Below are 115,343 nucleotides of genomic sequence, written 5' to 3'. Positions count from 1 at the left end.
GGATGAAGAACAGCATCGAAACAAAGGCCGCCGGCGTCGGCATATAGGCCGCTGCCATAAGCGGCAGGCTGAAGAATGGAACGCCGACCGCAAATCCGATCATGTCTGACATGAGGATCGACGGCTGCCAGTCCGGTTGGACTGCGCCGGTCGGCGGCGCCTGATAGGGCAGGCCGACATACACCCCGACGGCAGCAGCAAGGCAGACCAGTCCGGTGATCGGCGAAAACACGCTGAGCCCGCCGGCAAGGCCCAGCACCGCCAGACCCAGCGCAGCCACCCGGCGCAAGAGTTCAATCCAACCGGTCTCTGCCACCACCGTCCCCGTTCATCTGCGCGACTGCAGGAAACCGAGCCGAATCACGCCCGTTTCTGCCTCACGCCAATGTGACATGGCACGGTCACCGGTCAAGCAGGCGAGACGTGGAGCGAATGGTCGAGAACGGTGGCCTGATTTTTGGGCGAGGCTGGCGGAAAGGCTGTGCGCTTCTTGGTCAGTGCCTTGGAGCGCACTCCTGTCGCCCGGCAGGGCCGGGTCTGCCGCCCCTCCAGAAAACTGGCTTTCCAGTTGCTGGCGACTGGAATCGCCTTGCCTTCCTGCGCTCTGTCGATGGGTTTCCGGCTTGTATCGGGACCGCATCACATGCCTGCGAAAACACGAGATGTGCCCAAAATACACGCAGGCCTGCGTGTTGCGCTGTGTTTGCTGCACCGCATAATGAGGCATGGACGCTCTTACCGTACTCGTGATCGATGAGAACAAGATCCGCGCTGCGATCATCGAGCGCGGGCTGCGCGAGGCTGGGCACGAGCGGGTCATTCTTGTGACGACCATGGACGGTTTGCTGCGGCGCATTCTGGACATCGATCCGGATGTCATCGTCATTGATCTGGAAAACCCGAACCGCGACCAGCTCGAGCATTTGTTTCAGGTCTCCCGCGCGGCCCAGCGGCCAATCGCGATGTTTGTCGATCGCTCCGACAGCGGCATGCTGGAAGCGGCCGTCGATGCCGGGGTGTCTGCCTATGTGGTTGACGGGCTCAGGCAGGAGCGGGTGAAGCCGATCCTCGACATGGCAATTGCCCGGTTCAACGCCTTCGCCCGCCTTCAGCGGGAACTGGCCGATGCGCGTAACGCGCTTGAGGAACGCAAGGTCATCGAGCGAGCCAAGGGGATCTTGATGCAATCGCGCGGGCTGTCGGAGGCAGACGCCTTCGCCCTGCTGCGGCAAACCGCGATGAATGAAAAGAAGAAGATGGCGGATATCGCGCAAAGCGTTGTCACAGCGGCCAGCCTGCTGCTGTGAGCCGCCGCCGACAGGGAGCCTGAGGACATGAATGCAAGCCCCAAATCCCTTTCGAGCGTTCCGCGGGCCGTATCGCTTGGCCGGCGCGAGACGCGGTTGGTGCGGGCCGGCTTCATTCCGCTCGTCGATGCCTCGATCCTGATTGCAGCATCTGAGCTTGGCTTTGCCGCGCGTGAAGGACTGCAGCTTGATCTGGTGCGGGACGTTTCCTGGGCTAATGTCCGCGACCGGCTTGCCTTCCGGCAATTTGACGCCGCGCATATGCTGGCGCCGATGCCTGTGGCTGCCCAGCTGGGGCTTGGCTCCAATCCGGCACCGGTGGTCACGCCTTTCGCGCTCGGGCGAGGCGGCAACGCCATCACGCTGTCCGTCCGGATTTATGAGGGGATGCGCCAGGAGACAGGCCTGTCCGATACGGCTGATGCGCTGGCGTGTGCGAAGGCCTTCGCGGCACTGGTTGCCAGCCGTAAGGAAGCAGGACTATCGCCACTCACCCTGGGCGTGACCTATCCGTTTTCCTCGCATAACTACGAGTTCCGCTACTGGCTTGCCGCCGGCGGTGTTGATCCGGATCGCGACGTCCGGCTGATCGTGGTCCCGCCGCCGATGACCACGGATGCACTGGAAGCCGGGGCGATTGACGGCTTCTGTGTTGGCGCTCCCTGGAACATGATGGCCTGCGAGCGCGGCGTCGGGCGTATTGTGGCGGCGAAGCAGGATATCTGGCCGCTCGCTCCGGAAAAGGTCATCGGTCTGCGTCCGGATTACATCGAAGCCAACGAGGACACGGTCTTGCGGCTGGTGCAAGCGCTCGACCGGTCCGCCCGCTGGTGTGCGGACCCGGAGCATCACGACGACCTTGCCCGGATCCTGGCGCTGCCGCAGCATCTGGCGGCGCCAGTCGCGATCCTGCGCCGGGTGCTGGCCGGTGAATTCTGCCTCGATGGCAAAGGCACATTGCGCCGGATCGAGGGCTACTTCCGGTTTCATGGGGAAGGAGCAAATCGCCCGAACCCAGGCCAGGTGCTCTGGATCTACAGCCAGATGATCCGCTGGGGCCAGGTGGCCCATTCCGCCGCCGGTGAAGCGCTGGCCGTTTCCGCCTGCCGCAGCGATCTCTACGACACGGCGCTGGGCCCGGACGCTGAACAGGAGCTGGATCCTGCCCTTTTTGCGGCAACCCGCTTCATGGACGATCTGGTGTTCGATCCGGCGAATGTCATGGCGCATGTCGAGGCTGCAGCCATCCGCCAGCAAGGCCACATCATTGCCGGTGCGCCGAGCGAATAGGCGGCCTCGTTCTTGTGCAGTTGAATTGTTGCGATGCAGTATCTGCACAATATTCAACCCTTGGCCTTCACTGCATTCCACTCGGCAATATGGGAGAGGATCGTGAAAACCCTTTCAATTCATGAATTTGCTGCAGTTCGGCCAAACTGGCACGCCTGTTGCAAGGTCTAGGATAACTCCGGTCAACGAGGATCGGGGAAAACGGGGGCGGGGAACGCTCCCACCAATGACACCGACGTCGCTTGGTTTGCTGCCGAACACCGCAAGGAGGTTTGGCGCAGTCACCGGGCGGCGTTTTTTGTTTTCCAGAGACCAGTTGCTTCCAGAGGGACTCGATCATGACGACAGGTTCAGGAACCCGGTTTACCCGCCGCGGATTGCTCAAGACATCGGCCGCCGCTGCCCTGATCGCCGCAGTGCGCGCAAGCTTTCCGTCCGGCGCCTTTGCTGCCGGGGCAGGTCCCGAAGTGACCGGTCTCAAGCTGGGCTTCATCGCCCTGACGGATGCCGCGCCGCTTATTATCGCCAAGGAAAGGGGCATCTTCGCCAAATACGGACTGCCGGACGTCGAGGTGCTGAAGCAGGCCTCCTGGGGCGCGACACGGGACAACATCGTTCTGGGCGGCGCTGCCAATGGCATTGACGGGGCGCATATCCTGACGCCGATGCCCTATCTCATGCACACCGGCAAGGTGACGCAGAACAACGTGCCGGTTCCGATGGCGATCCTCGCGCGGCTCAACCTCGACAGCCAGGGCATCTCGGTTGCGAAGGAATATGCAGGGTCCGGTGTTGGCCTCGATGCGGGGCCGCTGCGGGAGATTTTTGCCGCCAAGAAGGCCGCCGGCGGCGAGGTCAAGGTTGCGATGACATTCCCCGGCGGGACGCATGACCTCTGGCTGCGGTACTGGCTCGCCGCCGGTGGCATCGATCCCGACAAGGACGTCTCGACCATCGTCGTGCCGCCGCCGCAGATGGTCGCCAACATGAAGGTCGGCACCATGGATGCTTTCTGTGTCGGCGAACCGTGGAACGAGCAGCTGGTCAACCAGGGCATCGGCTTCACAGCCTGCACCACGGGTGAACTGTGGAAGGGGCACCCGGAAAAGGCGCTTGGCGTCAGGGCCGACTGGGTCGAGGCCAACCCCAATGCCGCCAAGGCCCTGCTGATGTCGGTGATGGAAGCTCAGATCTGGGCTGACAGCATGGAAAACAAGGAGGAAATGGCCGAGATCCTCGGCAAGCGCCAGTGGTTCAACGTTCCGGCCAAGGATGTGCTCGGTCGTCTCAAGGGGACGATCAATTACGGCAACGGCAAGGTGGTCGAGAACTCCGGCCTTGAGATGAAATTCTGGCAGGGCGCGGCGTCCTATCCCTTCAAGAGCCACGACACCTGGTTCCTTGCCGAGAACATCCGCTGGGGCAAGTTTGCGCCGGACACGGATCTGAAGGCCCTCGTCAATGCGGTCAACCGCGAGGACATCTGGCGCATGGCGGCAGCCGAACTGGGTGTCGCAGACATTCCGGCCGGCGTCTCGCGTGGCAAGGAAGTCTTCTTCGACGGCAAGGTCTTTGATCCGGAAGATCCGGCGGCCTATCTCGCCAGCCTCGCGATCAGCCGTCTTGCCTGAGCCGATCCTCATGCCGGGCGACACTGTCGCCCGGTATCCTGAAGTCCGAAGGAGATCGGCATGTCTGTCGCAAAACTCAACCAAGTCTCTGCAACGTCGCCGGTCAGGTCCGGCACCCCGGCCCGTATTCTTGCCTTCATGCCACGCCGCCCTTCGCAAGGGATGGTTGCCGAAGCTGGCCGCATTTTGCGGGGTGTGATCACGGACCTGTTGCCGCCGCTGATCACGACGCTGGTTCTTCTGGCGATCTGGGAAGTGCTGTGTTCCAGCCCGACCGCCCCGCTGCCGCCGCCGTCGCGTGTCCTTGTCGATAGCTGGCAGATCATCGTTGATCCGTTCTACCGGGGGCAGGGCACCGACCAGGGCATGTTCTGGCAGATCCTGGCCTCGCTGCAGCGTGTGGCGGTTGGCTACACGCTCGCGGCCATCGCCGGCATTGCCCTGGGTGTGCTCCTCGGGCAGAGCCAATGGGCCATGCGCGGCCTTGATCCCATCTTTCAGGTCTTGCGCACCGTGCCGCCGCTGGCCTGGTTACCGCTGTCACTGGCTGCCTTCCAGGACGGGGCACCCTCGGCGATCTTCGTCATTTTCATCACCGCCATCTGGCCGGTAATCATCAACACCGCCGCCGGCGTGCGCAACATCCCGCAGGATTATCGTAATGTCGCGCGCGTGCTGCGCCTCGGCGGTCTGGAGTATTTCGCCCGGATCATGCTGCCGGCGGCGGCCCCTTACATCTTCACCGGCCTCAGGATCGGTGTCGGCCTGTCGTGGCTGGCCATCGTCGCGGCCGAAATGCTGATCGGCGGCGTCGGCATTGGCTTCTTCATCTGGGATGCTTGGAACTCGTCGCTGATCAGCGACATCATCGTCGCGCTGGTCTACGTCGGCGTCGTCGGCTTTTTCCTCGACCGTCTCATTGCCCTCGCCGGACGCCTCGTCACGCGCGGCACGGCTACGGCCTGACCGGAGGATTGACCATGGCTCAGCAGTATCTCGCCCTCGAATTCATCGACAAGTCCTTCGAGCGCGGCGGCAGCCGCACGGAGGTCCTCTCGCAGGTTTCACTTGGCGTTGCAAAAGGGGATTTCATCTCCATCATCGGCCATTCCGGCTGTGGCAAGTCGACCCTGCTCAACATCATCGCCGGGCTGACGCCGGCAACCTCTGGCGTTGTCTTCCTTGAGGGGCAGACGGTGGAGGCACCTGGTCCGGACCGGGCGGTGGTGTTCCAGAACCACAGCCTGCTGCCCTGGCTCACCGTCTACGAGAACGTGGCACTGGCTGTCGGCAAGGTGTTTCGGGGCCGGAAGTCCCGCGCCGAGCAGCACGACTGGATCCTGCACAATCTCGATCTCGTGCAGATGGTTCATGCCAGCGACAAGCGGCCGGGAGAGATTTCGGGCGGTATGAAGCAGCGCGTCGGCATCGCCCGGGCCCTCGCCATGGAACCGAAGGTGTTGCTGCTGGACGAGCCCTTCGGCGCGCTGGATGCACTGACCCGGGCGCATCTGCAGGATGCGGTGATGGAGATCCATGCCCGGCTCGGCAACACGATGATCATGATCACTCATGACGTGGACGAGGCGGTGCTCCTGTCCGACCGCATCGTGATGATGACCAATGGCCCTGCCGCCCGCATCGGCGAAGTTCTGGACGTGCCGATTGCCCGTCCGCGCAACCGCATCGAGCTGGCCGGTGACCGCACCTATCTCAAGTGCCGCGAGGCCGTCCTGAAATTCCTCTACGAGCGGCATCGCTTCGTGGAAGCGGCGGAGTGATCCCGATGCGCCAGAAACTCGTCATCATCGGCAATGGCATGGCCCCGGGGCGGATGCTGGAGCATCTCCTCGAGCTTGCGCCCGATCTTTATGAGATCACCATTTTTAACGCCGAACCGCGCGTCAACTACGACCGGATCATGCTGTCGCCGGTCCTCTCGGGCGAGAAGACCTTTGAGGATATCGTGATCCACGGCGATGGCTGGTACATCCGCAACGGCATTACCCTCTACAAGGGGCACCGGATTACCGCCATCGACCGCGCGGCCTGCACCGTCACCTCCGATCAGGGGGCAACGGCCGCCTATGATCGGCTGATCATCGCCACAGGGTCTGTACCGTTCATCCTGCCCGTGCCGGGCGCGGACCTGAAAGGTGTCATCACCTACCGCGATCTCGATGATGTCGATGCCATGCTCCTGGCGGCGCAGTCGCGCGCGACCGCTGTCGTCATCGGCGGCGGATTGCTGGGGCTGGAGGCTGCCGCCGGGCTGAAGGCGCGCGGCATGGATGTGACTGTCCTGCATGTCATGCCGAGCCTGATGGAACGCCAGCTCGATCCGGCCGCCGGATATCTCCTGCAGCGCTCGCTCGAGGCCCGGGGCATCAAGGTGATGACCCGGGCCAACACGCAGGCGCTGCTGCCGGATGCCCATGGCAAGGTCCGCGCTGTGGCCTTGCAGGATGGCACTGAAGTGCCCGCAACGTTGGTCGTCATGGCCGCCGGCATCCGTCCCAATGCGGCCCTCGGCCGTCTGGCCGGACTGGAGGTCAATCGCGGCATTGTCGTTGATGACCGTATGCGCAGCAGCGATCCGTCGATCTATTCGCTGGGCGAATGCGCGGAGGTCGGCGGGCAGGTCTATGGTCTGGTCGCCCCGCTGTACGAAATGGCACGGGTACTGGCGGCGGAACTCGCCTGCGAGGTGACCGGTGCGCAGCCCGCTCCCTTCGTGCACCAGGACACACCGACGAAGCTGAAGGTCACCGGGATCGATCTTTTCTCGGTCGGCGACTTTGCCGATGGCGATGACCGGGAAGAAATCGTCCTGCGCGATGCCAGCGCCGGCATCTACAAGCGCCTGATCCTGAAGGACAACCGGATCATCGGCTCGGTCCTGTTCGGGGACACCGGCGACGCGGCCTGGTTCACGGACCTGAAGAAGAAGGCGACGGATGTTACGGACCTGCGCGACACCTTGATCTTCGGCCAGGCTTATCAGGGAGGGGCCGCGCTGGACCCTACGGCGGCCGTTGCAGCGTTGGCGGATGATGCGGAAGTCTGCGGCTGCAACGGCGTGTGCAAGGGGACCATCGTCTCGGCCATCACCGCCAGGGGCCTGACCACGCTGGAGGAGGTCAGGGCGCATACCAAGGCGTCGGCCTCCTGCGGCAGCTGCACGGGCCTTGTCGAGAAGGTGATGCAGCTGACCCTCGGTGACCGGTTCCAGGCGCAGGCCGTGAAGCCGATGTGCGGCTGCACCACGCACAGCCATGATGACGTGCGGCGGCTGATCAAGGCCAGGCAGCTGAAGTCGATCCCCGCCGTCATGCAGGAGCTTGGCTGGTCCTCCTCCGGCGGCTGCGCCAAGTGCCGGCCGGCGCTGAACTATTATCTCGTGGCCGACTGGCCGGGCGAGTACGAGGACGACTATCAGTCGCGCTTCATCAACGAGCGCGTCCACGCCAACATCCAGAAGGATGGCACCTATTCCGTCGTGCCGCGCATGTGGGGCGGCATGACCTCGGCTGCGGAACTGCGCGCCATTGCCGATGTGGTCGACAAGTTCGAGATCCCGGCGGTCAAGGTCACCGGCGGCCAGCGTATCGACATGCTCGGCGTCAAGAAGGAGGACCTGCCCGCCGTCTGGGAGGATCTGGGCAAGGCCGGTTTCGTCTCGGGCCACGCCTATGCCAAGGGCCTGCGCACCGTGAAGACCTGTGTCGGGTCCGACTGGTGCCGCTTCGGTACGCAGGATTCCACCGGTCTTGGCATCCGGCTGGAAAAGTTCCTCTGGGGTTCGTGGACCCCGGCCAAGGTGAAGCTCGCCGTTTCCGGGTGTCCGCGCAATTGCGCCGAGGCCACCTGCAAGGACGTCGGCGTCATCTGCGTCGACAGTGGTTTTGAGATCCACTTCGCCGGTGCGGCCGGACTGGACATCAAGGGCACCGACGTTCTGGGCCTTGTCCCTAGCGAGGATGAGGCGCTGGAGACCATCACGGCGCTGATCCAGATGTACCGCGAGCAGGGCCACTATCTGGAGCGCATCTACAAGTGGGCCAAGCGCATCGGCCATGACGAGGTGCGCCGCCAGATCATGGACGATCGCGACCGCCGCCGCGCCTATTTCGAGCGCTTTGTCCAGTCGCAGGCCTTCGCACAGACCGACCCCTGGTCCGAGCGTGTCTCGGGCAAGGACAAGCATGAATTCCGGCCGATGGCCGTGCTGGGACTGGAGGCGGCCGAATGAACGCGATGACCAGGGACTGGATCGAGATCGGCCTCCTCACCGACATCCCGAAGGAGGGCGCCCGCGTCGTCAAGACGCCAGCGGGATGCGTCGCCCTGTTCCGCACCGGCGAGGACGAGGTTTTCGCGCTCGACGACCGGTGCCCGCACAAGGGCGGGCCGCTCAGCCAGGGCATCGTCCACGGCCGCTTCGTCACCTGTCCGTTGCACAACTGGGTGTTCGATCTGGCGACAGGTCTCGCCCAGGGTGCCGACGAGGGGGGCGTGGCCACCACACCGGCGCGAGTCGAGGGCGGCCGTGTCTACCTTGCCCGGTCGGTGCTGGCCCGGAGAGTGGCCGATGACTGAAACGGTGACGCGCACCACCTGTCCCTATTGCGGCGTCGGCTGCGGTGTCCTTGCCACCCGCCAGGCGGATGGCACGGTCCGCGTCGCCGGCGACCCGTCGCATCCGGCCAATTTCGGACGGCTCTGCTCCAAGGGCTTGGCGCTTGCCGAAACCCTGTCGCTGGATGGACGCCTGCTCTATCCGGAGATCGGCGGCCGCCGTGCCAGCTGGGACATGGCGCTGGATGTGGTGGCGCGGCGCCTCGCCGAGACCGTGGCGCAGTATGGGCCGGACAGCATCGCGCTCTACGGCTCCGGCCAGCTGCTTACTGAGGATTACTATGTCGCCAACAAGTTGATGAAGGGCTTCATCGGTACGGCCAACATCGACACCAATTCGCGCCTCTGCATGGCGTCATCGGTTGCCGGCCACCGGCGCGGTTTCGGCTCCGACACGGTGCCTGGGTGTTACGAGGATCTGGAACTGGCCGATCTGGTCGTGCTGGTGGGGTCCAATCTGGCGTGGTGCCATCCGGTGCTGTTTCAGCGGCTGGAGGCGGCCCGGGCGGAGCGCCCGAACCTGCGCATTGTCACCATCGACCCGCGCCGCACCGCCACCAGCGAGATCGCCGACCTGCATCTCGGTTTGCGGCCCGACGGGGATGTGGCGCTGTTCGCCGGCCTGCTGCGCTATCTTGCCGAAGCCGGGCGGCTGGATGAGGCCTATCTGGCCCGGCACACCGGCGGGGCTGAAGCTGCCCTTGCGGCGGCGTCGGCCTGTGACATCGCCGCCGTCGCCGCCGCTTCCGGTCTTGCCGCCGCCGATGTCGGCCGCTTCTACGAGCTGTTTGCCCGGACGGAAAAGGTCGTGACCGTCTACAGCCAGGGCGTCAACCAGTCCGTCTGCGGCACGGACAAGGTCAACGCCATCCTGAATGTTCATCTCGCCACAGGCCGGATCGGGCGGCCGGGCATGGGGCCGTTTTCCGTCACCGGCCAGCCCAATGCGATGGGCGGGCGCGAGGTTGGCGGCATGGCCAACATGCTGGCCGCCCATATGGATCTCGACAACCCGGCGCATCGGGACATCGTGCAGGCCGTCTGGGCCACGCCGCGCCTTGCGGCCAGTCCGGGCTTGAAGGCGGTCGACCTGTTCGAGGCCATTCATGCCGGCCGGATCAAGGCGGTCTGGATCATGGGCACCAACCCTGTCGACAGCCTGCCGGACGCCGACAGGGTGGCCGAGGCGCTCGGCCGCTGTCCCTTCGTTGTCGTGTCCGATGTCATCCGCGCCACCGACACCGCCCGTTATGCCCATGTGCTGCTGCCTGCGGCGGCCTGGGGCGAAAAGGATGGCACGGTGACCAATTCCGAACGGCGCATTTCGCGCCAGCGTGCCTTCTTGCCGCTTCCGGGCGAGGCGCGGCCCGACTGGGCGATCCTGTCTGCAGTCGCCCGGCGCATGGGGCACAGTGCTGGCTTTGCCTATGACGGCCCGGCAGCCATCTTCGCCGAGCATGCCCGGCTGTCCGGCACCGGCAACCATGGCAGCCGGGATTTCGACATCAGCGCCCATGCCGGCATTTCGGCCGAGGCCTATGATGCCCTTGCCCCTTTCCTCTGGCCGCAGCCTGCGGGGACAACCAGCGTGCCGGCGCAGGGCGGGCGCCTGTTCGCAAACGGCGGCTTCTTCACGACCGACGGCCGGGCGCGGCTTGTGACGGTGACGCCGCCAGTCCCGGCGGTGGTCGGCGGGGGCAGCCTCATTCTCAACACCGGGCGCATCCGCGACCAGTGGCACACCATGACCCGGACCGGCCGCACCGGGCGGCTGTTCGCGCATATCGCCGAGCCGTTTGCCGAGATCCATCCCGATGATGCGCAGGCGCGGGGGATCGCGGCGGCGGACCTCGTGGTGCTGGACAACGCACAGGGCGAGGCTGTCCTGCGCGCGGTCGTGACCGACCGGGTGCGCCCCGGCGAGGTCTTTGCTCCGATGCACTGGACCGGCCAGTTTTCCGCAAGGTCGCGCATCGACGTGCTCGTGTCGGCGGCAACCGATCCGCAGTCCGGTCAGCCGGGCCTGAAACGCAGCACGGTCGGCCTGCGCCGTCTGGAGGCACGCTGGTACGGCTTTGCGGTTCTCGCCGGGGTGCCCGCTCACCTGCCATTTGCCTATTGGGCCGTTGCGCCCCTTGGAACCGGCCGCCGCGACGATGGCCTGAGGCTGGAGTTCGCTGCGCTCGAGGACGCGGAACCCGAGGCGCTGGCCGCCGAGGTGTTGCAGCGCTGTGGCCATGGGACGGAGAGCCTCTCGTTCCAGTCGCGCGGCGATGGTCTTTACCGGGCGATGGCCTTCCTGGACGGGCGGCTCGTCGGTGCGGTGTTCCTGGCGCGCCAGCCAGTTGCCGTGTCGCGCAGCTGGGCCAGCGGCCTCATGGGCCTGGCCGCGCCGACGCCGGCCACCCGCTGGAAACTGCTGGCCGGCCGGCCGGGCGCTGACCAGCCGGACAAGGGCGCCATTGTTTGTTCGTGTTTTCAGGTCGGGGCCAACGAGATCCGCGGGGCTGTTGCCGCCGGGATCACGACCGTCTCCGGGATCGGTGCGCGCCTCGGTGCGGGCAGCAACTGCGGCTCGTGCCGGTCCGAAATTGCCCGGCTGATTGCCGATAGGATGGAACTGCAGGAGGAGGCCACGCATGTTGCCCGTTCAGCCTGAATTGCATGCTGCTGCGTCTCGCACACGCGTGGCCCGTATGGAACCTCTGGCCGTTCTCCCTGTCTTCCTGCCCCTCGCGGGGCGCAAGGTGGTTCTTGCCGGCGGCGGCGAGCCGGCGGCCTGGAAGGCCGAGCTGCTGCTGGCCACCGGGGCAGAGCTGCACCTGCTGGCCTCTGACCCTTGCCCGGATCTGGCCGACCTCATTGCAGATCCCGCGCTGGCGCCGCGCATCCGTCATTCTGCAAGGCACTGGACGCCCGCCGATCTGGCCGGGGCAGCACTGGCTGTGGCCGAGGTCGCGGAAGATGCGGAGGCCGCAGCCTTCGTGGCAGCTGCGCGGGCGGCCGGCGTTCCGGTCAACGTGATTGACCGGCCAGAGCATTGCCAGTTCCAGTTCGGCGGCATCGTCAACCGCTCGCCGCTGGTGGTGGGCATTTCCACCGACGGGGCCGCGCCCGTGCTGGGGCAGGCGGTGCGCCAGCGCATCGAGACGCTGCTGCCGCGCAGGCTGTCGGCCTGGGCCGGCTTTGCCGGGCGGATCCGGGGCCATGTCGCCGCCACGTTGGGACAGATACGTCAGCGCCGCCAGTTCTGGCAGCGCTTTTCCGACCTTGCCTTTGCCGCAACCTCTGCCCCGTCAGGGGAGGTCGAGGCAGACGCACCGGCCTTTGTCGCCCGTCTGGCTACCGGGACGACGACTATCGGCGAGGTGACACTGGTAGGGGCCGGGCCGGGCGATGCCGGGCTCTTGACGCTTGCCGCCATGCGAGCGCTGCAGGCGGCAGATGTGATTCTCTTCGATGACCTCGTCAGTGCCGAGGTGCTGGAACTCGCCCGGCGGGAAGCAAAGCGCCTTTTGGTCGGCAAGCGGGGCGGGCGAGAGAGCTGCGCGCAAGGTGACATCAACGACATGATGGTCTCGCTGGCCCGGCAGGGCCGCAAGGTGGTGCGGCTGAAGTCGGGGGACCCGATGGTCTTCGGCCGGGCGGGCGAAGAGATCGCCCGGCTGGAGGCGGAGGGCATTCCTGTGTATGTGGTGCCGGGCATCACCGCCGCCTCGGCCATGGCGGCGCGGCTCAAGGTTTCACTCACCCACCGCGATCACGCCCAGACGCTGCGCCTGATGACGGCCCATTCACGGTCCGGCGGCCTGCCCGGAACGCTGGATCTCAACGCGCTGTCGAGCGAGGCGGCGACCACGGTTTTCTACATGGGCCGACGCATGGCCGACAGCCTCCGGACGCGGCTGCTGGCCGAAGGCGTCCGCCCGGATCTGCCGGTCGTTGCCCATGCCAACGTCAGCCGGCCTGACGAGCGGATCTGGACCGGACGGCTGGCGGATCTGACCAGTGAAACGATGGCCGCCTTTGGTGACGCGCCGGTGCTGATCGGTCTTGGATCGGTGTTTGAGGATGCTCTCAGACGTGAGAAACCTGTAAACCGAAGCTTGGCTTTCGCCTCATCGGATATCGCCGCCGCTGGGTGATCTTTTTGAGGAGTTGATCCCTTGATCACTCTGCAGAGCCCTTCAGGCTGCGCAGCAACTCGTCCGCGAACATCTGCACCGCCAGGCCCCGGCTGCGCCGGTCGCGCTGGACAAGGGTCAGCACATTCTGTCCGAAAGGCCGGTCGCGGATCGGCAAATAGGTCAAAACGCCCGCGCGCAGTTCCTCGGCGACATCGAACTTGCTGAGGAACGCGATGCTGTCCCCCGTCGCAGCGAGATGCTTCATCGCCTCAATCGAGTTGGTCAGGAATGTCGGTTCGGCCTGCAGATCAGCCGCCGCGAAAGTCTCGGCAACGAGATCGTGCATCACCATGGACCGGTCGGGGAAGATGAGCGGATAGGGCAGGCATGAGGCGAGCGAAATGCTGTCCATGTCCGACAGGGGATGGGCCGAGGAGACCACCGCGCCGAGCCTTGCATCGACCGAGCCAAGGCAGTCAAGCTGCGCCAGGCGGGGCAGGTTGAAGGCAAGGCCGAGATCGGCTTCGCCGGCTTCCACAGCACCGACGATATCCCGCAGGAACATCACCTTGATGCTGATGCGAATGCGTGGATGACGGGCGCAGAAGAGCGCGGCAGCCTTGGGCACGATGCCGCCGGCAAGGCCGTTCATCGTGGCAACAATCACTTCGCCGCCCTGAAGCGCTTTCAAATCACGGATTTCCGCCTCGACCTGGCTGTATTCCCGCATGGTCCGGCGCACATGGGCCAGCAGGATCTCGCCGGCCGGTGTAAGCCGCAGGCCGCGCGGGAGGCGTTCGAACAGCGGCTCGCCAATGGCCTCTTCCAGCTGCAGCACGTGTTTGTTGATGGCTGATGCCGCAACGTTCAGGCGTTCGCCCGCGGCCCGGATCGAGCCGGAGCGGGCAACTTCATCAATATAGCGCAGCACGCGGGAATGCAGCATCGCAGGTTTGCCTTCGATTAAGCGTTCGTAAAAAGAGAACGTAACGCGCAATAAATACTGCTTTTCGGAAGCGGTGCAATGCCGTCTTATGACCCAGACGGCGCGCCGGGGAAGGGCAGGCGCCGCACGGGGAGGAACTTCAGCACACTGGGCGAGCCATGTCTTCTGCGTCTGTCGCGGAAGCAGGCTGCTGCAAGGCGGCGACGCAAAGGGCGTCTCCGGCTGCGCGCTCATGCCCTGCTGCCAGATGGTTCCTCCTCAAAGGACAACACCAAGGAGGCACGCCGTGAACGCTCTCGAAGCCACGCACTATGACAAGGTCCGCAACATCTTCGACATCCTGCATGGCAAGGCGGAGGCGGATCTTCTGCTGAAGAACCTCAACATCCTCGATGTCCATGGCGAGACGGTCTACCAGGGTTCGATCCTGGTTCATGACAAGCGCATCATCGCGCTGTCGCCGGACGAGAGCATCCTCAAGGTGCGCGAGGTCTTCGACGGCAAGGGGCTTTATGCAATTCCCGGCCTGATCGATGCGCATATCCACTTCGAGTCGCAGCTTGCCCATCCGACGGCGCTGGCCGAGGCGATGGTGCCCTGTGGCACCACGACCATCTACGCCGAATGCCTCGACCTCTTGAGCGCGGCCGGTGAGGAAGGCGTTGAAGCAGCGACGGCACTGTTCAAGGATTATGACAAGCTGCCCTACCGCCTGTTCGCATTCGCTCCGGGCAAGAAGACGGCAGCCCATGTCACCCAGGCGGTGCTGCAGATGGAACCGGTGATCGGTCTCGGCGAGTTCGAGCACTTCACTTATTCCTCCGGCAACGACGATGACTTCCGCAAGGCTGCCTGGGTGCGGGCCAAGGGCGGTTTCATGAACGGCCACTGGGGTGTCACCGCCCTGTCCGAGATGGTGCTGAACTACCTGCCGGCAATCGGCGTCTCGAACAACCACGACGTCTGGAACGAGGACGACATCGAGAAGTCGATCCGCTACGGCTTCCCGACCCACATCAAGTTCGGCGTCGGCTCCGCAGAAGTGATCAAGGTGCTGCTGCGCGCCATCGTCGACCGCAAGTGGCCGACGGACAACTTCATGCTCTGCACCGACAACATTTCGGTCGAGCGGCTGCTGAAGTCGGGCCACATGGACTGGATCATTGGGGTCTGCGCCGACATGGGCATCAACCCGATCCATGCCATCAAGATGGCCACCTACAACACCGCCCGCTCCTTCCACATGGAAGACCAGATCGGCTCGCTGACGCCCGGCAAGTTCGCTGACATCGTGCTCACCGACAGCCTGTCGCGCATCAACCCGCTCTACGTGTTCAAGGACGGCGAGCTGGTCGCGAAGGACCGCAAGCTGCTGAAGAATGCCGAGATCGACTACTCGGGCATGTGCAAGGACGGAGTGCCCGGTCTTGCCTCGCTCGAAGCCAGCCAGCTCGACATCGTGCCGCTGGAGATCTCGGCCGATGGTACGCAGGCCAAGGTCTATCTCTTCGACGTCTATGGCCGTGGTCACGCCAAGTTCTATCAGGAAGTCTGGGTGCCCTATCGCGACGGCAAGGTCGTGCCGGAGCTGGACGGTGTGCGCTACAGCCGCATTTCCGTTGTGCAGCGCTATCCCAAGGCGGACCGTCATGTTGTCAACGGCCTGTTCAAGGGTGTCTCGATCGACAGCGGGGCCGTTGCCACGTTCTGGCCGGCACCCAAGCCCTATTTCGTTGCCATCGGCAACGACAGCGCAGAGATGTGCCATTGCCTGAAGCAGGTGGATGGCTACTCGGGTGCTTGCGTGGTCACCGAAAACCTGCAGCAGAAAGCTGTCATGCCGCTCGAGATCTACGGCGTCATGGCCAACATGACGGTCGCTGAACTGACAGCTGCCGCCAGCTCCATCGATGCGGCGCTGGAAGCGCTCGGCAACCGCAACGAGGGCGAGCCGGTCGTCAACAAGCTGCTCAGCCTGTTCATCTCGCTGCACCGCTTCCGCTTCATGGTTTGAGCCGGCCTGAAGCGGACAGGGATGCGTCCGGCCGGGCCGATGCCGGCCGGACGTGTCCGCAAACAGTTCACCGACTGCTTTTCAAGAGGAATTCCAGCGGGACGCACAGTGCCTGCTGGCGAAGCGGCGCCCAGCACGGCATCAGAGGACTGCGGCAAGCAGGCCAGCCAGGCGCCAGGATCAAACGGAGGAACCGGCCCCCGACGGGGGAGGCCGGGTGGAACGGGAGGAAGGAATGGCACAGAAACCTGGAGAGGCAGACATCCTCGACACCGGCAGCCTGACCCGGCGCTGGATCATGTATGTCGTCGGGATCTACATCCTGACATTCGGCGTGAGCCTCGCGATCCGCGCGGGCATCGGCATCTCGCCGCAGTCGAGCCTGACGCGCACCATGACGCTGGTGTTTCCGCCGCTGACGCAGGGCACCTACAATTTCATCCTTGAGCTGATCATGCTGGCGCTGACCTATCTGGTCATGCCGAAGGACTTCAAGATCACGGCGTTCTTCTCGCTGGTGCCTGCCTTCGTGCTGGCGGTGTTCCTCGATCTGAACTTGATGCTGACCGAATTCATCAAGCTGGAGCTCTATCAGGCCAAGGTGGCACTGCTGGTGTTCGCCGATGCGGCTCTGGCGTTCGGTCTGTTCCTGATGATCATTGCCAATCTGGTGCTGATGCCGGTGGACATGTTCGTCAACACCATCTGCAAGCGCACCGGCTGGAAGTGGGGCAACATCAAGACCGGCTTCGACTGCACCCTGCTGCTGACCTCGGCCTGCATCGGCCTCGCGTTCCTGGGCGAAGTGAAGTTCATCCGCGAAGGCACGATCATCAACGCGATCCTGATCGGCCAGTACATCCGGCTCTACTTCTTCATCTATCGGCGTTTCAAGGCCTCCAAGGCTGTTGCAGCCGAAACCGTCCCGGTCACAACGAACTGACCGGCCCCATCCGATCACGAAACCAAAAGGGAGGGCACCGCCGGTGCTCTCCCTTGATCGTTCTGCCGTGTCAGCCGCCGGCCGTCGCAACGGTCTCCGACAGCGACTGGTAGGTGTCGCAAGTGGTGCCGCAGCGTGCCGCGATTTCGGCGAGCTGTGCCTTTGCGCCAGCCAGGTCGCCCATCTCCACCAGCGCTTCGCCCATGTACTCGCGCACCAGGACATAGTCCGGATCGATGCGCAGCGCTTCGCGGTAATAGCCAAGACCGACGAGAACCCGGCCGAGCTTACGGTTGGCGTAGCCGAGATAGTTCAGGACGCGTTTGTCGTCCTTGTCATCGGCCAGCGACAGGATGATGATCGCTTCCTCGTACCGTCCGGCCAGCGCCAGGTCGCGGCCAGCTTCATAGACGGAATCCTGATCCAGACCCGACTGTGCCTTGATGCACTTGCCGGTCTTCTTGTCCCAGATCTCGCCCTTCTTGCAGTTCTGCACGGTCGGGCTCGGCTCGCTGCCGCCGCCGCTGTCACCGGCCGCCATTGCAAGGCCGGAGCCTGCCAGGACCAGCCCGAGCCCGCCCACCATCGCCATCGCTATCGCTCGCATTCTTCTGCTCCCGTCGCTCGGTCCACCCGGCTTGCGCCGGCGTCCCCGACAATCTAGCGCAAGCTATGCTGCCGCCTAGTGACGCGCGACACAGGGCCGATCACACCTGCGGGAGCATCAGATGGCGAGCGGGAAAACCAGTTCGACCGTCGTGCCGCGATCCGGTGCAGAAAAGATGCGGGCATCGCCGCCGCTCTGGCGCATGAAGCCATAGACCACGGCAAGGCCAAGGCCAGCGCCGCCTTCACCGGGACGGGTGGTAAAATAGGGTTCGAAGGCCTTGTCCACCTCCTCGGCGGTCATGCCCTTTCCGTCATCCGTGACCGATATGACCAGATCTGCATCATCCTGACGGCAGCGGAGACTTATTGTCCCGCCGTCGGGACAGGCCGCTGCCGCATTCAGGCACAGGTTCAGGATGGACTGCTCGAAAGGAGCTGGATCGATCATGGCGGGGGGCAAAGGGCCGCTGTCGATCAACTGGATGCTGCAGCGGGATCCAACCGCGATCTCGAGGACATCGATCATGCCGCGCAGCACACCGGGGACGTCATGGGGGCCTGGATTGATTGGCTGCTGGCTCCCGACGGACAGCATGCTCATGGCAAGGGACCGCCCGCGATCGGCGGCCTTGCGGATCCGTGCGATGTGCCGCTTCTGGCGCTCACTGAAGGTCTCGTCGCGCTCAAGCAGCCCAAGACTGCCGGTAATGATGCCGATCATGTTGCCGACCTCATGGCTGACCTGGTGGGTCATGCGCATGATGCCATCAAGTCTCTGTGCCTTCGCGGTCTCCGCTTCACGGCGGTCCATGTCCGTAATGTCGCGGGCGAGAAGGATTACCCCGCCATCGCTCTGTCGGGACAGGGACAGCTCGGTCACCAGACCATCATCGCTGCGATGGCGCAGGGCCGTGGTCCCTGAAAGCAGGCCGGTATCATCGCCATCCGGGAGCAAGGCAGCGTCGATTTCCGGAATCCCTGCCACAAAGCGGCGAAGCGGCAGCTTGCGCGCCGATCCCTTGTGTCCGACCAGTTCGATGACACGCCGGTTCATCGTCACCGGAGTGCCTGTTGCATCAAAAATCGCGATACCCTCATTCATGCTCCGGAAGGTCGAGCGGATGGTGCGGGCGGCGGCTTCTGCCGTCCTGCGCAGGCGTGTCACGCGGTCGACACTGTCCCGGAAGGCGCGGAATGCGTCGAGCAACTGCACCAGCTCGCTCTCATTGCCCCTGTAGTCCGGTGGGCCGATGTCCTTCTGTCCCTTGGCCAGAGCATTCATGCCATGCGACAGGGTGACAATGCCGCGCGACACGCGCATGACCGACCGGATCGACAAAAAAGCTAGGACCATGACCAGCAATGTTGCGATCGCCACCAGCGCCAGCAACCGTTCCAGTGTCCGCGTCGTCGAACGGAATGCGTCGTTCAGGTCGCGTGTGACAAGTTCCGTTTCAGCCTCGGATGCTTCCGAGAGTTCCCGGGCCACCGTGTTGAGCCGCGCGACAGACGAGCGGATGGCAAACATCTCGAGCAGGTAATCCGTCTGCGCCTCAAACACCCGCTCATACGGGAGCAGTTTCGAGCCCGGCAGTGATGGGGGACCAGCTTCCAGTGCGGGGGGCGTTGTCTCGGCGACAAAGCGGCGCCGCAGTTCTCCAAGCTGGAACAAGCTGTCAGAGGTCGATGCCGACTGGGCCAACGCATTCAGCCGCCGCCGCAGATCGGCATTGGCGATGCCATCGCCGAGGGCCACCTCGCTCAGGGCCGAGGCAGCCCTCGCCTTGTGCGACTGGGCAAGGTCTGCCTTGCCGGCAAGATCGAGCGTATCCAGACGGATCGTGGCCAACAGGCCGGCAATCGCGCTTTCTCCGGCGCTGCGGCCGGATGCGGCCGTTCCAAGGGTGGCCAGCAGCGTATCGACCTGGACCACCAGCGCCCGGCTCTTGCTGGAGACGCGATAAGGCGACGTTGCGTTCATCAGGAAAGGGGCACTGGACACCAGATCGGAGACCTGACGCGACACCAGAGCTGCCTTGGCGAGACTGGAATAGGCAGCAAGACCGTTGGCGGCCATTTCATCGCGCGCCCGCGACAGGCCAAAGATCGAGATAGCAGAAAGACTTATGACAAGTGCGCAGATGAACGCGATGGCAAAGGGGAGCCGGAATGCGATGGAGCGCAGGAAAGGCCGGCTGATCACGAAGCTGCCTCGCCGTGGCCCGTGCTCAGGATGTAGCCTTTGCCGCGCCGTGTCTTGATGTGGCTGGGCAGATCGGGGTTGCGCTCGATCTTGCGCCGCAGGCGCAGCACCAGAACATCGACGTTTCGATCGATATGGCGGTCCGTTTCAGCGCCCAGACGCTCCAGGATCTGCGCACGGCTGACCGGCTGGTTTGGCGTTGCTGCCAGAATCTCCAGCAGCGAAAACTCTGCCGTCGTCAGCGTCCGGCTCGGGTCCGCACGGCACACGGCACGCCGGTTCCTGAGGTCAATGGCCCAGTCGCCCAGGATCATGCCACCGGCGACCACGCCCGTCGCCTCGACCTGGCGATCAGGATCTCGCTCAGCCTTGAGGGCCGGAACTGTCCGGCGCAGCACGGCCTTGATCCGCGCAGTCAGCTCGATCGGTTCGAACGGTTTGACGACATAGTCGTCTGCCGCCGTTTCCAGCCCCAGCACCCGATCAGCAGCGCTGCCGGCGGCGGTCACCATGACAATGCCGACATCGGTTTCTGCGCGCAGGCGCTGGGCAAAGGCCCGGCCCGATGTGCCCGGCAGATTGTGATCGACCAGCACAAGCTCTATCCGCTCGCGCTCAAGCACAAGCCTTGCGTCTTCTGCCGATGCGGCACAGACGGGTGTCCATCCCTCCGCTTCGACGAGATCCGCAATCAGCTCGGCCATATCCGGATCGTCCTCCACGATCAGGATCCTAACCTTCTGTGTCTGCACTCCTCCGTCCTCCCGCCGATATCATATGCATGCTTGCGAGAGGGTGCAAAGCATTGGTTTTTCTTGCGAATGTAATATTTGTAATGTTTGTAAGGGCTGTCATTCATTCGCGCCCCTGGTGCAACATCGGTAACCATTCTTCCGTTGTCCGCCGCTGCAGTTCTGCCATTCTGGTGCCAGTCGCTGGAGAGGAAAAGCGGTCTGGGGGGACAAACGTGAGAGCCATGAGCGCCTTTGGCGCCGGGTTGGCCATATGGCTGCTTGGCGCGGGCATGTGTCATTCTGCTGCCGTGCTCAACGTCCTTTGCGGCGTAGACGAAGCCTGGTGCGCAGCCATGCAAGCTGCCTATGAGCAGCAGTCCGGCCGCAAGATCGACATGATGCGCAAGAGCACCGGAGAGATCCTGGACGAGATCCGCGCTGGGCGTGGGGATCCGGTGGTTGATGTCTGGTGGGGCGGGACCGGCGACACGCATCTCCAGGCTGCGGCAGAAGGCTTGCTGGCGCCCTACACGCCGGACAACGCCGCAGATCTTCTTCCATGGGCGCGCAACTTCCACAGCCTGTCAGGTGGGCAGTCGATTGGCGTCTATGCCGGCGCTCTTGGCTTTGCCTATAATCAGGATCTGCTGGCTGCTCGGGGGCTTCCCGCACCAACTTGCTGGAACGACCTCACCAATCCTGCCTATCGCGGCCTGATCCAGATCGCCAACCCCAGTTCGTCTGGCACGGCCTTCACCGCGCTTGCGACACTCATTCAGCTTTTCGGTGAGGACGAGGCCTTTGCCTATCTCGGGCGGCTCGATCGCAACATCGCCGAATACACGAAGTCCGGCGCGGCGCCAGTCAAGGCAGCTGCGCGCGGGGAGACGCTGATCGGCATCTCCTTCATCCATGACGCTGTGACCCAGAAGCAGGCGGGTTCCCCGCTGGTCATCGTCGCCCCCTGCGAGGGAACGGGCTACGAGATCGGTGCCGTCAGCCTGGTGAGGGGGGCTCGTCATCTGGAGGAAGCTCAGCGCTTTGTTGCGTTTGCTCTCAGTCCCGAGGGGCAGGCAACAGGCGCGGCAGCCGGTCAGAACCAGGTCCCCGCCAACGCAAGGGCCGCCCTCCCGCTCGCCGCGCCGGACATCTCGCTCATTCGCATGGTGGATTATGACTTTGCAACTTTCGGCTCGCCCGACCAGCGCAGCCGGTTGCTCCGGCGCTTTGCCAATGAGATCCGCCTGATCAACTGAGACTGTCGCCATCAGCGTCAGTCAGCCCGATCCAAAGCCACCCCGATCAACGGGCCGCACCCTTTGCGGCACCGAACGGACGAAGCTTGTCCGTTGGTGCCGCCAACCAGACCGCATCAGCGGCAACAGGCCCTGAGTGGGCCGCCAGACGAAGAACCGGATCCATCCGGAGGAGGAAACGACATGACATCGAAATCGATTGCCACCCTGATCGCCGCAGCCGCCGGCTCCCTGATGGCAGCCAGCGCAGCCGAGGCAGCCGGGGAACTCAACCTGATCTGCTCGGCCGATGTGGTCATTTGTGAGCAGATGTTGGGTGACTTCGAAAAGGCCCATGACGTGAAGGTCAATATGGTTCGCCTGTCGTCGGGCGAGACCTACGCCAAGGTCCGGGCTGAAGCGCGCAATCCGAAGACGGACATCTGGTGGGGCGGTACGGGTGACCCGCATCTGCAGGCCGCTTCTGAAAACCTGACGCTGGAATACAAGTCGCCGATGCTCGACCAGTTGAACAGCTGGGCTGTGAAGCAGGCAGAGAGCGCTGGACATCGCACAGTCGGTATCTATGCCGGCGCGCTGGGCTGGGGCTACAACACTGAGCTCTTCGCCAAGAAGGGCTTGAAAGATCCAGCATGCTGGGCGGATTTGCTGGCGCCCGAGCTGAAGGGCGAGATCCAGATCGCTAACCCGAATTCATCCGGCACGGCCTATACCGCCCTGGCCTCACTGGTGCAGATCATGGGCGAAGACAAGGCTTTCGAGTACCTCAAGAGCCTCAACGCCAACGTCTCCCAGTACACCAAGTCCGGCTCGGCTCCGGTGAAGGCCGCCGCGCGCGGCGAGGCAGGTCTGGGCATTGTCTTCATGCATGACGCTGTCGCCCAGACGGCCGAGGGCTTCCCCGTCAAATCCGTCGCCCCGTGCGAAGGCACTGGCTACGAGATCGGCTCCATGTCGATCATCAAGGGCGCGCGCAATCTCGATAATGCCAAGCTCTGGTACGACTGGGCGCTGAAGCCCGAGGTGCAGTCCCGCATGAAGGATGCCAAGTCCTTCCAGCTGCCGTCCAACAAGTCGGCCGAGATCCCGAAAGAAGCTCCGCGCTTCGAGGACATCAAGCTGATCGACTACGACTTCAAGACCTACGGCGACCCGGCCAAGCGCAAGGCGCTGCTGGAGCGCTGGGATCGCGAGATCGGCGCAATCGCCAACTGAGCTCACACGCGATGATGGCATCCGGGGCCCCGCCCCGGATGTCTCCTTCCAGAAAAAAATGAAGAACGGGCTGGCGATGCTGGGTGGCAAACGACGATTGGACTTGCTTTTGGGGCTGGGTGCCCTGGGGCTTACGCTGGTGCCCTGGTACCGGGTGGAGGGCGGCTTCTTCGGCCTTGGCTGGCTGTCGGGGTTCCCCGGTACGCGTGACCTCGCGCCGGGGCTGATGCAGATGACGGCAGAAGGACGGCCCTGGCTTGCCGTCGTACTTGCGCTGTTCCTGTTTGGTGCTTCGGCTCGTCTTGTTGCGGATCCGGCGCGGCGCGGCCTCATCCTCGCGGTGGCCGGCGGGCTCGGCCTGTTTTTCATGGCGCTGCAGGGCCTCGCCATCGGCTTTACCGGCTGGACCTGGACCATCAGCGAAACCCTGTTCGGCATGCTTTCCGAAGGTCAGCCCTCGATGGGGGCTGGCGCCGTCTTGCTGTCGGTCGTCTTCGCGCTGTTCTTTGCCTTCGGCATGGCTGACCGAGGCGCAATGAAGGGTGACGGGTTCACCACCGGCTCCATCTCGATGCTGGTGTTCCTCGTCACCGTCTTCGTCTTCTATCCCATTGGCAGCATGTTCGTTGGCTCGGTGCAGGACTTCGACGGCTCCTTCCGCCCCGACGGCTTCATTCGCAACATCCAGGATGGATCGATCTGGAGCCTTGCCTGTCTGACCGGAGAAGGGCGCTGCGGCGTGGCGGTCCGTACGCTCTGGCTTGCCATCATGACGGGTCTTGGCTCGACCCTCCTTGGTCTTGCCTTTGCGCTGGTCGCCACACGCACACGGTTTCCCTACAAGAAGGGACTGCGGCTGATCACCATCCTGCCGATCATCACGCCGCCCTTCGTCATCGGCCTCGCCCTGACGCTCTTGTTCGGCCGTGCGGGCGTGGTGACGGAAGGGCTGTCCGCCCTGTTCGGCATCGAGCCGGGCCGCTGGCTCTATGGGCTCACCGGCATCTGGATCGCGCAGGTCCTGTCCTTCACGCCAATTGCCTTCCTTGTCCTCATCGGTGTCGTCGAGGGCGTCAGCCCGTCGCTGGAGGAGGCGTCGCAGACCCTTCGCGCTGACCGCTGGCGCACCTTCTGGCGCGTCTCGCTGCCCCTGATGAAGCCGGGTCTCGCCAATGCCTTCCTGATCGGCTTCATCGAAAGCATGGCCGATTTCGGCAATCCGCTGGTGTTGGGCGGCAGTCACGGCGTGCTCTCGACCGAGATCTTCTTCGCGGTGGTGGGATCGCAAAATGATCCCTCACGCGCGGCCGTGCTCGCAATCATCCTGCTCTGCTTCACCCTGTCGGCGTTTCTGGCGCAGCGGCTGTGGCTCTCGGGCAAGAACTACGCGACGGTGACCGGAAAAGGCGACAGCGGCGCGCACATCGCGCTGCCGCGCAGTGTCTCGATCGCCGTGCATGCGGTCGTGATCCCGTGGATCGGCTTTACGCTGGTGGTCTACTGCATGATCATCTTCGGTGGCTTCGTGACCACCTGGGGCCTCGACAATTCCCTGACACTCAAACATTACGCCCGGGCCTTTTCTGTCGGGTTTGAAAACGGCGCCCTTGTCTGGACCGGTGTCGCCTGGAACTCCTTCTGGACGACCATGGAGATTGCACTGATCTCCGCGCCGCTGACCGCTGCTGTCGGCCTCCTCACGGCGTACATCATCGTGCGTCAGAAGTTCGCTGGACAGAATGTGTTCGAGTTCGCGCTGATGATGAGCTTTGCCATCCCCGGCACGGTCATCGGCATCAGCTACATCATGGCCTTCAACCTGCCGCCGCTAGAAATGACCGGCTCGGCGTTGATCCTCATCGCCTGCTTCGTTTTCCGCAACATGCCGGTCGGTGTGCGCGGCGGCATCGCGGCCATGAGCCAGCTCGACAAAAGCCTTGATGAAGCCTCGCTGACGCTAAGGGCAACCAGCCTGCGCACCCTGCGCAAGGTCATCCTGCCGCTTCTCCGTCCGGCGATAACGGCAGCGCTGGTCTATTCCTTCGTCCGGGCGATCACGTCCATCAGCGCCGTGATCTTCCTCGTCAGCGCCGAATACAACATGGCCACGTCCTACATCGTCGGGCTGGTCGAGAACGGCGAGTATGGTGTCGCCATCGCCTATTCCTCGATGCTGATCTTCGTGATGATCACCATCATCGCCGGCTTCCAGTTTCTCGTAGGCGAGCGCCGCCTGCGCCGTGAGAACCGCGTTGCCGGTCAGGCCCGCGCCGCCGGCCCCCGTCTTTCCCAGGAGAAAACTGCATGACCACCCACAAGCCCGGTTCCGTGGTCTTTGAACACGTGCGCAAGGACTTCGGCACTTTTACCGCCATTCCGGATCTGTCGCTCACCATCGAGCCCGGGACACTGGTCACGCTTCTGGGGCCTTCGGGCTGCGGCAAGACGACCACCCTGCGCATGCTCGCAGGCCTCGAGCATCCAACCTCTGGCCGGATCCTGATTGGCGGCAAGGACGTGACCATGCTGCCGGCGCATTCCCGCGATGTGTCCATGGTGTTCCAGTCCTACGCGCTGTTCCCGCATATGAGCGCGTTGGAGAACGTCGCTTATGGCCTGGAGTCCTCAGGCCTGAAGGGCAGGGAAGCCAGGGAAAAGGCCGAGGACGGTCTGGCTCAGGTCGGTCTTGCCGGCATGGGCCACCGCTTGCCTGCCGAGCTGTCGGGCGGGCAGCAGCAGCGTGTCGCGGTTGCCCGCGCGCTGGTGCTCGAACCTCAAGTCCTGCTGCTTGATGAGCCGCTATCGAACCTTGACGCGCGCTTGCGACGCAAGGTCCGAACCGAGATCCGCGAGCTGCAGCAGCGGCTCGGCTTCACCGCCGTCTACGTCACGCACGACCAGGACGAGGCGCTGGCGGTTTCCGACACGATCATCGTGATGAAAGATGGCGTCATTGCCCAGTCCGGTGCACCGCGCGACCTCTACGAGACCCCGGCCTCCACCTTCATCGCCGACTTCATGGGCGAGGCGAATGTGGTTCCCTGCGAGGTGCTGCGGGTGGAGGGGGCTGACGCCACCATCCGCCTCGGCTCGGTCGAACACCGTGTGCCCGGCGGGCGGGTGCGGCCTGGCAAGGCGCAGCTTGCCATTCGTCCCGGCGCGATCCGGGTTGCTCCGACCGGACAGGCAGGATTGCCCGGCCAGATCAGGTCCTCGGCCTATCTTGGCGATCATGTCGAGTATGAAGTGGAGACCGAGATCGGGCCGCTCTTTGTCACTGACTACGAAGCAACCCAGCCGCTTCCGCCGCAAACCCTCGTCGCAGTCGCGTTACGTGATCGCGGTATTGCTCTGATCTCTGCCTGACCTACGGAAACATTCCTCTCATGACCCCTTATCAGACTGGCGATCCCATCGCTGATCGCCTGGCGCTGGCCACCGACATCGCTGGTGCAGCCGCTGCCGTTGCACTCGACTATTTCAATCGTCGCGACACGCTTGTCATCGAGACCAAGCGCGATCTTCAGGACGTTGTTTCCATCGCTGATCGCAACGTGGAACAGCTTATCCGCGATCGCGTCGCGGCGTACCTGCCCAAGGACGGGTTCCTGGGTGAAGAGTTTGGTCTGACCGAAGGCAGTTCGGGCTTTACGTGGATCGTTGATCCGATCGACGGCACGGCCCCCTTCGTCAACGGCATGCCAAGCTGGTGCGTGTCGATTGCCGCCATTCGCGATGGCGAGCCTGTCATCGGCGTCATTGCCGTGCCGTGTACGGGTGAAGTCTACGCAGCTGCAAAGGGCATGGGCGCGACACTGGACGGGCGCACGCTGAAACTTGATCCGGCGCGAACCGTGCAGAACGGCCTGACCGGCATCGGCAGCAACAGCTATGTCACGCCGGAGCGGGTTGGCGAGATCTTCACCGGTCTGTTGCGCATGGGTGGCAACCCGATCCGCAACGGCTCTGGTGCCCTGATGCTGGCCTATGTCGCAGCTGGAAAGCTTGTTGGCTACTACGAGCCATACATGCACGCCTGGGACTGCATGGCGGGCTACTGTCTCATTCAGGAGGCAGGTGGATCAGTTCTTCCGTTCCCGGCCGTGGGCGAGTCCCTGCGCAAGGGCGCGCCGGTTCTCGCGGCTGGCCCCGGCGCGCGGGATGATCTCTGGAAGCTCGCCGGGATCTCCTGACCGGCCTTCAGGAATGAGCTTTGCGGTGTATGGCCGCGAAGATCATTCCTATTTACTGACGTCATCCCCGCACAAGGCGGGGATGACTGCTGTGCTTGTGGCTCCGAAAAGGCGGCGTTCGCCCCGCCCTGACCTCACCGCAGCGCAGCCTCGATGTTGCCGCCGTCGACAGTCATGACATGCGCCGTGGTGCGCTCGGCGCGGGCAAGCGCGAGGAAGGCCTCGCCGACATGCACCGCCTCGACTTCCTTGCGCAGCAGGTTGCCGCCCATGTAGGTCGCCTCGTCGATGTTGCGGGCAGAGGAGCGGGCGGCGATCATCTCCGGGGTCAGCAGACCCGAGCGGATGCGGTCGGCATTGATGCCGTTGACGCGGATGCCTTCGCCGCCGAGTTCCAGCGCGAGCTGGCGCAGGAGGAAGAAGGTCGCTGCCTTGGGCAGGCCATAGGCGGCAAAGCCCTTGCCCGGATTGACCGCCTGCTTGGAGACGTTGAACAGGATCTGCCCCCCGCGTCCCTGACGGCGGAACACGGCCACGGCTGACTGCGCAAAGGCCTGATGGGCAAAGAAGTTCAGCTCGAAGCTCGCCCGCAGGGTTTCATCGGCCAGCGTTGCCACGTCCCCCGTCATGGCCGCGCCGGCGTTGGAGATGAGAATGTCGAGACCGCCGAAGCGGGCGGCACAAGCCTCCACTGCGCTGGCCGTCGCCCCCTTTGCCGTGATGTCGCAGGCGTGGCCGGCATGGTCGCGGCCGAGGCTGGAGAGGGCTGTGTCGAGGGCGTCCTGATCCCTGTCAACCAGGAACAGCGTCGCCCCGGCTGCCGCAAAGACCTTGGCGGTGGCCAGACCGATGGCACCGGCGCCGCCCGTCACCAGCACGACCTGCCCCTGCAGCGCGGGCTTGGCGCCATTGCCGAGCTTGGCCTGTTCCAGCGACCAGTATTCCATGTCGAACAGGTCGGCCTCGCGGATCGGATGGAACCCGCCGCGCGCCTCGCCATCCGCCATGACGCGCTGCGTCTGCTCGCCGATGTCGGCGGCAATGCGGGCCGCCGTTGCGTTCGCGCCCATGCCGGCAAGGCCGATCCCTTCGATCCAGGCGAGGTTCGGCACCGGCGACAGCATGGTCTTGGCCCCGCCGAAGCGCGGCGCATTGCGCTCGAAATAGGCGATGTAGTCTGCCACGAACCGGCCCACCACCGCACTGATCGCCTCCGGCCCCCGCGCGACGTCGGCGCGGGTGAGATGCAGCGGATGGCCCTTGGTGCGGATCACGTGATCCGGAGTGGCAACGCCGCGCGTGGCCAGTGACGCCAGGTCCTTGCGCTCCAGGAAGTCCAGCACCGCGTCGCCGTCGCGCAGGTCGAAGACCGGCATCGCCGCGCCTTCGGGCAGGTGGCTGGCAATGGCACCGCGCAGCGTGGCAAGTGTTTCGGCGACGCTGGCCGTCTGCGGCCGCGTCACGGCCACCAGCTTGCCCGGGCGGCGGCTGGCCAGCCACTCTTCGACCAGGTTGGTGTGCTCGATGATCTTGTCATAGGACGCCTTGGCCGTCGGCCCCCAGGCGAAATGGCCGTGGTTGACGAGCAGCAGTCCCTCGATCCCCGGATGGGCCTCATAGGTCTCGGCCGCAAGCTTGGCGAGCGCGAAGCCCGGCATGACATAGGGCACCAGCGCCAGCTTGCTGCCGAAGATCTCGCGGGTCGCTTCCGCCACTTCCGGCAAGTTGGCGAGCGTCAGGAAGGCGGTGGCGTGGGTGTGGTCGACATAGGTGTGCGGGATGTAGGCGTGCAGCAGCGTTTCCACGGACGGATTGGGTGCGGTCGAATCCATCAGGTTGGAGCGCTGGATGTTGACCATGTCCTCGTCGGAGAGGGCCGCCAGCTCGCGCAGCCGCATCAGCGGGGCCATGCGCACGGCCGGCAGGCCAGCAGCCTTGATCGTCTCCAGATCCCAGCCCGAGCCCTTGATGTGGATGACGTCCAGCTCCTCGCCGAAGATGTCGCGCGCCTTCAGCTTGACCGAGGTGTTGCCACCGCCATGCATGACCAGATCCGGGTCCATGCCGATGAGACGGGAGGTGTAGACGCGCAGCGCCAGTTCGCGCGCAGCCGGGTCCTGACCGGCCGCACCCTGAAAGGCCACCGCTTCGCTGTCTTGCCACCGGTTTGCGATCATTCCTATCCTCCCGTACATGATCCCCGCGCAAGCATCTGCCTCTTGGCACGTGGCGCTTGGATCAGCTTGATCTTCGGCAGCTTTTATACAAAAGTCAGAACATGCTGTCATAAATAAAATGGTGGGGCGAATGGCGGGTGTGAAGCGGCGGACGACGGGACAGATCAGCGGCGAGAACGTGGTGATCGAGGTGGCCTGGATGTATTACCACGAGGGCCTGAACCAGAAGGAGATCGCCGACCGGCTGGGCATCTCGCGCGCCACCGTCGTCAACTACCTGCAGGATGCGCGCGAGCGCGGGATCATCCGTATCTCGCTCAATTCCGATGCCTTCACGCGGCACCGGCTGGCGGTCGATCTCTGCGGCCGTTTCGGCCTGACGGCGGCCTATGTCATCCCGGACGAGGGCGCCGATGACGAGACCACCTTCCAGCGCGTCGTGCGCGGGGCGGCGGAATGGCTGCCGAAGCTGCTGGAAAAGGGCGACCGCCTCGGCGTTGCCTGGGGCCGCACCATCTATGAATTGGCGCGGGTGAGTGATGATACCCGCATCGAGGATCTCACGGTGCTGCAACTCGTCGGCTCGATGGCGACGCCCTATGGCTTCACGGCGGAAGCCTGCTCCACCCGCCTCGCCCAGCGTCTTGGCGCGCTCTGCCTCAACCTGCATGCGCCGGCCGTCCTCACCAATGGCGACATCGCGGCGCAACTGCGGGCCGAGCCGATCATCCGCGACCAGCTGGCGCGCCTGCTCACTTGCAACAAGTTTCTCTATTCCGTGGGAACCTGCGAGCCCTCCAGCCACATCGTCGGTTCCGGCGTGGCAACACTCACCGAGCTGGACTGGTACATCGCGCAAGGGGCGACGGCGGTCCTGTGCGGCCGCTTCATCGATGCGGACGGCAAGCCCATTCCGGGGCCGCTCGACGCCCGGGTCATCGGTATTCCCGTCGACCGGCTGGCCGGGCTGGACATGGGCATCCTGGTCACCCCCGGCCTCGACAAGGTCGACGCCACCCGCGCCGCCATCCGCGGCGGCTACGCCACCCACATCGTCACCAGCGTCGGCGTCGCGGAGGCGTTGCTGGCGGAGTAGGGTGATCTGCAGCCTTGCCAGACCCGTCGTGGCCTAAGTGGTTCGATCGTGCGAACACGGGATTGGTAGAGACGACCCTCAGCTGTCACCCCGGACGCAGCGAAGCGGAGATCCGGGGCCTACTCGTTCGCAGAGCGGTGATCTGCTGCCGCTTCCGGCTCAGCGAACATCGTCCGACTGTTCTTGGGCAGTGCGAACCAACCAGGGCTCTGCAAGCGAGTGGGCCCCGGCTCGCGCTGCGCTTGGCCGGGGTGACACGGAGCAAGGTCGGGGCATCAATGAAGATTTGACAGCTGGCCAAGCCCCGGCCGTCTGGCCGGGGCTTTCCTTTTCGCAAACTGCGTCAGCGTCGACATGCCCGGTCCGGGAACATGGCCGCGAGGCCTTCCGTTGTTGCCGGGCAGATGCCGCGTTCGGTGATGAGGCCGGTGACGAGTTCGGCCGGCGTCACGTCGAAGGCCGGGTTGCGGGCCGGTGTGCCGGTCGGCGAGATCTGCACCGACAGGATGCGCCCGTCTTCGCTGCGGCCCTGCACGTGGGTCACTTCCACGCCGCTGCGCTCCTCGATCGGGATCTCCTTCACGCCGTCGACGACGGTCCAGTCGATGGTCGGGGAGGGCAGGGCAACATAGAAGGGCACGCCATTGGCCTTGGCGGCCAGCGCCTTCAGATAGGTGCCGATCTTGTTGCAGACATCGCCGCGCGCCGTGGTGCGGTCGGTGCCGACGATGACGAGATCGACCTCGCCATGCTGCATCAAATGGCCGCCGGCGTTGTCGACGATGAGGTCATGCGACACGCCGTGGCTGTTCAGTTCCCAGCTGGTCAGCTGGGCGCCCTGGTTGCGCGGCCGCGTCTCGTCAACAAAAACATGGATGTCGATGCCGTCCTCGACCGCGTGATAGATCGGCGAGGTGGCGGTGCCCCAGTCCACGGTGGCCGGCCAGCCGGCGTTGCAGTGGGTGAGCACGTTGACGCGCTTGCCGCCTTTCCGGCGCGAGATGTCGCGGATGATCTCGAGCCCGTTGAGGCCGATCTGTCGGTTCATCTCCACGTCCTCGTCGCTGATTGCGGCCGCGCGGGCAAAGGCGGCCGCAGCACGGTCCGCCGGGCTCAGCGGCTTCAGCACCTTCATCATCTCGTCCAGCGCCCAGCGCAGGTTGATGGCGGTGGGGCGGGTCTCGTTGAGAATGTCATAGGTCTCGCCAAGCGAAGCGTCGGACGGATCCGCCGCCATCTGCACCGCAACGCCATAGGCCGCCGTTGCGCCGATCAGCGGCGCGCCGCGCACCCACATGTCGCGGATGGCAACGGCGAATTCCGCCCGGTTGGTCAGCGGCACGATCCTGAGGTCATGCGGCAGCCAGCGCTGGTCGATGATGTGGATCTCGCCCGACGGCTCGCGCCAGATCGAGCGGTAATGGGTGCCGTCGATTTTCATAGGTAATCCTCTCCGTTGATCTTGCGCGCCAGATCCAGAACCTCGGCCATGGAGGTGATCTCTGCCCGGTCGACGGCCAGCACGCGGCCAAGCATCAGGCCCCTGGCCTCGCAGGCGGCGCGCAGCGCCTCGTCCTCGATGCGGTCATATTCGGCGATGTGGGCGAGCCCCAGCGTGCGGCGGTGCATCTCGATGCCGCAAAAGCCCAGCGTGTCGCGCCAGATGGCGGCCAGCCGCTCCAGACGCGCCTTCTCGGCGGCAAGCGCGTGGCCCTGATCCTCGAACAGGCTCGCCTGATAGAGGATGCCGCTGCGCTCCGTCCGCCACAGCCGGGTGAACTCGGCACTGAAATGGCTCCAGATCGCGTCGACGACGGACAGGATCCATTCCTTGTACTGCGCGCGGGCGCCGGGGGCCTCGGCGTGGCCGTCCTGGGCGAAATAGGCCATCAGGAAGTTGGCGATCAGCATGCCGATGTCGAAGCCCATCGGGCCATAGGTGGCAAACTCCGGATCGATCACCCGGGTCTGGCTGTCCGAAACCATCACCGAGCCGGTGTGCAGGTCACCATGCAGCAGTGTCTCGGCGTTGTTGGCAAAGGCCATCTTCAGATGCTGCGCGGTGATCTTCAGGTCCGTGTCGGCCCTGAGCATGGCCACCACCGGATCCAGCGCCGGGGTGTGGCGGTTGAGCGGGGCGGCGAAATAGGGATCGGAGAAGACGAGGTTCTCGGTGATGTCGCAGAGCTCGACATTGCCGGCAAACAGCGCCAGATCCGCCTTGCGCCGGGCGGTCGGCATCGACAGGTCCGAGCCCCGGAACAGGGTGCGGGCGCAGAATTCGCCGAGCACCTTGCCGAGATCGGGATGCATCCGCCCCTCCATCAAGCTCTTGCGCAGGATGACGTGCGGGGTCAGGAACTCCATCACGATCAGCGCCTGCGCCTCGTCGAAATGATAGATCTCCGGCACGCTGCCGGGATCGCGTTCCGCCTGACGGATCAGGGCGTTGTACTCGAAGAAGGCGCGCTTCAGCGGCAGCGGCCAGCTTTCCCCGACGAGGCGCACGTAAGGCAGGGCCTGCTTGATGATCAGGCTGCCGTCCGGGCCATCGATGATGAAGACGAGGTTCAGGTTGCCGTCACCGACTTCCCGCACGGACCACCGTGCCGGATCGCCCGTGCGCTCGCGGATGGCGGGAATGCTGCCCAGCCGGTCGGCGAGGGTCGCTGGCTCCAGGGCCTTGTAGGTGCTGTCCGTCACAGGTCTCCTCCCTTGTGCGACTTGCGTGATATGTCATTGCGGACGGGCCGCGTGAGTGTTTGATGCGATGCAGGAAATCGGCTTCCAATGCAATTGTCAAATCATATTGACATATGAAAGCTTCCGGACGTAGCCTGTTCCCAGTGGAGGAGAATACTCTGTGAGTGATCAGGCAATCCGCCTGGCTGGCCTGTGCAAAGCATTTGGCCGGAACCAGGTGCTGCGCGGGGTCGATCTGGACCTGTCCGGTGGGCAGGTAACCGTTCTGATGGGAGCGAACGGGGCCGGAAAATCGACGCTCGTGAAGATCTTGTGCGGGGTGCATGCGGCCGACAGCGGCAGCGTGACCCTGGCTGGCCAGCCCTTCAAGCCCGAGACGCCGTCCGAGGCGCTCAGGGCCGGTATCGTCACGGTCCATCAAAACATCAATGACGGCGTCGTGCCGGATCTGGATGTGGCCTCCAACCTGCTGCTGGACGGTCTGGCCAGCGGTGGCGGTGTCTTCCTGAATGGCCGCAAGATGCGGGCCCGGGCGCGCGAGATCGCTGCAGCCGTCGGGCTCACCATTGACGTCAGCCGTCCAGTTGCCGGCCTGTCACTGGCGGATCGGCAGCTGGTCTCCATCGCCCGCGCCATGGCACATCAGCCGCGCCTTCTGATCCTGGACGAGCCGACCTCGTCGCTGTCCGCCGCCGAAGCCTCGCGCCTGTTCGATCTCATCGATAGCCTGCGCGCCCGGGGCGTCGCCATTCTCTACATCTCGCACCGCATGTCCGATATTCGCCGTCTCGCCGACCGGATCGTGTCGATGCGCGATGGCCGCATTTCCGGTGTCTTTGAAGGTCCGGAACTCGACTATTCCGGTGCCGTGCGGGCAATGCTCGGTCACGAGATCACCGAGGTCGACATCACCATCCCTCAGCCCGGTCTGCCCGTGCTCGAGGTGCGGGATCTGGTGCTGCGGCCGGGGGCGCGGCCGTTCTCCCTGACCTGCCACGCCAATGAGGTCGTGGCGATCACGGGTCTTGTCGGCGCCGGAAAATCGGAGTTTGCCGCCGTGCTGTTCGGCACCGGGGAGGCCGTCTCTGGCGAGGTCCGGCTGGATGGCAAGCCGCATCGCCCGGCCAGTCCCCGCGCAGCCATTGATGCCGGCGTGTTCCTGTCGCCGAAGGACCGGCCAGTCAACGCGGTCGTGGCCGACTTCGACATCCTGCGCAATCTGACGCTGCCGTTCCTGAGGCGCCACAGCACGGCCCAGTTCGTGCGCGGCGCGTCCGAGCTGGCCACGACCCGGCGGATGATTTCCGAGATGGGCGTCGTCTGCCAGTCGCCCACCGACGGCATCGGCACCCTGTCGGGCGGCAACCAGCAGAAGGTGATGGTTGCCCGCTGGATGGCCGAGGCCTCGCGGCTCCTGTTGCTCGATGAGCCGTTCCAGGGTGTCGACATCCAGGCAAGGCGCGACATCGGCCACAAGATCCGCGAAACCGCCGCCACCCGCGCCACCATCGTCTTCGTCGCCGAACTGGACGAAGCGCTGGAGATTGCCGACCGGGTGCTGGTGATGAGCGAACACTCCATCGTTGGCGAGCACCGCAACGAAAACATCGACGTCTCCGCGATCATGGCCCAGGTGGTCGATGCATCGCTTCCGAGCGCAGCAGGACAGTAAGATGCAGAGTGGTTCCCTGAACGCGATTGATCTCGCCATCAAATATGGCTTCCTGGCCCTGATGGTCGGACTGATCGCCTATTTCGGCGTGATGGCGGAAGGGTTTCTTTCACCGCACAGCGCCGTCTTCATCCTGCAGTCGGTGGCGATCACGGGCATCCTGGCGCTCGGCGTCACCGCCACGCTGGTCGTCGGCGGCTTCGACCTGTCGATCGGTGCGGTGGCAACCTCGTCCCTGATGCTGTCCGCCTATGCCATGGTCGTCTGGCAGCTGGATGCTGCCTCCGCCGTGGCGCTGTGTCTCGCCATGGGTCTTCTTGTCGGCCTCGTGAACGGCATTCTCATCGTCAAGATGAAGGTGCCGGACCTTCTGGCGACACTCGGCATGATGTTCCTGCTCGTCGGCCTGCAGCGCATTCCGACCGAGGGGCGTTCCATCTCCACCGGCATGAGCCTTCCAGACGGCACCACGGCGAGCGGCGTCTTCTCGGAAGGCTTCCTGATGCTGGGTCGCCACCGGCTCGACTTCATCCTGCCCAATCTCGTTCCGCTCTCGGTGGTGTTTCTCGTGCTCATTGCCATCGGCGTCTGGGTGTTCCTGGAACTGACCCGTCATGGCCGGCTGATGTATGCCATCGGCTCCAACGCCAAGGCGGCCGGTCTCGCCGGGGCCAATGTCAACGGCTACAAGATCGCCGCCTACATGATCTCCGGCACGCTCGCCTCCTTTGGCGGCGTGCTGCTGGCCGCCCGTCTCGGTCGCGGCGACGTTGCCTCGGGCAACAACCTGCTGCTCGATTCCGTCGCGGCGGCGCTCATCGGCTTTGCCGTGCTCGGCGCGTCCAAGCCGAATGCTTTCGGCACGGCCATCGGTGCGCTCTTCGTCGGTATCCTGCTGCAGGGCCTGACGATGATGAATGCGCCTTACTACACCCAGGACTTCATCAAGGGCGGCGTGCTTGTCATCGCCCTTGTCTTCACTTTCGCGCTGTCCGGCCGAGGGGGACGGGCGCGCGGCTGACGTGGACTATATAAAACAGCAACGGGAGGAATCATGATTACCAGACGTCTCTTCACGGCCCTTGCCGCCACGGTGGCGATGGTCCCGGGTCTCGCCTTTGCCGCCGAGATGCCGAAGCCCTTCGACAAGCCAGCCGAGGTCAAGATCGCGCTGGTGCGCTATCTCTCCACCGGCGATTTCTTCCAGGCCTATCTGTCCGGCGTCGAGAAGCAGGCTGCCGCGCTTGGCGTTGACCTGCGCGTCTTGGACAGCCGCCAGGATGCGGCGCTGCAGGCCGACATGGTCGATCAGGCGATTGCTCTGGGCGTTGACGGCATCATCATCCAGCACGGCCTTACCGAGTCCATGCAGGCCGCCGCGCAGCGCGCTGTCGATGCCGGCATCAAGGTCGTCGCCTTCGATGTGAATGTCGAGAACCCGCAGATCCCGCAGATCGAGCAGTCCGACCGCGACCTTTCCCGTCTCGCGCTGGAGCAGGCGATTGCCGACAACGGCACCACCTGGACCGCCGGCTATGTCTACGTTCCGGGCATTGCCCCGCTGGACCGCCGCGACGAGACCTGGAAGGCTGTCAAGGCGGCAAACCCGGGCATCAAGCAGGTCGCCGAATTCGGCACGCTCGACAACCCGATTGCCAACTCGGTCGCCAACCAGGCCCGTTCGGTGCTGTCGGCCAACCCGGGTATCAACGTTGTCTTCGCCCCTTACGACGAATTCGCCAAGGGCGTGAAGATCGCCGTCGATGAAGCCGGCATGTCCGGTCAGGTCTCGATCTACTCGGCGGACGTGTCCACCTCGGACATCGCCGCCATGCGTGAGGCGGGCTCCGCCTGGAAGGCCACTGCCGCCACCAACCCGGCCGTCGTGGGCGAGGTCTCCGTCCGCGCGCTCGCACAGCTTCTCGCCGGTGAAGATCCGGGCCGCAGCGTCATCGTGCCGCCGACCCTGATCACCCAGAAGATGCTCAACGAACTCGACATCAAGAACATGGAAGAACTGGGCGCCAAGCTGCCCGCCTTCGCCCATGCCGACGTCGCCGTACCGGCCTGGATGCCCCTGCCGAAGCGCTGATCGCAGGTCAGGCTGATAGAAATAAAGCCGGAGCGGGTAACTGCTCCGGCTTTTTGCTGCAGATGAACTCTCGGACGGCCCTTTATCCCTCCGGGTCACCCCGGCCAAGCGCAGCGCCGAGCCGGGGCCCACTCGCTTCCAGAGCGGTGATGAGGGCAATGCCGCGCGTTCGACGGAAGTCGCTGTCGCAGTGGCCTTTTAAGTGCCGCAAGCACGTCGTCGGCTCTGGAAACGAGTAGGCCCCGTATCTCCGCTTTGCTGCGTCCGGGGTGACACCAGCGAGCCATCCAAACACAAGAAAGCCGGAATGGTCACCCACCCCGGCTTGTCAGTGTTGCAGCAGGCTGCTTGCCTTCAACCGTGTTCCCGCTCGACCTCGTCCAGCGCCCGGCGCATGGCGGTGATGCCGGAGCCGATGTCGTCGCCAAGGCGCAGGAGGCTGCCGCCGAGGAGATAGACCACGTCGCTGCCGTACATCCGGGCCATTTCACCGGCCCGTTCCACGCTCATGCCGCCGCCGGGGCTCGGCAGCATCGCCCGGCCCGGGCCGTCCGCAAAGCGGCAGGCATCGGCAATCGACTGGCATTCGGCCACGGTGAAGCCGAAACGGCCGCCGACATTGGGGAACACCGAGATATCCGAGCCCGCGATGCGCTGCAGCGTGCCGAACATCATGGCGTGGGTGAAGCCGGTGTCGGGCGAGAGGACATAAGGTCCGAGGAAACTCGGATGCGTCATCACCGGCATGGCCAGCCGCTCGTCGGCGGCGATCCGGGCGGCGATGCCGAAGCCGAGCAGGCCCGGCATGATCAGGATGCCGTCGGCGCCGGCATCCCGGGCAAAGCGGACGTTGGCGTCAAGGTCCTGCGGCTCGCCGGCAAGCGAGGGGAAATAGAGCGCCTTGCGCCCGGTTTCCTCCTGAGCCCGCGCCAGGGCTGCGGCCGTCTTCTCGACGCGCTCGCGGAAGGGGGCCATCGGCTGGTCCATGATGCCGTGGTCTTCCTTGACAATGTCGGCCCCGCCCTTGGCGCAGAGATAGGCGATGCGGGCCAGCGCGTCGGCCCCGAGCCCCTGCGGCTTCAGCACCGGCGCGATCAGACCGCCCTTCGGCCGTCCGGCGAGCCTGCGGATGCCCTCGATGCCGAAGCGCGGCCCGGGATGGCGGGCCTGCATCGTTGCGCCGAGGGCAATGTCGATCACCTTCAACCCGCGCTGGATGGAGGAATTGCCGAAGATCACGTTGAAGAACTGGGCGACCTCGAAACCGGCGCTGTCCGGGCTGTAGCTGATGACGGCCCGGAACGTGTCCTCACTTTCGCGGCCGATCTCCTCGATCTGGCCGAGGATCTCGTCGGCGATATAGCCTTCCGGCACCACATCGCGGGGGACTTCCACGGTCTGCTCAAGCGCGATGGCCTCGGCGCGCTGGCGCGCCTCGGCCTCGCTTGCGGCGAAGATGCGGTAGGTGACGGCAAACCGCATCAGAGCGCCTCTGCCTTCACGGCCGAATGCACGGCGTCGACGCGCACGCTGTCGAGGGCGTCCTCGTCGATGCCTGTCTGCTGCCCGGTCAGGTCCTCGATGGCCTTGACCAGGGCCATGGCGTCGAGACCGTAGTAGCGCATCAGATAGGGCTTGGAGCCGCCATGGGCATAGGTGTCCTTGAGGCCCAGCCGGATCAGGCGGCGGCCCATGCCCGCGTCTGCCATGGCTTCTGCGGTCATCGAGCCGATGCCCCCGGCAATCAGGTGGTTTTCCAGCGTGATCACGCCGTAACGGACGCTGGCGGCATGGTCGAGGATTGCCTTGGCGTCGAACGGCTTCAGCGTGTTGAGATGCAGGTGGCGGACGGAGACGCCGACCTTGGCGAGGGCCCCACCGGCGCGCATCGCCTCTTCCGTGGTAATGCCGGCGGTGATCACCAGCACGTCGCTGCCCTCGGACAGGACACGCAGCTCGCCGACCTTCATCGGATCCTTGAACAGGCGCGGCACCGAGCCGCGCAGCACGCGGGCATAGACCGGGCCGTCGATGCTGTCGGCGGCCTCGACGATGCCTTCCACTTCCGTGGCATCGCCGGTTTCAAGCACGGTCATGTTCGGGATGGTGCGCATCACCGAGATGTCCTCGATGGCCTGGTGCGTCATGCCGCCCGGCGTGGTGATGCCCGGCAGGAAGCCCATCAGACGCACCTTGCGGCGCGGATAGGCGATGGAGGCCATCAGCTGGTCATAGGGACGGCGGTAGAGAAACACGCCGAACGTATGGATGAACGGCCGGAAGCCGGCAAGGCCAAGGCCGCCGGCGAAGGACAGCATGTTCTGCTCGGCCATGCCCATGGACAGGAACTGTTCGGGATGCCGGTCACGGAAGCCGTCGATCTCGCAGCTCGAGGTCAGGTCGGCGGAGAGGCACAGCACTTCCGGGTTCTTGACCGCGTAGCTCTCGAAGGCGGCCGCGTAGGGGCGGTTGACCATTTCCATCTCAGTGTTCCCCCAGCTTGATCGGCTCGATGCCCAGTTCGGCAGCAATCGCGATGTTCATCTCCGCGCGCTCGGCGTCCGACTTGAAGCGGACATAGTGCAGGCGCGGGAAGCGGCGCATCAGGAACTCCATGCCCTTGGTGGGCGAGGAGTTGGCCAGGATAATCAGCGGCTGGCCTTCATGCGGGGTCGCCTTGGCCTGGCGCATGGCGGTGAGGTCATGGGCGTCGATCTCGGCCACGACCGCGCCGAAGTTGCGCAGCTTGGTGGCGATGTCGCCGACGGTCATGACGCTGTCCATGGCGCCGTCGCACTGCTGCCGGTTCACGTCCATGATCGCCCAGACATTGTCGATGCCATGGTGGGCGGCCGCCTGCACGGCTTCCCAGGTCTGGCCTTCCTGCACTTCGCCGTCCGACATGAAGACGCAGACTTCGCCGCTTTCGCCGCGGCGCTTGCGGCCCCAGGCAAGGCCCGCACCGGTCGACAGGCCGATGCCCAGCGTGCCGTTGTGCACTTCCATGCCTGGGCTGTGCTCGGCGCCGATCATCTCGACCGAGGATCCGTCCTGGTTGAACATCTCGAGGCCTTCGGGGGCCATCCGGCCAACCTCGATCAGCGTGGCATAGGCAACCAGCGCGTAGTGCGCCGGGGCGATGAACAGCCGGTCATACTGCGGTTCGAAGGGGCCGTTGTAGCCTGCGCCCGTCACGTAGGTCGTGTTCTCTGCCGAAGGGACGCCGCCGAACGGGGGCGGGATCATCGGCAGGGTCGGATCGCCCAGCTTCAGCGCCTCGTTGTAGAGAAAGGCGAGCTGTTCAGCTGCAGAGCAAGCCTGGCTCAGGTAGCCGCCATTGTTGCGCATGCAATGCTCGAACACCCGCCTGCGGATGCCGAGCGCGATCTCCTCGGTCGTCTTGACGTTCTTCACAGCCGTCTCCGTCCCCTCTGGAAGTTGGTTCCCTGAGGTTATGCCGGGCCAATGACACAATTGTCAAATGCATTTGACTTTTGATGAAGTGACGTCGCCGACTTGGCTTGCGGCTCAACACTCTGGCTGTCAGAGCCGCGCGATCGGAACGACCAACCGGCGATGATCGCTCTGCAAATGTCCGATGCGGATGTTGTAGGTCGCGGCCATACGATCCGACGTCAGCACCGCCGCCGGGCTGCCATCAGCAACGAGTTTTCCCGTGTCGAGCAACAGGAGACGGTCGCACCAGGCGCTGGCCAGCGTCAGGTCATGCAGCGAGACCACGACGCTGACACCGTCGGCGACCAGATCGCGGAAGCACTGCATGAGGGCGAGCTGATGTTCCGGATCGAGGCCGTTACAAGGCTCGTCGGCAAGGATCAGGCGCGGGTCCTGTGCGAGCAGGCGTGCGATCAGGACGCGCGCCTGTTCGCCGCCGGAGAGGCGGTTGAAGGGCCGGTCGGCGAAGGCTTTAACGTCCATCCGGCGCATGGCGTCTTCGACACTTCTGAGGTCCTCAAAGGACGGTGCCGGACGAATGAAGCCAAGCCCTCCGGCCTGATGCGGCATGCGGCCGAGCGCGACAACATCGCGGCAGCGCAGCGGCCAGACAACGCTGCGCTCTTGCGGCAGGAAGGTCAGTGTGCGCCCGCGTTCGGCGGACGTCATCTGCGCCAATGGCCGCCCTTGCCACCGGATGTCGCTGCCGCGCTGGCCAAGTCCGGCCATGGCCTTGAGAAGGCTCGACTTGCCCGCACCATTCGGTCCGATGAGACCGACCAGTTCCGGGCGGGGCAGGGCAAAGCTGACGTTCTCGACGACTGTCTTGTCCCCGCGCTTCAAAGTCAGATTCTGGACCAGGAGCCCGGGGAAGGCGTGGCTGTTCATTCGGTATCCTTTCTGAGGCGGACCAGCAGCCAGAGGAAAAAGGGAGCTCCGAGCGTTGCCGTAACAACACCGAGCTTCAGGTCCCTGTCCGGCAGGATCACCCGCGCCACGCAGTCTGCGGCCAGCAGAAAGGCGGCCCCGCCGAGGGCGCTTGCCCACAGCAACCGTCCCGGCCGGTAATCGACAAGCGGACGCAGCAGGTGTGGCACGATCAGGCCGACGAAGCCGATCGCACCGCTCACCGCTGTCGCAGCGCCGACGCCGATGGCTGTCCCCAGGATCGCCCGGCGTCGCAGGCCACTGAGACTGATGCCAAGGCTTGCCGCCACGTCGTCGCCAAGGGAAAGCGCCTCCAGCCCACGCTGGCAGGACAGAAGCAGCGCCACGCCGACGACAATGAAGGGCAGGGCCAGTCCGACATGCACCAGACTGCGGTCCGTCAGCGAGCCCATCAGCCAGAACACGATCTCCATCGCGGCAAAGGGGTTGTCGGACAGGTTGAGCACCAGCGATGTAAGGGCGCCTGCGAGTGACGAAATCGCGACACCGGCGAGGATCAGCACCAGCCGGTCGCCGGACCGGCCCGCCAGGAGTTGCAGGAGCACGACGGCGGCCAACGCCCCGGCGAGGGCGCTGAGGGGAAGGGCGAGGCCGAACAGCGCCGAGGCACCGCTGTAGATGGCGATGACCGCGCCGAGCGAGGCAGTCGCCGATACGCCGATGAGCCCCGGTTCGGCCAGCGGGTTCCGTAAAAGACCCTGCAGCACCGCTCCGGCAAGACCCAGGACGGCGCCGATGGCCGCCGCCAGAATGGCGCGCGGCAGGCGGATCTCGCGCAGGATGACGGCGTCGACCGTCTGCGTATCCGAACCGGCAGACATCATCAGCCCGAGCGGATTGAGCCAGACTTCCCCAAGGGCCAGCGAGAGGCCGAACAGGGCGAAACACAGAAACGCCAGCAACAGGGCCAGTTGCGCCGGATGGCGTGAAAAATGATCGGTCATGGTTTGGCGCTGCTTTCCTCCGGCTTCATTTCGGTCCGCTCGACGGCCTGCCGCAGCCGTGTGACCGCCTCGGCGGTGAAGGGGGCGCCGCAGATCGAGTAGCGCACGTCCGCCGCGATCCGCCGTTCGTCGGGGAAGCGCAGGTCTAGGGCGGGATGGCGCAGGATCTCGGCCGCCCGGGAGGGGTTGTTCACGAAGCGCGGCGAGATCATCACGTAGTCCGGATCCGCCAGAAGCAGCCGCTCCAGCGGCACGCGCCGTGATCCGTTGATGCCCATTTCTTCCCCAAGATGGCGGAGGCCCGCTGCGCGCACGATCTGGTTTTCCAGGGTTCCGGCGCCAGCGGAGTAGGTGTTGGTGGCGTAGGACCCGACAACGGGAGCCTCACCCGCGCTCCACCGCGACGGCGTCTTTGCCAGCTCTGTCTCGAAGGCCGCGACCAGCGCTTCGCCCCTGTCCTTGTTGCCAAGCAGGTCCGCCATGCGGCGGATGTTGGCCTTGAGATCTTCGAAACTTGCCTCGGGCGTGAATTCCTCGACCCTGGTCCCCAGCCGCTTCAGGAGCTGCACGGTTGCCCGGGTCGTGTAGATGCCAGCGAGCACCAGATCTGGCTCAAGTCGGATGATCTCCTCCGCCAGCCCGTGGTTGATCGCCATTTCGGGCGTGACAAGGTCGCTGACCACTGCCATGTCCGCGCGCGCCGCCAGGCGTGACACGGACACGAGCTGCCCTGGCCGCGCGATCAGCAGCGCCAGCTGGTCGGTACACAGGTTCATCGAGACAACCCGCTGCCCCTCCTGACCCGGCGGGATCGGGCCAGGAGGGGCTTCGGCCGTGGCCCCTGCTGACGCGAAGGGCATCAGCAGTGCCAGGACCGCAACTGTCATGCGGCGCAACTGCTTCATGACTGGCGGAACCCCTTGCCTTCGGCGTCCAGAGCCTCTTCCGGACGTCCCAGCCAGCGGGCCGACAGCGCACGCCAGGTCGCGAGACGCGAAAAGTCCGGGGTTTCCGACAGGCTGTCGTTGTCCTCGATGAAGGGATTGGGCATGAACACCGAGATCATCGGCTCGCCTGCGCCATTGACCATCTCGAAGCCCCAGCTCACCGGCTTGCCATCGCGTCCGAAGCTGCGAAAGAACGACGCCCGCGACGGCTTGCGATGCCGCCGCTTCTCCTCCGGCGTCGGAAACTTCGGCGATCCCATGTTTTCGCCGATGCAAAGGTGAAAATGCCCGCCATTGGCGAACATCACCGTCAGGTAGGCGTCGAACAGGCTGATCTTCACCGGAGCACCGGGGCACTTCCATTCATAGGCTGCCCCTTCGATGATCGGGCCAAACCGGATGCCCTGCCAGTGTTCTTCGAAGATCTCGCGCAGCAGGGGCTCGAGAACCTCCTGCGTTGCCGGAATGTCCCAGATCTCGCGGCTGATCTTGCCTTCCGCGTCCCTACGGACATCTGTCGGTGCGGGGCCGGCAACAGGGAGCGAAAGGACGGCGGCCTGCGGGCTTGAGTCTGCAGTCATGGTCATGCGCGATCTCCTCAGAAGGTGCCCTTGATGCCGACAAAGGCGGTCGCGCCCGGCGTGTTGTAGCCGTAGACCTCCTCGTAGTTCTGGTCGAAGGCATTCTCGACCCGGCCGTAGAGCGTGAAGTTGTCGTTGAGCTTGTAGTCAGCGCCGAGATTGACGAGGACATAGTCGTTCAGTGTCACCCGGTTGCGCGGGGTGGCGTTGATCCACTCGGAATCCTGCTTCTGGCCGCTGTAGATCGCATCGAGAAATGCAGAGGCGCGGCCGTCGAGGAACGTGTACTGCAGCCCGGCAGAGCCGCTGTGCATCGGCCGGCGCACCTCCTCGCGGCCATCCGGTTCGCGGGCGTCCAGATAGGTGTAGGCAAGGCGCGCAGTCAGTCCCTCGATGATCTCGGCGCTGGCCGAAACCTCGACGCCCTGACGCTTGCTGGTGCCCTTGAGATTGATCGGGGTTGTTGCAGAGCCGGGCAGGTAGGCGGTCTGGATCTCGTCTTTCAGCCGTTCCCGGAAGTAAGTCACGTCAACGGTCAGCCGCTCATCGAGAAGCTTCTGCTCCACGCCAATGTCCCAGCCGAAGTTCTCTTCCGGTGTCAGGTTCGGGTTGCCGACAAAGCGGGAGGGCTGGAAGCCGAACTGCTCGTAGAAGGTCGGATTGGTCACACCTGTGCCGATCGAGGCATGCACCCGGGTTCCAGTCTCCTGGTGCAGGTAGGCGGCCGAGGCGTTGTAGGTGAGTGTGTCCTTGAATTTTTCGTTGCGGTCATAGCGCAGCGCACCGGACAGGAAGATCCGCTCCAGAAGATCCAGCCGGTACTCGCCGACATAGCCTGACAAGTCGCGCTGCTGCCGCCGGCCCTGGTCAGGACTGCCGGGATAGGCGTTCTTGTAGCTTTCCCGCTCCCACTCGATCGCGCCGGTGAGGCTGTGGGCAGCCTGCAGGAAGCTCTCGGTCTGGAAGGCAAGCGTGCCCTGGTAGCTGAGGTGCAGGCGATTGTCGTCATTGCCGTTGCGGTTGTTCGAGTTCAGGCCGCGCCGGCTGAGATCGGTGTACTCGACCCGTGCCCGCTGCACGAACAGGTCATCGAACAGGGACCATGTGAGCCCCGCGCCGCCATAGATCTCGCGCGTCTTGTTGTGGCTGTAGGTGTCGATCACCTGGCCCTGCGTCGGGCGGTCCGGATAGGCGAAATCCTGGTCGTCGGTGTCTGACTTGCGGTTGACGAAGCGCAGGTTGGCGTCAAGCACCAGCTTTTCGGTCAGGTCGGCACGCACCTTGCCATTCAAGGTCACGTTGCGGTCGCCGTCCTTCTCGTTGCCGTAGTCGGAGATGTTGAAGCCGTCGGTCCGGCGGAGCGCCGCCGAGAAGGCCCCGTCGATGCGGTCATTGCCGCCCTGGACCAGAAGGTCGGTGAGGACCGTCTTGTCGGTGCCCACCTCGCTGCGTCCGGTGACCCGGTAGCCGTTGCGCAGGCCACCCTTGGTGAAGATGTGAATCACGCCGGAGGCGGCATTCGAACCATAGAGCGCGCCCTGCGGCCCGCGCAGTACCTCGATCCGCTCGATGTCGGACGCCTGCATGCCGCCGAAGTCATATTCCCCCGACGACGATGAGGCCACCTCGACGCCGTCGATCAGGACCAGCACATGGTTGGCTTCCGATCCGCGCAGGCGGATCTGCGTAAGGCCGCCGAATGAACCCGTGCGCGAGACAGCAACGCCAGGCACCTGCCGCAGCGCATCGGCAACATAGCGAACCTGCGATTTTTCGAGGCTCGCGCCCGTGATCACGGTTGTGGCGCGTCCGACTTTCTCCGCTTCCAGAGGCGTGCGGCCGGCGCTGATGACGATGGCTTCAAGCTGTTCCGGCTCTGCGGCCGCAGGCGTGACGGCGGTAAGGGAAAGGGCAGGGACGAGCCCGCCGGCCAGAAGGCACGGCAAGGCAATGCCGGTGGTGAACCGGTTCTTCATGACAAACACCCGCGTTTGGCGGCGGGCCGTGCCCGCGCCAGCATAGGACGACGCACCGCCTGACAGGCGGACGCGGCTCAGCGTCCGCCCAAAGGACGGCAAGGTTTGGGTGTCACCTCAACGGGAAACCGCGCCTCGACACACCCCGTATCGAAGGCCGGGTGACTGAGCGCGGCAGGTCTCCTGGCTCACGGGTCGCCGTGTGTGTCCGCCTTCCCGGGATCTGGCCTTGGGCCTCCCAGTGGCATGAGTGGACGCACACTCTCCGTTCACAGTTGCGGGGGCAGCCACGGTTTCGGTCCCTGATGGGTACGCCTCACCGTGTTCCCTTTTCATCCGTCCTCCGACGGAACCACGTTCGCGGTGCAGCATGCGTGTCCAACGCGCCGCCTGTCAAGGTTGCACGCGGCGGGTCCCCCGAAAGGAGGGGGTATGTGGCCAATTAATACTTGATTTTAAAACTCATGAATTTTAGACAAGATCCTGAAAAGGGGCGTTAGCCAATCGCCAGGCCCGCAGTTTCATGAAAGAGCAAAATCATGCGCATTGCAGGCGTTCTGCTGCTTGGCCTCCTGGCCACGGCGGCCCAGGCTGAACCGATTGTCATCACCGATCACGAAGGCCGCACGGTGGAGCTTGCTGCGCCGGCTGGCCGCATTGCCTCCATCCCAATCCCCATGGCCTCGACCCTGATCGCCATCGATGGCGCGACCTCGAAGCTGGTCGGCATGAACCCGACGGCCAAGTCGGCGATTGTCGAAGGGATCCTCGGCACGATTTTCCCCGAGGCCAAGGACATCCCGTCCGACATCACCGCGCCGAACTTCATTCCGAATGTCGAAGAGCTTGCCGCGACACGGCCTGATCTCGTCATCCAGTGGGCGGGCCGTGGCAAGGACTACGTCGATCCGATCACCAATGCGGGCCTCACCGCGATGCTGATCTCCTATGGCACCGAAGCCAAGACGCGCGAGTACATGTCGATGGCGGCAACCGCCATGGGCAAGTCGGAGCGGGTCGCCGAACTGAACGAGTGGCGCTCCAGCGTCGAGGCGGACCTTGCTGCAAAGTCCAAGACCATCGCGGACGACAAGAAGCCCAAGGTGCTTTACCTGCTGCGCGCGCAGGACGGACTGACTGCCTCGGGCACCAAGGGCAACTATAATGCCTGGTACATTGAGCTTGCCGGCGGCCAGAACGCCTCGGCGACCGTCGAGGGCAATGGCGTCACCATCAGCCCCGAGCAGATCGCGGAGTGGAACCCGGACGTGATCCTGCTCAACAGCTTCGAGGCCAAGCTCGGGCTCGAGCGTATCGCCAATGACCCGATCCTGTCACTGACCAAGGCCGCCCAGTCGGGCAGTGTCTACAAGCTGCCGCTCGGCGGCTACCGCTGGGATCCGCCGAGCCAGGAGAGCCCGCTGACCTGGATGTGGCTCGCCAACCTGCTGCACCCGGACGTCTTCTCCTATGACCTGCGCGCCGAGATGAAGACGGCCTACAAGCTGCTCTACGGCCATGATCTTACCGATGACGAGATCGACAGCATCCTGTGGATGGACATGCAGGGTGGCCAGACCAACTATGCCGCCTTCGCGCGCAAGGGATGACCATCGCCCTTGATCACAAGGCGCTGCCTGCCGCTTCCATGCGGCGGGCAGGGGTCTTTGCGGCGCTGGTGCTGCTGCTTCTGGCGGCAATTGTTCATGCCATCTCCGCCGGGCGCTTCTCTGTGGCGCCAATGGAAGTCCTGACGATCCTGATGCGTGCTGCTGTTGACGGTGTCGGCACCGAGATGGCTGACCGCATCGTGGCGCTGGTGCGGCTGCCCCGTGTTCTGCTGGCGGCTTTAAGCGGGGCTGCGCTGGCTGTTGGCGGCGCGGCGTTGCAGGGCGTGTTCCGCAATCCCCTCGTCAGCCCGCAGGTTCTGGGCATCAGCCAGGGTGCAGCCTTCGGCGGGGCGCTGGCGATCCTGACCGGAATCTCCGGCGTGCTGCTGCTCGGTATGGCCTTTGTCGGTGGATTGGCTGCGCTGATCATGGTCGGCTTGCTGGCGCGTATTGATGGCCGCACCGAGGTCATCACTGTGATCCTGTCGGGCATGGTGATCGGTGCCCTGTTTGCGGCCCTGGTATCCATTGTCCAGTTCGTCGCCGATCCGAATACCTCCCTGCCGGCAATCGTCTACTGGCTGATGGGCTCCTTCTCCACCGCCACCTGGGCCCGGCTCAGCCTTGCAGTTCCTGGCTTGACGCTCGGTCTCTTCGCCGTCTGGCTGTTGCGCTATCGCATCAACCTTCTGGCGCTTGAAGAGCAGGAAGCGCGCAGTCTCGGCGTTCGTCCGGACAAGGAACGCTGGCTCGTCTTCATCGCCATCGCGCTGATGACCGGCACGTCTGTCGCCGTCGCAGGGATTGTCGGCTGGATCGGGCTGGTCGTGCCGCATGCCGCGCGCATCATCGTCGGCGAGGATCACCGCGTGCTCATTCCAGCATCGGCCCTTCTGGGTGCCGCCTACCTTGTCTTCGTCGACACGCTCGCCCGCTCGCTCACCAGTGCCGAGATTCCGCTTGGTGTGCTGACGGCGCTGATCGGTGCGCCTGTGTTTGCCTTGCTTCTCCGCCGCCACTTCAGACAGGTGAACCGGCCATGATCGGACTGGACAATGCCGCCGTCGCTTTCCAGGGGCGAAGGCTCTTCCAACGCATATCCTTCACGGTCGAAACCGGCCGCACGCTGGCCGTTCTCGGACCCAACGGGCGGGGCAAGACCACATTGATCCGGGCGCTGCTGGGGCTCCAGGTGCTTGCTGAGGGACGCCGCTCCGCTCCCGATGTCACGGGCTACGTCCCGCAGCACGGTGCCAGCCAGTCGCGGCTGACAGGTCTCGATGTCGTGGTTATGGGCCGCGCTGCCCGCATCGGCCTGTTCGGCCAACCCGGCCGCGGCGATATTGCTGCGGCTGAAGACGCGCTGCGCGAGGTCGGTGCAAGCGAATTGGCGGGTCTGCGCTATGATCGCCTGTCGGGCGGACAGCGCCAGCTTGTGCTGATCGCGCGTGCGCTTGCCACCGGTTCGCCGGCTCTGGTTCTTGATGAACCGACCTCGGCATTGGACCTTGGCAACCAGTCCCGCACGCTGGATCTGCTGGCGCGTCTTCGTGACCGCCGCGACCGTGCCATTCTCTTCACCACGCATGATCCCAATCATGCGCTCGCAGCGGCTGATGATGTGCTCCTGATGCTGCCGGGCGGCGAGGAACAGCATGGGCCTCTCGCCGAGATGATCACGCCCGATTTGATGCAGCGGCTCTACGGTGTCGAGATGCACTGGGTGACGCTGCCAACGGGTCGCAAGGCAATCGTGCCGGCCTTTGCCGGGAGTGCTGCTGCATGACCGTGTTGGTGCTCAATTCCGGCTTCGCCGAGCCCTCTGCCACGGTCCGCTCGCATCCCGCCGCCCGTATCGTGTCTCAGGCGTCGCTCTGTGGCCAAGACCTTGCTGCGGCTACAGGTTTCGTGACCGGCAATCTCCTTGACCAGAATGCGCTCCTTGCGTTCAAGCCCGATCTGGAGGCCTTTCTGGATCGGGGCGGGCGCTGGTTCTTCAACGGGCACATCGTTCGTCCGCTCTTGGACGGGCTCGGCATCTATCAGCCGATGGCCGCGCCAAAACGGGCAGATTTCACGCTGCACCAACTGGCGATGCACCCGATCTTCGACGGCATTGCACTGGAGAAGCTGGAAACCAACAAGGGCGTTGCCGGGTTCTATGGCCGCGGCGCAAATCCCCTTCCGGCAGGTGCTGTCGCTGTCACGGGGCTGGCTGGCGGGACAGTTCCGGTGGACTGGGTCTGGCTGCGCGTTCGCGGCGGCCGGATGTTTTCCCATGCCGGCAACGATCTGGGCCAGATGGGGCTTGAGTGGGATCTAGCTCCGCTGCTGCAGGCCCGAATCCTTGACTGGGCCGCAGGAGGGCCATGCCTGTGCGCCTGATCGCCATCTCCGCCGGCACCTATTATCACATCGAGAGCCTGGAGGCGGAGCGCTACGCCTGTCTCTTTGACGACGTGATCGCCCCCGAGCAACTTGTCGGCGCGCTGAAGCCTTCCGACTGTCTTTTCGTCCCCTGCCGCACACCGCCGCAGCGGATGATCGGACAGAGCTCTGTTGTCGCAGCTCACCTGGACGCCGGCGGCACCGTCATTGCCATGGGTGAAAGCCGCAGCGATCTCTGGGCGCCCGCTATCGTGTTCCATGAACGGCCGACAAACTGGTGGTGGTGGCTGGAGCCGGATGCCGATCTCGGGAACCGCGTCACCGCACCATCCCATCCGCTGATGCACGGCATTGGCAAGGACGATGTCACCTGGCATCTGCACGGCCATTTCGATGTGCCGGATGGCGCAACGGTCCTTGCCGAGGACCTGGCCGGCCAGGCAATCGCCTATGTTGATGACGTCTCCACCCCGGGCCGTCTCGTGGTGACCTCGCTCGATCCGATGTATCACCACGGATCGCATTTCATGCCGGCGACCACCCGTTTCCTCGACAAGTTCCTGCCCAACCTGAAAGCCTGGATGAATGGATAAGGATGTTTTGACTGTCGCCGAGGGTCAGGAGACGCTGGCGTTCCGCTTTGCCGATCTGCTGCTCTACCATGGCACCGGATTTCCTGGTGGCGTTGCTCACGCATTCAAGGCGATGCAGGCCGCTTTCCCGCTGCTTGATGAAGCTCCCCTGCAACGCCGCGAGATCACCGTGTTGACGGCCTTCGCCGGCCTCGGTGGACGCGATGCGGTGGAAATGGTGACAAGGGCGCTGACCGATGGCCGCATGAGCGTTGACCGCTCGCTCGGCGGGCGTGACGTGCTCAGCGAACCGCCCGGCCCCTATCTCTGGCGCTTCACTTACCGCGGCCGCACAGTTGAGGTCACAATCCGGCCCGGACATGTGCGCGAAGAGTTCGTTCGGCTGGGTGCCACTCCTGACCGGACACCGGAACAGGAAACACGACTGACCGAGCTGAAACAGGAGATGGCCACTCGCCTTCTGGCACTTGCCGCCACCGAGATCTACGAGGCCAGGCTGGTCTGAGTCCCTTCTTGGCCGCCGGGGCCCGGCCCGCAGGCCAGCAGAATCCTCTGGCCATTTGCCGTGCCCGGGCCTAAGCCTCACGGCCATTGCAAATGCGTTGATTGGGGACCGGGTCATGTTGCGGCGGCTGAGTGTCATCGGGGGCTGGACGCTGGTCAGCCGGCTGTTCGGCTTCTTGCGCGATCTGGTCATGGCCAGCGTGCTCGGTGCCGGGCTGCTCGCCGATGCGTTCCTGATCGCCTTCCGTCTGCCCAACCATTTCCGCGCCATCGTCGCGGAAGGCGCCTTCAACGCCGCCTTCGTGCCCACCTATGCCGCGACGCTGGAGCGGGACGGGCCGGAGCGGGCAGCGCGCTTCCGCTCGCAGATGCTGTCCTGGCTGATGCTGGTGAACCTAGTCCTGCTGGCGCTGGCGCTGATCGCCACCGGCTGGCTGGTGTTCCTGCTGGCGCCAGGGCTCGGCACGGGCGCCGAGGGGGTGCGTGACCTCGCCATCGACCTCACCCGCATCACCTTTCCCTATCTCCTGTGCATGTCCGTCGTCACGCTGATGTCCGGCGTGCTCAATGCCGAGCGCAAGTTTGCCGCCGCTGCCGCCGCGCCCGTTCTTCTGAACGTCGCGATGATTGCGGCCTTCTTCTCGGTGCAGTGGTTCCCCGATGCGGCACATGCAGCGGCCTGGGGCACGCTGGTGGGCGGGGTTCTGCAGGTGATCCTGCTGACCGCGGCTGTCGCCCGCGCCGGCCTCGGCTTTTCCCTGCCGCTGCCGCGCCGCGACGGCGAGGTGGCGCTGTTCTTCAAGCGGCTCGGACCCGCATTGCTGACAGCCGGAGTGGTCCAGGTTGCCGTCTTTGCCGACACGATCCTTGCCAGCTTCCTGCCGACCGGCGCGCTGGCGCATCTGGCCTATGCCGACCGGCTGTATCAGCTGCCGCTCGGCGTCATCGGCATAGCGCTCGGCACGGCAATCCTGCCCGAAATTGGTCGGGATGCCGGTGTTGGCGCTGAAGACAAGGCGCGCCGGGTGATGGACCGGGGCTTGCGGATCTGCCTGATCATCGGTCTGCCCATCGCCCTTGCCATGGCGTTCCTTGGCGAGGAAGCGATCCGCGTCCTGTTCCAGCGCGGGGCCTTTGATGCGGCTGCGACAGCTGGCTCTGCTGCTGTTCTGTCCGCCTATGCCGTGGCCCTGCCGGCGGCCCTTGCCATCCGTACGCTGGTCGCGGCCTTCAACGGGCGCGGCGACATGACGACTCCCTTGAAGGCGCTGGCCGGGGCAACCGTCGTCAACGTGGCACTGAAGGCGCTGTTCAGCGCCGACCACGGCGCAGCCGGCCTTGCCATGGGCACCTCGGCCGGTGTCTGGATCTACGCGGTCACGCTCTACGTGCTGTGCCGGAAGCGGGGTTACGTCAGCCCCTTCGCGGTTGCCGACATGGTTTTCGTGCCGCTGGCGGCCGGCTCCATGGTGCTGGTGCTTTGGAATATCGATCTGCTTGTTGCCCCGATGCTTGCCTTCCTCTCGCTTCTGCCGGTGTTGGCGCAGGGGCTGGTCTGGCTGCTGAGTGCCGCGATCCTTTCGTTCGGAGCCTATTTCCTTGTCTTTGCTGCAGGAACCATCCTGCTGCGATGGGCAAAGCGTGGATGACAACTGGGGTGGTACACTGAACGGATGGCGTCTGACGTAGCTGTCAACTTTCGAGAGCGCGAAAGTCGTTTACAGGTTGCTCACTTCTCCGACGTAATCTTGGCGCAATCTATGTTTTGCGGCGTTGGAGATGTCGGTGTCAGTACTCAATGCGTCCAGGCAAGGTGCCGCGCCCTCACCGGTGACAACCACGGCGGAGCGATCCGGCGGCAGCGCGGCCAATGTGCTCACGCAGCAGCAGAAGCAGCAACTCGCCACGTGTGTCGAAAAGCTGTTCAACAGCGCCACGGACGACTGCGTAGCGACGGCCCTGGACAACGGCATCCCGGCCAGCGTCCTGCTTGATGCGCTGGACGCCGAGATGAGCCAGGGCTTTGCCCGGCTCAGCCGCAAGTCTGTGCTGGGTCGAGGCAGCAGCCATTATGTCGACTTCGCACATCGCTATGCCGCCGCTATTGCGACCGTTCACCGTGCGCTTGCGGCGCGCTCGTTGAAGGAACAGGCCGCCGAACTTGCGGCGGAGTCCGACATTTCGAACTTGCGCAACATGGCCCGGACTGTCGCAGACGTGAACGAAGTCGCAATCGAGATTGCGTATCTTGCGCGCAACACGCATGTCTCAACCGAGGGGGCCCAGACGATCGCCTCCGCCGTGGCCGAACTCGTAGCCAGTGTTGAAGAAATCGCCCGTTCGAGCAACGAGGCACTTGCGGATGCCAACAACACGCGGCGCTCGTCGGATCAGGCGCTGAAAGCTGTCAGCAACCTGCGCAAGACCAACATTGCTGTGACGGAGGCCACGACTGAAACCAAGCTGCGGTCGTCGGAACTGGCGTCCGCCTTCGATCAGATCGCGGAAGTACTCAATGTCATTGACGCGATCTCGAAACAGACCAATCTGCTGGCGCTGAACGCGACAATCGAAGCAGCGCGGGCCGGAGAGGCGGGAAAGGGCTTTGCCGTCGTTGCCAGCGAGGTGAAGGCGCTGGCCAATCAGACGGGGTCGGCGACCGAAGGCATCGGCAGGCGGATCGCCGAAATGCGCAGCGTGATCATCGGCATGGGCGAAGCGATGACCCGCTCCGAGCTTGCCGTCGAAAGCGGCATCTCGGCAATCGAGGATGTTGCGGCGTCGGTCACGGAAATCTCTCATGCCGTCGGAACGGTGTCCAACCGCATGGACGAAATTGCCTCGGTTCTCGGGCAGCAGAAACAGGCGACCGAGGAGATCGGCAATCTGGTCACCGTTGGTGCGGACCTGGCGCGCGACAATGAGAAACTGTTGCTGAAGATGGCTGCACGCCTGCAGGACAGCAACGACCGCTTCTCGGAGGCCGCAACCGGGTGGTTCTCCGCTGCCTCGCCGCGCGCCCTTTGCGAAATGGCCAAGATTGATCACACCCTGTTCAAGAAGCGGGTGGTGGATGTTCTCATGGGCAGGACGGACTGGAAGTCGGATCAGGTACCTGACCATCACGCCTGCCGCCTTGGCAAGTGGTATGACACGGTCGACATACCCGCAGTCAAGACGGCGTCCGCCTACGCGCGGCTGGTTGATCCGCACAAGCGGGTGCATGAAGCGGCCAAGCGAGCACTTCAGCATCATGCGGCCAACCGCCCGGGCGATGCACTGGCAGCCCTGAACGATCTGAACGATGCCAGCCATCAGGTGCTGCAGCTGCTCGACGAGTTGTCGCAGAGTCTTCAGCAGGACCGTGGTGCTGACGAACGGCGCAAGCATGAGCGGGAAAAGATGGCCCGCCACGCACGCCTGACTGGTCCCGAAGGTACGCGCAATGCGGTCATCGAAGACATGTCCAAGGGCGGGGCCAAGGTTGACGGCATTCGTCCGACGGATGTCGGCGCGAAGCTGAGGCTCGAACATGACGGCTGCGGCTGCGAGGGCGTTGCCGTCTGGTCGAATGGCACTGCTGGCGGGCTGAAGTTCGTCGCCGAAAAAGTCTAATCAGGACGGTCTGGCTGGATCGTCCAACGCAGACCGTTCCGCTCAATGCCGCCGGCGGACGCTTGCCGGGCGGCCAGCAAGGCTGAGGCGGGCATCGTTGCGCGCGCGCTCGGCCACCACCTTGCCCTTGGAGACCACGGCGAGCCGGTCGGGCCTGAGGCGCAGCGCTTCGGTCGGCGTGCCGGCATCCAGCACCACCAGCGAGGCCATGCAACCCGGCTTCAGGCCGTAGCCCTCAAGGTTCATGATCTTGGCGTTGTCCTCCGTCACCATGCGGAAGCAGCGCGCCATCTCCTCAGGGTGCGTCATCTGCGCCACATGCAGGCCCATGAAGGCCACGTCCAGCATGTCGGCGGTGCCGAGCGAGTACCACGGGTCCAGCACGCAGTCCTGGCCCCAGCCGACCGTGATGCCAAGCGCCTGCATCTCCTTCACCCGCGTCAGGCCGCGCCGCTTCGGGAACGTGTCGTGCCGTCCCTGCAGGGTGATGTTGATCAACGGGTTCGGGATCGCCGTCATGCCGCTTTCGGCGATCAGCGGCAGCAGCTTGGAGACATAGTAATTGTCCATGGAATGCATGGACGTGAGGTGGCTGCCGGCGGCGCGTCCGCCAAGCCCGTGCCGGGTCACCTCGGCGGCCAGCGTCTCGACGTGGCGGCTCATCGGATCGTCGGTCTCGTCGCAGTGAAGGTCCAGCATCAGCCCGCGCTCGGCGGCGATGCGGGCGAGATCCTTCACCGAGGCCGCGCCGTCGTCCATCGTGCGCTCGAAATGCGGGATGCCGCCGACGACATCGACGCCCATGTCGAGCGCGCGCAGGACATTCTCCCGTCCCGTCTTCGTGCGGTAGAGCCCGTCCTGCGGGAAGGCGACGAGCTGCAAGTCGAGATAGGGCGCGACCTTCCGCTTCACCTCCAGCATTGCCTCGACGCCGCGCAGATGGTCCGGCGTGGTGTCGACATGGGTGCGGATGGCGAGCAGGCCCATCGACACGGCCCAGTCGCAATAGGTCAGCGCCCGGGTCACCATGTCGCCGGTGCTGGCGATCTCGCGCAGTTCCCCCCAGAGCGAAATGCCCTCCAGCAGCGTGCCCGAGGCATTCACGCGGGGCAGGCCGTAGGACAGCGTCGCGTCCATGTGGAAATGCGGGTCGACAAAGGGGGGCGAAACAAGGTCGCCGCTGGCGTCGATGACCCGGCCGGCGCTGGCCTGCGCGGCAGCCTCGATCCGGCCGACCTCGGCGATGCGGTCGCCGCGGATGCCGATGTCGGCGACGGTGCCGTCGGGCAGCGTGCCGCCGGCGATGACGAGATCGAACATGTCAGCGTTCTCCCTTGTTGAAGGGCTGCATCAGGGCGGCCGGCACTTCGGCGCGGCGCGACATGATGACGAGGGCGAGGATGGAGAGGATGAAAGGCAGCATCAGGAACACCTGATACGGCACGATGGCGCCGATGCCGGTCTGCTGCAGGCGCACCTGCAGCGCGTCGAAGGCGGCAAAGAGGATCGCGCCCAGCACCGCCTTGCCCGGACGCCAGGCGCCGAAGACCACGAGCGCGATGCAGATCCAGCCACGCCCGTTGACCATCTCGAAGAAGAACGACGAGAAGGCGGATAGGGTCAGGAACGATCCGCCCACCGCCATGAGGCCGGAGCCGACGATGACCGCGCCCATGCGCAGGCCCGTCACGGACAGGCCTTGCGCGGCGGCGGCGGCCGGGTTCTCGCCGACCGCGCGCAGCGCGAGGCCAAGCGGCGTGCGGTAGAGCACCAGCGCCACCACCAGCGCCAGGACGAAGGCGGCATAGGTCAGCGCCGTCTGGCTGAACAGCGCCTCGCCCAGGAGCGGAATGTCGGACAGGCCCGGGATCGGCAGCGGCTGGAACGGCTCGATCTTCGGCGGGCTGGTCACCTGCGGCAGCATCAGGCGGTAGGTGAAATAGCTGGTCGAGGTGGCCAGCAGCGTCACGCCAAGCCCCACCACATGCTGCGACAGGCCGAAGGGGACGGTCAGCGTCGCGTGCAGCAGGCCGAAGGCCATGCCCGCCACCATCGCCGCCATCACGCCCCACCACAGCGGCGCGCCCATGTAGACCGCCACCCAGCCGGTGAAGGCGCCGATGACCATGATGCCCTCGATGCCAAGATTGAGCACGCCGGCGCGCTCGCAGATCAGCTCGCCGAGCGTCGCAAAGATCAGCGGCGAGGCGATGCGGATCGTGGCGGCCCAGAACGAGGCCGTGAGGAGGATGTCGAAGATCTCGCTCATCCGCGTTTCACCCGGTAACGTGTGAGGAGGATCGCCAGCACCATGAACAGGAGGGCGATGGCGAGCAGCATGTCGGCGATGTAGGTCGGTACGCTCGCCGCCCGGCTCATGCTGTTGGCCCCGACGAAGATGCCGGCGACGAAAATGGCCGAGGGGATGACGCCGAGAGGGTTCAGCAGCGCCAGCATGGCGACGATGATGCCGGTGTAGCCGAAGCCCGGCGACAGATCGAGGCTGAGGTGGCCCTTGAGCCCCGCCACTTCGCTGTAGCCGGCCAGTGCCGCCAGCCCGCCGGAGAGGAGCGCGGTCTTGACGAGCACGCCATTCACCGGAATGCCGGCGAATTTCGCGGCTTTCGCGTTGAGGCCAACGGCGCGGATCTCGTAGCCGAGCGTCGTGCGTGTCTGGATCACCCAGACGGCAATGGCCGACAGGATCGCCAGGGCAAAGCCCCAGTGCAGCCGGAGCCCGTCGACGATGCGCGGCAGCCTTGCCTCCTTCGCCAGCGCCGTGGACTTCGGCCAGCCCATGCCGGCCGGGTCCTTCATCGGCCCTTCCAGCAGATAGGAGACGAACAGCAGCATGATGAAGTTGATCAGCAGTGTCGTCACCACCTCATCGACGCCGAGCCGTGTCTTCAGGAGCACGGGCGGGATCAGGACAGCGGCGCCGGCAAACATGGCGGCAATGCCGGCTACCAGCAGCAGGGGCAGCGCCGGCAGACCGGTGGCCCCGGTGCCGATCAGCACGGTGACAATGGCCCCGGCATAAAGCTGGGCTTCCGCGCCGATGTTCCAGAGCCTGGCGCGGAAGGCGACGGCGACGGCAAGACCGGTGAAGATCAGCGGCGTCGCCCGGTTCAACGTTTCAAGCAGGGCGAACTTGCTGCCAACCGCGCCGACCACGATCAGCCGCAGCGTGTCGAAGGGATCGGCCCCGGCTGTCAGCGCCAGCAGGGAGCCGCAGACCACGGTCATTGCCAGCGCCAGCACGGGCAGGCCGATGCGGCGGGCAAGGCTCGGGTTGGCAATCGGCTCAAGCCGCATGGTCAAATCCTTGTCCGGCCATCCACAGGCCGAGATCGGCCGGCCCCATGCTGCCGCGGGCGAACCCCGGCGACAGGCGGCCTTCGTAGATGACATGCACCACGTCGGAGAGTTTCAGCACCTCGTCGAGATCCTCCGAGATGAGCAGGACGGCCGCGCCGGCATCGCGGGCGGCGATCAGGCGGGAATGGATGAAGGTGATCGCGCCGATGTCGAGGCCGCGCACCGGCTGGTTGGCGAGGATGACCTTCGGCCCCGGCTCCAGCACCCGGCCGAGGATCAGCTTCTGCATGTTGCCGCCTGACAGCAGCCGGATGCGCGCGTCCGGGCCGGGGCAACGCACGTCATAGGTCTGGATGATGTCGCGGGCAAAGCCCTCGGCCGCACCCCAGTTCATCCAGCCCTTGCGGCTGAACGGCGCCTCGCGGTAGCGCTCGAGGATGGCGTTCTCGGTCAGGCTGAAATCGGCGATGGTGCCGGTCTTGTGCCGGTCTTCCGGAATGCGGGCGATGCCGGCGAGGATGGCGTCATGCGCCGACCACGCGGCCACGGTTGCTCCCGCCAGCTCCAGCGTGCCGCTCTCAGGCCGGATCAGCCCGCCGATGAGATCCGACAGGGCGGCCTGGCCGTTGCCGGAGACGCCGGCCAGTCCCGTGATCTCGCCTGCGCGGAGGGTCAGCGTCACGTCCTTCAGGCCGGGCGCGGCTTCCGCATCCGGGGTCGTCACCCGGCTCAGCATCAGCAGCGGCGCGCCGGGCTTGGCCGTCGAGGGGCTAAGCTCCGGGACTGCACCGCCGACCATCAAGGCCGCCAGTTCGGCGCCCGAGGTCTGGTGCGTGTCGCGTTCGGCGACCAGCTTGCCATGCCGAAGTACCAGGCATCGGTCGGCCACCGCCATCACCTCATGCAGCTTGTGGCTGATGAAGACGATGGAGAGCCCGCGCGCCACGGCCTTCTTCAGGGTCTCGAACAGCGCATCCGTTTCCTGCGGCGTCAGCACGGCGGTCGGCTCGTCGAGGATCAGGATGCGCGCATCGCGGTAAAGCGCCTTGAGGATCTCCACCCGCTGCCGCTCGCCGACCGACAGGGCGGACACCTTGGCATCCGGATGGACGGCAAGGCCGAAATCGGCGGAAAGCCTCGCAATCTTGTCCCGGGCCACGCCGAGCCCAAGGCCCAGCTGCCACAGCGGCTGCGTGCCGAGCAGGATGTTCTCGGTCACGGTCAGATGGTCGGCGAGGGTGAAGTGCTGGTGCACCATGCCGACGCCAGCCGCCAGCGCCGCACGCGGCTGGCCGGGGGGCAGCAGCTTGCCAAAAACCTCTACCTGTCCCGCATCGGCCGTGTAATGGCCGAAGAGGATGTTCATCAGCGTCGTCTTGCCCGCGCCGTTTTCGCCGAGCAGCGCGATGATCTCGCCGCGGTTGAGAGTCAGGCTGATGGCGTCATTGGCGACGAGCGGGCCAAAGCGTTTGGTGATGCCGTCGAGGCGCAGGACGATGTCCCGCGCCTCCTGGGTCGTGCCGGTCACGAGGACTTCGGCTCGTTGTCGTTGATCTCGACGGTGAAAGAACCATCCTTGATCGCGGCTTCACGCGTCTTGACGAGGTCCATGGCTGCGGCCGGAACCTTGCCATCAAACGTGCCGAGCGGCGCCAGCGAGCAGCCGCCTTCCTTCATGAAGGAATAGACGCCGTAATTGTCGGCCTTGAAGCTGCCGGCATTGATGTTGGCGATCGCCTTCTGCAGCGTCGGTTCGAAGTGCCACAGCGCTGAGGCAACCACCGTCTCCGGATAGTCTGCCTGCGTGTCGATGACGTTGCCGATGGCCAGCACGCCGCGTTCCTTGGCCGCGTCCGACACGCCGAAGCGCTCGGCATAGAGCATGTCCGCGCCGCCATCGATCATGGCGAAGGCGGTTTCCTTGGCCTTCGGGGGATCGAACCAGGAGCCGATGAAGCTGACCTGGAAGGTCGCATCCTTGCGGGTCTCCTTCACGCCGGCCATGAAGGCATGCATCAGGCGGTTCACTTCCGGGATCGGGAAGCCGCCGACCATGCCGATCTTGCCGGACTTGGTCATGGCGCCGGCGATGATGCCGGAGAGATACGACGCGTCCTGGATGTAGTTGTCGAACACGGAAAGGTTCGGCACGGCGGCATCCGGCATGAAGGACGAGCCCATCAGGAAGGCGACTTCCGGATACTCGGCGGCCACTTCGCGGGCTTCCTGCTCGACGCCGAAGATCTCGCCGACGATCAGCTTCACGCCGCTTTCCGCGTATTCACGCATGACGCGCGGATAGTCGGTGTTGGTGGTGTTTTCGGAGAAACTGTAGTCGATCTGGCCGGCAGCCTTGGCAGCTTCAGCGGCAATGTGAATGCGGCTGACCCACTGCTGTTCCACCGGGACGGTATAGATGCCGGCGGTTTTGATCGGGGTCTGGCCGAATGCGATTCGTGGCAGCAGCGCACTGCCGGCCAAGGTTGCGCCGGCACCCAGAAGCAGGCTGCGGCGGCTGACATCAAGACTGAATTTCTGCGTCATTTCTGTCCCCTAACTGTTGGCTCCCAAGCTTTTTGACCAGATGGTAGAACTTTCCCGCAGGAGCGGGCAAGGCCAATAACGAGGCATGCCGCTTTTGGCATCATCCGTCTCTTGCCACATCGCGGCCGGCGCTGCTTGTCAGTGGTGCATCAACCCGGACCGGTCGTGAGAGCGCCGTCCGGCCAGGCTGGTCGCAAGACACGCCGGTGGGTCCGCAATGGCGCTTCTGTCGCATGATTGCCCGGCTCGGCCCAGATCCGGATTGTGCTTTTTGACAGTTTACCGCGTTCATCAGGGAAAATGCGCAGGTGAAAATTACCGCTTGAAGCTCTGGTGACTAGAGGTGCTACGCCAGACCTCACAGGGAGAGTTTCGCCCGGAATCCGGGCAGTGAGGTAAATGATGAATGCTCCAGCGTCCCGGTCCAATGTGTGTGAATGGACCATTTCCGGCATGGATTGCGGCTCTTGCGCCGGCAAGGTGAAGGGGGCCGTCGAACGGCTTCCGGGTGTCGATGCTGTCGAAGTCGCCTTGATGAGCGAGCGCCTGCGTCTCACGCTGGATGAAGCCGTGACATCGCGCGAAAAGATCGAGAAGGCCGTATCGGCCCTTGGCTATGGCATCAAGCCAAGGGGCGTGGCGGCGTCGGCCCTAACCACAGCATCTGCACCAGATGCCTGTGGTTGCGGCCATGATCACAGCCATGAACACGGTGCATCATCAGGCGAAGCGCACAAGCACGGCCACGCCCACGATCACGCAGATGGAAGCTGCGGAGGTCATGCAGCGCCTGCCTCTGGCATGGCAAACGCTGCCCCCGCCGCCCATTCCCACTCCCATGGCGATGACGAGCCCGTGGCTGGCGACGGCCAGCGCCGCAGCTGGTACCAGACGGCCAAGGGCAGACTGGTTGTGGTGACTGCTGCGCTGCTCGGGGTCGCCTGGGCCTCGCATTACGTGCTCGCGCCCAATCTCGCCTCCTGGGTCTTTGTTGTGGCCTGCATCATAGGCGTGCTGCCGGTTGCCCGGAGAGCCTTTGCCGCGCTTTCGGCCGGCATGCCCTTCACCATCGAGATGCTGATGACCATCGCTGCAGCTGGCGCGCTGCTGATCGGTGCGGCGGAAGAGGCTGCGCTCGTGGTCTTCCTCTTTGCCGTCGGCGAGGTGCTGGAAGGCGTTGCCGCCGACCGGGCCCGTGAAGGCATCCGGGCGCTGGCGCGTCTCGTCCCGAAAACCGCCCTGCTGGAAACGCCCACCGGCACCCGCGAGGTGGCGGCAGACAGCCTTGCCCCCGGCCAGATCGTGCTGGTCCGCCCCGGCGACCGCGTTCCCGCCGATGGCGTCATCCGCTCCGGTCTCTCCGGTGTCGATGAAAGCCCGGTGACCGGCGAAAGCGTGCCGCGCACGAAGGGCGTGGATGACGAGGTCTTCGCCGGCTCGATCAACACCGAGGCCCTGCTCAAGGTCGAGGTCACCCGCGCCGCAGCGGACAACACCATCGCCCGCATCATCAAGCTGGTCGAGGAGGCCGAAAGCGCCCGCGCGCCGACCGAACGCTTCATCGACCGCTTCAGCCGTTACTACATGCCCTTCATCGTCGGCCTCGCCGCTCTGGTTGCCGTCGTGCCGCCGCTGGGCTTTGGCGCGGACTGGGACACCTGGATCTACCGCGCCCTGTCGCTGCTGCTGATCGGCTGCCCGTGTGCGCTGGTCATCTCGGTGCCCGCCTCCATCGCCTCGGCCCTGTCGGCTGGCGCAAGGCGCGGGTTGCTGATGAAGGGTGGTGCCGTCATTGAAGCCATTGCCCGCGTCAAGGCCGTCACCTTTGACAAGACCGGCACGCTCACGGAAGGCCGGCCGCAGGTGGTCGATCTTGTGCCAGTGGCCGGTGCCGATGATGCCGCGCTGCTGCAGGCCGCCGCAGCCGTCGAGGCCGGGTCGTCCCATCCGCTGGCAAAGGCCATCGTCGCCCGCACGCAAGCCCTGTCCCTCGCCATTCCGGCTGCTGAAGGTGGCCGCGCCATGGCCGGCAAGGGTGTCGAGGCGACCGTTGAACGCCGATTGGTTCAAGTGGTTTCGCCGCGCCATGCGGCGGAGCTGAAGGTCCTGGCCGCAGCATCAGAGGCTGAGGCAACCCGGCTCGAAGCGGAAGGCAAGACGGTGGTCTGCGTCCTGCGGGATGGTCAGCTTCTTGGCCTCATTGCCCTGCGCGACGAGCCGCGTGAGGACGCCTGTGGAGGTATTCGCCAGCTGTCCCGGCTCGGCGTCAGCGCCATCATGCTGACCGGCGACAACGCCCGCACCGCCAAGGCCATCGCCGGCACGCTCGGGCTGAATGCCCGCGCCGAACTGATGCCGGAAGACAAGGTGCGTGCGATCCGCGATCTGGCCGCAACCGGCGGCGTGATGATGGTCGGTGATGGCATCAACGATGCGCCCGCACTGGCACAGGCGTCGGTCGGTGTCGCCATGGGTTCAGGCACGGATGTTGCGCTGGAAACCGCCGATGCCGCCGTGCTGCGCGACCGGGTCAGCGATGTCGCCGGTCTCATCCGCCTTGCACGTCAGGCCATGGGCAACATCCATCAGAACATCGCTATCGCGCTTGGACTGAAGGCGGTGTTCCTCGTGACCAGCATCCTTGGCCTCACCGGGCTGTGGATTGCCATCATGGCCGACACGGGCGCCACCGTCCTCGTCACCCTCAACGCCCTCCGCCTCCTGGCCTATGACCCGGGCAAGGAGGGGTAGGGGCGGATCCACGAACGGGTTCGTACATTCTCTCTGAGCTGTCCCGGCCTTGTGCCGGGACCTGTCGTGATGCCGAAAGAGAGAAAATCGACCATATTAGGGAGCGCGTACCCCACAGGTCCCGGCACAAGGCCGGGACAGCGCGGTGTAATTGGCACAGCTTGATCGCCAACCTTGCCTCAACCCCACTGCGGCCTGGCCGGCAGCCAGAACACCTCGGAATCCGATTCTTCCGTCGCCAGCCACAGGAACGGCAGGTCAGGGTAATCGGCGTCGAGGATTTCGTGGTCCTCGCCGATTTCGCAGAGGATGCCGCCGCCTTCGTTCATGTGGTCGCGGTAGCTGTTCAGGATCTCGCGTACCAGATCCAGCCCGTCATGGCCGCCGTGCAGCGCCATTTCCGGCTCGTGGCGGAATTCGTCCGGCAGCACGTCCATCACGTCCGGATGGACATAGGGCGGGTTGGTGATGATCAGGTCGTAGGTGCGGCCCTTCACCGGCTCGAACAGGTTACCCTGCAACAGCTCGATGCGGTCTTGCAGTCCGTGCTCGGCGACATTCTCCGCCGCAAGGCTCAAGGCCTCCGGCGACAGGTCGACCGCATCCACCTTGGCATTGGGGAAGGCATAGGCGGCGAAGATCGCCAGCGAGCCACCGCCGGTGCAAAGGTCCAGCACGGAAGTGACGTCTTCCGGATTACGGATCAGGTTCACGTCCGGGTCCGACCCGTCAAACAGCGACGAGCGCAGCAATTCGGCGATGTAGGAGCGCGGCACCAGCGCCCGCGCATCCGACTTGAACGGTACGCCGAGCAGGTAGCTGCGGCCCGTAATATAGGCGGCCGGCATCCGCGTCTCGAGGCGCAGCGCCAGCCGCTCGCCGAGCAGCGCCTTCTCATGCGCGCTGAGCCGGGCATCGGCCCAGGTATTGAAGTCGTCGACCGGCAGTCGCAGCGTTTCCAGGATAATGAAGATGGCCTCGTCCAGCGCCGTCGACGAGCCATGGCCGAAATAGAGGTCGGCGCTCTCGAAGGCGCTGACGGCCAGCCGCAGCACGTCCTTGAGGGTCACCATGTCAGCCACGTCACGGCGCAGGTCGATGGCAAGATCAGGGATCGGTGTATGGGCGGCGGTCGGCATCTCGGTCATCCTCTCAGTGCCCGGACGCGCCTTGAGACAGCCACCCGGAACCGGCGCGAGTTGTTGTGCAAGTCGCGGGAGAATGCAAGGGCGAGGCTCGTTGCCCGCAACTGGTCCGGGCCGGGATCAACGTCCATCCTCTCTCCCGGGTTAATGGGGCAGGGCCTCTCCGCTCCCCTCCCCCTCGTGGGGAGGGGGCGGGGGTGGGGGGCGCAGACTTAGCACCCGGGAAAATTTACTGCATTTATCCGTGGAACTTCATAGGGGTATGGTCTGGCGCCCTGCCGTGGATCCCCCCACCCCTTACCCCTCCCCACGAGGGGGAGGGGAGCGGAGAGGCTCTAGATCCATCGCGCCCGAATGTGATCCCCCGGCCCCCCGATCAGAAGGCCACATCCGCACACAGCAGTCTGCGCGTCTCACGCCCTCAGGCGTTGCCCGGACCCCAGGCGCGGACGTCGCCATAGGCTTCCGGGTAGCTGGCGAGGTCGTGGTGCACCAGACCGCGCACGCCGACGAGGCGATGCGAGAAGCGGCCATCGGCTTCGAAGGCATGTTCGACATAGCCGACCGCCTTGACGCCATAGCCCGGCTGCCACGGATCACCAATCATGAAGGAGGTGGCCGGAGCCCAGATGTGCCGCGTGCCGGCGACCATCGTGTCGCGGTACTGGTGCACGTGACCGCAGGCGATCATTGCCGGATTTACACCGCCGAGCGCGGCCAGCAGCTTCTGGCGCGGTCCCTTCGTGGTGAAACGGTTGCTGATGAGGTCTTCCTCGTAGGTCTCGTCCATCAGCGGCTTGTGCAGGAAGATCGCCAGCGACCGGCCGCCGAGATCCGCCACCGCATCGCGCACCAGCATTTCCTGGTCGGCCGCACCGGCAAGATCCAGCCCGAGCGTCAGGGCATTGAGGCCGAGCAGGCGCCAGCCCGGAACATCGAGGCTCCAGCAGTCGGGACCGAACACCGAGCGGTAGCGCTCGAGGCGCTCGGCGTTGACCGGCTGGCGGCGGGCGACGTCGAGGTGATCGCCCACGTCATGATTGCCGGGCAGGGCATGCCATTCCAGTCCGAGGCTGTCATGGGCGGCGCGGGCGTCCAGAAGGTCTGCCTCATGGTCGGCGCCATCGAGTGCCAGATCGCCGGTGTTGAGGACGAGGTCAGGGCGATTGTCGCGCAGGCTTTCCGCGATCTTGTCGAAATTCTCCCGGAAGAACGGCTTTTCCGGCGACAGATGCGTGTCGGAAATCTGGGCGATGCGAATGGTCATGGGATCCTCTTGCGTGGTCTTTTTGGTGTTAGAGGTGAAGGCGATGGGGTTCAAGAGGCGGCCTGCACATGAGGCGCGAAAGCTGCGCGGCGAGGGCGCCGCGCAGCTTTCTTGTCCTGATTACTTGCGCGGGATCAGCTTGCTGACTTCCGTTGCCATGTCGGCGAGCACGACTTCCGGCGTTGCCTTCTGCTCGATGATGCGGGCAAGGTTGTCGACCATCACCTGGGTCACGCGCACCGAGTTCTGGCCCGGGAAGGCGTACCACGGCTGCATCAGGTGGACCTGCTTGGTCGCGGCCTGGAACAGCGGGTTCTGGGCATAGAACTCACCCAGATACTGCGGGTCGTCGATGGCGATCTGGTTGCAGGGCACGTAGCCGGTGTTCTGGGCCATCAGAGCGGTGCCCTCGGCGGAGGTCGCGAACTTGATGAACTTGAACGCGGCTTCTTGTCTTGCGGCATCCTTGGTGGTGATCATGGCACCGGCGCCACCGGTCGGCAGGCGGCCCTTGACCGGGTCGATGACCGGCAGGGTGGTGGTGCGCAGCTCGAAGTTGGTGCCGACCGAGTTGGCGATCGAGCGGACCTGGGCAGTGGTGCGGAACATCATGCCGAGCTGGCCAGCTGCAAAGGCCTGCAGGTCAGCGGTGCCGGCGTAGTTCGGCATGCCGCCTTCCTTGACGAAGCGGTCCAGCAGGGTCAGGGCGGCAAGGCCTTCGGCACCGTTGAAGGCGACTTCGGTCTCGGCTTCGTTCAGCATGCGGCCGCCATGGCCATAGAGCAGGGCGGAGAACATCCAGTCATCGCCCGGCCAGCGGAAGAACATGCCGTCGACGCCATTGCCAAGGGCGCGGATCTTCTGGGCGTTCTCGATCACGCCATCCCAGGTGGTCGGGAAGGCGTCCGGGTTGAGGCCGGCCTTCTTGAACAGGTCGACGTTGTAATAGCTGATCGGGTTCGAGGTGGCGAAGGCGAGGCCAGCCTGCATGCCGCCGTGGAAGCCGAGGCCGAGGATCGGCTTGGAATAGCCAAACTCCACCGGGTCACCCAGCTGTGCCAGCATCGGCGTCAGGTCGACGGCAATGCCGCGCTCGGCGAACATGCGCAGGCGGTTCAGGCCCTGGAACGACACGTCAGGCATGTTGCCGGTGGTGGCGTTGCGCAGCAGCAGCTGGGCGCCGTCTTCATAGGTCGGCGTCGGGTTGACGTAGGTGACCTTCACTTCCGGGTGCTTGGCCGAGAAGGCGGCGAGCACGGCTTCCTGGGCCGGCTGGAAGATCGCCGGCATGGAGTAATGCGCGGAGATTTCCGTGACATTGGCACGGGCGATGGCCGGCATGAAGAGGCCTGCGGACGCACCGCCCAGGAGGGCGAGCGTGTGACGGCGCGTGATGTTCATCTCGATGCTCATGGTTCACGTCCTTGGGAAAAGGACCGGCCTAGCCTTTCAGACCGGTCATGGTGATGCCCTCGATGAAGCGTCGCTGGGCAAACAGGAAGGCGATGACGAGCGGGGCGGTGACGAGCAGGGCGGCGGCCATCAGCGCGCCGTAGTCCTCGCCGGCCTCGACACTGCGGAAGGCGAGGATGCCCATGGCCGGGGTGTAGAGGTCGCCCTTCTGCACCACCACCAGCGGCCAGAACAGGTCGTTCCAGTGCGCCACCACGGAGAAGATCGCGAAGGCGGTGGCAGCTGGCCAGGCGTTGGGCAGGATCACGCGCCAGACGATGGAGAACTCGCCCATGCCGTCGATCCGCGCCGCGTTGATGAGGTCATCGGGCAGCGCGCGGAAGAACTGGCGGAACAGGAAGATCGCAAACACCGAACAGACAAACGGGGCAATCAGCGCGGTGTAGGTGTCGAGCAGGCCCGTGGTGGCAAAGCCGATGTAGAGCGGCAGCGCCGTCGTCTGGTAGGGCACCAGCAGGCCCAGCATGACGAAGCCGAAGACGATGTCGCGGCCGGGGAAATTCAGCTTGGCGAGCGCATAGGCGGCCGGCACGGCAAAGAGGATCTGGAACACCAGGATGCCGAAGCAGACGATCAGGCCGTTGAGGATGTAGGTGCCGACCGGCACCCGCTCCAGCACCTTGCCGTAGTTCTCGATCAGGGCCAGCTCGTTCGGGATGAGATCCAGCGAGGCGGCAAAGACCTCGCTCTGCGGCTTCATCGATACCGAGATCATCCAGAGATAGGGCGCGAGCGCGATGAAGGCGGCCAGCCCCAGCAGCGCCAGGCGCGGCAGGTCGGCGGTCAGGGACCGCGTTGCGTTCGGTTCAGCCATAATGCACCCGCCGGTCGATGAGCCGCGTCTGGACCAGCATCAGCGCCAGCACGATGGCGAGGAACACCAGCGTCACGGCGGCCGAATAGCCGAAGCGGAAATAGTGGAAGGCTTCCTGATAGATCGTGCGCAGCAGCACCTCGGACGCGTTGTTCGGTCCGCCCTGGGTCAGGGTCTGCACCGTGTCGAACACGCGGATCGCCCGGGTCATGGTGATGATGAGCACGAAGAGAAGCGTCGGCCCCAGCATTGGCCAGGTCACCAGCCAGAACTTCGACCAGCCGCTGCGCACTCCGTCGATCTCGGCGGCGGCATAGAGATCGCGCGGGATCGCCGTCAGTCCGGCCAGGAACAGCACCAGGTTGAAGCCGACGTTTTCCCAGACGCCGATGAAGCCCAGCGACACCAGTACCCACTCGGAGGCACCCAGCCAGTTGGGCGTGCCGAGGCCGAGATCGCGCAGCACCGCGTTCAGCGGCCCGATGGAGGGATGCAGCAGATACTGCCAGGCCGTGGCCATGGCCACCGTCAGCGACACGACCGGCAGGAAGAACACGGCCCGGAAGAAGGCCCGTCCGCGCGCGCCGGCCTCGATCAGCACGGCCAGCAGCAGCGCGATGCCGATCGACAGCGGCACCACGAACAGCGAATAGACGAGCGTGTTGCGGATCGAGGCGCCGAAGGTCCGGTCGCCCAGCATCTCGGCGAAGTTGTCGAGACCGATGAAGCGGAAGCCAGGAGCGCCGAATTCATAGTCGGTGAAGGCCAGCGCCAAAACGACGACAAGCGGCAAGAGGATCATCAGGACATAGGTGACGATGGCCGGCAGCATCAGCATCCAGGCGACGAGGATGGTGCCGAAGCCGCGCGTCTGCCGCGCGGCAACACCCTCGCGCGGCATGGCTGTGCCGGAGGTCAGCGCAAGGTCAGCCATTCACCGCCTCCCGGTTAACAGGTGCGGCTGCCACGTCATCCGTCGGCGCGCAGGCGAGGCGCTCGTTGCTTGTGGCAAACAGCATCGCGCGGTCCAGCCGCAGTGCAAGCGCCACCGGCCGGCCGATGCCGAGATGTGCCCGGTCCGAGGGTGCGACGCGGGCAATCACCAGCTCGCCGCCGCCAAGCCTTGCATGCAGCAGCACGCTTTCACCCAGGAATTCAACGTGTTCGACCGTTCCGGCAAGGCCCTGCGAACCCAGTGTCAGGTCTTCCGGACGGATGGTGAGGACGACGGGCCCGCGTGCCGGCGACACCAGCCCGACCGGCTGGCCCTGTACCTCGACGACGCCGGATGAGGTTACGTTAGCCGAAATCTGATTGATCGCCGGCGAGCCGATGAAACGCGCAACGCGCAGATCAACCGGATTGGCGTAAATTTCTTCCGGGGTGGCCACCTGCAGCAGCTCGCCCTGCATCATCACCGCAATGCGGTCCGACATGGTCATGGCTTCGGACTGGTCATGGGTGACATAGACCGTCGAAGCGCCGACACGGCGATGCAGCGCGACGATCTCGGTCCTTGTGGTCACGCGCAGCGCCGCGTCCAGGTTCGACAGCGGCTCGTCCATCAGGAAGGCGCTGGGCTTGCGCACGATGGCGCGGCCGAGGGCGACGCGCTGGCGCTGGCCGCCGGAGAGCTGCGCCGGCTTGCGCTCCATCAGCCCGTCGATGGCCAGAAGTTCGGCTGCGTGCGTCACGTCTGTCCGGATCTGGGCGAGCTTGGCCCGGGCGGAAGGCAGAACCTTGCCGGCAAAGGGCAGGCGTTCAGCCGTCGTCAGGCGGCGCATCACCAGCGGCACGGCCATGTTCTGGCGCACGGTCAGATGCGGATAGAGCGCGTAATTCTGGAACACCATCGCCACGTCGCGGTCGGCGGCGCGCAGACGGGTCACCTGCCGCGCGCTGATCGACACCTCGCCGGATGTGACGGTCTCCAGCCCGGCGATGATCCGCATCAAGGTGGTCTTGCCGCAGCCCGACGGGCCGACCAGCGACACGAATTCCCCGTCCGCGACGCTCAGCGACACCCCGCGCAGGACCTTCGTGTCCCCGAAGGACTTCGTAACATTCTCGACAACGATCCCGGCCATGGCCCCGCTTCCCCGCCTTCAGACGCGGGGTCTTCATACGGGGCTTCAATGACGGGCGTGCATCGCGATTGTTGCGGAACGATGAAGGCCGGCGGGGGCCGGAAACCTGCGGTTCTCCGTCGCCTTACACCCGTCGGACGTCGACCGATGCCATCTGAACCCCTTGGTACGACGCGGTTTTCACGCCAGGCGGGAAGTCGGGTTGCGTGATTCCGGAGCATCAGATCACGGGTCCCGAGAGGCCCCCTTGGAGGACATGCTCTGGCGCTTGCATGTCGATGGCTCCCATGTTTGTCTGCCTGCATGGGTTTATCCGCCCGCCTGATGCGGTCAGCACCGGATTGCAAGACCGACGGTGCGGATCGGCCGTTTCTGGAGACTTTTGCATGCCCTCTCCCATCGCCCTGGACGTGGATCATGTCCGCAGCCAGTTCCCCGGCCTGTCGCGCGGCTGGACCTTCTTCGACAATGCTGGTGGTTCGCAGATCTGCGCCCCGGCGCTGGCGCGGATCAACACCTTCCTGACCGAGAAGAACGTCCAGATCGGCGGCACTTACGAGGTTTCGCTCGCCGCGGCTTCCGCCATGCTGGAAGCCCGCACCGCGGCCATGCATCTGGTCAACGCCCGCCGGCCGGAAGAGATCGTCTTTGGTGCCTCCACCACGCAATTGCTGCAGAACCTTGCCAAGGCGATGCAGAGCCAGCTGCAGCCTGGCGACGAGATCATCGTCACCGTCAGCGACCACGAATCCAACATCGGCCCCTGGGACCGGCTGCAGGCTGCCGGCGTCGTCGTGCGGTTCTGGCCGCTCAACAAGGATACGTTCACGCTGGATCTCGCCGATCTCGCGCCCTTGGTGAGCGCACGTACGAAGCTGGTCTGCGTCACCCACGTGTCCAACATCCTTGGCCACATCAATCCGGTGCGCGAGATCGCTGATTTCGTCCACGCGCGCGGCGCGCTGCTCTGCGTCGACGCGGTTGCCTATGCGCCGCACCGGCTGGTCGACGTGCAGGCCCTCGATGCCGACTACTATGTCTTCAGCCTCTACAAGACCTACGGCCCGCATTACGCCATGATGTATGGCCGCTACGAGCTGCTCGAAGGGCTCGACACGCTCTATCACTACTTCTACGCCAAGGACAAAGTGCCGGCGAAGCTGGAGCCGGGCAACGCCTGCTATGAACTCGCCTATTCGGTCTGCGGCATAGTTGATTACCTCAGCGAGGTTGGCCGCCGCGCCGGGGCAAGCGGCGACACGCGCAGCCTGATCACAGCCGCCTTTGCCGCCATCACGGCCCAGGAGAATGCGCTCACCGACCGGCTTCTTGCCTGGCTCGGCGCGCGCAACGACTGCCGCATCATCGGCAAGCGCTCCAATGCCGACGGCACCCGCATCCCGACCATTGCCTTCCGCTTCGACGGCCGCGACTCCGGCGAGGTCTGCCGCGCCATGGACCACGAGAAAGTCGCCATCCGCCACGGCGACTTCCACTCCCGCCGCCTTGCCGAATATCTTGGCGAGACCGGGGAGGGCGGCATGGTCCGTGTCTCCATGGTCCATTACAACAGGCTCGAGGAGGTCGATCACCTGACCGCCGCCTTCGAGCGCCTCCTCGGCGCCGCCACCGCCTCCACGGCGGCCTGACGGTCCGGGTTCTGTTCGCCTGCACCCTTGCCGTCCTCCCGGCTCGCGCTTGCGCTTGGCCGGGATGACGGAGAGCTGTTCGAGCAAACAGACCGGCGGCGCCGCTGCCGGTCCTGATCCTTGCCCTTTTCGCCGGAGACCCCGCATGAGCCTTGGCGCCCAGACCTTCGACACCATCATCGTCAACGGCACCGTCGTCACCGCCAGCGACACCATGCGCTGCGATGTCGGCATTCGCGGCGGCCGCATCGTTGCTCTTGCTGAGGGGCTGGCTGAAGGGCTTTCCGCAGGTGCCGGCAGCGCGGTCGAGATCATCGACGCCACCGGACGGCTGGTGCTGCCGGGCGGCATCGACAGTCATGTCCACCTCGACCAGCCCTCCGGCGAGGGCATCGTCATGGCCGATGACTTCGAGAGTGGCACCCGCTCCGCGGCCTTTGGCGGAAACACCACCGTGCTCACCTTCTGCATGCAGGAAAAGGGCAAGGGCCTGCGCCAGTCGCTGAAGGACTATCACGCCAAGGCCGAAGGCAAGTGCCACATCGACGTCGGCTTCCATCTCGTCGTCACCGAGCCCACCGCCGACGTGCTGGGTCAGGAAATGCCGGCGCTGGTCGAGGACGGCTACACCTCGATCAAGGTCTTCATGACCTACGAGGGCCTGCGCTTGCGCGATGACGAGATCCTGGCAACGCTGGACGCCGCGCGCGGTTGCGGTGCGCTGGTCATGGTCCACTGCGAGAACGAGGACGCGATCCGCTATCTCATCGGCCGGCACGAGGCCGCCGGCGAGACCGCGCCGAAGTTCCATGCCTCCAGCCGCCCGGTCGCCGCCGAACGGGAAGCCACCCACCGTGCCCTGTCGCTGGCCGAGATCGTCGACGTGCCGATCGTCATCGTCCATGTCTCCAACCGCGAGGCGATGGAGGAGATCGAGCGGGCACGCCAGCGCGGCAGCAAAGTCGCCGGCGAGACCTGCCCGCAGTATCTGTTCCTGACCGCCGATGACCTTGATCTTGCCGGCATGGACGGCGCCAAATACGTCTGCTCGCCGCCGCCGCGCGACAAGGCAAGCCAGGATGCCTGCTGGGACGGGCTGGAGCGCGGCGTCTTCGACCTCTTCTCCTCCGACCATTGCCCGTTCCGCTTCGAGGACGACCAGGGCAAGCTCAACGAAAAGGGCAAGCGCAGCTTTCGCTGGATCCCGAACGGCATTCCCGGCGTCGAGACCCGCCTGCCGCTGCTCTTCTCCGAAGGCGTCGGCAAGGGCCGCATTGACATCAACCGCTTCGTGGCGCTCACCTCCACCAATCACGCCAAGCTGTACGGGCTCTATCCGCGCAAGGGCACCATCGCGATCGGGGCTGATGCCGACATCGCCATCTGGGATCCGGCCCGCGAGGTGGTCATCGACAATGACATCCTGCACCACGGCGCCGACTACACGCCCTTCGCCGGCATCAAGGTCACCGGCTGGCCGGTCGAGGTCATGGTCCGGGGCAAGCGCGTCGTCTCCAACGGTCAGCTCGTTGGACAGGCCCAAGGCCAGTACCTCGCCCGCGACCGCTCGGCGCTGGTGCGCTAGTCCGGGTCTCTACCTTCAGGGGTAAGGCGGCCAGGCAGGGTGTCATAGAACCCGGAGAGGGCAGGGCGGGCGTCGGACAAGCTGGCGGCCTCCCGTTCGACGTCATCCCGAAGCCCGGCAAATAAGGCCCGCATGAGCCGGCTGTGCGCTGCCAGGATGGCAGGATCTTCGTTCCGCACCACCGTTGCGACCGGGACACGCTGGCTCTTGCCCTTGACCTCTGCCAGATCGATGTCGAGCGCATCTAGGCCCTCCGGCAGCCGTGCGGCTGCCTGGGGGCCGATCAGCAACGGTACGTCATAGCTTTTTGTCAGCCCTTCGAGCCGCGATGCGAGGTTCACCGTGTCACCGAGCACGGAGTAATCGTAGCGGTGGCTCGACCCGAAATTGCCGACAAAGCACATGCCGGTTTCGATGCCGACCCCGATACGGATTTCCAGCGGATCGGATCCTGCTCCCGTTTCGGCCGCGAGTTCCGTGTTCAGCCGGGCGATCGCTGCGACCATCTCCAGCCCGGCGGTCACCGCATTGGCCACATGATCCGGATCATCGAGCGGAGCATTCCAGAAGGCCATCACCGCATCGCCCATGTACTTGTCGATCGTGCCGCCGCGCGCCAGGATAATCTGTGTCAGCGGATCGAGGATGCGGTTGATGAGCAGGGTCAGCCGTTCGGGCTCGTCCTGCATGGTCTCAGCAATCGAGGTAAAGCCCCGGACGTCGGAGAAGAGCACGGTGATCATGCGCCGCTCGCCGCCAAGTCGCAGCTGCGCCGGGTCTCGCGCCAGCCGCTCCACCAGCACTGGCGACAAATAGCGGGAGAAGGCTCGCGTGACCTCCTGACGAAGCCTGCGTTCTGCAATGAAGTCGCGCGTGAACTGGATCAGTCCCGTGCTCAGGATCACAAGGCTTGGTGCCAGCGGCGACACGGAAACGCGGCCAAATCGAAGGGCGAAATAGGCCGCAATCCCCCCGAACGCAAGGCTTGCGGTCCCGGCGATCAGGGTGCGCCAGCTGGTGCCGTGCCAGACGAGCGCCGCAGCCAGCAATCCGGCGACAGCGCAAAGAATGAGGCCGGTCGCAGGTGTCGCAGGGCGGATGGTCAGCCCATGTGCAAGGTTGTCCGCAAGTGTCGCCTGGATTTCAACGCCCGGCACCAGCCGGCCGGTTGCGGGCGTCCACGACGTCGAATAGGCATCCGCTCCGCCGGCGTCTACGGTCGGGGCCGACTGCATCGACAACCCGACCAGCACGGTTTTGCCGGCCAGAAAGCCCTCTGGCAGGAAACGGGCCGGATCGAGGGCCTGATAGTAGGAAATTGTTGGGTAGGTCCTCGCAGGGCCGAACACCTGCATCAAACCGGGTTGAAGCGATGGCTGCGGCGTGCCGGCAGCCGCCAGAAGCTGCCGGGCAAAGCTGTCGTCATAGGGCGGAATGCGACGAAGCGTGCCATCACCATCAAGAACAACGGAGGACAGGCCGATACGCGCGCCGTTTTGCAGCAACTCCGGCAAGGGTTCCACACGGACAAGCGACGTTGCCTGCGGCGTTTCGATCAGGGTTTCGTCCGCTGCCAACACGACATCCGGGCCCATCGTGGCTGCCAGTGCCGCATCCGCGTCCGGATCCGAGGGCTCTGCCATGATGATGTCGAGGCCGATCACCCGCGCGCCTGCCTTGCGCAACGATGTGACTAGCGCAGCATGTAGGTCACGCGGCCAGGGCCAGCGTTGACCGATTTCTGCAAAGGACGGTTCGTCGATTGCGACGATGACAATGGAAGTGTCTGGCTGTTGCGGTGGCTGCAGCGTTGACAGGTAGTCGAACAGGCGCGCATCAAGCAGTCGCCAGGCCGAACTCTGGGCAATCATTGCCGCCGCCAGGACTGACAGCAGAGCGACGACAATGACGCCAGTCTGGCGGTTGCGGTCCTGTGGTCGCAGCAACGGCTTGGCTGAGCCCGCCATCAGAACCGGACTTTCACGGTGCCGACAAAGGATCGTCCCCATCCCGCGACGCTGGGGGCGACCTCGAAGGTTTCGTCCAGCAGGTTGTAGGCGTTGGCCTCCAGGGCGATGCGCTTGTCGAAAGGCTGCCAGGACAGGGAGGCATCCAGCGTCCAATAAGGATCTAGCCTGGTCCCGGCAGCATTTCCGGTGCGCTCACCGATATAGGTTGCCGATACGGTCGCCTGAACATTGGTGGGATGCACAAAGGTCAGGCCGGCACGCCCGCTCCAGTCGGGAATGAAGGGCAGCTGCCCGCTTGCGCCCGTTGTCGTGTTCCGGCTGAAGCTTCGGGCGCCAGTGGCGAAAAGGCCAAAGCCGTGTCCGAGATGCAGGTTCGCCGTTGCACTGACCCGGTCAACTTCGCCATCCCCAAGCCCATCGGCGGCGTCGAGTGGCACGATCGATCCAGGAACCGGGATCGACAGGTCGTGCAGCTTCTGGTGCTGATAGTCGATCGAGGTGAACATCCAGCTCGTCCATTCAGCATCCCAGCGCGCTGCAATCGTATCGGAATAGCCGCCGATATCGAGCGGGGTCTGGTTGGCCTGGAGGCCGACGATGCCGATGGGTGCAAGACTGCCCGCATCGGCGTGGAAGGTCTCGCGCAGATAGCCGGCACGCAGCCACTGTCCCTCGACTGGAGCCCAAGCCAGTCCGGCGCGGGGTTCAAAGCGACTGAATTGCAGGTCACCGGTCATGAAACTGGCGAAAGCGCCAGCCTCCAGCTTCAGGTTCGGCGAGACATCGTAGAGGACATCAGCATAGGCACGCGCAAACCGGACGCCGACATCACGCGTCTCGATGGTACGGGTCAGCGGAGAGAAGATCGTCGCGAACTGCGAGTCTTCGCGGCGGCTCTGGTCGAGCTGCCCCGCCTCAAGGCCACTGCGCAAGGTTACCGCACCGATCCCCCAGGTATGGTTCAGCGCTGCCGTGTAGGAGCGCATGGTCGTGCTGGCATCCAGCGTGCGCACGCCGATCGGGAACGGCGTCGCGAAAAGCGCTGCGACCTCCGAGCTCTTCAGGTTCTGGTCCGAAGCGAATCCGGCGACGTTCAGTGTGTTGCGATATCCCAGATCGCGGCTCCAGCCGAGGCCACCGACTGCGCCGCGTCCTTTCAGCGTCCGGTCGTACGTCGCAAGGTCGAAGCCAAGAGCCGGGTCACTGAACCGGGTGATCGCATTGGCGAAGGCCTCCCGCGAGTGGTTCGTGCTGGCATAGGCCACCAGCCTGTCAGACGGGGTCGGTCGGGCTGTCAGGTAGGTCAGGCTGTTGATGGACCTGTTGTCGAGCTGGAAGGTCGCCGAGGTTATCGCGCCGCCCGGGTCGGAGAAGCGTCGCGGCTCCTCCGATTCCATGCCCTTGATCTGGGTGAAAAGGCTGACTGGAATGGGCGTGTCAGAATAGGCCTGCACTTCCCCCGTACCCGTCCAGCCTTCAGAGCCACTCATCAGACCGCCGGTTACCGAGCCTTCGAGGAACGGCCGCCGGAACAGGTTGGCGCTGCGCGACCGGCCGGACAGCATCTCGGGTGAGAACATAAGCCCCTGAAACAAGGCTGGAAACCCGGAGCGGTTGGTGCTCGGATCCACCTGATCCGAGCCGTAGTCGATGTCGGCCGCAAACGGATTGGGGCTGGCGGACAGCACCTGATCGACGATCGCCCCGCCGGAGAACGGATCGAAGACCACATCGCCGTAGTAGCGACCCCAGGCGTTCAATCCTTGCAGGCGAAAGGCGCTGTTGAGCAGCGAACCGGCCTCGGGGCTGGCGCTGGGCGCCGCAAAACGCCCGCCGCGCGCCTTGAACCGCCGCAAGGCTTCCTGCGCGTGCCGGATGGCGGCATCGCTGTCATGCGCGTCGATTGCAATGGTTGCTGCGGCGACAGCCGTTACCGGATCATTCGGGTCGAGCCGCTCGCTGTTTTCAAGTGCCTGGGCCGCAGGCTCACGCTGGCCCGCCTCGTAATAGCTTCCAGCCAGCAACAACAGACCTTGGGCATAGCCCGGGTTGGCCGTTGTGCCGGCCAGCAGATCCTGGATGCCACCCTCAAGATCGCCGGTCTGCAGTTTGTATCGGCCACGCGCGACGAGGGCGACGTCGAACGACGGGTCCGCGTTGAGGGCAGCATCGATCTCGGCCTTCGCCTCGGCTGTCCGGTCCTGCTCAAGATAGAGAAAGGCAAGATTGGCTCGCGACACCGGATCTGCGGGATCGAGTGCGATGGCTTTCAGCAGGGCTGCCTCGGCCCGCTGGTTTGCATCACGCGCACTTTCCACCAGCCCCAGAAGGTTCCATGCGGAGGTCGAGCCGGGGGTCAGTTCGGTGACCCGCGTAAGGTCCGCCAAGGCTCCGTCTATGTCGCTCTTGATGGCAAACCGATAGTTGGCGCGGGCCTCCAGAGCGAGACCATCGTCCGGATCGAGCGCCAATGCCTTGCTGATCGCTTCCTCGATCTGCCCCCGGTCATTCAGCAGCAAGGCCAGATGTGCGCGCGCTGCCGGCAGCAGGGGTGAATGCGGATACCGTGCCTCGCCATCGCGCAGCACTGCGATTGCGGCCGGGACGTCCTCCAGAAAGCCCGCCGCCCAGGCCCTTGCCAGCACGGCCTGAGGTCCACCTGTCCCGCGCGGAATAGCTTCAACGCGGCTGCGATCGGCCAGTGCCCTCGCGAAATAGGCACCGAAGGTTGCGGCAGACCTCCGGTCCGCGTCGAGATGTGGCGCTGCGCGTTGCAGCAGCGTTGCTGCTGTCGTGTGGTCGCCTTCACCTGCAAGGATCAGCCCTTCGACAAGATCCCTTCGCGCCTGGTCGCGTCGGCTCAGCCGCTGCCCGGCGACGCTCGCGAGCTCATGTCTTGCCGCCGCACGCCCGCGTGTTGAGAGCGCGATCTCGGCCGCCAGCAACCGGTCATCGGTCGTCGACGGCGGCGTCTTCTCCAGCCTGCCGCGGGCCGCACGCAGCTCCGGCCCCGCGAGCGGCGTCGGCCGCAACAGGTTGAACCCGTTGCGCAGTGAAAGATGGAACAGCATCTGTTCGCGGTCATCGGGAGAGACAATGACAATCTTGGTCGGAGCAGAGCCGATGGAGGCCGCAGCCGCTTCGCCCGCACGCACCTGTACCGATCCCTGTCCGTTGAAGAAGTTGATCTCCCCCTCAAGAACGATGATCGAGGTCCGGCCACTCGCATCGACGCTCATGGTCCAGTCGGTGCCCCGGATTGCCGCGGATGCGGCCGGGGCGTCCACGGTCAGCCCTTGTCCGCCGCGCTCGGCGCGCGTCCAGATCGTCCCTGCCTTGAGGTCCAGTTTGGTGTCGGCCGCAGCTCCGACAGCCTTCACTTCCAGGACGGTGTTCCGGCCGATGCGCATCTGGGTCCGGTCGGCGAAGAGAACAGCCAGCTGGCCCTGCGCGTTGGTGCGAAGCACATCGCCCGGCAGCAGATCCTGCGAAACGTCGACAGACCGCCAGGACGGCACCTCGATGAAACGGGCCTCCTCACCGGTCTTGCGGGCGATCACGGTCCCGGCCACCGGTGTCGGACGTTTCAAGACATCCGCCTGCGCCAGACCAAGGGCGAGCATGCCGGATGCCAGCACTGTTGCCGTCGCAAGTGCAACATATGTCGGTCGATTCGCCATCCGACTGCCGCCCGTCCCTTGGAGTTAATTTTTTTTTACGGATCCGTCTGGATGCCTGTCAAGCGAAGCTGCCGCTACGTCGGCACGCCGTGTCGGATCTGGCGCCAGGCGTTGTGGTTCGGCAACGTTTCGATGCGTTTGTCTCTCGCACAAACTGCGCCTTGCAAGCGCCCCCTTTTCTCTCCGCCTGTTTGCCTGTTGAATGCCGCAGCCGCACAGCTGTTCGCTTGCGGCAAGGAAAATGACGGCGCGCTGGCATATGCCACCGTGCCAGTGCCAGAGGCATCATGACGACATCCGCAGACGTAATCGGCGGCGTGCCCGCCGGGCGTATCGAGGCAATCCGCCAGCGCGAGGCGGAGGTGTTTGCGGCCCGGCGGCCGAAGACCATGGCAGCGCTTGCCTCGGGGGCCGAGGCCTTCCTTGGCGGCGTGCCGATGCTGTGGATGCGTGACTGGCCGCAGCCCTTCCCGATGCTGGTTTCCGAGGCGCGAGGCGCGCTGATCACCGACATCGACGGCAACACGCTCGACGACTTCTGCCTCGGCGACACCGGCTCGATGTTTGGCCATTCGCCCGCGCCGGTGGCCGAGGCCATCGCGGCGCAGGCGGCGCGGGGCCTCACCTACATGCTGCCGACGCCGGATGCGCTGGAGGTCGGCCGGCTCCTGCGCGAGATGTTCGGTCCCTTCGTCTGGCAGATCGCCACCACTGCCTCGGATGCCAACCGCTTTGCCCTGCGCGCGGCCCGCGCCGTGACCGGCAAGCCGAAGATCCTGTTCTTCGCCGCCTGCTACCATGGTGCCGTCGATGACGCGATGGTGCGCGAGGTGGACGGCCAGACCGTCGCCCGCCCGGGGCTGGTCGGCCAGGTGGTGGATCTCGGCGTGACGTCCCGCGTTGCCGAGTTCAACGATCTCGCCGGGGTGGAAGCCGCCCTGGCGCATGGGGATGTGGCGGCCGTCATCACCGAGCCGGTGATGACCAATTCCTGCATGGTGCTGCCCGATCCGGGTTTCCATGAGGGGCTCAGGGCGCTCACGCGCAAGCATGGCGCGCTGCTCATCATCGACGAGACGCACACCGTCTCCTCCGGCCTTGGCGGCTACACGCGCACGCACGGGCTGGAGCCCGATCTTTTCGTCCTCGGCAAGCCGGTTGCCGGTGGCCTGCCGGCGGCCGTCTGGGGCATGGGCGAGGCGGTCGCCGCGCGCTACCGCGCCTATGACGCGGCGCGGCCGGCCGGCTTTTCGGGCATCGGCACGACGCTCTCGGCCAATCCGCTGCAGTTCGCGGCCATGCGGGCGACGCTGTCCGAGGTGATGACCGCCGCGAACTATGCCCACATGGAGGCTGGTGCCGCGCGGCTGGCGAGCGGTCTGGCCGATGCCATCCAGCGCCACGGGGCGCCCTGGCATGTGGTGCGGGTCGGCGCGCGGGTGGAGTTCATCTGCCAGGAAACGCCGCTGCGCAATGGCAGCGAGAGTTACACCGCGCACAAGCCGGCGCTGGAACAGGCGCTGCATTCGGCGCTCGTCAACCGCGGCTACCTGATTGCGCCGTTCCACAACATGATGCTGGTCAGCCCGGCAACCACCGACGCGCAGATCGACCGGCTCGTGGCCGCGTTCGATGCGATCACGGCAGAGATGATGGCATGACCACCCCCACGCATTCCCCTCATGGCCCATCCTCTCAGGGCGCGTCACCGTCCGGCGCGACGCTGGCCGAGGTCGAGTCCTTCCTCTTTGCCCATCCGGAGATCGAGGCCTTCGATCTGGTGCTGACCGATTGCAACGGCGTCGGCCGGGGCAAGATCATCCGCCGGCACGAGCTGCTGCCGATCTACAAGTCCGGCCGGCACCTGCCGGTCTCCATTCTCGGTCTCGACATCTGCGGCGAGGACGTGGACGAGACCGGCCTCGTCTGGGACCAGGGCGATGGCGACATGCGGGCCTGGCCCGTTCCCGGCAGTCTGGTCGCCCTTGCCGGCACCAATCCGCCGCGCGGCGAGGTGCTGCTGTCGCTCTACACGCTCGACGGCAAGCCGATGACCTCCGATCCCCGCCACGCGCTGGCGGCGCAGGTCGAGGCGCTGGCGGCTGAAGGGCTGCATCCGGCCGGGGCCTTCGAGCTGGAATTTTTCCTGCTTGCGCGCGAGCGCGGGCCCGACGGCAAGGTCCAGCCGGCGGCGGCCGTGCTGGATGGCCGGCCAGCCAGCGCCACGGAGGTCTATTCCGTTGACGCCCTGATCGGCATGGAGCCGCTGTTTGCCGAGATCTATGCCGCCGCAGCCAAGGCCGGCATCAAGGCGGAGACGGTCATCTCCGAATATGCGCCGGGGCAGTATGAGCTGACCCTGCATTACCGCACCGACGTGCTGAAGGCGGCCGATGACCTGATCCGGCTGAAGCGCATTGTCCGCCTGGCAGCGCGGCGGCACGGCATCATTGCCTGTTTCATGGCCAAGCCCTTCGGCGACAAGGCCGGATCGGGCATGCATTTCCATGTCTCGCTGGCGGACGGGCAGGGCCGCAATGTCTTTGCCGAGACAGCCGAAGGCGCATGGAGCGAGCGGCTGCTGCATGCCATCGGCGGCCTGCGCGCCACCATGGCCGATGCGATGCTGGTGTTTGCGCCCCATGCCAACAGCTGGCGCCGCTTCTCCAGCCAGTCCTATGCGCCGGTTTCCACCAGCTGGGGCGTCAACAACCGCTCGGTCGCCCTGCGCGTGCCGGCAGGTGCGGCGTCCGCCCGGCGAATCGAGCACCGGCCCTCCGGCGTCGACGCCAACCCGTATCTGGTCGCTACTGTCGTGCTGGCCGGCATCCGCCATGGCCTGCGCAACCAGATCGACCCGGGGCCGGAGACCACCGGCAACGGCTATGACACCGTGTCCTCGACGGTGCACAGTTCCTCCGCCGCCATGCCGCGCGACTGGCGTTCGGCCATCGAGGCGGCCAGGGCCTCGCCTTTCCTGCGCGAGGCACTGGGTGAGGATCTGCATCGCACCTTCACCGCCATCAAGTCGGCCGAGTACGCGCGCGTTGCCCGCACAATCCCCGACATCGACTACGAGCTCTATCTGGAACGGGTGTAGTCGCCTCGACTGCTGAGCTGTCAGACTGGGTCGCGGGTTTGCCGCCTGCTCGAAGGGCAATGACACGCCTTCCGTAGCTCTCATTCGTCATGGTCGGGCTTGTCCCGACCATCTGCACGCATCGATGGATGTAGATCCTCGGCACAAGGCCGAGGATGACGGTGGGGACGTATGGAAAATTCGTCTTCCACCTTCACGCCGGCTGCTGCCGACGCCCGCCGGTTGCGCGTGCTCCCGGCAAATCACCCGGAAATTGCTGAGTTTCACCGAGTTTTCGGCTGTTCATGCAATAAATTTCAGCGCATGATATTTTTTCAGAATATTGTTGATCCGAGTTTTTCCTCGACCTAGTTTGGCCTTGCGAATTTTCTTGCGGGGTTGGAAATATATCCCGGAGAGGGGAGGGTTCGCTTCAGGTTTCAGGCGGTGAGGAGACCGCTTGCCTTTGGGAGGAACATATGAAGAGGGTTTCGATTGCTGCGGCCGTCGCGTCGCTGGCCGTTTCCACCATCCTGGCTGCTCAGGCTCCGGCATCTGCCGCCGACACGCTGCGCTGCAAGGACGGTGAGACCTACATGATGAACGTCATGGTGTCCTCGCATCCCTACTGGGTGCCGGTTTACCAGGGCTTCAAGCAGGCTGCTGCGGCCTTCGGCTGCAAGACCGCGTTTTCCGGCACGCCGGAGTACGACATCACCAAGCAGGTTGCGTCCTTCGAGCAGGACCTCGTGACGAAGCCGGCCGGCATCCTGCTGCATCCGATGCAGGCTGATCCGTTCATCGAGCCGATCAACGCGGCCATCGAGGCCGGCACTGCCGTCGTGACCTTCGCCGCAGACTCTCCGAGGTCCAAGCGCACCGGCTACATCACCTCGGACAACGTCGCCGAAGCCAAGTTTGCAGCTGACGAGATCGTCAAGCAGGTTGGCGGCAAGGGCGAGTACGCGGTTCTGGAAAACCCGGGCCAGTCGAACCATGACCTGCGCGTCACTGCCTTCATCGACTACATGACCGCCAAGTATCCGGACATGAAGCTGGTTGGTCGTCAGGCAACCAACCAGGATGGTACTGCGGCCTATCGCGCCACGGCCGCCATCCTTCAGGCGAACCCGAACCTGAAGGCAATGTGGATCCCGGAAGCCGGATCCGCCGAAGGCGCTGTCGCCGCAATCCTCGAAGCCAAAGCCGAGGTTCTGGTGATGCACGCTGACATCACCCCGACCACCCTTGACCACATCAAGGCTGGCAACATCCACATGGCGCTGAACCCGAACCAGGGCATGCAAGGCTTCATGGGCTTCATGGCCGTGTTCCTGGCGGCGCATGACGAAATCTTCGATCCGTTCAACGACTACAAGGTCTCCGGCTACAATCCGGTCCAGATCCCCTTCGTCGACAACGGCTTCGCTGTCATCACCAAGGACAACGCCGACAGCTTCAATCTTGAAGCCTACATGGTCAATCGCGATCCTTACTGATCAGGCAGCCTGATCAGGTCTGGTCCACGTCACGGACCTGGACACCGGCGGGGGCGTCCCACTAGCGCCCGCCGGTGGCTCAATCAGACGAAAGCCGGCAGCAGACCGGCGTCAGGGTAGGAAGCCATGACCAACGATGTGATCCTGCGGATTTCCCGGGTTGCAAAATCCTTCGGTGCCATCAAGGCCCTTCGCGGTGTCGATTTTGAGCTGCGGCGCGGCGAGATCCACGCCCTTGCCGGCGAGAACGGCGCTGGCAAGTCGACCTTGATGAACATCATCGACGGTATTCTTCAGCCCGACAGCGGCGAGATCGTCTTCGACGGCAAGCCGGTCCGCATTTCCTCGCCGACCGAGGCCCAGGAGATGGGTATCGGCTTCGTGCACCAGGAAATCGCCCTGTGCCCGGACGTATCCGTTGCCGAGAACATTTTCATGGCGGCCACCAACACCAGCCGCCGCTTCCTGATGGATTACCGTGCCCTGCAGCGCAAGGCGCGCGAGATTCTCAGCGAACTGACTGACATCGATCCGGCCACGCTGGTGAGCCAGCTGTCGATTTCCAACCAGCAGCTCGTCGAGATCGCCAAGGCGCTGACGCTCGACTGCCGCGTCCTCATCCTGGATGAACCGACAGCGGCGCTGACGGAAAAGGAAGCACAGTCCCTTTTCGCGATCATGCATCGCCTGGCCGAGCGCGGCATCGCCATCATCTATATCTCGCACCGGATGGTGGAGATCTTCGACCATTGCGACCGGGTCTCCGTGCTGCGCGACGGCCAGTCGATCTGCACCTACAACGTGGCCGAGGTCGGCCCGCGTGACGTGGTCAACGCGATGGTCGGGCGTGTGCTCGACACGCTCTATCCCGACAAGCAGACCGAGGCCGAAAAGTCGGACGAGGTCGTCCTCAAGGTCACCAACCTGTCGGATGCCGGCGCGTTCGCTGATGTGTCGTTTGAACTGCGCCGCGGCGAGATTCTTGGTTTCGCCGGTCTCATCGGCTCTGGCCGCAGCGAGATCGTCCGGGGAATTTGCCGACTGGAGGGCGAAGCCACTGGAACCGTTACCCTGTGCGGCCAGCAACTGAAACTGCGCCATTACCAGGACAGCATCGCCGCCGGCATGGTCTACCTGTCCGAAGACCGCAAGGGCGACGGCGTGTTCCTCGACATGTCGATCGCATCGAACGTGTCCGCGCTCGCCGTGGACCAGGTGGCTGGCCGCCTCGGCATCATTGACCGGGGCAGGGAAGAGACCCAGGCCGGCACGCTCGGGCGTCGCCTCAACCTGAAATGTGGCGGGCTCGCCGATCCGGTGTCCTCGCTGTCGGGGGGCAATCAGCAGAAGGTGGCGATCGCCAAGATGCTGTCGGTCAATCCGCGGTTGATCTTCCTGGATGAGCCAACCCGCGGTGTCGACGTGGGTGCAAAGGCCGAGATCCACCGCATCCTGCGCGATCTCGCCCGTTCCGGCGTCGGCATTCTGGTGATCTCCTCGGAACTGCCGGAACTGATTGGCGTCAGTGATCGTGTCCTGGTCATCCGCGAAGGACAGATCAGCGGCGAGGTCACCGGTGCGGACATGACAGAAGAAAACATCATGCACCTTGCTGCGGTGCATGAACGGCAAGAAATCACTGCCTGAGGGAGGGCAAGGTGCAGAAAACCCTGGAAATGGCCACTCCGGCCGCGGCCGCCCCGGCGGTTCACCCGCTGATGAAGCTTCTCCGCATGCGCGAGACTGGCCTCATCCTCATCATCGTCGCGATGTTTGTCGTGATGTCCTTTGCCTCGCCCTACTTCCTGACCTGGGTCAACATCCGCGCCATGGTGATGGCCTTCGCGGTCGAGGGCATCGTCGTCGTCGGCATGACGATCCTGCTCATCTCTGGCGGTATCGATCTCTCGGTGGGCTCAGTCACGGCGCTGGCGATGGTCGTTGCCGGCTGGCTGTTCCTGCAAGGGGTTGATCCCTGGGTGGCCTCTGCCATGGCCATAGGCCTGGCAACGGCCTGCGGTGCCTTCATGGGCTTCTTCGTCACCCGTGTCGGTCTGCATCACTTCATCGTGTCGTTGGCCGTGATGGTGATTGCCCGTGGCATCTGCCTCTTGTTCACCGGTGGCCGCCCGCTCGGACTTTACTCCCTCCCGCCCGAGTTCAAGTTCATCGGCCAAGGCACCATTGGTCCGATCCCGCTGGTCATAATCATCTTCGTGGCCGTTGTCCTCCTGTTCGATTTCATGCTCCGCCGCACGGTCATGTTCCGCAAGGTGTTCTACACCGGCTCAAACGAGAAGGCCGCTGCCTATTCGGGCATCCGCACCAAGCGCGTGGTATTCCTGACGACCACCCTGTGCTCGGCCCTCTGTGGTGTTGCCGGTGTCATCTACATGGCCCGCTTCGGCTCTGCCCAGCCCACCTTCGGCCTTGGCATGGAACTGAACGTCATCGCCGCAGCCGTCATCGGCGGGGCGAGCCTCAAGGGCGGGTCCGGCACCATCTTCGGTGCGATCCTGGGTGCGGTTCTCCTCTCGGTTGTCTCCAGCTCCCTGGCCCTGCTCGATGTGTCTGTGTACTGGCAGGACATCATCCGCGGCACCATTTTGCTGACTGCGGTGACGATCGACCACTATCTCGGCAAGAGCCGCAAGTGACGGCAAGGCGGAGCGACGACCATGGCTGAGCGCAACCTCGACTTTGAACTGGCCCGGCAGATCCACACGGTGCTCGTGCTGCACTTCCTGGAAGGTCTGAAGCAGTTCGAGATCGCTGAGAAACTCAACATGTCCACCTCCAAGGTGAACAGGCTGATCACCCAGGGCCATCGTCTCGGCATGGTCAAGATCAGCATCGAAAGCCCGTTTGCCCGTCTGACCGATCTGGAAAGCCAGCTGGTCGGCGCGACGGGGCTGGGCACGGCCGTCGTCGCCCCCACGGTGTCCGGCAATGCGGAGACCACGCTCAAGCAGGTTGGCCTGGCTGCGGCCAATCTGCTGCTCGAAAGCCTGCGTGATGGCGACGTGCTTGCCATCACGGGCGGCAAGGCCGTCAGTGCCGTGGTGGACAACCTCAATCCCGAGCAGGAGCTCGACATCACTGTCGTGCCCCTGACCGGCGGGGTGCAGGGCAAGTACTACACCGACGTCAACCATCTGGTGACGCGGATGGCCGAACGCCTCGGCGGCAAGGCCATGCTGGTGCATGCCCCGCTGTTTGCCGAAAGCCGGACGCAGTGCGACATGGTCAAGAACATGGCTCCCATCAAGGAAGTCTTCGACCTTGCGCGCAGTGCCACCGTCGCGCTTACCGGCATCGGTTCGATCGAACCGCTCGGGTCAAGCTATTACGATCTCAACCCGGTCCCGGAGTCGGATCGCAAGATGCTGGTCGGCCTCGGGGTTGCCGCTGAATTCATGGCCCATCTCGTTGGCGAGACGGGCGTCATTGCGGACTATGAGCTGAACTCCCGCCTGGTGGCCCTGTCCCCCTCGGAAATCAGCTCCTGCCGGAAAGTGATCGGCGTTGCCGCGGGCCTGCAGAAAGTGCGTCCCGTGCAGGCGGTGCTGAACGGCAAGTTCATCAATTCATTGGTCATGGACGAGGAGGCGGTGTCCGCTCTTCTCGCGGAAATGGGAAGGATGAAGCATGTCGCGTGAAATGCTGACGCGCCAGATCGGCCGCTCCGGCATCGAGGCCTCGGCCATCGGTCTCGGCACTTGGGCCATCGGCGGCTGGATGTGGGGTGGCACGGACGAGGCTGCGGCCATCGAAGCCATCACCGTCTCGCTCGACGAGGGCGTCACCCTGATCGACACCGCCCCGGCCTATGGCAAGGGTCTTGCCGAGGAAATCGTCGGCAAGGCGCTGAAGGGCCGCCGCGACAAGGCCGTGATCGCCACCAAATGCGGCCTCGTCTGGCACACCCAGAAGGGCAACCACTTCTTCGACTATGACGGCAAGCCGGTGCACCGCTACCTTGGCCGCGACGCCATCGTCTACGAGGTCGAGCAGAGCCTGAAGCGGCTCGGCACCGACTATATCGATCTCTACATCACCCACTGGCAGGACCCGACCACGCCCATCGCAGAGACGATGGCGGCTCTGGAGGACCTGAAGAGCCAGGGCAAGATCCGGGCAATCGGTGCCAGCAACACATCGGTTGCCGAGGCCGAGGCCTATGTCGCGGCCGGACAGCTCGATGCGCTGCAGGAAGAATACAGCATGGTCAAGCGCGACATCGAGGCGTCGCTGCTGCCTGTCTGCATCCGCAGCAATGTCGCCATGCTGAGCTACTCGTCGCTTGCCCTGGGGTTGCTCAGCGGCACCGTCGGACCTGACCGCGTCTTTACCGGCGACGATCAGCGCAAGGACAACCCGCGCTTCTCGCAGGCCAACCGCGTCAAGGTTGCGGAACTGATGGAAGAGGTCGGACCGATCGCCGAAGCGCACGCGGCAACCAAGGCCCAGGTCGTCATCGCCTGGACGCTCAGCCAGCCCGGCATCACCTTCTCGCTCTGCGGCGCGCGCAACGCCGCCCAGGCGCAAGAGAACGCCGCCGCCGGCCGTATCCGTCTGCGCGAGCATGAGGTCGCAACCATCAGCAAGGCTGTCGAACGCCACCTGGTCGGCCTCGACGCCTGACAGCACGGCACCACGTCAATCACAGGGAACGCCGGACCGGATGGTCCGGCGAAGGGTGAAGTCATGTCTGCGCAACGGCAGGAACTGATTGATCGGGTCCGGGCGGATGGTGCCTTCGACGTGCTTGTCGTCGGCGGCGGCATCAACGGCCTCGGTGTCTACCGGGAACTGGCGCTCCAGGGGCTGAAGGTCCTGCTGGTCGAGCGCAACGACTTCTGCTCAGGCTGCAGCGCCGCACCGTCACGGATGATCCACGGCGGTCTGCGCTACCTGGAGAACGGCGAGTTCGATCTCGTCAAGGAGTCGCTTGAGGAGCGCGATGCCCTGCTGCGCAATGCGCCGCATATGGTCCATCCACTGCCGACAACGATCCCGATCACGACGTTGTTTTCCGGACTGTTCAACGCCGCCAAGACGTTTCTCGGCGGCAAGAGCAAGCCATCGGCCCGCGGCGCGCTGCCGATCCGCATTGGTCTCACCCTTTATGATCTGGTCACGCGGCGCCGCCGCCTGTTGCCCAGGCACAGCTTCCGCTCGGCCCGCGCGACCTTCGCCCAGTGGCCGGCCCTGCTGCCGTCCTTGAAATACTCCGCCACTTACTACGACGCCTGGATCTCGCACCCGGAGCGCCTCGGCCTTGAGCTCGTTCTCGACACTACAGCGGCATCGCTAGCGTCTGTCGCGCTGAACTATGCCGAACTGTCATCGGGCCCCCAGGGGTTCCATGTGACCGACCGCGAAACCGGAGCTGTACTCAGCGTCAAGGCAAAGGCGGTCGTCAACGCCACCGGTGCGTGGCTCGACGAAGCGATCAACCAGCTCGCCGCTCCCGATCCCCAGCGCAAGCCGCTGGTCGGCGGCACCAAGGGCTCGCATCTGATCCTCGGCAACGCGGCGCTGCGTGATGCGCTCGGCGGCCACATGATCTACTTCGAGAACAGCGACGGCCGCGTCTGTATCGTGTTTCCCTATCTCGGCAATGTGCTGGCCGGGTCGACGGACCTGCGCGTCGACAAGCCGGAGCGGACGCGCTGCGAGCCGGACGAGCGGGACTACATCCTCAATTCGCTAGGCCTGATCTTCCCCGGAATTCCCCTGTCAGAGGCCGACATCCTTTATTCCTACAGCGGCATCCGGCCGCTGCCGGTCAGCGACCAGGACTTCACCGGCCGCATTTCACGCGGTCACTTCACCCAGCGCCTTGCTGGCACTGAAAGTGGTCAGCCACCGCAGTTCTGCATGGTGGGCGGCAAGTGGACGACTTTCCGCGCCTTCGCCGAACAGGCGGCCGATCAGGTGCTGGCCGAACTCGGCCATGCGCGGCGGCTCGGTACGCACAACCTGCCGATTGGCGGCGGCGCAGGCTTTCCCACGTCCGGCGGCACGCTCGCCGGATCGCTTCAGGCCGAGTTCAATCTCGATGCCGCCCGTGCCGCCCATCTCGCCGGGACCTATGGCACCCGCGCCCGCACCTTCCTGCGCTTTGCGGCCGGGCGGTCCGATGACACGCCGCTGGCCGATGGCGTCGCGGTGACCGGTGCCGAGATCGTCTGGCTGCTTCAGGGTGAACATGTGCTGCATCTGTCGGATCTCGTCCTGCGCCGCACTGCGCTAGCCATCACGGGCGGGATTTCCGGCGCTTTGATCGAGGCCATCGGCGCGATCATGGCGCGCGAGCGCGGCTGGTCTGCCGCCCGCACCGGCCGTGAATGCGAGGCCCTGCGGCATGAACTTGCCACCTATCACGGCGTCAGCGCCGAAACACTTGACCAGAGATCCCTGAGGAGGACCAAGGAATGCGTGTGAGCAACAAGGCCCGGATGAACCGGCTGTTCCGCAACGGTGGCTGTCTGGACGTTGCCATTGATCACGGCGTCTGCAACGAGCCGTCCTTCCTCGTCGGCCTTGAAGACATGGCCGGCGTCATGGACACCCTGATCAAGGCCGGCCCGGATGCCATCCAGTGCGCCTACGGTCAGGCCGACCTCCTGCAGCGCCGTCCGGAACGCGACAAGCCGGCCCTCGTCATGCGCATCGACATGGGCAATCCGTACAATGCGCAGCGCCACCGCGTCATGTGGTCGATGCTGCAGAACCGGCACGAGCCGATCATCGGCGCGCTCGAGATGGATGCGGCCTGCGTCGTGGTGAACCTGTTCATGCTGCCGGACGAGCCGGAGCTGTTCCGCCAGTGCGTCGAGAACATTTCCCGTGTCCGGGCCGATTGCCAGAAGTACGGCATGCCGCTCATGATCGAGCCGCTGGTGATGCTGCCCAATGACGTGCGCGGCGGCTATCAGGTGGATGGCGACGTGGAGAAGATCGTGCCGCTCGTCCGTCTGGCCAGCGAATTGGGAGCGGACATCATCAAGGCGGACCCGACCGACAATCCGGAAGACTTCCACCGTGTCATCGAGGCGGCCCGCGTGCCGGTGCTCGTGCGCGGCGGTGGCAAGGAAGACCTGAAGGTGGTGCTGGCGAAGTCGGCCGCGCTGATGCGCCAGGGCGCGCAGGGCATGGTCTATGGCCGCAACATCTACCAGCATGCCAACCCGAAAGCCGTTGTCTCGGCCCTGATGGCGATCATCCATCAGGGCGCGGACGGCGAGGAAGCCTGGGATGTCTACAACCGTGGCTGAGGCGGCGACCTATCTTCTCGGCCTTGATGCCGGCAACACGGTCATCAAGGCCGTGCTGTTCGATCTGGAAGGACGCCAGATCGCCATGCACGCGATCGACGGCACCTCGTCGATCCCGGCGCCCGGCCATGCCGAGCGCGACCTGAACGAACTCTGGGCCACGGCCCAGGTCGCGATCCGCAAGACCATCGAGACGGCGGGGATCGATCCCCGCCGCATCGCCGCCATCGGCTGCGCCGGTCACGGCAACGGGCTCTATCTGGTCGACGCAGCCGGTGCGCCGGTCGTCGGCATCCAGTCGCTCGACACCCGGGCGGCCGGCCTGTCGGCGAGCCTGTCTGCTGCCAACGGCGATGCGCTGCACCGGCTCTGCCTGCAGAAGCCGTGGCCGTCGCAGACCCCGGTCCTGCTGGCCTGGATCAGGCAGCACCGGCCGGAGCTCTACGCCCGCGCCGCCACGCTGATGCTGTGCAAGGACTTCATCAACTTCCGCCTCACGGGGGAGCGCACCAGCGACATCTCGGACATGTCCGGCTGCGGTCTCCTGCGCCTGCCGGAGGCGGTCTATGACCGCGATCTCCTGGCCCTCTACGGGCTGGACGACGCAGAGGGCCTGCTGCCGCGCCTGGTCGATCCGGCTGCGGTTGCCGGCCGGGTGACGGCAGAAGCTGCCGCTGTCACGGGCCTTGCCGAAGGCACGCCTGTGGTGGGCGGGTACTTCGACGTGGTCTCCAGCGCGCTCGGCTCCGGCGTCGTCGATGCCGGCGAGGCGTCGATCATCGCCGGCACCTGGTCGATCAACCAGGTCTTTTCCGCCGCGCCCGTGGTCGATGACAGTGTCTTCATGGTCACCGCCTTCGGTCCGGGCCGCTTCATCAACATCGAGTCCAGCGCTACTTCGGCCGCCAATCTCGAATGGTACGTGCGCAGCTTCGTCGAACGCGGCCACCACCATGACGATCCCTTTGGCCACTGCAACGACCTGATCGCCGCCGTCACGCCGGCGGAAGACGATCCAATGTTCCTGCCGTTCCTTTATGGCTCCGGCCAGGGGGCAGGGTACCGCGCCGGCTTCTTCGGCCTTGCCGGCTGGCACGGCGAGGGTCATGTGCTCCGCGCCCTGTTCGAGGGCGTGATGTTCGAGCATCGCCGCCACATCGAGGTGCTGCGCGATGCCGGCGTCAGCTTCGGGTCCGCCGTCCTCTCGGGCGGTGGCTCGCGCAGTCCCGTCTGGCCGCAGATGTTTGCCGACGGGCTCGGCGTGCCGCTGACCGTGGCCGAGGCCCGCGAGACCGGCGCCCTTGGCGCGGCCATCGGCGCTGGCGTCGGGGCAGGGGTCTTTGCCACCTACGAGGACGGTGTTGCAGCCATGACCCGGCCGAAGGCCAGCTTCACGCCGGATCCGGCCATGTCGGCCCATTACGACCGCCGCTATCAGCGGTTCCAGGCGCTGGTCGCAGCCCTGAAACCGTTCTGGACGGCACCCTGACCCAGACAGACATCCCCGGGGCTTTCCCCGGGGACCAACGCCCCGGAGCCTTGCGCCGGACCGGCCCCTGCCCGCACGCCTGCGGGCAGGGCAGGGCCGCCGTCTGCTCCCTTGGCGGCAACAGACCGGATGGACGATCATGACCCAGGCCGAGGCCCTTGGCGGCTCCTTTGACTACATCATCGTCGGTGCAGGCACGGCGGGCTGCGTGCTCGCCAACCGCCTCACCGAGGACGGCAAGAGCCGTGTCCTCCTGCTCGAGGCCGGCGGCTCGGACAATTACCACTGGATCCACATCCCGGTCGGATACCTCTATTGCATCGGCAACCCGCGCACCGACTGGATGATGCGCACTGCGTCGGAACCGGGCCTCAACGGCCGCAGCCTTGCCTATCCGCGCGGCAAGGTTCTGGGCGGCTGCACTTCCGTCAACGGCATGATCTACATGCGCGGCCAGGCGGCCGACTATGACCACTGGCGCCAGCTCGGAAACCCCGGCTGGGCCTGGGAGGACGTGCTGCCCTATTTCCTCAAGTCCGAGGACCATCACGCCGGCCGGACCGACCTGCACGGGTCCGGCGGCGAATGGAAGGTCTCGCGCCAGCGGCTCACCTGGGACATCCTCAAGGCGGTACAGCAGGGCGCAGCCGAATTCGGCATCCATCCGCGCGAGGATTTCAACGACGGCTCCAACGAGGGCACCGGCTTTTTCGAGGTCAACCAGACCAAGGGCGTGCGCTGGAACACGGCCAAGGGCTTCCTGCGCCCGGCGCTGAAGCGCAGCAATCTCACCCTCATCACCCACGCCGAGGTCGAGCGCCTGCTTCTGGACGGCACCCGCGTCACCGGCCTTCGCTTCCGCCACAAGGGCAGGGCGCATGTCGTGCAGGCCGGGCGCGAGGTCATCCTTGCAGCTGGCGCCATCAACACGCCCAAGGTGCTCGAACTTTCCGGCATCGGCGATCCGGACGTGCTTCGCCCGCTCGGCATCCCCGTCAGCCATGCCGCCCCCGGCGTCGGCAAGAACCTGCAGGACCATCTGCAGATCCGCACCGTGTTCAAGGTCCATGGCGCGCGCACGCTCAACACGCTGGCCAACAGCCTTGCCGGCAAGGCCTGGATCGGGCTGCAGTATCTTGCCGCGCGCAGCGGACCGATGAGCATGGCGCCGAGCCAGTTCGGCATGTTCACCCGCTCCGATCCGTCGCTGGAAACGCCGGATCTCGAGTATCACGTGCAGCCGCTCTCCACCGACAAGCTCGGCGATCCGCTGCATCCCTTCCCGGCCATCACGGTGTCGGTCTGCAACCTCAGGCCCGACAGCGTCGGCACCTGCCACATCGCAACCGCCGACCCGGCCCGTCAGCCCGACATCCGGCTCAACTATCTCTCCACCGCCAATGACCGGGACGTGGCCGTGCGCTCGATCCGTCAGGCCCGGCAGATCATGTCGGCCAAGGCGCTTGCCCCTTACCGACCCGAAGAACTGCTCCCGGGACCAGCCGTCGGCACCGACGAAGAGATCCTCTCCGCCGCCGGCAACATCGCCACCACCATCTTCCATCCCGTCGGCACCTGCCGCATGGGCACGGATCCGGCCGCCGTCGTCGACCCGAAACTGCACTTCAACGGCCTCTCCGGCCTGCGCATCGTCGACGCCTCGATCATGCCGAAGATCGTCTCCGGCAACACCGCCTCCCCGGTCGTCATGATCGCGGAAAAAGCTGCGGACCTGATCAAGGCCGGGTGAGGCTGGTTCACCCGATCCGCGCGGCGATGCTGCGGGTGCGGCAGTAGGACAGGAGCCCTTCAAGGCCCTTTTCGCGGCCGAATCCGGAGCGTTTTGTGCCGCCGAAGGGCACTTCTATGCCGCCGGCGAAATACTCGTTGATGTAGATCTGCCCGGCATCGATCCGGCGCGCGAGCCGGTTCGCCTTGGCAAAGTCGCGCGTGAACACGCCGGCGACGAGGCCATACTGGCAGTCATTGGCCAGCGCCAGGGCATGCTCCTCATCTTCGGCCACCTGTACCGTCAGCACCGGGCCGAAGATCTCCTCGCGCACCACTTCGTCGTGCGGCCTGGCCCGGTCGATGATCGTCGGCGTGTAGAACCAGCCCTTGGCCGTTTCCGGGTCCGTGGCCGTTTCCCCGCCTGTTGCAATCTCCAGCCCGGCAGCGCGGGCGCGGTCAACGAACCCGGCGATCTTGCCAAGATGCGCGGCCGAATTCACCGGTCCCATGTCTGGCCGTCGCAAGCCGTGGCCAAGGCGCAGGGCCCTCGCCCGTCGCACCAGATCCTCGACAAATCCGGCGTGGATGCCGCGCTGGATCACCAGCCGTGAGCCTGCCGAACAGATCTGCCCGGCATTTTCGAAGATCGCGCCCATGACATTGGCCAGCGCCAGGTCCCGGTCGGCATCGTCCAGCACGATCACTGGCGACTTGCCGCCCAGTTCCAGAACCACACGCGTCACATGCTCGGCGGCCGTCCGCATCACCGTCTGGCCCGTGGGCACCGAACCGGTGAAGGTGATGTGATTGATGTCCGGGTGGCGCGTCAGTGCGGCCCCGATTTCGCCGCCCGTTCCGGTGATGACATTGCAAACGCCGGCGGGAACTCCGGCCTCGTGCAGGATCTCCGCCAGCAGCAGCGCAGTGAAAGGCGTCTGCTCTGCCGGCTTGGCGACAACGGTGCAGCCGGCGGCCAGCGCTGGAGCGATGCCCCGGGCCGCTGTCGAGAGCGGATAGTTCCAGGGAATGACATGCGCGGTCACACCCACCGGCTCGTGGACCGAATAGCCCAGATAGTCAGGCCCGAGCGGAAAGCTGTCGCCCTGCAGCTTGTCGCAGGCGCCGGCGTAGTACTCGAAGGTGCGCGCGGCGCCGCGCACATCGCCGATGGCCTCCTGCAGCGGCTTGCCGCTGTCGAGGCTTTCGGTCACGGCGAGACGGTCGAGGTGTTGCAGGATCAGCTGCGAGGCCCGCTGCAGGATGCGTCCGCGCGCAGCCGGCACTGTGTCGCGCCAGCCCGGAAAGGCCCTGGCCGCGGTCGCCACCGCCTGATTGGCGTCCGCCTCGGTGCCCGCTGCAAATTCGGCAAAAGCCTCGCCCCGGCCCGGGTCGAAGCTTTCCATCATCCGCCCGGCGAAGGGCGCGGTGAAGTGGCCATCGATGAAATGTCCCGTCGGCAGTCCGGCCAGCGTTCCGCTGCGCAGGACCTCGTTGGCCAGTGCCTCCAAGCCAGACATCACTTCGCTCCCAGTTCGCTGATCCGGTAGCTGGAGCGCGCCAGCCAGTCCGGATTGATCTCGATGCCCCAGCCGGGCGCGTCCGTCACGGTGGCATGGCCATCGACAATGTCATAGGGCGAGTTGGAGAACAGGCCGTACTGCCACGGGTAATAGTCCGCTTCCTCGATCGAGAATTCGAGATACTTCCCGGGGTTCGGGATGGCGCGCAGCAGATGCATGGTGAACAGCGTCACCAGCGACCAGTTCGCCGCATGCGGCGTGCAGGGGATGCCGGCGGCATGGGCCATCTCGGCCACTTTCATGGTCCGCCACATGCCGCCAAGATAGCACACGTCCGGCTGGATGATGTCGACCACCCGGCCATCGATCATCCGCTGCCAGTCGACCAGAGAACAGTCCTGCTCGCCACCGGTGACATCAATATCCAGCGCCTCGGTGACCTGCCGCGTCTGGTCATAATGCCAGTAGGGGCAGGGCTCCTCGTAATGCGAGATGCCATTGTCTTCCAGGAACCGGCCGATCTCGATGGCCTTGGCGGGCGAGTAGCAGGAGTTGGCGTCCACCAGCAGGCTGGTATCGTCGGCGAAGGTCTTGCGGATGAGCGGCACGATCTCCTCGGTCCGGCCAGGCCACTCGTCGCGGTCATGGCCGCACTCCGACCCGATGCGGAACTTGAAGGCATCAAAGCCGAACTGATCCTGCAGCTTCTTCAGGCGCTTGGCCTCAGCTTGAGGCGTGATGTCCCGCTTCATTGACGAGGCATAGGCCCGTATCTTGCCAGGCGTGCCGCCAAGCAATTCGCAGACCGGCTTGCCCTCCAGCTTGCCGCGCAGGTCATAAAGCGCCGTGTCGAGCCCGCCCATTGCCCGGCGCAGGTAAGAGCCGGGGAACTTGTGCTCCCGCTCCGGGATGATCTGCATCAGATGGGCGATGTCGAAGGCGTCCTGGCCCAGCGCGTAAGGGGCGACCTGCCGATGCACCACCTGTGCCGTGATATCGGCGTAATAGGGCGCGACCTGGCCCCATCCCTGGGCGCCGGTCTCGGATGTCACGCGGACGAAGCAGACGAATTCGTTGGTGAACGTTTCGATCGCCTTGATTTTCATGGGGTCAACTCTCGACGGGCTTTGGCCTGGGGGCGGCCTTGATGCTTCGATCACGAGCCTATCCGGAATTGGTCTTGATATAAGGTCCGCTTTGGGCAAAATCGCATACCAATTTGGAGGCGAGCCATGAAGCGTCATGCCGGGGCGGTGCTGTCGTCGATCAAGATCGACAAGGGGGCCGAGAAGAAGATCTCGATCCAGCTTTACATGGCGCTGCGTGATTTGCTGCTCAACGGTGGCCTTGCGCCGGGCGAGCGCCTGCCGGCAACGCGAACCCTCGCCGAGGAGATCGGCGTCTCCCGCACCACGGTGATCGATGCCGTCGAGCGGCTGGTGTCGGAGGGGCTGCTGGAGGCGCGGGTCGGGTCCGGCACCTATGTCAGCGAGGCGCTGACCGGGCGTCTGGAGCCGAAACCGCTGCCGGCCGGCGACACGGCGATCAAGGCCATTCCGCGCCTGTCCCACGCCACGCGCCATGCCATCCCGGAATTCGTCCGGCGCACGCGCCTGCCGCATAAGTCCCAGGCCTTCACAACGGCGCTGCCAGCGCTCGATGCCTTTCCGATGGCGCAATGGGCCAAGCTCTCGGCCCGCCACTGGCGCAAGGACCGGGACGACATCATGGGCTATGGCGAGCCCTTCGGCTATGCCCCCTTGCGGGCTGCCATTGCGCGCCAGCTCAACGCCTCGCGCGGGATCAAATGCGCACCGGAGCAGATCTTCATCACCAATGGTGCGCAGCGGGCCTTCTCGTTGATCGGCGGCATGCTGGTCAATCCGGGTGAGCCGATGTGGTTCGAAAATCCCGGTGCGATTGGCGCACGCAATGCCTTCGTTGCCATCGGTGCCATCCCCATTCCGGTGGCGGTCGATCAGGAGGGGCTCTGCGTCCAGGATGGTCTTGCCAAGGCACCGCATTTCCGGCTCGCCTTCGTGACCCCGTCGCATCAGCAGCCACTTGGCCATGTGATGAGCCTGCCGCGCCGGCTGGCGCTCCTGAAGGCGGCCAGTGAAGCCGATGCCATGATCGTCGAGGACGATTACGATGGTGAGTTCTATTACGGTGACCAGCCGCCACCGACCCTCAAGAGCATCGATACCCACGGCCGGGTCATCTACGTCGGCACCTTCTCCAAGTCGCTGTTTCCCTCGCTCCGGCTTGGCTATGCCCTGGTGCCGGACGGGCTGGTCGAGAGCTTTCAGCGCATCAGTCAGACCTGGCTCAGCGGTGTCCCGACCGTGACGCAGGCCATCGTTGCCGAATTCATGGACGAGGGCATGTTTGCCACGCATATCCGCACCATGCGGCAGATCTACAAGGATCGGCATGATCTGCTGATTTCCGCGGCCCGGCGCCTGTCCGGGCGCATCGACCTGCAGCCGACCCAGAGCGGCTTCCACGCCGTCGGCATGCTTGCGCCCGGGCTGGAAGAGGCAGACATTGTCGAGAAGGCGCGGCAGGCCGGGATCGTGATTGCCGGCCTTGGCCGCTACACGGTCGCCCCCATCGCCGAACGTGGTCTGGTCTTCGGCTTTGGCTGCGCCGCCCCCGATGACATCCGCAAGGGTCTGGACACACTGGACCGACTGCTGCGCTGATGCGGTGCCAGAAGTGGACTGCAAGAATATCTGCAATGGATATATTTTGCAGACCAATCGACCCTTAGGCTTTTGATCGAGACAGCCGAGAGTGCGTCTGTTGCATTGAAGGGAGGAAACAATGCATACCAGAACAATGCTTGCAGGTTTGCTGGCGGCCACGATGCTGGCCGGCGTGAGTGGTGCCAATGCCGAAACGCTGCGGATTCTCACCTGGGGCTCCTATGCTCCCGATGAGCTGATCCAGAAGTTCGAAGCCGAAAATCCGGGCGTCAAGGTCGAGGTCACCTTTTCGAACAATGAGGAAATGATTGCCAAGCTGCGCGCCACCGGTGGCTCAGGCTTTGACCTTGCCCAGCCCAGCCACGACCGCATCTACGCCGCGCAGCTGGAATACGGCATCTACAAGCCGCTCGACCTGTCGAAGATCGATACCGGCGTGATGGAAGCCTCGCTCCTTGATGGCGTGAAGGCCAACACCACGATCGAAGGCCAGGTCTATGCCGTGCCGCACCAGTGGGGCACCTCTGGCCTGATGGCCGACACGTCCAAGGCGCCGAACATCAAGGGCTGGGGCGATCTCTGCGACCCGCAGTACAAGGGCAAGACGTCGATGCGCCTGCGTCGCACGATCCTGCTCGGCACGGCCTTCGCCATGGGCGAGGATCCGTTCGCGGCCTATGCGGACTTGGCCAAGTACCAGACCATTCTCGACAAGGTTGCCGACAAGCTCATCGCCTGCAAGGACAACATCAAGGCCTACTGGAACTCGGGCGATGACCTCAGCGCCATGATGCTGTCGGGTGAAATCGTCGCGTCCGAGACCTGGGACTCCACCGCGTTCAAGCTCTACGACCAGAACAAGAACATCGTCTTCGTGCCGCCGGCCACCGGCGCCCTGGCCTGGATCGACACCTTCGCCATTCCGGCAAAGGGTGCGGCGGATGATGTGGCTTACAAGTGGATCAACTTCGTCCTGCGTCCTGAGAACGTGACCCTCATGTCCGCCAGCACCGGCGCCATCGCAGCGGTCAAGGGCGGCAAGGATCTGCTGCCTGAGGACAAGAAGGCCGCCGTCAACGCGTCCTTTACCGATGCCGACATCGCCAACCTGAAGTTCTTCGCCAACATCCCGTCGGGCGTGGAAGACATGGAAGGCAAGACCCTGGAAAAGATCAAGGCTGCCACCGGCGGCTGATCGTGGGCATGGTCTGCAGCTGCGCGCGTCCCCTGTGCGCAGCTGCATCTTTTTTCCGCCCCGCCTCCCTGACGCGTGGCGCGTGATCGCGGCAGCCTGTTTCTTGCTGTCCCTTCAGTTCCTTCTCGCGCGGCTTGCCATATGACGATGTCCCAGGTTCCTGATCTCGAATGCACTGACATTGCCAAGTCTTTCGGCGCCTTTCGCGCGGTGAAGGACATTTCCTTCGAAATTCCCAGTGGCTCGTTTTTTTCCATTCTCGGGCCGTCCGGCTGCGGCAAGACGACCCTGATGCGCATGATTGCCGGGTTCGAGGAGCCGACCAGCGGCGACATCCGCATCAAGGGCCATTCGGTGCTGGGCACGCCGCCGAACCGGCGCAACGTCAAGATGGTGTTCCAGCATCTGGCGCTGTTCCCGATGATGAATGTCTTCGAAAACATCGCCTATGGCCTGCGCTGCAAGGGCGTTGCCAATGCTGAAATCCGGCGCAAGGTCCACGATGTGCTGGAGCGCATCGCCCTGCCGGACGTGGCGGAGCGGGAAATCCACCAGCTTTCCGGCGGTCAGAAGCAGCGCATCGCCATTGCGCGCTGCATGGTGCTGGATCCGGATGTGCTGCTGCTCGATGAACCCCTCGGCGCGCTCGACCTGAAGCTGCGCGAGGCCATGAAGATCGAGCTGAAGCTGCTGCAGCACCAGTTCAACACCACCTTCATCTACATCACCCACGACCAGTCCGAAGCCCTCGTCATGTCCGACCGGGTCGCGATCATGAACCAGGGCCGCTTCGAGCAGATCGGCGCGCCGCAGGAGCTGTACCACCATCCGAAGACGGCCTTCGTTGCCGGCTTCGTCGGCGACAGCAACCGCTGGTCCGGCAAGGTGCGGGTGAGCGACGGCACCGGCGGGAAGGTCGAGACCCTGCAAGGATTGCAGATGGCCTTCACCGCAGCCGGTGGCCAGAGCGTTCGCGATGGGGATGCGGTCGAGATCTTCGTCCGGCCCGAGTTCATCCGCACGCACCGCAAGTCCGCAGGACCTGCAGCAAACGCGCCGGACGAAAACCGGATGGACGGGAGCGTCGAAAGCCTTCTGTTCAACGGCGCCAACAGCCGCGTTCTGGTGCGCAGCGACCATGGCGAACTGATCGAGGCCGACATCACGCTGACCGGCGACAATGATGTCCGTCCGGGCGAGGCTGTCACGCTGCTCTGGTCGGCCCGTCACGCCATGTGCTTTGCCGGCGGAGGGGCCGGCTGATGCTGCAGAAGGATTTCAAGCGCCTGGTGCTGATCCTGCTGTTCACGCCCTTTGCGCTGTGGATCAGCCTGCTGATCATTCTGCCGCATATCGGCATGATCCGCCTGTCCCTGCGCGAGAAGGTTGCTCCGCGCGTCTATGAGTTCGGCTTCGGCCATTACATCGACTTCCTGCAGGAGCCGATCTACTGGAACACGCTGCTGCGCACCGGCTCCATGTCGCTGCTGGTCACGGCTCTGGCGCTGCTCATCGGCTTCCCGATTGCCTATTACATCGCCAAGCTTGCCGGCAATCGCACCCGCGGCGCGCTGTTCCTCCTGTGCCTGGTGCCGCTCTGGGTCAGTGATCTCATTCGCGCCTTCGGCTGGATCCTGCTGCTGCGCGAAACCGGGGTGCTGTCCTCTTTCCTGCAGTGGACCGGCGTCGTCAGCGGCCCGGTCGAGTTTCTCTACAACGACGTCACCGTCGTCGTCGGCCTCGTCTACACCGTCATGCTGTTCATGATCGTGCCGCTGGTCTCGACGCTCGATGGCATGGACAACGCCATGATCGAGGCCGGCTACAATCTGGGCGGCAACGGCTTCACGGTGCTGCGGCGGATCATCATCCCCTATGCCATGCCCGGCATTGTCTCGGGCTGCATCGTCGTCTTCATGCTGACGGCCGGGTCCTATCTCACGCCGATCCTTCTCGGTGGCAAGAACTCCAGCTGGTTCACCGAACAGATCTACAATCAGTTCATCACCCGCTTCAACTGGGAGGCGGGGGCTGCCTTCGGCATACTGTTGCTGCTGTTCACCTCGCTCGTCATCTGGCTGGGTCTCAAGCTCAGCGGCCAGACCCTGGCCAACACTGTTGCCAGAAGCTGAGGGAGAGGCAGGATGCTCCGCACCAATCGGCTCACGCCCTTCCTTCTCGGCTACCGGCTCTATGTCGCGGTCTTCTTCCTGTTTCTCGCCGCGCCCCTGGTGGCCGCTGCCGCCTTTGCCTTCAACGACAGCCTGTTCCCGGCCTTGCCCTGGCAAGGCTTCACCCTCGACTGGTTCTTCAACCCGACCGAGCCCAAGCGCGGCATGTTCTATGACCGGCGGCTGCTCAGCGGCCTCTATTACTCGTTCGTCATCGCCTCCTGCGTGGCGGTCCTGTCGGTGGCCTTCGGCACGACCAATGCTTTCCTGTTCGTGCGCGGTGATTTTCCGGCGAAGAACTTCTTCTACATCCTCATGGTCGTTCCGCTGGTCATTCCGGGCGTCATCCTGGGCATCTCGATCCTCGTTCTGGCCAGCGACACGGCCAATGCTCTCGAAGGCGCGCTGGGCATGGAGTTGAGCTTTTTGAGGCCCGGGCTGTTCCTGGTGGTGCTTGGCCAGTTCTCCTTCATCACCACCATCACCTCGCTGGTGATCACCGCGCGGCTGAAGAAATTCGACGGTGCGCTGGAGGAGGCTGCGCTCAACCTCGGTGCAAGCCGGCTCCGGGTGCTGGCCACGATCACGCTGCCGTTCCTGCGGCCGGCCATGATCGCCTCCGGCATCGTCGCCTTCCTGGTGTCGTTCGAGAATTTCAACACGACCCTGTTCCTGGTGGGTTCCGACGCTCCGCTGACGATCACCATGTACGACCGCATGGCCAAGGTCGGCTCGACGCCGGTCCTCAATGCGGTGTCGGTCTTCCTGATGCTCGGATCGGGACTGCTGGCGCTGGTTTCCATCCTCGTTCAACGCGACAAGACGGCGCGATAGGCCATCATGCAAGAGTTCGACTTCATCATCGTGGGGGCCGGCTCTGCCGGAGCCGTGCTGGCCGACCGGCTGTCGGAAAGCGGCCGCTTTTCCGTCTGCGTGCTCGAGGCGGGCGGCTCGGACCTCAACTTCTGGATCTGGATGCCGATCGGCTACGGCAAGGCCTTCTACAATCCCGCGATCAACTGGATGTACCGCACCGAACCCGATCCCGGCCTCGATGGCCGCACCGGCTACTGGCCGCGCGGCAAGGTGCTCGGCGGCTCCAGCTCGATCAATGCCATGGTGTATATCCGCGGCCAGCATGACGACTTCAACGACTGGGCCGCCATGGGCAACCCCGGCTGGGGCTGGGACGATGTGCTGCCCTATTTCAAGCGCAGCGAGACCAATGCCGCCGGAGGCGATGCCTATCGCGGTGACCAGGGCCCCTTGCATGTCATGACCCCCGCGCGCGATCTGCATCCGCTCTGCGACGTGTTTCTTTCGGGCTGCGAACAGGCCGGCTTCCGCCGCAACCCGGACTTCAACGGTGCCTCGCAGGAAGGCGTTGGCCTCTATCAGATCACGGCCAAGGGCGGCTTTCGCATGTCGACGGCCAGGGCCTATCTGGCGCGGGCGCGCCGGCGGTCCAATGTCACCGTCCTCACCCATGCCCATGCCACGCGGGTCGAGCTTGAGGGCCGGCGTGCGGTCGGCGTGACCTTCCGCCGGGGGGCGGAGGAACTGCGCGTCAACGCCCGGCGCGAGGTCATCCTCAGCGCCGGCGCGGTGAACTCGCCGCAGCTGTTGCTGCTCTCCGGCATCGGCGCGGGCGACAGCCTGCGGGCAAAGGGCCTCGAGGTCCGGGTCGAGCGCAAGGGCGTTGGCCGCAACCTGCAGGACCATCTCGGGCTGGACTATCTCTACCGCTCCAGGGTGCCGACCCTCAACGACCAGCTCCACCCCTGGTGGGGCAAGCTGTGGCAGGGCCTGCGCTACGTCCTGACACGGCGCGGTCCGCTGTCGCTCAGCGTCAACCAGGCTGGCGGCTTTGTCCGGTCCTCGCCGGAAGCCGCCCGGCCCAACATGCAGCTCTACTTCTCGCCGGTCAGCTACACCAAGGCGCCGAAGGGCAAGCGGCCGCTGATGAATCCGGATCCGTTTTCCGGTTTCCTGCTCGGCTTCCAGCCGACGCGGCCAACCAGCCGCGGGTCTATTGGCCTCAGGTCCAACGACCCGATGGACGCGCCGGAAATCCACCCCAACTCTCTCGCCACCGTGCAGGATCAGGTGGAGATGGTCGAGGGCTGCCGCCTGATGCGCCAGATTGCTGCCTCACCGGCCATGCATTCCGTGATCGAGACGGAAATCGTGCCGGGGGCCAAGGTCGAGAGCGATCTCGACATGCTGGCCGATGTGCGCGCCCGCTGCTCCACCGTGTTCCACCCGGTCAGCACCTGCCGCATGGGGCCCGATCCGGACGTGGACGTGGTCGACAACCGGCTGCGGGTCTATGGGGTCGAGGCCTTGCGCGTCATCGATGCCTCGATCTTTCCGACGGTCACCTCGGGCAACACCAACGCGCCCACCATCATGGTTGGCGAGAAGGGGGCAGACCTTGTCCTCTTCGATCACCGCGCAAGCTGAAGGCCACCCATGACCCCAGCCATGGCTGCAACCGATGCCCTGTTCGCCCCCGACTTCAAGCCAGAGCCCTATTGGTGGCATTCTGGTCCCGGCAAGGACACCGGTCCCGACCTCAGCCTGACGCCGCTGCCGCCCGAAGCCGATGTGGTCATCATCGGCGCCGGCTACACCGGGCTCAACGCCGCGCTGCAGACCAGCCGGGAAGGGCTGTCGACGCTGGTGCTGGACGCGGAATCCGCCGGCTGGGGCTGCAGCACGCGCAACGGCGGACAGGTCTCGACCAGCGTCAAGCCGTCCTTTGCCGCGCTCTCCCGCAAGCATGGCCCGGACATCGCCCGTGCCATTCTGGAGGAAGGCCAGTCATCTCTCGATTACATGCATGCGCTGGTACGCGATGAGGCGCTCGACTGCGGCTTTGCCGAGGTCGGCCGCTTTCACGGCGCGCACAAGCCGCATCTCTATGACAGCCTCGCGCGTGACTGTGCCGCGGGCCATCCGGTCTGGAAAACCGGTGCCTATATGGTGCCGAAGGCCGAGATGGCGCGGGAGCTGGGCACCGCCGCCTATCACGGCGGCATGATCTTTCCGCGCCATTGCAGCATCGATGTCGGCCGGTACCATCCGGCCCTGCTTGCCCGTGTGCTGGCCGCCGGCGCCCTTGTCAAAAGCCATTGCCCGGCAACGCGGCTGGAGCGGCAGGGCAGCGGCTTTGCCGTGACAACGCCCGCCGGCACCATCCGCGCCGGCAAGGTCATCCTTGCCACCAACGGCTATTCCGGGCCGCTGTCCCCGCATCACCAGCGCCGCATCATCCCGATCGGCTCCTACATCATCGCCACCGAGGAATTGCCGCAGGCCCTCGTCGACCGCCTGTTCCCGACCGACCGCATCCTCTCCGACACGCGCAAGCTCGTCTATTACTACCGCCTGTCGCCGGACCGCCGCCGCGTTCTCTTCGGCGGCCGCGTGTCCCTCAGCGAGACCGACCCGCGCATCAGCGCCGTCACCCTGCACCGCGACCTTGTCGCCCTGTTCCCGGAGCTTGAGCCCTACCGCATCAGCTACGCCTGGATGGGCTTTGTCGGCTACACGTTCAACACGCTCGCCCATTGCGGGGAAGACAAAGGCCTCTATCACGCCATGGGCTATTGCGGGGCCGGCGTCGGCATGGCCAGCTACCTCGGCATGCGCATGGGCCGCAAGGCCGCCGGCCGCGAAACCACCCCGTCCGCCTTCGAACGCCTTCCGTTCCCCACCCGCCCCCTCTACACCGGCACCCCCTGGTTCCTCACCCCGTCCGTGTTGCTCTACCGTTTGCGTGACCGGTTCGGGGTGTGAGGGAAAAGCCGTGGCTCAACTGTGGGATATTGTTTGTGTCTCGGAAGGAGTACGCCTCTGCGGCTTCGCGGTGTACAATTTGGGCAGTTTCACAGTTAGGCAACGGCCATGTCCGCATCGGACGACACGCCCAAGGACATTGACGCGCGCGCAAGCGAGCCAATGACGCTCGACGTCACGCCGCATATCAAGCAGACGATCCAGCGGGCGGCCGCGCTCAGTGGCGTCGATGACAGCGTGTTCACGATGAACGCGGCCTATCAGTCCGCACTGGCAACCATTGCCGCGCATGAGCGCACAAGCCTCGCCGCCGCCGATCATGCCGTCTTCTTCGAGGCCCTGGACAATCCGGCACAGCCCACCGAACAGCTCAAGCGCGCCTTTGCCCGCCACAAGTCGCGCGTCCTGTCGAAGTGAATGACAGCGCGTCCCGGCATTATCTTGTCGAGCTGTTCGATCCGGAGAAGCACGACCGTGCAGGCTTTAGCTGCGGCGTCGCGCAGGTCGACAATTTCTTCAGGCGGAAGGCCAACAAGCTGGCGAAGGCGGACAATACGCGCGTCTATGTCATGACCTCGCCCGACGCCGACCTGATCGGCTTCTATGCGCTCAATGCCCACACGATTGACTATGGCGAACTGCCGCCCCGGTTTGCCCGAACCCGTCCGGCGCATGGCTTCATCCCCGCAGCATTTCTGGCCATGATCGGGGTGGACCAACGCTTCTCGGGTCAAGGGTTTGGCGGCGACCTCTTGGCCGATGCGCTGCGCCGCATTGTCCTTGCCGCCGATCACATCGGCATTGCTGTCGTGATCCTTGATGTCCTTGACGACGGCAACGCCGACCTTGTCACCCGGCGGAGCAAGCTCTACGCCGGCTACGGCTTCCAACCCTTGCCATCAAATCCGCTGCGCATGTTCCTGCCCGTCGCGACGGCGCGGATGTTGCTTGATCTGTGAGGGGATAGTAGTGAAAAACTAGTACTGTATTATCTGCTTCTTCGAGCGATATCTGAGGGCAATTCTTATGATAACGTCTGAGCAAATGACTGAGTTAATTTCGGATTTTCCAGAGCTTTCGGGTCCAGAGGTGAATCTATCGAAGGAAATATACGCACATTTCGGACTTTTGTTTTTTAAGTTCTCGCTTGTCGAGCATTCATTGATCAATGTGCTGACCTTCCATCACGTCGGCACAGCATTGGAAGCGGGTGAGATAGCTTCCCAGCAGGAATGGGAAGCAGCGCACGATTTCGGTTTTGAACGCGCGAGAAAAATGACACTTGGACACATGGTGAAAAGTGTTGCGGATATTGGGGAATTTTCGACAATGCGCCATCGTTTATTTGAAGCTAAAAAACGGCGCGACTATTTTGCACATCATTTTTTCCGCGAGGAGGCCGCCTCATTTCTGAGCAATGAGGGGTGTTGGTATATATTATACCATATAAAGCAACTGAGAGATTTCCTTGTTAGTCTGGATTCTGATCTCGATGAGCCGTTGAAAATAATGTGCGGCAGGCTTTCAATTAACTTACCAAATGATGATCAACAAAAATCTGAATACACTGCATTAATAGAGGAATCTAACTTTCGATTCTCATCGAACTTCGACAAATTTGATTGGTCTATATAGTGAGAATTCGGGTGCTCAAGTGAACATCGGTTTCTTAATCAGCTACTACTATATTGAGTTTAAGAAACGCAAGAAATATTCCAAAATGGTAGCGGAGGAGGGACTCGAACCCCCGACACGCGGATTATGATTCCGCTGCTCTAACCAACTGAGCTACTCCGCCATCCGGTCCGAGGTCCGGGCGTGTTGGCTTTGCATGGCCAATGTGCCGGGGTCGGATGGACCGGCGTCTTGTGCGACGCCGGATGTGGCGTGCTTATAGAAAGGAGCGGGGCGGCCTGTCAAGCGGACTTGCGGCCTCCCGCATCAGAGTTTTTTGCCGGCTGTGGATGAACGTGCCGGGGAGCGAGACCCGGCCTGGCCGGTCGCCGCGCCGCGCCGGGCCGGGGCGGCTCCAGGGGAGGAGGAGGGGGCCACGCCCCGGCGTTCCGGGTGCCGGGGCGGGGCTTGTACCAAGGCGCTGAGATGCTGACGCAAGCACGCCTTGAAAAGGCTCAACCGCCGCCCGGGCTTGGCCCAACTCCCGGTGAGTGAGGCTCATCACGAGCTGGTCTTAGCCGCGAACGGGCGTGGCGGTGACAGCCACCGCATGGGTGCGCACCTCCGCGCGGGAAAAGTCCGGGGCGGCGGTGAGGCCGACCGACCGGGCGCGGGCGATCCAGCCGCCGCCCAGCACGCGCGCGCCGGGGCTGTCGCTGTCGAAGAACACGCAGGCCTGGCCGGGGGCGACGCCGGTCTCGCCGTCGGTGAGGTCCACCCGCGCCTGGCCGTTGTCCAGCGTCAGCCGCGCCGGGGTGGGCGGCCGGGTCGAGCGCACCTTGGCGAAGACGTCGCAGCTCATGGTCTCGGCAAGCGGTGTGCCGCCCAGCCAGTTGACATCGCGCAGCTCCAGCGTCCGGGTGGCGAGCGCCTCGCGCGGGCCGACGAGCACGCGGCGGTTCGGCGCGTCGAGATGCACCACATAGAGCGGCTCGCCGGTGGCCACCCCAATGCCGCGGCGCTGGCCGATGGTGTAATGGATGATGCCGTCGTGGCGGCCAAGCACGCGCCCGTCCACATGCACGATCTCGCCCGGCTCTGCTGCCTCCGGCCGCAGCTTGCGGATCACGTCGGAATACTTGCCGTTCGGCACGAAGCAGATGTCCTGGCTGTCCTGCTTGTCGGCGACGGAGAGGCCGAATTCGTGTGCCAGCGCGCGCACCGCCGGCTTTGCCATGCCGCCGAGCGGAAAGCGCAGGAAGTCGAGCTGCGCCTGCGTGGTGGCGAAGAGGAAATAGCTCTGGTCGCGGTCGAGATCGACCGGCCGGTACAGCGCCCGGTGCGCGCCCTCCTGCTCCGAGCGCACATAGTGCCCGGTGGCCAGCACGTCGGCACCCAGCGTGCGCGCGGTCTCCAGGAGGTCGGAGAACTTGACGGTCTGGTTGCAGGCAACGCAAGGCACCGGCGTCTCGCCGTTCATGTAGCTGTCGGCGAAGCGGTCGATCACGGCTTCCTTGAAGCGGCGCTCGTAGTCCAGCACGTAATGGGGAATGCCGAGCCGTTCGGCAACGCGGCGGGCATCGTGGATGTCCTGGCCGGCGCAGCAGGAGCCGGCGCGGTGCACGGCGGCGCCATGGTCATACAGCTGCAGCGTGACGCCGATGACGTCATAGCCTTCGCGCTGCATCAGGCCGGCAACAACGGAGGAGTCCACGCCGCCGGACATGGCGACAACCACACGCGTGTCCTTGGGCGCACGCGGCAGGTCGAGGGAATTCAGCATCTGAGGTCGATCCTTGCGCCTTGGCGGGGTCAAGGTCCGCCAGTCGGGGATGAAATGTCGCCCCGCAACAGGCGCACAGCCAGGGTGGCTTGCCCTTGGCAAGGCACGTCAGGGCCGGCAGGTCCGATTGCGAGAAACACGCCGCTTATACAGAAACTTGCGGCCAAAGCCAAATCAGCCCGGTGCGGGGCGGCAATCTCTGCCGGGTGCGCCTGCAACTTCTGCCGCTGGGCCGCGCGCGATTGCTGCGGCTTGTGCGGTGGCCTCTGCCACTTTCTTGATTCAAAACAGCATTTTAGCCTGAGGAAAACTGGCGCGGGCATTGCATTGGCACTCGTGTGTGAAATCCGCCGTGCCCGGCATGTTCGGGCCGTTGTGTGGCGGTGGCGGTGAAGTGAGGGTGCTCGTGCAGGCGTTTCAGCTCCGGTTCGATCAAATGGGTGCAGCGGGTGTCGGTGCTGCGGTCGCGGATCCTGCGTCCGGTGATGCGGCCAGCGGCGCCTTTGCCGGTCTTCTGGCTGCGCTGGAAGTCGATCCTGCCGCTTCGTCCGGCGCTGCCGTTTTGCCTGCGGTCGCTCAGCCGCAGCAGGTGGCCGGTCTTCCGGGCGCCACGGTGCCTGTTGCCGGTGCTGTGCCGCTGCAGGAAGGCATGACGGCGGCAGATCTGCCCGGTTCCACTGGCCCGGATTCCGCTGGCAATGCGTCCGGTCTTCCGGCGCAAGCCAAGGTGCCCGGTGGGCCGGATGCTGCAGCGGCGGGGCCAGATGCGCCTGAAGTGATTTCGCCAGGGATGGCTGATCTTGAAGCTGGCTATGTTCAGACTGCCAGTCTGGAGGCGGCCCTCGCCATGGCGGCGCTGATGCCGCCGGTGCCGGTGCAGCCGCCCGTTCCCGCCGCCCCCCTGGCCCTGGTGCCGGAAGCTCGGGCCGGTGTTGCCGCGGGCGAGACTGCTTTCGGGGCTGCTGGGTCCGATGCGGCGGGGCCTGCAGGCCCGGGGCAGGTCGCGGCCGATGCCCGGCCGTCCGGCTCCGCGCCGACGACAGGGGCAAGCGCACCGCAGGGGCCTCAGCTCCAGATGCCGGCGCAGGTCACTGGCATGGCGCAGGCCCCCGGCATGGCGCAACCTGCGGTCAAGGCTGCAGCGCTGGCATTCCCCGTAGCCCAGCCTGGTGACAGGGATGAGACGCCGACATCTGCCCCGGCTCAGTCCGCTGCCGCCGCAGAGGCGCCTGCAGGCGAGGCCGAGGCGGCGCCGGTCCTGACGGCGAAGCCGGTGCCGACGATGCCCGGCAGCTGGGAAACCCAGGTTCCGGAGCCGGGCAAGGACGGCACAAGCCGGTTTTTCGCCGCGCCTGAGCCTGTTGATCCCGCGCGCCTGACCGGCAAGTCCGGGGCGACAGCCGAAGGCACGGTCGATCCGCGTGAACCGGTCCGGCCAGTGGCGCTTGCACAAGTCCAGGCACAGGCACAGGCATCAGACGCTGCTGACGTCAATCCGCTGTTCGCCCGGCTCGCCGAGGCCGTTGGTGGCGCCTTCACCTTGAAGGCCGAAGTCATGCCGGCCCAGTCACAGGCAACCCAGCCAGTCCAGTCGGGAAACAGCCAGACCGTGCCGCCGGCCCAGGCGGCCGTGGTGCCTGCCGGCTCAGGGCCGGATCTGCTGCAATTCGCCATGGCCAGTACCGGTCCCAATGCTGATGTCGAGGCGGTCAGCCTTCAGGAGCCTGGCCTTGATGTTGCGGATCCTGCGCCCGTTCTGGTTGCTGGTGCGGCAACGCAGGCTGCGAAAGTGGCCCCTGTCCGCGCGCCCAACACCCGTTCGGGCCTGGCGAGTGAGGCAAGTCTTCTGGCTGCTGATCCCGATTCAACGGATCTGGCTGAGCTGCAAGATCGCTCGCCTCTGGCCAATCGGCTTGCCGCCGCCGCCGAGGGACAGTTTATGCAAGGCTCGTCGCTGCGCGGCACCGCCGGTGCCGATGCGGCCTCGGCCGGCTCAAATGAGGCGGCTGCCCGCTTGACAGGCCAGGCGGCAGCCGGCTCGTCGCGGGGGGAGGCTCCGGCACTGGCCATTGCCATGGAGGCAGCCGCCGCGGCGGCTGAATTCGGCGAGAGCCTCAGTGATGCTGATGCGATGTTCGGCGCGCGGGGCGCGACACCCATGACCCGGGCCGAGGCGCAGGCCGCCAACCTGCCGGGGCCACAGATGGCCCAGGCCGCGGCAGCGCAGGTCGCGGCCCAGATGCAGCAGCAGGCCCGGCCGGGCCAGAGCCGGTTCCAGATCCGTCTCGACCCGGCTGAACTCGGCCGCATTGATGTGGAGATGACTGTCACCAAGGATGGCGAGGTCAAGGCCAAGCTGACGGTCGACAAGTCGGAAACCCTCGACCTGTTCATGCGTGACCAGCGCAGTCTGGAACGGGCGCTGGAAGCGGCGGGTCTGAAGGCGGAGCAGGGCAGTCTGCAATTTTCGCTGCGTGATGAGGGGGGGCGTTCATTCTCGTTCAGTGGCGAGGGAAGCGATCACAATGGCTCGCGGCAGCAGGGCGGTGACGGACAGTCGGCTGAGGCCGATGCCAGCCAGGCTGAGCGTCTTGCAAGCGAGCGTGTGGCACAGCTTTACCGGGGCAACGCATCGGGCGGGCTCGATATTCGGATTTAAGCTTGGATGCTGGTGCTTTGGCATCCGGCAAGATGAGTGAAACAGCGTTTCCGGCTGGAAACGCGCCAGAAAAAAGGCCGGGCTGCACTGCGTTTGATCGAAACGGCAAGCTGTCCGAAGTGCGGAACGACTGAAGGAGTTTAAGTGTCATGACAACAGTCAGCAGTGCCGGCACAGCGGGAGCTTCCGGAAACTCGGCAACCGAACAGAGCCGCAAGGCCCTGTTCGGCAGCTATGATCTGTTCTTGACCTTGTTGACGACGCAGATCAAGAATCAGAACCCGCTGGAGCCTATGGATCCGGCTCAATATACCCAGCAGCTGGTTCAGTATTCGACCGTCGAGCAAGGGATTAAGACCAACGAACAGCTTGCCAGCCTGCTCAGCGTTATCCAGTCGGGGCAGGCCAGCAGTTATGTATCGTATCTGGGGTCCTATGTTTCGGCTTCAGGCGATACGACCATGATGGCTGACGGTCAGGCGACCTGGAACTACTCGGTCCCCAACGATGCCAAAGGTACGGTGGAGGTGCGCAACTCCGGCGGTGCGCTGGTCTATCGCGGTGACGTCAGTCTCAACAAGGGCAGCGGCACCTACACTTGGGATGGCAAGATGAGCGAGGGCGGAACTGCAGGCCCGGGAGCGTATACGGTCAAGTTCTCGGTTTTTGACTCCGGCAGCAATCAGCAGACGGTCACGACCGAAGTGAAGGGAAAAGTCGACAAAGTTGATATTTCCAGCGGCACGGCATACCTGAAAATCGGCGATGTCCGCATTCCGGTCGCATCCGTGAAGTCGGTTTCCTCGACAGCCCTTTAAGATCTTCAGTACTTCCATTTTGCTGTCTGGCGGCTGACGCTTTCGCGTCGGCCGCCTTTTTGTTGAAGCCGTTGCGTCATCCGCCATTTCATGGTTAGCGCTGCGTTAATGTGTCCGAACAAAGGCAATGCAAATCGCGACGAAGACTTTAATAACAACTGAAGAAATTGCAATTTCGTGGTTAATCATCGGTGTATCGTTGCTTAGGTAAATTTTAAATCCCGGCGTGTAATCTCACTTTTAAACCTGGTCATGGTTTGTGTGAGAGTACAATGACCGAGCAAATTCGTTCGCGTGTAAAATATGTAATTGGGCCTGACGGCAGTCCGCTGACGATTGCGGATCTGCCACCTCCGAGCACCAAGAGATGGGTGATCCGGAGGAAGGCCGAGGTCGTCGCCGCAGTTCGTGGTGGCTTGTTGTCGCTGGAGGAAGCATGCCAGCGCTACACGCTGACGGTTGAGGAGTTTCTGTCCTGGCAGAGCTCAATCGAGCGCCACGGACTGGCTGGCCTGCGTGCTACGCGGGTTCAGCAGTACCGAAATTAACAGCCCGGCGCCCCCCGCGCGCACGGACTGAACCTCCAACACCTAAGCCTGGCCCACCGGCCAGGCTTTTTTTATGGCCATCGCCGTGCGAGGCAAGAGGGAGGTAGGGCGACCTCGCGCCCGGATTCGGTCCCGCCTTTCGCCAGATATGAGTGATTGGTTAATGCTGCTCGGCACTTTCTACCGTTTTGCGAAATGAGGCGGCAGTCAGAACTGGCTGAAAACAGCCATTCCCGTTCGCGGCGCCGATATTCGTTAATAACTTGTTTACCTTCTGGCGGGCAAATTTTGCCTATCGGACAATGGCGCGTCGGCAATGCGGGGGATTCGATTCCCCTGGTGTCTGCGGCGGGGCAAACAAGTTGAGCGGGCAAACGTGAACGGATTGATCGAATTCATTCGGACCATGGGTCCAACGCGCATCGCCGCGATGGGCGCGGTGGCGGCAATTCTGGTCGGGATGTTCGCCTTCATCATCTTCCGGGTGACCGCTCCGGAAATGGGGCAACTCTACTCGAACCTGACGATCGAGGACTCCGCCCAGATCGTCAACAATCTGGAGCAACTGGCGATCCCTTATCAGTTGCGCCAGGAGGGGGCGACCATCCTCATTCCGAAGGATCAGATTGCCCGCACCCGCATGCGCCTTGCCGAGGAGGGCCTGCCGACGGGAGGCTCGGTCGGCTACGAGATATTTGACCGCTCCGATACGCTCGGTGCCACGAGTTTTGTCCAGAACATCAATCACCTGCGTGCGCTTGAAGGCGAACTGGCGCGCACGATCCGTTCGATCGACCGCATTGTCTCGGCGCGTGTGCATCTGGTGATCCCGGAGCGCCAGCTGTTCCAGCGCGACGTCCGTCCGCCGTCTGCCTCGATTGCGATCAAGGTTCGTGGCTCCCTCGGTGGAAGCGAGATCCGGGCCATCCAGCATCTGGTCGCCGCAGCTGTTGACGGCCTGACGCCTGAGCGCGTGTCGATCGTGGATGATGCCGGCCGCCTGCTGGCCACCGTCGGAGATGACAATCCGGACAACATGTCCGCCGGCAAGATTCAGGAGCGGACCTTCGAGGTCGAGCAGCGGCTGCGCAACCAGATCGAGGAAATCCTCAACAGCGTGGTCGGGCCGGGTCGCGCCCGCGTCCGTGTCGCAGCCGACGTTGATTTCAACCGGATCACCGAAACCCAGGAGCGTTTCGATCCGGAGGGCCAGGTCGTTCGCTCGACCCAGAGCAAGGAAGAAAACACCACCCGCACCAACCAGCAGGCCGGTGTGACGGCCGGCAACCAGATCCCGAACGCGGATGCGGGCGGGGCCGGCGGCGACACCGAAGGATCCAGCCTGACCGAGGAGATCGTCAACTTCGAGGTGTCCAAGGCGATCCGGACCGAAGTCATCGAGGCCGGCCGCGTCAAACGCCTTTCGGTGGCTGTGCTGGTAGACGGGATCTATGAGCCCAATGCGGAAGGCGTGATGCAATATGCACCGCGCCCGCAGGAGGTCCTGGATCGCATCTCCGTGCTGGTACGTTCGGCGGTTGGCTTTGATGCGGCGCGCGGCGATGTGGTCGAGGTCGTGAACCTGCGCTTTGCCACCGCGCCTGAGCCGGACTTCGACACGGCGGAAGCCGGCATGTTTGACTTCACCCGCGACGACATCATGCGCTTTGCCGAGCTTGGCGTGCTGATGTTGATCTCGTTGCTGCTGCTGCTCTTCGTGGTGCGCCCGCTGCTCAAGCGGATCGTGACGCCGGAAGAAAAGACGGCCCAGGAACTGGTCATCGCTCCGGATGGAACGCTGGTCGCCCAGTCTGAGTTGCCGGCCGGTGAACTGGTCGAGGAGGACGACGGCATCGTGATCGAGTGGCTGGAAGAGGCCAAGCGCGAAGGCGCGCTGCAGGCCTCGTCCATCGCCAAGGTTGGCGCAATGATCGAAGATTACCCGACCGAGGCCGTGACCATCGTGCGCGGCTGGCTGGATGAGGCGGCATAAGATATGGCGACGGATTCCCTTCAGAACCAGCTGACCGTCTCCGACGACGGGATTGAGCGCGAGCTAAAAGGAGCGGAGCGTGCGGCCGTTCTCATGCTGGCGCTTGGTGAAGTGCACGGCAAGCAGATCTGGGCCCGTCTCGATGAGATCGAGGTGCGCCAGATTTCTGCTGCCATGGCCAAGCTTGGCCCGGTAACACCCAACATGTTGCAGGACCTGTTTGCCGATTTCGTCCGCCGCCTGTCGTCGCGCGGATCGCTGATGGGCAATGTGGACGCGACCGAGCGCCTGCTGGCTGCCTTCCTGCCCGGCGACAAGGTGGCGACGATCATGGAGGAAATCCGTGGTCCTGCCGGCCGCAACATGTGGGAGAAACTTTCCAACGTGCAGGAAAACGTTCTCGCCAACTACCTGAAGAACGAATACCCGCAGACCGTTGCCGTCGTGCTGTCGAAGATTGACCCCGATCATGCCGCCAAGGTGCTCGGCATCTTGCCGGAAGATCTGGCGCTCGAGGTGATCAACCGCATGCTGCGCATGGAAGCGGTGCAGAAGGAGGTGCTGGAAAAGGTCGAACTGACCCTGCGCAAGGAGTTCATGTCGAACCTCACCAACACCAGCCGCCGCGATAGCCACGAGATGATGGCGGACATCTTCAACAACTTCGACCGCCAGACGGAAGCCCGCTTCCTGGCGGCGCTGGAAGAAGAGAACCGCGAGTCTGCCGAACGCATCAAGAACCTGATGTTCACCTTCGACGA

The 115,343-nt window shown here is 64.7% G+C and carries 89 protein-coding genes, 1 tRNA gene and 1 riboswitch (2 of these 91 running past the window's edge); of the genes, 57 read left to right on the top strand and 33 right to left on the bottom strand.

Translation table 11 applies throughout. From position 1 onward, the window contains the following. A protein-coding gene (locus C8348_RS16105) for a hypothetical protein (RefSeq protein ID WP_106754425.1) crosses the window boundary here: on the bottom strand, positions 1–316 show its beginning. Its footprint begins 473 nt before the window's first position; 316 of the gene's 789 nt are visible here — the first part of the coding sequence; the start codon lies at positions 314–316; its stop codon lies off the left edge, out of view. Positions 317–725: 409 nt separating this feature from the next. On the opposite strand from C8348_RS16105, the gene C8348_RS16100 reads away from it, so the two are divergent. The 9 genes from C8348_RS16100 to cysG all read left to right on the top strand — a co-directional run bounded on the left by C8348_RS16100 (position 726) and on the right by cysG (position 13,011). Then, a complete protein-coding gene (locus C8348_RS16100) occupies positions 726–1,307 on the top strand; it encodes an ANTAR domain-containing response regulator (protein ID WP_106754382.1) in 582 nt (193 codons plus the stop codon). Between the two features lie 27 nt (positions 1,308–1,334). Further along, entirely contained in the window at positions 1,335–2,597 is a 1,263-nt protein-coding gene (locus C8348_RS16095) for a CmpA/NrtA family ABC transporter substrate-binding protein (protein ID WP_106754381.1), read from the top strand. Between the two features lie 338 nt (positions 2,598–2,935). Further along, the gene (locus C8348_RS16090; protein WP_106754380.1) at positions 2,936–4,228 is read left to right on the top strand and encodes a CmpA/NrtA family ABC transporter substrate-binding protein; all 1,293 of its coding nucleotides are present in this window, start codon (positions 2,936–2,938) and stop codon (positions 4,226–4,228) included. Positions 4,229–4,390: 162 nt separating this feature from the next. After that, positions 4,391–5,194 carry a nitrate ABC transporter permease gene (gene ntrB, locus C8348_RS16085; protein ID WP_425270829.1) on the top strand — a complete coding sequence of 268 codons (804 nt, stop codon included), beginning with the start codon at positions 4,391–4,393 and terminating at the stop codon, positions 5,192–5,194. A 14-nt stretch (positions 5,195–5,208) separates the two neighbouring features. After that, positions 5,209–6,009, top strand: a complete 801-nt coding sequence (locus C8348_RS16080; RefSeq protein ID WP_106754379.1) for an ABC transporter ATP-binding protein — start codon at positions 5,209–5,211, stop codon at positions 6,007–6,009. Positions 6,010–6,014: 5 nt separating this feature from the next. Beyond that, on the top strand, positions 6,015–8,480 hold the full coding sequence (nirB, locus tag C8348_RS16075; protein WP_106754378.1) for a nitrite reductase large subunit NirB: 2,466 nt from the start codon (positions 6,015–6,017) through the stop codon (positions 8,478–8,480). Between the two features lie 5 nt (positions 8,481–8,485). Continuing rightward, on the top strand, positions 8,486–8,827 hold the full coding sequence (nirD, locus tag C8348_RS16070; protein WP_106754422.1) for a nitrite reductase small subunit NirD: 342 nt from the start codon (positions 8,486–8,488) through the stop codon (positions 8,825–8,827). After that, positions 8,820–11,525: a nitrate reductase gene (locus C8348_RS16065; protein WP_106754377.1), complete on the top strand. Its 2,706-nt coding sequence runs from the start codon at positions 8,820–8,822 to the stop codon at positions 11,523–11,525. Before nirD ends, C8348_RS16065 begins: the two co-directional genes overlap by 8 nt. After that, positions 11,506–13,011, top strand: coding sequence for a siroheme synthase CysG (gene cysG / locus C8348_RS16060; RefSeq protein WP_198647093.1), 1,506 nt, complete (start codon positions 11,506–11,508; stop codon positions 13,009–13,011). The genes C8348_RS16065 and cysG overlap by 20 nt, the downstream gene beginning before the upstream one ends. A gap of 25 nt (positions 13,012–13,036) precedes the next feature. Here the strand turns inward: cysG and C8348_RS16055 are convergent, their stop codons facing one another. Beyond that, complete coding sequence (locus C8348_RS16055; protein WP_106754376.1) at positions 13,037–13,939, bottom strand: LysR family transcriptional regulator; 903 nt, start codon at positions 13,937–13,939, stop codon at positions 13,037–13,039. A 286-nt stretch (positions 13,940–14,225) separates the two neighbouring features. Here C8348_RS16055 and C8348_RS16050 point away from each other — a divergent pair, with 286 nt between their 5' ends. Next, on the top strand, positions 14,226–15,953 hold the full coding sequence (locus C8348_RS16050; protein ID WP_198647092.1) for an amidohydrolase family protein: 1,728 nt from the start codon (positions 14,226–14,228) through the stop codon (positions 15,951–15,953). Between the two features lie 235 nt (positions 15,954–16,188). After that, entirely contained in the window at positions 16,189–16,896 is a 708-nt protein-coding gene (locus C8348_RS16045; RefSeq protein ID WP_106754375.1) for a YczE/YyaS/YitT family protein, read from the top strand. 70 nt (positions 16,897–16,966) lie between these two features. Here the strand turns inward: C8348_RS16045 and C8348_RS22165 are convergent, their stop codons facing one another. The 3 genes from C8348_RS22165 to C8348_RS16030 form a co-directional block, all read right to left on the bottom strand. Further along, positions 16,967–17,503, bottom strand: a complete 537-nt coding sequence (locus C8348_RS22165; protein WP_198647091.1) for a tetratricopeptide repeat protein — start codon at positions 17,501–17,503, stop codon at positions 16,967–16,969. Positions 17,504–17,620: 117 nt separating this feature from the next. Further along, positions 17,621–19,708, bottom strand: coding sequence for a sensor histidine kinase (locus C8348_RS16035; protein WP_106754374.1), 2,088 nt, complete (start codon positions 19,706–19,708; stop codon positions 17,621–17,623). Next, the gene (locus C8348_RS16030) at positions 19,705–20,460 is read right to left on the bottom strand and encodes a response regulator transcription factor (protein ID WP_106754373.1); all 756 of its coding nucleotides are present in this window, start codon (positions 20,458–20,460) and stop codon (positions 19,705–19,707) included. The genes C8348_RS16035 and C8348_RS16030 overlap by 4 nt, the downstream gene beginning before the upstream one ends. 224 nt (positions 20,461–20,684) lie before the next feature. Between C8348_RS16030 and C8348_RS16025 the strand changes: the two genes are divergently transcribed. From C8348_RS16025 to C8348_RS16005, 5 genes are all read left to right on the top strand, one after another. Continuing rightward, entirely contained in the window at positions 20,685–21,698 is a 1,014-nt protein-coding gene (locus C8348_RS16025; RefSeq protein WP_106754372.1) for an ABC transporter substrate-binding protein, read from the top strand. A 183-nt stretch (positions 21,699–21,881) separates the two neighbouring features. Further along, the gene (locus C8348_RS16020) at positions 21,882–22,913 is read left to right on the top strand and encodes an ABC transporter substrate-binding protein (RefSeq protein ID WP_106754371.1); all 1,032 of its coding nucleotides are present in this window, start codon (positions 21,882–21,884) and stop codon (positions 22,911–22,913) included. Between the two features lie 76 nt (positions 22,914–22,989). Further along, positions 22,990–25,221, top strand: coding sequence for an ABC transporter permease (locus tag C8348_RS16015; RefSeq protein ID WP_106754420.1), 2,232 nt, complete (start codon positions 22,990–22,992; stop codon positions 25,219–25,221). Beyond that, positions 25,218–26,279: an ABC transporter ATP-binding protein gene (locus C8348_RS16010; protein WP_106754370.1), complete on the top strand. Its 1,062-nt coding sequence runs from the start codon at positions 25,218–25,220 to the stop codon at positions 26,277–26,279. Before C8348_RS16015 ends, C8348_RS16010 begins: the two co-directional genes overlap by 4 nt. Before the next feature lie 20 nt (positions 26,280–26,299). Next, positions 26,300–27,106, top strand: a complete 807-nt coding sequence (locus C8348_RS16005; protein WP_106754369.1) for an inositol monophosphatase family protein — start codon at positions 26,300–26,302, stop codon at positions 27,104–27,106. Positions 27,107–27,240: 134 nt separating this feature from the next. Here the strand turns inward: C8348_RS16005 and C8348_RS16000 are convergent, their stop codons facing one another. After that, positions 27,241–29,280, bottom strand: a complete 2,040-nt coding sequence (locus C8348_RS16000) for a bifunctional aldolase/short-chain dehydrogenase (protein WP_425270828.1) — start codon at positions 29,278–29,280, stop codon at positions 27,241–27,243. Positions 29,281–29,413: 133 nt separating this feature from the next. Here C8348_RS16000 and C8348_RS15995 point away from each other — a divergent pair, with 133 nt between their 5' ends. Further along, positions 29,414–30,379, top strand: a complete 966-nt coding sequence (locus tag C8348_RS15995) for a sugar-binding transcriptional regulator (protein ID WP_106754367.1) — start codon at positions 29,414–29,416, stop codon at positions 30,377–30,379. A gap of 343 nt (positions 30,380–30,722) precedes the next feature. On the opposite strand, the gene mtnA is transcribed toward C8348_RS15995, so the two are convergent. Continuing rightward, positions 30,723–31,820, bottom strand: a complete 1,098-nt coding sequence (mtnA, locus tag C8348_RS15990) for an S-methyl-5-thioribose-1-phosphate isomerase (RefSeq protein WP_106754366.1) — start codon at positions 31,818–31,820, stop codon at positions 30,723–30,725. Next, positions 31,817–33,082, bottom strand: coding sequence for an S-methyl-5-thioribose kinase (gene mtnK, locus C8348_RS15985; RefSeq protein ID WP_106754365.1), 1,266 nt, complete (start codon positions 33,080–33,082; stop codon positions 31,817–31,819). The genes mtnA and mtnK overlap by 4 nt, the downstream gene beginning before the upstream one ends. A 160-nt stretch (positions 33,083–33,242) precedes the next feature. Here mtnK and C8348_RS15980 point away from each other — a divergent pair, with 160 nt between their 5' ends. Genes C8348_RS15980 through C8348_RS15970 form a run of 3 tightly spaced genes read left to right on the top strand, consistent with a single transcriptional unit; the run spans position 33,243 to position 36,846 of the window. After that, entirely contained in the window at positions 33,243–34,754 is a 1,512-nt protein-coding gene (locus C8348_RS15980; protein ID WP_208983790.1) for a sugar ABC transporter ATP-binding protein, read from the top strand. Between the two features lies 1 nt (position 34,755). Next, positions 34,756–35,775, top strand: coding sequence for an ABC transporter permease (locus C8348_RS15975; RefSeq protein ID WP_106754364.1), 1,020 nt, complete (start codon positions 34,756–34,758; stop codon positions 35,773–35,775). Positions 35,776–35,808: 33 nt separating this feature from the next. Continuing rightward, complete coding sequence (locus C8348_RS15970; protein WP_106754363.1) at positions 35,809–36,846, top strand: substrate-binding domain-containing protein; 1,038 nt, start codon at positions 35,809–35,811, stop codon at positions 36,844–36,846. Between the two features lie 354 nt (positions 36,847–37,200). On the opposite strand, the gene C8348_RS15965 is transcribed toward C8348_RS15970, so the two are convergent. From C8348_RS15965 to C8348_RS15930, 8 genes are all read right to left on the bottom strand, one after another. Continuing rightward, the gene (locus C8348_RS15965) at positions 37,201–38,328 is read right to left on the bottom strand and encodes a RuBisCO large subunit C-terminal-like domain-containing protein (RefSeq protein ID WP_106754362.1); all 1,128 of its coding nucleotides are present in this window, start codon (positions 38,326–38,328) and stop codon (positions 37,201–37,203) included. Beyond that, positions 38,328–39,329 carry a transketolase family protein gene (locus C8348_RS15960; RefSeq protein WP_106754361.1) on the bottom strand — a complete coding sequence of 334 codons (1,002 nt, stop codon included), beginning with the start codon at positions 39,327–39,329 and terminating at the stop codon, positions 38,328–38,330. Before C8348_RS15960 ends, C8348_RS15965 begins: the two co-directional genes overlap by 1 nt. Position 39,330: 1 nt before the next feature. After that, positions 39,331–40,260 (bottom strand): transketolase, encoded by a 930-nt coding sequence (locus C8348_RS15955; RefSeq protein ID WP_106754360.1) that lies wholly within the window; start codon positions 40,258–40,260, stop codon positions 39,331–39,333. A 129-nt stretch (positions 40,261–40,389) separates the two neighbouring features. Next, entirely contained in the window at positions 40,390–41,190 is an 801-nt protein-coding gene (locus tag C8348_RS15950; RefSeq protein WP_106754359.1) for an ABC transporter ATP-binding protein, read from the bottom strand. Beyond that, positions 41,187–42,194 carry a FecCD family ABC transporter permease gene (locus C8348_RS15945; protein WP_106754358.1) on the bottom strand — a complete coding sequence of 336 codons (1,008 nt, stop codon included), beginning with the start codon at positions 42,192–42,194 and terminating at the stop codon, positions 41,187–41,189. The genes C8348_RS15950 and C8348_RS15945 overlap by 4 nt, the downstream gene beginning before the upstream one ends. After that, positions 42,191–43,099: an ABC transporter substrate-binding protein gene (locus C8348_RS15940; RefSeq protein ID WP_106754357.1), complete on the bottom strand. Its 909-nt coding sequence runs from the start codon at positions 43,097–43,099 to the stop codon at positions 42,191–42,193. Before C8348_RS15940 ends, C8348_RS15945 begins: the two co-directional genes overlap by 4 nt. Beyond that, positions 43,096–43,728, bottom strand: a complete 633-nt coding sequence (locus C8348_RS15935) for a DUF7676 family protein (RefSeq protein ID WP_198647090.1) — start codon at positions 43,726–43,728, stop codon at positions 43,096–43,098. The genes C8348_RS15940 and C8348_RS15935 overlap by 4 nt, the downstream gene beginning before the upstream one ends. Positions 43,729–43,739: 11 nt before the next feature. After that, the gene (locus C8348_RS15930; RefSeq protein WP_157950447.1) at positions 43,740–45,698 is read right to left on the bottom strand and encodes a TonB-dependent receptor plug domain-containing protein; all 1,959 of its coding nucleotides are present in this window, start codon (positions 45,696–45,698) and stop codon (positions 43,740–43,742) included. 156 nt (positions 45,699–45,854) lie between these two features. After that, a riboswitch (cobalamin riboswitch) is annotated at positions 45,855–46,070 on the bottom strand. Between the two features lie 167 nt (positions 46,071–46,237). Between C8348_RS15930 and C8348_RS15925 the strand changes: the two genes are divergently transcribed. The 8 genes from C8348_RS15925 (at position 46,238) to C8348_RS15890 (ending at position 54,408) form a co-directional block, all read left to right on the top strand. Next, positions 46,238–47,308, top strand: a complete 1,071-nt coding sequence (locus C8348_RS15925; protein ID WP_106754355.1) for an ABC transporter substrate-binding protein — start codon at positions 46,238–46,240, stop codon at positions 47,306–47,308. Next, the gene (locus C8348_RS15920) at positions 47,305–48,351 is read left to right on the top strand and encodes a FecCD family ABC transporter permease (RefSeq protein WP_106754354.1); all 1,047 of its coding nucleotides are present in this window, start codon (positions 47,305–47,307) and stop codon (positions 48,349–48,351) included. The genes C8348_RS15925 and C8348_RS15920 overlap by 4 nt, the downstream gene beginning before the upstream one ends. Further along, complete coding sequence (locus C8348_RS15915; RefSeq protein WP_106754353.1) at positions 48,348–49,094, top strand: ABC transporter ATP-binding protein; 747 nt, start codon at positions 48,348–48,350, stop codon at positions 49,092–49,094. Before C8348_RS15920 ends, C8348_RS15915 begins: the two co-directional genes overlap by 4 nt. Further along, complete coding sequence (locus C8348_RS15910; protein ID WP_106754352.1) at positions 49,091–49,693, top strand: hypothetical protein; 603 nt, start codon at positions 49,091–49,093, stop codon at positions 49,691–49,693. Before C8348_RS15915 ends, C8348_RS15910 begins: the two co-directional genes overlap by 4 nt. Then, a complete protein-coding gene (locus C8348_RS15905) occupies positions 49,678–50,289 on the top strand; it encodes a hypothetical protein (RefSeq protein ID WP_198647089.1) in 612 nt (203 codons plus the stop codon). Before C8348_RS15910 ends, C8348_RS15905 begins: the two co-directional genes overlap by 16 nt. After that, positions 50,282–50,794 (top strand): hypothetical protein, encoded by a 513-nt coding sequence (locus C8348_RS15900; protein WP_106754351.1) that lies wholly within the window; start codon positions 50,282–50,284, stop codon positions 50,792–50,794. The genes C8348_RS15905 and C8348_RS15900 overlap by 8 nt, the downstream gene beginning before the upstream one ends. A 115-nt stretch (positions 50,795–50,909) precedes the next feature. Further along, the gene (gene murJ / locus C8348_RS15895; RefSeq protein WP_106754350.1) at positions 50,910–52,442 is read left to right on the top strand and encodes a murein biosynthesis integral membrane protein MurJ; all 1,533 of its coding nucleotides are present in this window, start codon (positions 50,910–50,912) and stop codon (positions 52,440–52,442) included. 136 nt (positions 52,443–52,578) lie between these two features. Continuing rightward, the gene (locus C8348_RS15890; protein WP_198647088.1) at positions 52,579–54,408 is read left to right on the top strand and encodes a methyl-accepting chemotaxis protein; all 1,830 of its coding nucleotides are present in this window, start codon (positions 52,579–52,581) and stop codon (positions 54,406–54,408) included. A 42-nt stretch (positions 54,409–54,450) separates the two neighbouring features. Here the strand turns inward: C8348_RS15890 and C8348_RS15885 are convergent, their stop codons facing one another. The 5 genes from C8348_RS15885 to C8348_RS15865 are packed head-to-tail and all read right to left on the bottom strand — an operon-like array spanning position 54,451 to position 60,270. Further along, complete coding sequence (locus C8348_RS15885) at positions 54,451–55,728, bottom strand: amidohydrolase family protein (protein WP_106754348.1); 1,278 nt, start codon at positions 55,726–55,728, stop codon at positions 54,451–54,453. Between the two features lies 1 nt (position 55,729). Continuing rightward, the gene (locus tag C8348_RS15880; protein WP_106754347.1) at positions 55,730–56,677 is read right to left on the bottom strand and encodes an ABC transporter permease; all 948 of its coding nucleotides are present in this window, start codon (positions 56,675–56,677) and stop codon (positions 55,730–55,732) included. Further along, positions 56,674–57,723, bottom strand: a complete 1,050-nt coding sequence (locus C8348_RS15875; protein ID WP_106754346.1) for an ABC transporter permease — start codon at positions 57,721–57,723, stop codon at positions 56,674–56,676. Before C8348_RS15875 ends, C8348_RS15880 begins: the two co-directional genes overlap by 4 nt. After that, positions 57,713–59,254: an ABC transporter ATP-binding protein gene (locus C8348_RS15870; protein WP_106754345.1), complete on the bottom strand. Its 1,542-nt coding sequence runs from the start codon at positions 59,252–59,254 to the stop codon at positions 57,713–57,715. Before C8348_RS15870 ends, C8348_RS15875 begins: the two co-directional genes overlap by 11 nt. Continuing rightward, positions 59,251–60,270, bottom strand: a complete 1,020-nt coding sequence (locus C8348_RS15865; RefSeq protein WP_106754344.1) for a BMP family protein — start codon at positions 60,268–60,270, stop codon at positions 59,251–59,253. The genes C8348_RS15870 and C8348_RS15865 overlap by 4 nt, the downstream gene beginning before the upstream one ends. Before the next feature lie 453 nt (positions 60,271–60,723). On the opposite strand from C8348_RS15865, the gene C8348_RS15860 reads away from it, so the two are divergent. Beyond that, complete coding sequence (locus tag C8348_RS15860) at positions 60,724–63,021, top strand: heavy metal translocating P-type ATPase (RefSeq protein WP_244294034.1); 2,298 nt, start codon at positions 60,724–60,726, stop codon at positions 63,019–63,021. A 179-nt stretch (positions 63,022–63,200) separates the two neighbouring features. Here the strand turns inward: C8348_RS15860 and prmB are convergent, their stop codons facing one another. From prmB to C8348_RS15830, 6 genes are all read right to left on the bottom strand, one after another. After that, positions 63,201–64,160, bottom strand: coding sequence for a 50S ribosomal protein L3 N(5)-glutamine methyltransferase (gene prmB, locus C8348_RS15855; RefSeq protein WP_208983788.1), 960 nt, complete (start codon positions 64,158–64,160; stop codon positions 63,201–63,203). A gap of 427 nt (positions 64,161–64,587) precedes the next feature. Beyond that, positions 64,588–65,433, bottom strand: a complete 846-nt coding sequence (locus tag C8348_RS15850) for a metallophosphoesterase family protein (protein ID WP_106754342.1) — start codon at positions 65,431–65,433, stop codon at positions 64,588–64,590. 120 nt (positions 65,434–65,553) lie between these two features. After that, positions 65,554–66,834 carry an ABC transporter substrate-binding protein gene (locus C8348_RS15845; protein ID WP_106754415.1) on the bottom strand — a complete coding sequence of 427 codons (1,281 nt, stop codon included), beginning with the start codon at positions 66,832–66,834 and terminating at the stop codon, positions 65,554–65,556. A 40-nt stretch (positions 66,835–66,874) separates the two neighbouring features. Then, positions 66,875–67,720 carry a carbohydrate ABC transporter permease gene (locus C8348_RS15840; protein ID WP_106754341.1) on the bottom strand — a complete coding sequence of 282 codons (846 nt, stop codon included), beginning with the start codon at positions 67,718–67,720 and terminating at the stop codon, positions 66,875–66,877. Beyond that, on the bottom strand, positions 67,713–68,654 hold the full coding sequence (locus C8348_RS15835) for a carbohydrate ABC transporter permease (protein WP_106754340.1): 942 nt from the start codon (positions 68,652–68,654) through the stop codon (positions 67,713–67,715). Before C8348_RS15835 ends, C8348_RS15840 begins: the two co-directional genes overlap by 8 nt. Continuing rightward, complete coding sequence (locus tag C8348_RS15830; RefSeq protein ID WP_106754339.1) at positions 68,647–69,807, bottom strand: ABC transporter ATP-binding protein; 1,161 nt, start codon at positions 69,805–69,807, stop codon at positions 68,647–68,649. Before C8348_RS15830 ends, C8348_RS15835 begins: the two co-directional genes overlap by 8 nt. A gap of 386 nt (positions 69,808–70,193) precedes the next feature. On the opposite strand from C8348_RS15830, the gene C8348_RS15825 reads away from it, so the two are divergent. Both C8348_RS15825 and hydA read left to right on the top strand, forming a co-directional pair. Further along, the gene (locus C8348_RS15825) at positions 70,194–71,456 is read left to right on the top strand and encodes a cysteine desulfurase-like protein (RefSeq protein WP_106754338.1); all 1,263 of its coding nucleotides are present in this window, start codon (positions 70,194–70,196) and stop codon (positions 71,454–71,456) included. A gap of 145 nt (positions 71,457–71,601) precedes the next feature. Further along, complete coding sequence (hydA, locus tag C8348_RS15820; protein WP_106754337.1) at positions 71,602–73,041, top strand: dihydropyrimidinase; 1,440 nt, start codon at positions 71,602–71,604, stop codon at positions 73,039–73,041. Here hydA and C8348_RS15815 read toward each other — a convergent pair. After that, positions 73,038–75,008, bottom strand: a complete 1,971-nt coding sequence (locus C8348_RS15815) for a CHASE2 domain-containing protein (RefSeq protein ID WP_198647086.1) — start codon at positions 75,006–75,008, stop codon at positions 73,038–73,040. The two genes, hydA and C8348_RS15815, sit on opposite strands and share 4 nt — an antisense overlap. Further along, positions 75,008–78,691, bottom strand: coding sequence for a FecR domain-containing protein (locus C8348_RS15810; RefSeq protein ID WP_106754335.1), 3,684 nt, complete (start codon positions 78,689–78,691; stop codon positions 75,008–75,010). The genes C8348_RS15815 and C8348_RS15810 overlap by 1 nt, the downstream gene beginning before the upstream one ends. A 287-nt stretch (positions 78,692–78,978) precedes the next feature. On the opposite strand from C8348_RS15810, the gene C8348_RS15805 reads away from it, so the two are divergent. From C8348_RS15805 to C8348_RS15755, 11 genes are all read left to right on the top strand, one after another. Next, positions 78,979–80,352, top strand: coding sequence for an aspartate aminotransferase family protein (locus C8348_RS15805; RefSeq protein ID WP_106754334.1), 1,374 nt, complete (start codon positions 78,979–78,981; stop codon positions 80,350–80,352). Then, the gene (locus C8348_RS15800; protein ID WP_106754333.1) at positions 80,349–81,791 is read left to right on the top strand and encodes a glutamine synthetase family protein; all 1,443 of its coding nucleotides are present in this window, start codon (positions 80,349–80,351) and stop codon (positions 81,789–81,791) included. Before C8348_RS15805 ends, C8348_RS15800 begins: the two co-directional genes overlap by 4 nt. 458 nt (positions 81,792–82,249) lie before the next feature. Continuing rightward, positions 82,250–83,269, top strand: a complete 1,020-nt coding sequence (locus tag C8348_RS15795) for a substrate-binding domain-containing protein (protein WP_106754332.1) — start codon at positions 82,250–82,252, stop codon at positions 83,267–83,269. Between the two features lie 126 nt (positions 83,270–83,395). Beyond that, positions 83,396–84,916 carry a sugar ABC transporter ATP-binding protein gene (locus tag C8348_RS15790; RefSeq protein WP_106754331.1) on the top strand — a complete coding sequence of 507 codons (1,521 nt, stop codon included), beginning with the start codon at positions 83,396–83,398 and terminating at the stop codon, positions 84,914–84,916. Positions 84,917–84,945: 29 nt separating this feature from the next. Continuing rightward, positions 84,946–85,926 (top strand): ABC transporter permease, encoded by a 981-nt coding sequence (locus tag C8348_RS15785; RefSeq protein ID WP_106754414.1) that lies wholly within the window; start codon positions 84,946–84,948, stop codon positions 85,924–85,926. A 21-nt stretch (positions 85,927–85,947) separates the two neighbouring features. Further along, positions 85,948–86,928, top strand: coding sequence for a sugar-binding transcriptional regulator (locus tag C8348_RS15780; RefSeq protein WP_106754330.1), 981 nt, complete (start codon positions 85,948–85,950; stop codon positions 86,926–86,928). After that, the gene (locus tag C8348_RS15775; protein ID WP_106754329.1) at positions 86,918–87,913 is read left to right on the top strand and encodes an aldo/keto reductase; all 996 of its coding nucleotides are present in this window, start codon (positions 86,918–86,920) and stop codon (positions 87,911–87,913) included. Before C8348_RS15780 ends, C8348_RS15775 begins: the two co-directional genes overlap by 11 nt. Positions 87,914–87,976: 63 nt before the next feature. Then, positions 87,977–89,719 carry a glycerol-3-phosphate dehydrogenase/oxidase gene (locus C8348_RS15770; RefSeq protein WP_106754328.1) on the top strand — a complete coding sequence of 581 codons (1,743 nt, stop codon included), beginning with the start codon at positions 87,977–87,979 and terminating at the stop codon, positions 89,717–89,719. After that, on the top strand, positions 89,710–90,552 hold the full coding sequence (locus tag C8348_RS15765; protein WP_106754327.1) for a class I fructose-bisphosphate aldolase: 843 nt from the start codon (positions 89,710–89,712) through the stop codon (positions 90,550–90,552). The genes C8348_RS15770 and C8348_RS15765 overlap by 10 nt, the downstream gene beginning before the upstream one ends. Beyond that, positions 90,533–92,041, top strand: coding sequence for an FGGY-family carbohydrate kinase (locus tag C8348_RS15760; RefSeq protein ID WP_106754326.1), 1,509 nt, complete (start codon positions 90,533–90,535; stop codon positions 92,039–92,041). Before C8348_RS15765 ends, C8348_RS15760 begins: the two co-directional genes overlap by 20 nt. Before the next feature lie 139 nt (positions 92,042–92,180). After that, the gene (locus tag C8348_RS15755) at positions 92,181–93,791 is read left to right on the top strand and encodes a GMC family oxidoreductase (protein ID WP_106754325.1); all 1,611 of its coding nucleotides are present in this window, start codon (positions 92,181–92,183) and stop codon (positions 93,789–93,791) included. A 7-nt stretch (positions 93,792–93,798) separates the two neighbouring features. On the opposite strand, the gene C8348_RS15750 is transcribed toward C8348_RS15755, so the two are convergent. Both C8348_RS15750 and C8348_RS15745 read right to left on the bottom strand, forming a co-directional pair. After that, positions 93,799–95,289: an aldehyde dehydrogenase family protein gene (locus tag C8348_RS15750; protein WP_106754324.1), complete on the bottom strand. Its 1,491-nt coding sequence runs from the start codon at positions 95,287–95,289 to the stop codon at positions 93,799–93,801. Next, on the bottom strand, positions 95,289–96,398 hold the full coding sequence (locus C8348_RS15745; protein WP_106754323.1) for a mandelate racemase/muconate lactonizing enzyme family protein: 1,110 nt from the start codon (positions 96,396–96,398) through the stop codon (positions 95,289–95,291). The genes C8348_RS15750 and C8348_RS15745 overlap by 1 nt, the downstream gene beginning before the upstream one ends. Positions 96,399–96,524: 126 nt before the next feature. On the opposite strand from C8348_RS15745, the gene pdxR reads away from it, so the two are divergent. The 10 genes from pdxR (at position 96,525) to C8348_RS21995 (ending at position 106,802) form a co-directional block, all read left to right on the top strand. Next, positions 96,525–97,997: a MocR-like pyridoxine biosynthesis transcription factor PdxR gene (gene pdxR / locus C8348_RS15740; RefSeq protein WP_106754322.1), complete on the top strand. Its 1,473-nt coding sequence runs from the start codon at positions 96,525–96,527 to the stop codon at positions 97,995–97,997. Positions 97,998–98,118: 121 nt separating this feature from the next. Then, positions 98,119–99,195 carry an extracellular solute-binding protein gene (locus tag C8348_RS15735; protein WP_106754321.1) on the top strand — a complete coding sequence of 359 codons (1,077 nt, stop codon included), beginning with the start codon at positions 98,119–98,121 and terminating at the stop codon, positions 99,193–99,195. A 141-nt stretch (positions 99,196–99,336) separates the two neighbouring features. Then, entirely contained in the window at positions 99,337–100,458 is a 1,122-nt protein-coding gene (locus C8348_RS15730; RefSeq protein ID WP_106754320.1) for an ABC transporter ATP-binding protein, read from the top strand. After that, entirely contained in the window at positions 100,458–101,327 is an 870-nt protein-coding gene (locus C8348_RS15725; RefSeq protein WP_106754319.1) for an ABC transporter permease, read from the top strand. Before C8348_RS15730 ends, C8348_RS15725 begins: the two co-directional genes overlap by 1 nt. A gap of 12 nt (positions 101,328–101,339) precedes the next feature. Beyond that, positions 101,340–102,200 carry an ABC transporter permease gene (locus C8348_RS15720; RefSeq protein WP_106754318.1) on the top strand — a complete coding sequence of 287 codons (861 nt, stop codon included), beginning with the start codon at positions 101,340–101,342 and terminating at the stop codon, positions 102,198–102,200. 6 nt (positions 102,201–102,206) lie between these two features. Continuing rightward, complete coding sequence (locus tag C8348_RS15715; protein ID WP_106754317.1) at positions 102,207–103,829, top strand: GMC family oxidoreductase; 1,623 nt, start codon at positions 102,207–102,209, stop codon at positions 103,827–103,829. Positions 103,830–103,838: 9 nt separating this feature from the next. Then, positions 103,839–105,167: an NAD(P)/FAD-dependent oxidoreductase gene (locus tag C8348_RS15710; protein ID WP_244294033.1), complete on the top strand. Its 1,329-nt coding sequence runs from the start codon at positions 103,839–103,841 to the stop codon at positions 105,165–105,167. Between the two features lie 108 nt (positions 105,168–105,275). Continuing rightward, on the top strand, positions 105,276–105,584 hold the full coding sequence (locus tag C8348_RS15705) for a type II toxin-antitoxin system TacA family antitoxin (protein WP_106754315.1): 309 nt from the start codon (positions 105,276–105,278) through the stop codon (positions 105,582–105,584). Continuing rightward, positions 105,581–106,126 carry an N-acetyltransferase gene (locus C8348_RS15700; protein WP_106754314.1) on the top strand — a complete coding sequence of 182 codons (546 nt, stop codon included), beginning with the start codon at positions 105,581–105,583 and terminating at the stop codon, positions 106,124–106,126. Before C8348_RS15705 ends, C8348_RS15700 begins: the two co-directional genes overlap by 4 nt. Positions 106,127–106,211: 85 nt before the next feature. Next, positions 106,212–106,802 (top strand): hypothetical protein, encoded by a 591-nt coding sequence (locus C8348_RS21995; protein ID WP_157950445.1) that lies wholly within the window; start codon positions 106,212–106,214, stop codon positions 106,800–106,802. A gap of 86 nt (positions 106,803–106,888) precedes the next feature. Here C8348_RS21995 and C8348_RS15695 read toward each other — a convergent pair. Next, positions 106,889–106,965, bottom strand: a tRNA-Met gene (locus tag C8348_RS15695). Between the two features lie 390 nt (positions 106,966–107,355). After that, entirely contained in the window at positions 107,356–108,564 is a 1,209-nt protein-coding gene (gene mnmA / locus C8348_RS15690) for a tRNA 2-thiouridine(34) synthase MnmA (protein WP_106754313.1), read from the bottom strand. Between the two features lie 436 nt (positions 108,565–109,000). Here mnmA and C8348_RS15685 point away from each other — a divergent pair, with 436 nt between their 5' ends. The 5 genes from C8348_RS15685 to fliG all read left to right on the top strand — a co-directional run. Further along, positions 109,001–111,223, top strand: a complete 2,223-nt coding sequence (locus C8348_RS15685; protein ID WP_157950444.1) for a flagellar hook-length control protein FliK — start codon at positions 109,001–109,003, stop codon at positions 111,221–111,223. A 149-nt stretch (positions 111,224–111,372) separates the two neighbouring features. Beyond that, the gene (locus C8348_RS15680; protein ID WP_106754311.1) at positions 111,373–112,041 is read left to right on the top strand and encodes a flagellar hook assembly protein FlgD; all 669 of its coding nucleotides are present in this window, start codon (positions 111,373–111,375) and stop codon (positions 112,039–112,041) included. 272 nt (positions 112,042–112,313) lie between these two features. After that, positions 112,314–112,589 carry a CtrA inhibitor SciP gene (sciP, locus tag C8348_RS15675; protein ID WP_106754310.1) on the top strand — a complete coding sequence of 92 codons (276 nt, stop codon included), beginning with the start codon at positions 112,314–112,316 and terminating at the stop codon, positions 112,587–112,589. A gap of 376 nt (positions 112,590–112,965) precedes the next feature. Then, a complete protein-coding gene (gene fliF / locus C8348_RS15670) occupies positions 112,966–114,582 on the top strand; it encodes a flagellar basal-body MS-ring/collar protein FliF (protein WP_106754309.1) in 1,617 nt (538 codons plus the stop codon). 3 nt (positions 114,583–114,585) lie between these two features. Continuing rightward, positions 114,586–115,343 carry the 5' portion of a flagellar motor switch protein FliG gene (gene fliG, locus C8348_RS15665; RefSeq protein WP_106754308.1) on the top strand. Its footprint extends 292 nt past the window's final position, so the window shows 758 of its 1,050 coding nt (coding positions 1–758); the start codon lies at positions 114,586–114,588; the stop codon falls past the right edge of the window.

This window comes from Pannonibacter carbonis (genome assembly GCF_003012935.1).
In the GTDB taxonomy this organism is placed as follows: domain Bacteria; phylum Pseudomonadota; class Alphaproteobacteria; order Rhizobiales; family Stappiaceae; genus Pannonibacter; species Pannonibacter carbonis.
This window is presented reverse-complemented; position numbering and strand designations above follow the sequence as displayed.

Bases quoted from the DNA above. Each gene is read 5' to 3' on its own strand.
- C8348_RS16010 (WP_106754370.1), top strand. From the start codon at position 25,218: ATGACCACCCACAAGCCCGGTTCCGTGGTCTTTGAACACGTGCGCAAG.
- C8348_RS15735 (WP_106754321.1), top strand. From the start codon at position 98,119: ATGCATACCAGAACAATGCTTGCAGGTTTGCTGGCGGCCACGATGCTG.
- C8348_RS15995 (WP_106754367.1), top strand. From the start codon at position 29,414: ATGGCGGGTGTGAAGCGGCGGACGACGGGACAGATCAGCGGCGAGAAC.
- C8348_RS16100 (WP_106754382.1), top strand. From the start codon at position 726: ATGGACGCTCTTACCGTACTCGTGATCGATGAGAACAAGATCCGCGCT.
- C8348_RS16045 (WP_106754375.1), top strand. From the start codon at position 16,189: ATGGCACAGAAACCTGGAGAGGCAGACATCCTCGACACCGGCAGCCTG.
- C8348_RS15765 (WP_106754327.1), top strand. From the start codon at position 89,710: ATGCGTGTGAGCAACAAGGCCCGGATGAACCGGCTGTTCCGCAACGGT.
- mnmA (WP_106754313.1), bottom strand. From the start codon at position 108,564: ATGCTGAATTCCCTCGACCTGCCGCGTGCGCCCAAGGACACGCGTGTG.
- cysG (WP_198647093.1), top strand. From the start codon at position 11,506: ATGTTGCCCGTTCAGCCTGAATTGCATGCTGCTGCGTCTCGCACACGC.
- C8348_RS15710 (WP_244294033.1), top strand. From the start codon at position 103,839: ATGACCCCAGCCATGGCTGCAACCGATGCCCTGTTCGCCCCCGACTTC.
- C8348_RS15825 (WP_106754338.1), top strand. From the start codon at position 70,194: ATGCCCTCTCCCATCGCCCTGGACGTGGATCATGTCCGCAGCCAGTTC.
- C8348_RS15815 (WP_198647086.1), bottom strand. From the start codon at position 75,008: ATGGCGGGCTCAGCCAAGCCGTTGCTGCGACCACAGGACCGCAACCGC.
- C8348_RS15920 (WP_106754354.1), top strand. From the start codon at position 47,305: ATGACCATCGCCCTTGATCACAAGGCGCTGCCTGCCGCTTCCATGCGG.
- C8348_RS15905 (WP_198647089.1), top strand. From the start codon at position 49,678: ATGCCTGTGCGCCTGATCGCCATCTCCGCCGGCACCTATTATCACATC.
- C8348_RS16090 (WP_106754380.1), top strand. From the start codon at position 2,936: ATGACGACAGGTTCAGGAACCCGGTTTACCCGCCGCGGATTGCTCAAG.
- C8348_RS15685 (WP_157950444.1), top strand. From the start codon at position 109,001: ATGGGTGCAGCGGGTGTCGGTGCTGCGGTCGCGGATCCTGCGTCCGGT.
- C8348_RS15725 (WP_106754319.1), top strand. From the start codon at position 100,458: ATGCTGCAGAAGGATTTCAAGCGCCTGGTGCTGATCCTGCTGTTCACG.
- hydA (WP_106754337.1), top strand. From the start codon at position 71,602: ATGAGCCTTGGCGCCCAGACCTTCGACACCATCATCGTCAACGGCACC.
- C8348_RS15745 (WP_106754323.1), bottom strand. From the start codon at position 96,398: ATGAAAATCAAGGCGATCGAAACGTTCACCAACGAATTCGTCTGCTTC.
- C8348_RS15785 (WP_106754414.1), top strand. From the start codon at position 84,946: ATGGCCACTCCGGCCGCGGCCGCCCCGGCGGTTCACCCGCTGATGAAG.
- C8348_RS16080 (WP_106754379.1), top strand. From the start codon at position 5,209: ATGGCTCAGCAGTATCTCGCCCTCGAATTCATCGACAAGTCCTTCGAG.
- C8348_RS15935 (WP_198647090.1), bottom strand. From the start codon at position 43,728: ATGACCATGACTGCAGACTCAAGCCCGCAGGCCGCCGTCCTTTCGCTC.
- C8348_RS16095 (WP_106754381.1), top strand. From the start codon at position 1,335: ATGAATGCAAGCCCCAAATCCCTTTCGAGCGTTCCGCGGGCCGTATCG.
- C8348_RS15835 (WP_106754340.1), bottom strand. From the start codon at position 68,654: ATGGCTGACCTTGCGCTGACCTCCGGCACAGCCATGCCGCGCGAGGGT.
- C8348_RS15850 (WP_106754342.1), bottom strand. From the start codon at position 65,433: ATGACCATTCGCATCGCCCAGATTTCCGACACGCATCTGTCGCCGGAA.
- nirB (WP_106754378.1), top strand. From the start codon at position 6,015: ATGCGCCAGAAACTCGTCATCATCGGCAATGGCATGGCCCCGGGGCGG.
- C8348_RS15730 (WP_106754320.1), top strand. From the start codon at position 99,337: ATGACGATGTCCCAGGTTCCTGATCTCGAATGCACTGACATTGCCAAG.
- C8348_RS15845 (WP_106754415.1), bottom strand. From the start codon at position 66,834: ATGAACATCACGCGCCGTCACACGCTCGCCCTCCTGGGCGGTGCGTCC.
- C8348_RS15945 (WP_106754358.1), bottom strand. From the start codon at position 42,194: ATGACCGATCATTTTTCACGCCATCCGGCGCAACTGGCCCTGTTGCTG.
- C8348_RS15805 (WP_106754334.1), top strand. From the start codon at position 78,979: ATGACGACATCCGCAGACGTAATCGGCGGCGTGCCCGCCGGGCGTATC.
- C8348_RS15810 (WP_106754335.1), bottom strand. From the start codon at position 78,691: ATGGCGAATCGACCGACATATGTTGCACTTGCGACGGCAACAGTGCTG.
- C8348_RS15790 (WP_106754331.1), top strand. From the start codon at position 83,396: ATGACCAACGATGTGATCCTGCGGATTTCCCGGGTTGCAAAATCCTTC.
- nirD (WP_106754422.1), top strand. From the start codon at position 8,486: ATGACCAGGGACTGGATCGAGATCGGCCTCCTCACCGACATCCCGAAG.
- murJ (WP_106754350.1), top strand. From the start codon at position 50,910: ATGTTGCGGCGGCTGAGTGTCATCGGGGGCTGGACGCTGGTCAGCCGG.
- C8348_RS15720 (WP_106754318.1), top strand. From the start codon at position 101,340: ATGCTCCGCACCAATCGGCTCACGCCCTTCCTTCTCGGCTACCGGCTC.
- C8348_RS16015 (WP_106754420.1), top strand. From the start codon at position 22,990: ATGCTGGGTGGCAAACGACGATTGGACTTGCTTTTGGGGCTGGGTGCC.
- C8348_RS15925 (WP_106754355.1), top strand. From the start codon at position 46,238: ATGCGCATTGCAGGCGTTCTGCTGCTTGGCCTCCTGGCCACGGCGGCC.
- C8348_RS15750 (WP_106754324.1), bottom strand. From the start codon at position 95,289: ATGTCTGGCTTGGAGGCACTGGCCAACGAGGTCCTGCGCAGCGGAACG.
- C8348_RS21995 (WP_157950445.1), top strand. From the start codon at position 106,212: ATGACTGAGTTAATTTCGGATTTTCCAGAGCTTTCGGGTCCAGAGGTG.
- C8348_RS22165 (WP_198647091.1), bottom strand. From the start codon at position 17,503: ATGCGAGCGATAGCGATGGCGATGGTGGGCGGGCTCGGGCTGGTCCTG.
- mtnA (WP_106754366.1), bottom strand. From the start codon at position 31,820: ATGAAAATCGACGGCACCCATTACCGCTCGATCTGGCGCGAGCCGTCG.
- C8348_RS15930 (WP_157950447.1), bottom strand. From the start codon at position 45,698: ATGAAGAACCGGTTCACCACCGGCATTGCCTTGCCGTGCCTTCTGGCC.
- C8348_RS15775 (WP_106754329.1), top strand. From the start codon at position 86,918: ATGTCGCGTGAAATGCTGACGCGCCAGATCGGCCGCTCCGGCATCGAG.
- C8348_RS16020 (WP_106754371.1), top strand. From the start codon at position 21,882: ATGACATCGAAATCGATTGCCACCCTGATCGCCGCAGCCGCCGGCTCC.
- C8348_RS15780 (WP_106754330.1), top strand. From the start codon at position 85,948: ATGGCTGAGCGCAACCTCGACTTTGAACTGGCCCGGCAGATCCACACG.
- C8348_RS15950 (WP_106754359.1), bottom strand. From the start codon at position 41,190: ATGAACAGCCACGCCTTCCCCGGGCTCCTGGTCCAGAATCTGACTTTG.
- C8348_RS15840 (WP_106754341.1), bottom strand. From the start codon at position 67,720: ATGGCTGAACCGAACGCAACGCGGTCCCTGACCGCCGACCTGCCGCGC.
- C8348_RS15770 (WP_106754328.1), top strand. From the start codon at position 87,977: ATGTCTGCGCAACGGCAGGAACTGATTGATCGGGTCCGGGCGGATGGT.
- C8348_RS15760 (WP_106754326.1), top strand. From the start codon at position 90,533: ATGTCTACAACCGTGGCTGAGGCGGCGACCTATCTTCTCGGCCTTGAT.
- C8348_RS15680 (WP_106754311.1), top strand. From the start codon at position 111,373: ATGACAACAGTCAGCAGTGCCGGCACAGCGGGAGCTTCCGGAAACTCG.
- C8348_RS15885 (WP_106754348.1), bottom strand. From the start codon at position 55,728: ATGTTCGATCTCGTCATCGCCGGCGGCACGCTGCCCGACGGCACCGTC.
- C8348_RS15960 (WP_106754361.1), bottom strand. From the start codon at position 39,329: ATGGAAATGGTCAACCGCCCCTACGCGGCCGCCTTCGAGAGCTACGCG.
- C8348_RS15830 (WP_106754339.1), bottom strand. From the start codon at position 69,807: ATGGCCGGGATCGTTGTCGAGAATGTTACGAAGTCCTTCGGGGACACG.
- C8348_RS15915 (WP_106754353.1), top strand. From the start codon at position 48,348: ATGATCGGACTGGACAATGCCGCCGTCGCTTTCCAGGGGCGAAGGCTC.
- C8348_RS15975 (WP_106754364.1), top strand. From the start codon at position 34,756: ATGCAGAGTGGTTCCCTGAACGCGATTGATCTCGCCATCAAATATGGC.
- C8348_RS15755 (WP_106754325.1), top strand. From the start codon at position 92,181: ATGACCCAGGCCGAGGCCCTTGGCGGCTCCTTTGACTACATCATCGTC.
- C8348_RS15875 (WP_106754346.1), bottom strand. From the start codon at position 57,723: ATGCGGCTTGAGCCGATTGCCAACCCGAGCCTTGCCCGCCGCATCGGC.
- C8348_RS15865 (WP_106754344.1), bottom strand. From the start codon at position 60,270: ATGACGCAGAAATTCAGTCTTGATGTCAGCCGCCGCAGCCTGCTTCTG.
- C8348_RS16065 (WP_106754377.1), top strand. From the start codon at position 8,820: ATGACTGAAACGGTGACGCGCACCACCTGTCCCTATTGCGGCGTCGGC.
- C8348_RS15965 (WP_106754362.1), bottom strand. From the start codon at position 38,328: ATGCGGTTTGCCGTCACCTACCGCATCTTCGCCGCAAGCGAGGCCGAG.
- C8348_RS15860 (WP_244294034.1), top strand. From the start codon at position 60,724: ATGGATTGCGGCTCTTGCGCCGGCAAGGTGAAGGGGGCCGTCGAACGG.
- ntrB (WP_425270829.1), top strand. From the start codon at position 4,391: ATGGTTGCCGAAGCTGGCCGCATTTTGCGGGGTGTGATCACGGACCTG.
- C8348_RS15715 (WP_106754317.1), top strand. From the start codon at position 102,207: ATGCAAGAGTTCGACTTCATCATCGTGGGGGCCGGCTCTGCCGGAGCC.
- C8348_RS15795 (WP_106754332.1), top strand. From the start codon at position 82,250: ATGAAGAGGGTTTCGATTGCTGCGGCCGTCGCGTCGCTGGCCGTTTCC.
- C8348_RS15940 (WP_106754357.1), bottom strand. From the start codon at position 43,099: ATGAAGCAGTTGCGCCGCATGACAGTTGCGGTCCTGGCACTGCTGATG.
- C8348_RS15705 (WP_106754315.1), top strand. From the start codon at position 105,276: ATGTCCGCATCGGACGACACGCCCAAGGACATTGACGCGCGCGCAAGC.
- C8348_RS15900 (WP_106754351.1), top strand. From the start codon at position 50,282: ATGGATAAGGATGTTTTGACTGTCGCCGAGGGTCAGGAGACGCTGGCG.
- C8348_RS15800 (WP_106754333.1), top strand. From the start codon at position 80,349: ATGACCACCCCCACGCATTCCCCTCATGGCCCATCCTCTCAGGGCGCG.
- prmB (WP_208983788.1), bottom strand. From the start codon at position 64,160: ATGCCGACCGCCGCCCATACACCGATCCCTGATCTTGCCATCGACCTG.
- pdxR (WP_106754322.1), top strand. From the start codon at position 96,525: ATGAAGCGTCATGCCGGGGCGGTGCTGTCGTCGATCAAGATCGACAAG.
- C8348_RS15970 (WP_106754363.1), top strand. From the start codon at position 35,809: ATGATTACCAGACGTCTCTTCACGGCCCTTGCCGCCACGGTGGCGATG.
- C8348_RS16025 (WP_106754372.1), top strand. From the start codon at position 20,685: ATGAGCGCCTTTGGCGCCGGGTTGGCCATATGGCTGCTTGGCGCGGGC.
- C8348_RS16055 (WP_106754376.1), bottom strand. From the start codon at position 13,939: ATGCTGCATTCCCGCGTGCTGCGCTATATTGATGAAGTTGCCCGCTCC.
- C8348_RS15910 (WP_106754352.1), top strand. From the start codon at position 49,091: ATGACCGTGTTGGTGCTCAATTCCGGCTTCGCCGAGCCCTCTGCCACG.
- C8348_RS15880 (WP_106754347.1), bottom strand. From the start codon at position 56,677: ATGAGCGAGATCTTCGACATCCTCCTCACGGCCTCGTTCTGGGCCGCC.
- C8348_RS16005 (WP_106754369.1), top strand. From the start codon at position 26,300: ATGACCCCTTATCAGACTGGCGATCCCATCGCTGATCGCCTGGCGCTG.
- sciP (WP_106754310.1), top strand. From the start codon at position 112,314: ATGACCGAGCAAATTCGTTCGCGTGTAAAATATGTAATTGGGCCTGAC.